We start from the raw sequence: 115343 nt of genomic DNA on the forward strand, positions 1-115343 counted from the left end.
CCGCTCCGAAGCCATGATCCACATCGCGATGATCGACCTCATGACCCGCCGCCTCACCCGAGAATCCACCCCAACGTGGCGAAACACCTGAAATCCGAGCTAGACAGAACTTGCAGGATCAAACACCCACTGAGGAATATGCACGCGCGAGGGCTCGCGGACGTCCCCTAAGCTGGGAGCTCATCACTTCCCTCGCCGACCTCCAGCCGGAAAGAGATTCAACCAATGGCACGCCGGACCGACGTCATGGACACCATCGTCAGCCTCGCCAAGCGTCGCGGGCTCGTTTACCCGTCGAGCGAGATCTACGGAGGCCTGCGGGCGTCGTGGGACTACGGTCCGCTGGGTGTCGAGCTGAAGAACAACGTCAAGCGGCAGTGGTGGCTGTCGATGATCCAGGCCCGTGAGGACGTCGTGGGCCTCGACTCCAGCGTCATCCTGGCCACCGAGGTGTGGAAGGCCAGCGGCCACGTCGAGACCTTCAGCGACCCGCTGACCGAGTGCCAGTCGTGCCACAAGCGCTACCGCGCCGACCACCTCGAAGAGGCCTACGAGGAGAAGCACGGCAGGGCCCCGGAGCACGGGCTGGCCGACATCACCTGCCCCAACTGCGGCAACAAGGGCTCCTTCACCGCGCCCAAGCAGTTCAGCGGCCTGCTGAAGACCTACCTGGGTGCCGTCGAGGACGAGTCCGGCCTGGCCTACCTGCGGCCCGAGACCGCGCAGGGCATCTTCATCAACTACCTCAACGTGCAGCAGTCGGCGCGCAAGAAGGTGCCGTTCGGCATCGGCCAGATCGGCAAGTCCTTCCGCAACGAGATCACGCCGGGCAACTTCATCTTCCGTACCCGCGAGTTCGAGCAGATGGAGATGGAGTTCTTCGTCAAGCCGGGCACCGACGAGGAATGGCACCAGTACTGGATCGACGAGCGCTTCCGCTGGTACTCCGACCTGGGCATCAACCCGGACAACCTCCGGCTGTACGAGCACCCGAAGGACAAGCTGTCGCACTACTCCAAGCGCACCGTCGACGTGGAGTACCGCTTCAACTTCACCGGCAGCGAGTGGGGTGAGCTGGAGGGCATCGCCAACCGCACCGACTTCGACCTCACCGCGCACAGCAAGGCCTCGGGCGTCGACCTGAGCTTCTTCGAGCAGGACACCGGCGAGCGTTATACGCCGTTCGTCATCGAGCCGGCCGCGGGCGTCGACCGCGCCACGCTGACGTTCATGCTCGACGCCTACACCGAGGACGAGGCGCCCAACGCCAAGGGCGTCATGGAGAAGCGCACGGTCATGCGCCTCGACCACCGGCTCGCCCCGGTCAAGGCCGCGGTGCTGCCGCTGTCGCGCAACGCCGACCTGTCGCCCAAGGCCCGCGACCTCGCCGCCCAGCTCCGCAAGCGCTGGAACGTCGAGTTCGACGACGCGGGCGCCATCGGCCGCCGCTACCGCCGCCAGGACGAGATCGGCACGCCGTTCTGCATCACGGTCGACTTCGACACCCTTGAGGACCACGCGGTGACCATCCGCGAGCGCGACTCGATGGCCCAGAAGCGCATCGCCCTGGACCAGGTCGACTCCTACCTGCGCCAGCACCTGAACGACTGACACCTCTTCGGTACGGCTCCCGCCCGCTGGGCGGGAGCCGTACCCGTGTGCGGGGTCAGAGCGTGTCGCGGGCCTGGGCGCCCGCGCCGACGAGCTTGCCGTCGGCTCGCAGCGAGACCATGTAGCAGATCACCTCGTCCTCGCCCGACCAGCTCTCCCGCTCCGCCAGGTCGAGGGCGATGGCCCACAGCCACGGGTCGTCGCCCGGGAGCAGTTCCGCGCAGCGCTTCTCGGCCGTGTTCTGGGCCACGCGGTACTCCTCGGCCCGGATCTCGGCCCGGCCGAGGAACTCCGCGTCGTGCGGCATGTCGCAGGGCACCAGCGACAGGTAGTAGTCCTCGCCGAAGATCCCGTCGACGCAGTCGCCCACCGTCGCCTCGTCGTAGACGACCTGGCCCTCGGGTGTCGCCGCGAACTCCAGCAGCCGCGCGCCGCCGTACACCGTGCCGGTGGCCAGCAAGGGGAGCATGAGGGAGGCGACCAGCCCGGCGACCGCCATCGACTTGCCCCGCGTGCCGGTCCTGCGGATGCGCACCAGCGCGGCGGCGGCGAACGGCACGGCCACGGGAGCGCAGGCCAGCAGGCCGAGCACCAGGGCGGTGACCGCGAACGGCTCCGTGCGCGGCGGGTCCCAAGAGAGAGCGGGCGGTGGCGGTGGGTAGTAAGGTGGCGGGCTCTCCGGGGGCACAAAACTCACATAATTGATCATCGCAGGTCAAGAGCATGGGTAGGGGGTACTCATGCGGAACGTCGCCCCGTCTTCTTAGCTGGATCGGAGACGAGGAGGCGACATTGAACCGTTCACTGAGTGTCGTGGCCGCGCTGGCCGTGGCCGTCGCGGGTCTGGCCGTACCGGCGTCGGCGTCGGCGGTGGCCCCCTGCCGGTTCGGCATCCGCGACGACCAGATCCGGATCCGCTACGACTACCTGGGCGGGCGTCCGGTGCTGGGGTGCCCGGTCGAGGAGTCGCAGGAGACCTTCGAGCCGCCGGGCCGCCGCCAGACGTTCGACTACGGGCAGATCGCCTTCTCCTATGTGGGCGGGAAGATCATGGTGTTGTCGGTCAGCTACCTCAGGCTGAACCGCAAGATCAAATTCCTGTTCGGGCGGGCCTTCCAGGGGGGCAGGTTCGTGATGCGCGTCTGGGCGAACGGGGTGCCCCGCATTCCCAGCGTCCGCCAGATGTCGCCGTCGAAGCCGCTGGGCGTGCTCGAGATCGACGGGGTCTCCGGCAAGCGCTACCGCTTCGACGTCAGGGCCGACGTGTGCGGCGCCCAGGGGCCCGAGGTCTGCAAGCCGGGGACCCTGCGCGAGCCGTACGCGTGGGCGGAGTGGACGTACCGAATCAAGATCGACGACCACTAGGGCCGAGCCACGCCGGCACGCGCCGCCGCCTACTTTGGTAGGTCCTCCGCTCTCCGGAGGGCGGATGCCCGTGCACCGGGCGCGCTGCCAGGGTGAAGGCATGTTCCAGATCGTTGGTGTCATCGTGATCATCCAGGGGCTGATGGGCTTCGCCGGGAAGGTCTTCTTCGACAAGGAGTGGGGCCTGCTGCACCGGTGGTTCGACCTGTCGCCCATCGCCTACCTGGGCATCGCCGTGGTCGGCCTGGTGCTGGTGGTGGTGGGTGAGGCCCGGAAGGACTAGCCGCTCAGCGTCGCGCCCGGCAGACGGCCAGCGTGGCGGCGTAGGCCAGCGGGGGCAGCACGAACACCGCCACGCGCAGGCCGTACAGGATCGCGGTGAAGGTGTCCGGCGCGACGGTGAGCAGCGGTGTGTACGGCGCGTCGGCGGGGCCGGGGTCGGCGGAGAACCAGGTGGCGGCCCAGATCACGGTGAAGAAGGTGATCACCGCGACGCCGAGGGCGGTGCGGCGGGGGGCCTCGGCCGGCCGGTCGAGCAGGTGGTGGGAGCGCCGGTCGCCGGTCAGGCGGCGCTCGGCGAACGGGTAGCCGAGCAGCACCGCGAAGAAGCCGCCCAGCACCAGCGCGGGGACCAGCAGCCCGGCCTGGACGCTCACGTCGCCGACGTTGATCTGCCAGGCGGGCAGCAGGCGCAGCGCGCCGTCGAGCACGCCGGAGAACCAGAACGGCTGCGCCGAGGGGGCGGGGGCGCCCGGGGCGTACGGCCCGGGCAGCCAGACGGGGTTCACGGTGACCAGCGTCGCCAGCGCGGCGAGGGCGGCGAAGGTGAACATCATGGTCGCGCCGTTCTTGACCGCGAAGTACGGGAAGAACGGCCCGCCGCTCACCTTCGACTCCGTGGCGGGACCGCGGCCCCTGAACTCGGTGTGCTTCTGCCGCCAGGTGAGGATCAGCGCGTGCAGCGGCACGACGGCGGCCAGCAGGCCGGGCACCAGCAGCACGTGCGTCACGAAGATCCGCGGGATCGCCTGGCCGGGGAAGCCGCCGCCGAACAGCAGCGCCGACAGGTACGTCCCGGCCAGCGGAATCGCCAGCAGCAGGCTGTCGGCCTGGCGTAACCCGGTGCCGCCGAGCCGGTCGAGCGGCAGCGCGAGCCCGAGGAACGACTCGAACAGGGCCAGCGCGAACAGCAGCACGCCCAGCATCCAGGTCAGCTCCCGCGGCCTGCGGAAGGCGCCGGTGAAGAAGACGCGCAGCATGTGGGCGACGATCGCCAGCACGAACACGGTCGCCGACCAGTGGTGCAGCTGGCGGACGAGCAGCCCGCCGCGTACCTCCAGGCTGATCGCGACCACGGAGGCGTAAGCCTCCTCCAGGGTCGGCTTGTAGAAGAACGTCAGGAACGTGCCGGTGAGCAGCAGCATCACGAACGCGTAGAGGGCCAGCTCGCCCAGCAGGAACGACCAGTGGCTCGGGAAGAGCTTGCGCAGGTTGGGGCCGAGCCAGCGGCCCAGGCCGAGCCGGTCGTCCAGGTACCCGGCGGCGCCCGCCGCGGCCTTCGCCGAGCCTGCCGTGAGGCGCTCTCGACGCGTGGGTCTGGTGGGTGCCGGCGTGGCCATGGCGCCTCCCGCGGGGGTTGCTCCGATTGTGCACGGGTTACCCCAGATACTCAAGAATTGGTTTACACCAATTGGTATAAACCAATTTCTAGACCTATGGAATATTAATTGGATTAGACCGCCGCATGGTTGTTGACCTGGACAAACGGTGAGTTGGGCGGTGGGTGCCGGTTCGTCGTCTTTCGCGTAGGTAGAGTCCGTTTCAGAGGCGTTCATTTGAAGTCGCAGAAGGAGCTGTGGTGGCCAAGTACGTTTACGACTTCACCGAAGGCAACAAGGATCTCAAGGACCTGCTCGGCGGCAAGGGCGCGAACCTGGCTGAGATGACCAACCTGGGCCTTCCGGTGCCCCCCGGATTCACCATCACCTCCGAGGCGTGCCGCCACTACCTGGCGGAGGGCGCGGTGCCGCAGGGACTCGACGAGGAGATCTCCGGCTACCTGGCGGCCCTGGAGACCACCATGGGCAAGAAGCTCGGCCAGGCCGACGACCCGCTGCTGGTCAGCGTCCGCTCCGGCGCCAAGTTCTCCATGCCCGGCATGATGGAGACGGTGCTCAACATCGGGCTCAACGACGAGTCCGTGCACGGCCTGGCCAAGCAGGCCGGCGGCAACGAGCGCTTCGCCTGGGACTCCTACCGCAGGCTCATCCAGATGTTCGGCAAGACCGTGCTCGGCATCGACGGCGAGCACTTCGAGAACGCCCTCGAGACGCTCAAGGGCACCCGCGACGACACCGACCTCGACGCCGCCGAGCTGCGGGGCCTGGTGGAGACGTTCAAGGGCATCGTGCGCGCCGAGACGGGCGCCGACTTCCCCGCCGCGCCGCGCGACCAGATGCGCCTGGCCATCAAGGCCGTCTTCGACTCGTGGAACGCCCCGCGCGCCGTCCTCTACCGCCGCCAGGAGCGCACCCCCGCCGACCTCGGCACCGCCGTGAACATCTGCTCCATGGTGTTCGGCAACTGCGGCGACGACTCCGGCACCGGCGTCGCCTTCACCCGTGACCCCGGCTCCGGCCATCAGGGCGTCTACGGCGACTACCTGCAGAACGCCCAGGGCGAGGACGTCGTGGCGGGCATCCGCAACACGATCCCGCTGCAGGACCTCGAACGGCTCGACAAGAACGCCTACGACGAGCTCATGGCCACCATGGAGAAGCTCGAGAACCACTACCGCGACCTGTGCGACATCGAGTTCACCATCGAGCGCGGCAAGCTGTGGATGCTGCAGACCCGGGTCGGCAAGCGCACCGCCGGGGCCGCCTTCCGGATCGCCGTGCAACTCGTGGACCAGGGCCTCATCACGATGGACGAGGCCGTCACCCGGGTCACCGGCGACCAGCTCGGCCAGCTCATGTTCCCCCGCTTCGACGCGGGCGCCGAGCGCCGCCTGATCACCAAGGGCATGAACGCCTCGCCCGGCGCGGCCGTCGGCAAGGCGGTGTTCTCCTCCGAGCGGGCCGTCGAGCTGGCCGAGGCGGGCGAGCGGGTCATCCTGGTCCGCCGCGAGACCAACCCCGACGACCTGTCCGGCATGATCGCGGCGCAGGGCGTGCTGACCTCGCGCGGCGGCAAGACCTCGCACGCCGCCGTCGTCGCCCGGGGCATGGGCAAGACCTGCGTGTGCGGCGCGGAGGAGCTGGAGGTGTCCGTCGCGGCCCGGCGTTTCAGCGCCCCCGGCGGCGTCGAGGTGGCCGAGGGCGACGTCATCTCCATCGACGGCACCACGGGCGAGGTGTTCCTCGGCGAGGTACCGGTGGTCGACTCGGCCGTGGTGGAGTACTTCGAGGGGCGGGATCTGGACGACGAGCTGGTCACGGCGGTGGACCGGATCATGCGGCACGCCGACTCGGTGCGCCGGCTCAGGGTCCGCGCCAACGCCGACACCCCCGAGGACGCCGCGCGGGCGGTGCGGTTCGGCGGGGAGGGGATCGGGCTGTGCCGTACGGAGCACATGTTCCTCGGTGAGCGCCGGCAGCTCGTCGAGGACCTGGTGCTCGCCTCGGACGAGACGGAACGCCAGGCCGCCCTGGACGCCCTCGAACCCCACCAAAAAGACGACTTCATCGGGATTTTTCAGGCTATGGATGGGCGGCCGGTGACGGTCCGGCTCATCGACCCGCCCCTGCACGAGTTCCTGCCCGACCTCGTGGAGCTGTCGGTCAAGGTGGCCACCGGCGAGGCGAGCGCCAAGGACCGCAGGCTGCTGGAGGCGGTCAAGCGCCTGCACGAGCAGAACCCCATGCTCGGCCTGCGCGGCGTACGGCTCGGCCTGGTCATCCCCGGCCTGTTCGCCATGCAGGTCCGGGCGATCGCCGAGGCGGCCAAGGAGGTGCCGGGGGCCAGGCCGGAGATCATGATTCCGCTGGTCGCCGCCGTACAGGAGCTGGAGGCCGTCCGTGAGGAGGCGGCCAGGATCCTCGCCGAGGCGGGCGTCGAGGCGCTGATCGGCACCATGATCGAGGTGCCGCGCGCCGCCCTGACCGCCGGGCAGATCGCCGAGGCCGCCCAGTTCTTCTCCTTCGGCACCAACGACCTCACCCAGATGACCTGGGGCTTCTCCCGGGACGACGTGGAGGCGTCGTTCTTCTCGCGCTACCTCGACCTCGGCATCTTCGGCGTCTCGCCGTTCGAGACGCTCGACCGGGACGGCGTCGGCCGCCTCGTCCGCATCGCCGCGGAGGAGGGCAGGCGGACCAGGCCCGACCTGAAGCTGGGCATCTGCGGCGAGCACGGCGGCGACCCCGACTCGGTGCACTTCTGCCACGAGGTGGGGCTCGACTACGTCTCCTGCTCGCCGTTCCGCATCCCGGTCGCCCGCCTGGAGGCCGGTCGCGCCGCTCTCCAGTCGAACGACTCCGACACCCGCTGACGCCGTGGCCCGCGCCGCCCGGCGCGGGCCGTCCCGCACGCCTTCGAGACGCTAGGCGGGCACGTAGTCCCGGCTGATCCCCAGGTCGGCCAGCCAGTCGCGCAGCCCCGGCACCCCCGACGGATCGGCGACCACCCGGGCCGCGTACTCCGCCACCATGACCTCCTCGCCGTCGGTGAACAGCAGGCGCGCGGGACCCGACCAGGACAGCGTCCACCGGGCCTCGCCGTGCCGGATCAGCGTCGCCTCCAGCGCCCGCGCCAGCACCACGGCCAGCATCCCCTCACCCGGGTTCCAGCCGAGCCCGTGCAGGTGGGCCTCCAGCGCCTGCCGCTGCCCCCGCTGCAACGCCTCGAAGGCCGCGTCCAGGTACGGCTCGGGCGACGCCATCACCCGCTGCCCCGCCACCGCGAGATCGCGCAGCGCGTCGGCGTTCAGCGAGGAGTACACGCCCTGCTCGACCAGCTCCTCCCAGGACACCGGCCGCAGCGTCGTCATCGCCTCCGGCGTCCAGATCGACTGCTCCACCGCCTGCGCCGCGATCGCCGAGTCCACCAGCAAGGTCGTCGCCGGCCGCGGATCGGGCACGTGCTCGGGCTCCGGCAGCAGCGCGATAGCCGCCAGCCGCTCGCGCAGCCCCGGATGGGAGTCGTACGGCGACGCCTCCTCCGGCCGCTCGGCCAGCGCGGCCAGCTCCGCCTGCCGCGCCGGGTCGCTGATCAGCGCGTGGAAGCCGCCGAACACCGTCGCGGGCCGCCCGCCCGCCGCACCGGACAGCGACATGTAGTCGGCCATGAAGACCTCCCACGCCGCGGCCGTACCGTGGATCTTGCGCAGTGCCTCGCCCATCGCCAGCCGCCCGGCGATCGCCACGGCGAACTCGTCGGCCTCCAGCTCCTGCCGGCGCGAGACCGCCTGGGACAGGCGCAGGTAGAGCTTGGCGTAGCCGGCGAACACCCGCTGCAGGAACCGGTGCCGGGCCAGCCCCTGCACAGTCGCGAGCAGCGCCACCCGGCCCCGGTAGACCGGCGCGCCGAGCCTGGTGTGCGCGCCGCTGTAGTGGCCCAGCTCATGGCCGAGCACGGCGCGCATCTCGTCCACGGTCAGCGTCTGCAGCAGCGGCAGCCCGATGTACATCCGCCGCCGGGTCGCCCGCAGCCCCAGGAGCTGGGTGTCCTCGGAGACGGCCGCGTTCACCTCGGCGACCAGCCTGATCTCGTCGGGCGGCGACGTGCGCACCCGCTGGGCCAGCTCCTCGACCGTGCGCCACAGCACCGGCTCCTGCTCGCGGGTCACCGCCAGCCCCGGCTGCTCGCCGGGCTTGCGCCGGCTCACCATCCAGATCGCCTGCACCAGCGCCGCGGCGGCCAGTGTCAGGACGATCGCCGGTTTCAGCACCCCCACCCGGAACTCGATGATCAGCAGGACGTCGAAGAACAGCGCTGCGGCCACGACGAGGCCGGCCAGGACGTAGAAGCCGGCCAGCAGCGAGAAGGCCAGGGCTGCGCGGAATGCGGTGGTCATGTGCGGAACGCGCTCCGAGGGAGAGGATCATGCCGTCCACGACCATAACGGACGGACGCCTCGGTGTGGCGTGCCCGCCGACGGGATAAAATCTCACCACTTATGGGGCAGTACAGCGTGCACGACCAGGCTCGTTGGGTTCCGGAACCACCCGGCACCCCCGGCAGGGGCGTGTTCGAGCGCGACCGCGCCCGCGTCCTGCACAGCGCGGCGCTGCGCCGGCTGGCCGCCAAGACCCAGGTCGTCGGCCCCGGCGAGGCCGTCGGCGGCGGCCAGCACATCCCGCGCACCCGGCTGACCCACTCCCTGGAGTGCGCCCAGGTCGGCAGGGAGATGGGCGCCACCCTCGGCGTCGACCCCGACCTGGTGGAGACCGCCTGCCTGGCCCACGACCTCGGCCACCCGCCCTTCGGCCACAACGGCGAGGCCGCGCTCGACGAGCTGGCCCGCGGCTGCGGCGGCTTCGAAGGCAACGCGCAGAGCCTGCGCCTGCTCACCAGGCTGGAGGCCAAGGTGCTCACCGCCGACGGCCACAGCGCCGGTCTCAACCTCACCCGCGCCAGCCTGGACGCCGCGATCAAGTACCCGTGGCCGAGGAAGGGCCCCGGCAAGTTCGGCGTCTACGACGACGACCTGCCGGTCTTCACCTGGATCAGGGAGGACGCCCCTGACGGCCGGGTCAGCTTCGAGGCGCAGATCATGGACTGGGCCGACGACGTCGCCTACTCCGTCCACGACCTCGAGGACGCCCTGCACTCGGGCCACGTCACCCCCGGCGCGCTGCACTCCCTCGACGAGCGCGCGGACCTGTGCGAGCTGACCCGCACCTGGTACGCCCCCGACGCCGACCGTGCCGAGCTCGAAGAGGTCTTCGCCCATCTGATCGCCGACCCGCTCTGGCCGCGCCGCTTCGAGGCCACCCTCGCCGACCTGGCCGGGCTCAAGGCGCTCACCAGCGGCCTCATCGGCCGCTTCTGCCGGTCCGCGCAGGCCGCCACCCGCGACGCCTACGCCTACCGCCACCGCGCCGACCTCGTCGTCCCGCGCGCCACCCGGCTCGAATGCGCCCTGCTCAAGGGCGTCACCGCCCGCTACGTGATGACCACCGACGACCACCACGCCAAGCAGGCCAGGCAGCGCGAGCTGATCTCCGAACTGGCCGCCAAGGTCATGCTGGGCGCGCCCGGCACCCTCGAACCGGCCTTCCGGGCCGACTTCACCCAGGCCGCCGGCGACGCGGGCCGGGTGCGCGTGGTGATCGACCAGATCGCCTCCCTCACCGACACGTCCGCCGTCGCCTGGCACCGCCGCCTTTCCCCGTGACCTCCGGGGGCGGATACTGGCCCCCATGGCTACGTATGTGATCGTCGGTGCAGGTCTCGCCGGTGGCAAGGCAGCGCAGACGCTGAGGGACGAGGGTTTCGACGGCGACATCGTGCTCATCGGGGCGGAGCGGGAACGCCCCTACGAGCGCCCGCCGCTGTCGAAGGGATACCTCCACGGCAAGAGCGAGCGCGAGAAGATCTTCGTGCACGAGCCCGGCTGGTACGACGAGCACCGGGTCCTGCTGCGCACCGGCGTGTCCGCCACCCGCCTCGACCTGGACGCCCACCACGTGGAGCTGTCGGACGGGACGCGGCAGCCGTACGACAAGCTGCTCATCGCGACCGGGGCGCGTCCGCGCACGCTGCCGGGGCCCGCGCGCTACCTGCGCACCGTCGGCGACAGCGAGGCGCTCAAGGCCGCCTTCGCCGGCGGCGGCTCCGTACTGGTCGTCGGCGCCGGCTGGATCGGGCTGGAGACGGCCGCCGCCGCCCGCGCGGCCGGCTGCCAGGTCACCGTGATCGAGCCCGCGCCAACCCCGCTGCACCGGCCGCTCGGCCCCGAACTCGGCGAGGTGTTCGCCCGCGTCCACCGCCGCAACGGCGTCGACCTGCGCCTCGGCACCGGCGTGGCCGAGGTCACGGCGGAGGGGGTACGGCTCAGCACCGGCGAGAGGCTCGCCGCCGACGTGGTCGTGGCCGGCGTCGGCGCCGCTCCCAACATCGAGCTGGGCCGCGAGGCGGGCCTGGAGGTGGCCGACGGCATCCTCACCGACGCCTCCCTGCGCACCTCCCACCCCGACGTGTACGCGGCCGGCGACGTCGCCGAGTCCCACCACCCGCTGTACGGCAGGCGGCTACGCGTCGAGCACTGGGCCAACGCGCTGAACGGCGGCCCCGCGGCGGCCAGGGCGATGCTCGGCCAGGAGGTCGTCTACGACCGCGTGCCGTACTTCTTCACCGACCAGTTCGAGCTCGGCATGGAGTTCTCCGGCGACATCGAGGGCTACGACGAGGTCGTCTACCGGGGCTCGGTCGACGACCTGGAGTTCATCGCGTTCTGGTTGCGCCAGGGCAGGGTCGTCGCGGCGATGAACGTCAACGTCTGGGACGTCGTGGGCGAGCTGCAGCAGCAGATCCGCTCGGGCGCGGTCGTGGACGTCAAGGAGCTTCAGGCGGGCGCGCCCGTCGGGTTCAGGTCGAGCGGCGGCGGCTCTTCCTGAGGTTGCGGCTTGCGCTCCTTCTCCTTCTCCTCGGGCGGTGAGACGACCTTCTTGCCCGTGCACATGATCGCGCAGCGGGGCGTCTCGCCCAGCTTGCGGCGCAGGGCGAACGTCTCCTCCCGGGGGGAGAGCGTGCGGTTGCCCTTCAGCCATGCGTCGAGGTAGTCCCACGGCTTGACCATGCCGCGGCGCACCCACCAGTAGGCGGGCCCGGTCTTCCAGGAGATCGCGAAATACAGGTTCGAGGCGGTGTCGCGGGCGTTGCCCGAGTTGCCGATCGTGCCGAGGGCCTGGCCCGCCTTCACCTTCACGCCGGGCCTGACCCCGTCGGCGACGGAGTCCAGGTGCCCGCCCAGGTAGCGGACGCCGTCCGCGCCGATGATCGAGACGAACCTGCCCTCGCGGTGGGCGCCCGCGTCGGTGGACGGCTTCCACCGGTTCTGGATGTTCACCTCGTCGACCACGCCGTCCACGGGGGAGACGAACGAGCAGCCCTTGGCCGCCCAGATCGTCGTCTTCGGCAGCACCAGCAGTTTGCGCTGGTAGGTGGACTCACAGCCCTTTACCGGGAAGGCGTAGGTGTGCTTGGACACCTTGGGCGGCGGCACCTTCACCGGCTCGTCGGCCGCCGGGCGCAGCACGCTCGCCTGGTGGTCGGGCGTCGGCGTGGGAATGGTCCCGGTGACCGAAGGCGTCGCCGCCCCGGCTCCGGCGGCCGGTGGCTGCGTGCTGATCCCGGCCACGCCGGTGCCCTGGGCGCAGGCGCCGGTCAGCAGCAGCGCGGCGGTCACGGCCACCCAACGTCCCACAAGCCCCGATCGCATGATCTCCATCCGCGTCACCGTATCCAAAGTCGGCCTTTACCTTTGTAACCGACTGCCGGATCACTCACGACCCGTTTGGTGTTTTCCGGTGCCCGGGCCCGGGTTGTCGGTGGGCCGCAATAGACTCACCGCGTGGCAGGCCGGATCCGTGACGTCGACATCGCGCTCGTGCGCGAGCGCTCTCCGATCGCCGATGTCATCGGCGAGCACATCCAGTTGCGCAACGCGGGCGGGGGCAACCTCAAGGGCCTGTGCCCCTTCCACGACGAGAAGAGCCCGTCGTTCAACGTCACCCCCGAGCGGGGGATGTACTACTGCTTCGGCTGCTCCGAGGGCGGCGACGTCATCACCTTCGTGGAGAAGCTGGAGCACCTCACCTTCGGCGAGGCCGTGGAGCGGCTGGCCCAGCGGGCCGGCATCCAGTTGCAGTTCGAGCAGGGCGGCTACGTCCCCAAGCGCGACCAGGGCGAGCGGGCCAGGCTGATCGAGGCGCACCGGGTGGCCGCCGAGTTCTACGCCGAGCGGCTGATGTCGCCCGACGCCGGACCGGGCCGCAGGTTCCTGTCCGAGCGCGGGTTCGAGCGGGCCGACGCGGAGACGTTCGGCGTCGGCTACGCCCCCGCCGAGTGGGAGGCGCTCACCCGCCACCTGATGGGCCGCGGCTTCACCGCCACCGAGATCGTCAAGGGCGGGCTGGCCAAGGAGGGGCGCAGGGGGCCGATCGACCGCTTCCGCGGGCGGCTCGTCTGGCCCATCCGCGACGCCACCGGCGACGTGATCGGCTTCGGCGCGCGCAAACTGCTCGACAACGACGACGGCCCCAAATACCTCAACACCCCCGACAGCCCGCTCTACAAGAAGAGCCAGGTGCTCTACGGCATCGACCTGTCCAAGCGGGAGATCTCCAAGCGCTCCCAGGCAGTCATCGTCGAGGGCTACACCGACGTGATGGCCTGCCACCTGGCGGGTGTGCCGACCGCGGTGGCCACCTGCGGCACCTCCTTCGGCGAGGAGCACATCAAGGTCCTGCGCCGGTTCCTGCTCGACCAGTCCGCGGCCACCGGAGAGGTGATCTTCACCTTCGACGGCGACGCGGCGGGCCAGAAGGCGGCGCTGCGCGCCTTCGCCGACGAGCAGAAGTTCGTCACCCAGACCTACGTGGCCGTCCAGCCCGACGGCCTCGACCCGTGCGACCTGCGCGTCAAGCAGGGCGACGCGGCCGTGCGCGACCTGGTCGCCAGCCGCGAGCCGCTCTTCCAGTTCGCCATCCGCAGCACCATCTCCCGCTACGACCTGCGCAGCAACGAGGGCAAGATCGCGGCGCTGGACGCGGCGGCGCCGATCGTGGCCGGGATCAAGGACTCCGGCCTGCGCAAGCGCTACGCCATCGACCTGGACCGGTGGCTCGGCTTCATGGACGAGCGGTTCGTCATGCAGCGCATCGCCGAGGTGGGCGGCGCGCAGGCGGGCCGGCCCCAGCGCGCGCCCAAGGCGGTGCCCGTGGACCCCAACGTGCGGGTCGAGGGCGAGCTGCTCAAGCTGGCCGTCCAGCGTCCCGCCCTGCTGGGGCCGCGCTTCGACGCCCTTGAGTCGCAGGCGTTCACCACGCCCGACCACGTCGCCATCTTCAGCGTGATCACCGCGGTCGGCGGTACGGCCTCCGCCGGGCCGGGCGGGCGCCAGTGGGTCGACCGGCTCATGGAGCAGGCGCCCGACGAGGCGGTGCGCGGGCTGGTCACCAGGTTCGCGGTGGAGGCCATCAAGGCCGACTCCCATGTGGAGGAGCGCTACGGGGCGGCCATGCTGGCGGCGATCGAGGCCGTCGCGGTCGACCGGGCCATCGCCCAGGTCAAGACGCGGATGCAGCGGCTGAATCCGGTCGAGGAGCAGGCGGAGTACAACAAGCTGTTCGGCGAGCTGGTCGCCCTGGAACAGCAGCGCCGGGTGCTCCGCGAGCGCGCCGCCGGGTGACGCTCCCGACCATGGTTTGTACAGGAATGAAGCGCGTCCGGCGTATTGATTCGCCGGGCGCGCCAATCTTGATCGCGTAATTGACTTTTCTTTCCTGATCAATCAACGGTTAAACCCTGGGCAGATATCGATTCGGTAATGATGAAGCCCTTACCTTCTGTGCCAAAAATGGGTCTGCCATTTTATGGAAGCAATACTGCAGACTGTCCCCGTGGGTGCATCGGTTCTGCCAAGTGGGCCGCCATCGGTAGACCAGGTGGCGGACCTCGTCGCGAAGGGAAGAGAACGCGGAAGTGTGACGGTTGACGACGTCGCAGCCGCGCTCGACCGATCCGAGCTGCCGTCCGACGCGCTGGAGCGCGTGGTCCGGCTGCTCGCCGAGAACGGTGTGGAGGTCCTCGAGCCGCAAGGCGACGAGGAGACCACCCGTGCCGATGAGGAGGACGTAGGCAAACGGGCGCCGACCAGCGATCTCGTCCGCATCTACCTGCGCGAGATCGGGCGCGTCCCGCTGCTCACCGCGGAGGAGGAGGTGGAGCTCGCCAAGTCGATCGAAGCGGGCCTGTTCGCCGAGGACAAGCTGGCCAACGGGGTCTCCCGGCTGGCCTTCCCCGAGTTCAGGGAGCTCGTCTGGCAGGGGACCAGGGCCAAGCAGCGCCTGATCGAGGCCAACCTGCGGCTCGTGGTGTCCATCGCCAAGCGCTATGTGGGCAGAGGCATGCTGTTCCTGGATCTCATCCAGGAAGGCAATCTCGGCCTGATCCGCGCGGTCGAGAAATTCGATTACACCAAGGGGTATAAGTTCTCCACCTATGCCACCTGGTGGATTCGCCAGGCGATCACCCGGGCGATAGCCGACCAGGCGCGCACCATCCGTATTCCGGTGCACATGGTGGAGACGATCAACAAGTTGGTGCGCGTGCAGCGCCAGCTTCATCAGGATCTGGGCCGCGAGCCCGCCCCCGAGGAGATCGCCAAGGAGATGGACCTGCCGGTCGACCGGGTGGTGGAGATCCAGCGGATCGCCCAGGAGCCGGTCTCGCTGCAGTCGCCGATCGGCGAAGAGGACTCCGACCTCGGCGACTTCATCGAGGACGCCGACGCGGTCGTGCCCATGGAGGCGGCGGCCTTCATCATGCTGCAGGACCAGCTCGACGACATCCTGGCCACGCTCTCGGATCGGGAGCAGCGCATCATCCAGCTCCGGTTCGGGCTGGCCGACGGCCATCCGCGGACGCTGGAGGAGGTGGGCAGGGAGTTCGGCGTGACCCGGGAGCGCATCCGGCAGATCGAGTCGAAGACCCTGGCCAAGCTCCGCCACCCCACCAGGGCGCAGATGCTGCGCGACTACCTGGACTGACGGCGCCCCGCCCCGGCCCGCCGCCCGCGGGCCGGGGCCGCGTCAGGAACAGCCCTCGAACTGGGGGACCGCCACCGGGTCGAGCCGCAGCCCCGACTTGCCGAACCACTTCACCAGCAGCTTGCGGGCCGTGCCGTCCTGGTACATGTCGGTGATCGCCCGGTTGACCGCCTCGCAGCCGTCCAGGTCGTCCTTCCGGAGGCCGACCCCGGTGCGCTGCTCGTTGAACTGGGCGTTGACCAGCCGCAGCCCGCCCGCCTGCCCGGCCAGGCCGGCCAGGATGACGTCGTTCGTGGTGATCGCGTCGACCCCGTTCCTCTTCAGCAGGGCCGTACAGGCGGCGTAGTCGTCGACCCGCACCACCTCGGCGGCTACCTTGCGCTCCTCGATGACCCGCTGCGCCGCGTTCGCCCCCTTCACCTCACAGATCCGGCGCCCCTTCAGGTCCGCCACGTTGTCGATCCCGCGCTGGTCGGCGCGCACCAGGATGTCCTGGTACGAGATGTGGTACGGCCCGGCGAACGAGATCGTCTTCTTCCGCTCCTGGGTGATCGAGAACGTCGCCAGCACCAGGTCCACCTCACCGGCGACCAGCTTGCGCTCCCGGTCGGCGGCCAGCACGGGCACGAACCTGGCCTCCGCCCCCAGCTTGCCCGCCACATAGGAGGCCACGTCCACGTCGAAACCCTCGAACGAGCCGTCCGGCTTGCGCAGGCCGATCGCCGGCAGGTCCGGCCGTACCCCGATGACCAGCGTGTCGCGGCCGACGACGGACTCGGAACCGCCCGCGCCGCAGCCTGCCGCCAGCAGCGTGCCGGCCAGCAGCGCGGCGGCGAGGATCGGTGTCAGGCGCATCAGCGGTACTCCTTGAGTCGTGGCCGCACACCGGCGACGACGGCGGCGCCGATCGCGACGATCCCGAACGGCAGCACCCGCCACAGCCCGTCGAGGGCGCCGTCCCCGTCGGCGACGGCGCGGGTGTAGACGGCTCGGTGGCCGTCCGACAGGCGTACCAGCGACGTGTCGTACCCCTCGAAGCCGGTGCGCACGCCGCCCATCCGCTCGGCGACGGCCGCGACGGCGGGCAGGGCGCGCATCGCGCGGTCGGCCTGCTGGAAGCCCTGGTAGGCGGTGACCACCTCAGGGGAGGGCCGTTCGGCCAGCTCGGTGCCGAGCAGCCCGAGGTAGCGGGAGGTGCCCGCCACCTTGTCCTGGTAGGCGCCCAGGTTGGGGGCATCCACGTACATCAGCGCCTGCGACTTGTCGAGGTAGGTGTGCTGGTAGGTGTCGGCGCGTTCGGGGTCGAGCAGGAAGCGGCTCTGGTCGGCGTGCATGCTGTTGGCGATCGCCCGCGCCCTGGCCAGTACGAGCACCGAGTCGAAGCCGTCCCGTTTGGCGGTGTCCAGGGTGGTGGCCTGGCCGTTCAGCACGGCCGCGCCGGACAGCGCGGACAGCGCCGTGAGGGCGGTCGCCACCAGCAGCGCGGGCCCGAACACCCGGCGGAAGCGGCGCGCCAGGTACACCTGCAGCCACACCAGGCAGCCGACCGCGCCCGCGCCGATCACCACGACCGCGACCACCGTCACCCGGATCGAGGTCCGCTCCCGCTCGTGGGTGTGCCGGACGGTCGTGGCGTTCTCCAGCGTCAGGTTGTACGCCTGCGGCAGCAGCACCTTCTGCATCACGTCGCTCGCCTCGCGGTACCGGTCCAGGACCGCGCGTGGCGGCGGGCCCGGCTGGTGCCCGGCCTGCTCGTTGAGCAGCAGCGCCTGCGCGGCGAGCCGTTCGTAGCGGCCCAGCCCCGCCAGCACCGACGTGATCGTCCTGATGGCCGGGGCGTCGCCCTCGGCCAGCCCGCGGGCCCGCAGCAGCGTGTCGCCGACCTCGGCCCGGCGCTGCTCGTAGCGCTTCAGGGCGGCGGCGCGCTGCGCGTCGTACCCGTTGCCCATCAGCAGGACGTCGGCGACCTGGGCGTCCATGTCGCTGAGCGACAGGTACAGGCTGGCGCTCGCGACCACCTGCGGCCCCTCGTCGTGCCCGACCACGCGCAGCCCCTCCCGCGCGCTCGCCGTCCCGAACGCCAGCGCCCCGAACAGCAACGCCAGCCCGACCACACTCACCGCGGCCAACACCCGAATCCGCCCAGGCACCCCACCGTTCCGTACGGCCCGCATCCGCCTCTCGGCCGCCGCCCCCCGGCCCCTCGCACCCTGGGGCGCACCCACGACGGCTTGGGACGCGCCTGTCGCGGGTTGGGACGCGCCCGCGACGGTTGGGGGTGTGCCCGCGACCGCCTGGGACGCTCCCGCGACGGTCGGGGACGAGCCCGCGGCTGCCTGGGGCGCGCCTCCTCCAGGCCGTGGCCGGGCGACAGGGGCGTTCACGGCGTGCCGCCGGGCCGCAGGGTGATGACGGTCCACGCGCCCACGTGGATCCGGTCGCCGTCCGCCACCGGGACGGGCACGTTGACCCGGACGGGCGCGCCGTTGACCTTGGTCCCGTTGGCGGAGCCGGGATCGACGAGCGTCCAGGTGCCGTCGGGCTGCGCGAGCAGGACGGCGTGCAGGTGCGAGACCCCTGGATCCTGGGGCGGGCCGGTCAGGTCGATCTCCGGGTCCAGACCGCGCGACCTGCTCCGCCGGCCGATCCGCATCTGCGCGCCGGAGAGGGGAACCGACCATTCGGGGCAGTAGGGCGGGAACACCACGGAGGCGGCGTCAGGCCCCTCCTGCGCGATCATCTCGTCGTAGTGCGCCCGATCCGCCCCGATGACGGCTGAAAGGGCCGCACCCACGGCGTGAAAGGGCGCACCCACGGCGTGAAAGGGCGCGCCCGGGGCCTGGAGGGGGGCGCCTGCGGCTTGGACAGGCTGAGAGGGGGGCGGAGACTCGGAGGCGGGCTGAGAAGGGAGCGGAGAGCCAAGGGTGGGCTGAGGTGAGGCGGCCTGAGGCACGGATTCCTGGGCGGCCGAGGGTGGGGGTGGGGAAGCGGGCGGCGGTGGGAAGGGGGGAGCGGGGAGGGGGCCGGTGTGGGTGAAGTCGTGGCCGCAGACCTCGCAGAACTGGCCCGTGCCGTGCGGCGTCTGGCACGCCGGGCACACCCCACCGGGCTCGGGCCCCGCCACCGGCTCCGGCGCGGGCGTGCCAGGGTTCATCTGGGCGCCGCAGACGTCGCAGTACTCGTCGTCGCCCGACCGGTGTCCGTGCGGACAGGTCGCCATCAGCTCTCCTCCGGGTTCCTGCGCATCTGGCTGGTCCTGACCGACCCGGTGTCGAGCTCGATCTCGTCGGCCTTGTCCACGTTGCGCCGCAGCCGCGCCGTACCGGTGCCGGGGTCGATCTCGACCACCTTGTCCAGCAGGCGCGCGGTGTCCGTGCGGCCCGAGTCCTCGGCGAGCTGCCGGGCCCGGCCGAGCCTGGCCGTCGCGGTGCCGACGTCGCCGGCCGCCCTGGCGCTCAGCCCCTCCTGGATCAGCTCGTGCAGCTCGGCCTGCCCGGTGTAGTGGGCGACCTTGCGGTTGATCCGGGTGGACTGGGCCAGGTCGTCGGTCCACGAGGCCAGCACGTTGCCGCTGGCGAACACCTCGCCGGTGTCGGGCAGTACGAGCTTCACCCAGGCGGCCCGGATCTCCGCGCGCATCGCGCCGGGCGGGACCTCGACGCACAGGTGGTACTCCCGCTCCTCGGTGCCCCACGAGCCGGTCGGGTAGTCGCCGGTCAGCGGGTTGACGGCGGTGCCCTTGCCGGTCAGGTCGAGCAGCGTGGGGGAGACCTGCTTGACGTACTTGAGGGTCGCGTTCTGCGGCACCCACACGCGCAGCGCGAGTTCGGCGACGGTCTTGCCCATCGCCTGCTGGGTGAGGTCGCGGAAGAAGTCCTTCAGCTCGCCCTGGTTCCTGACGAAGGCGAAGGTGCCGAGCAGCGCCTCGGCCACCTTGCGCAGTTCGCCGGGGACCCAGTCGTTGCCGATGCCGAGGCTGTCGCAGACGAACAGGCCCTCGCAGCGGCGCAGCGCGGCGGCGAAGGCGGCGTCGCCCTCGTTGTTCTGGCCGTCGGTCATCAGGATCGCGTGCTTGATCGCGTTGGGGTGGGCGTCCATCAGGTTGGCGGCGGCGCGCAGCCATTCGCCGATGGAGGTGCCGCCGTTGGCCGACAGCCCCCTGACGGCGGACACGGCCTCGGCCCGGGTGGCGGGGGTGGCTTTCACCAGCTGGCGCCCGCGCGGGTAGATCAGCCTGGCCGAGTTGTCCCCGGACATCACGCCGAAGTGCACGCCGTCGCGGATCGACTCGATGGCGGTCCTGGCCGCCTCCCGGGCATCGCGGATCTTGCTGCCGCTCATCGAGCCCGAAGTGTCGATGATGATGATCTCCGCGGCCTCGGCCGGCTTGGCCTGCCTGGCGGGGCCGCTCCCGGTGGCGGCGACGGTGAGGATGGCGTGCACCTCGGTGCCGTCGACGGGCAGGTACTTGTTGTGATCGATATGCAAAGTGAAGTCGCTCAAGGGGATCCTCCGTTGACTGGGATCAGCACGACGGTGATGTTGTCGCGCCCGCCGGCGTCCAGGGCGCGGCTCAGCAGCTCGCGCACGCTGTCGGCCGGCGGGCCCTGCGGGGTGCGCAGGGCCTCAGGGTGTTCCAGGTAGCCCCACAGCCCGTCCGTGCACACCAGCAGCCGGCCGGGGCGGTCGGGGGTGAGACTCAGCACGCGCACGCCGCCCTGGCCCGCGTCCGCGCCGAGCCAGGCGGTGAGCAGGCCGGGGGAGGCGACGTCGTCCTCGGTCAGCAGGCGGCCCGCGCCGGTGTCGGGCAGCCAGTACGCGCGGCTGTCGCCGACCCAGCCGACCGTCACCCGGCCCGGCCCCGCCACCGCGGAGACGTAGGTGCAGGCGGGCGCGTCGCGCGGCGAGGTGGCCAGCGCGACGACGGCTCGCGCCGCCGCCGCGTAGGCGATGCGGGTGGCCTCCTCGTGCTCCTGGCCCGCCTCGATCGCGCCGCGCAGCGCCGCGGCGCCGTTCTCGGCGGCGGCGGCCGAGGCCAGCTCGGGGCGGGGGGAGTTGGAGACGCCGTCGCAGACGACCACGATGGTGAGCCCGTCGAGGGCGGTCAGCGCCATCGCGTCCTCGTTGTGCTGGTGGCGCAGGCCGCGGTCGCTTACCCCGGCCGTGCCGTTGGCGAGCGCGGCCTCTTGGTGGTCGCGGGGGTCGGGCTGGCGCAGGCCGCACTGGACGCAGTACGCCTCCTCGTCCACGGCGCCGCCGCAGGCCGTACAGGAGACGAGGGGGAGCGGGTGGCCGCAGTCCTCGCAGAACGCGTGGCCGGGCAGGACGGGGGCGGCGCACGCGGGGCAGGTCACAGCCACGTCCGCGGGCGCACGGCGTTGGCGCGGTCGACGTAGGCGTACCGTTCGGCGCGGGTGGGCGCGGCCTTGGCCAGCTCCCGGTAGACGCCTTCGAGGGCCGTCCTGACGCCGGGCTCGGTGAGCTCGGCGCCCAGCAGGCGGGTCCCCCGCGGCGGCGGTGACGGGCGCAGGCGCAGCCAGCCGAGTGCCGCCTCCAGGAGTTCGGCGCTGAGCCGGTCGCGCCGTTCCCGGTCCAGGTGGCGCAGGTCGGCCAGCCTGGTCCCGGCCGCCTCCAGCGAGTCGGGGGTGAGGTGGTCGCGGGCGGGGTTCCTGGCGAGGGTCGCGACGGTGGCCGCCTGCGCGGCCGTGTGGTGGACGGAGCTGTGCGGCACCTGCTCCAGCGCCTTGCTGCCCGGCCGGGTTCTGGCTAGGCCGAAGGCGGCGCTGACCAGGGCGTGGTCGGTGCGCCAGACGGTGTCGTACCGGGCGGCGGCCAGGGCGGGCTCACCGGCGCACTCCAGGCTGAAGGCCAGCGCCAGCTTGGGCGCGAGCTCGCCGGGCAGCAGGCCGAAGCAGCGATCGAACAGCTCCCTGGCCCGCCCGGGTTCGCCGGAGGCGAGCCGGTGCACGGCGCGGTACCAGGTCACCCGCCAGTCACCCGGCAGGACGCGCTCGGCCTCGTCCAGGGCGGGGCCCGCCTCGGGGTCGCCGAGCTCGGCCAGCACCCGGACCCCGGCCAGCCGGGTTTCGGGCGTCTGGGGGAGCGCGGCGAGCCTGGCCAGCAGCTCGCGCGGGTCGCGCGCGACCAGGCTGCCGAGCATGGCTGCGGCCGGGTCCTCGGGGTCGACGAGCGGCACCGGCAGCGCCGCGACGGCCTCGGCGGGCGACAGCGGGTCGAAGACCAGCCGCCGGTCCTCGGCCAGCGTGGTGCCCGCGGCGATCCGCTCGGGCCCGAACAGCGCGGACTGCGCCGGGTACGGCATGCCGTCCTCGGCCGCCCGCACCTCCCGCAGCACCCCGGTGAGCTGCTCGGCCATCTCCCCGGCGTCCTGGAACCGGCCGCCCGGATCGGGATGGGTCGCCCGCAGCAGGAACCGGTGGAAGGACTCGTTCCCCCACGCCTCCGCCCCCGGCAGCGGCGCCTCCGCCCCGTCGCGCGCCGGGCTGAACGGCCGGCTGAGCACCGCCAGCGTCCGGCCCACGGTGTACAGGTCGGAGACGACCGACGGCCCGGAGGTGGCGATCTCGGGCGCGTGGTAGCCGACCGTGACGTAGGAGCCCGCCAGCCTGGCGCCGATGCGCTGCACCGCGCCCAGGTCGATGACCTTGAGCCGCTGGCCGACCTGGATGGCGTTGGCCGGTTTCAGGTCGCAGTAGACCAGCCCCTGCTCGTGCAGGTAGCCGAAGGCGCGCAGGATCTCCAGCGCGTACGGGATCGACCGGCGCAGCGGCAGCGCCTCCCGGTTGCCCGTCTCGCCCAGCCGGTCGCGCAGCAGGTCCTGCAGGGACGCGCCGCCGACATACTCCATGATGATGTAGCCGGACATGACGCCCGTGCCGGGATCCGGGTGCCGCTGGAAGTTGATGATCTTGACGATGTTCGGGTGGTCCACGCTGGTGAGGAAGCGCCGCTCGGCCTCGGCGGCGGCCAGCGCCTCGGCGTCGGCGGTGTTGAGCAGCCCCTTGAGCACCACCCAGCGCCCGTCCAGGTTCTCGTCGGCGGCCAGGTAGATCCACCCGAGCCCGCCGTGCGCCAGACACCCCAGCACCCGGTACTGCCCCGCGACCAGGTCCCCCTTACCCAGCTTCGGGGTGAAGGAGTACGGGGTACGGCAGTGCGGGCAGAACCCCTCGGCCCGCCCCGGCCGCCCCGCCGTGCTCCGGCCCACCGGTTTCCCGCACGCCGAACTCGCGCAGAACCGCTTCCCTTCGGGCACCTCCGGCCTGGCCATCACCACCTGGGCCGGATCCCGGTACGGCACGGCCGGCAGGTCCACCAGCCCCTCGCCGAGCACCCCGCCCCGCGAGCGGCTGCCGGAGGGCCGGGTACTGGGGGCGGTGGCCTCGGGAAGAGCCACGACCGGGGCGGCGGCCGGGGCCGCGACGGCCTCGGCGTGGCCGCACAGGTCGCAGTAGCCCTCCTCGATCGTGCCCGTGCAGTCAGGCTGGGCACATCGGGTCATGGGTCCTCCCCGTGGATCGCGTCCTGGTAGGCGGTGACCGCGGCCGCCGCCCTGTTGAGATCACAAGGCGCGCTCCACAGCAACAGCCGGGCACGCTCGTACAGCCCCGCCGCCGCCGGCCGCTCGGCCAGGCCCAGCCGTACGGCCTTGGCCTGGCAGGCGAGCAGCAGTCCGCGTAACTCGTCCCGGCGGCCGAGCAGGCCGAGCAGCGCCTGGGCGGTGAGCCTGGCCCGGCGCTCGGTCTCGGTGACGGTCCGGTCCAGGTCGTCGAGCCGCCGGGCGCGCTGCTGCCAGGTGCCGGCCGTCTCCGCCAGCCGCGCGGCCAGCCCCTCGGCCGTGGCCGCGGGGCGGGCGCTCTCGGGCAGCGCGATCTTGGCGACCACCGTGCCGTGCGCGGCGCGGGTGTCGTGCTCGGCGGCGGCCAGGCGCTCGATCGCCAGGCGCAGACCGTCCACCCGCTCGGCGTAGGCCTGCTTGAGCGCCACGGCCCGCTCCAGGTCCGTCTGTCGTGCGGCGAGCAGCGCGCCGATCCGGTCTAGGTCGGCGCCGGCCTGGCCGGGGTCGAGCGGGTCGGCGACGACGGCCTCGCGCAGGCGGGCCAGCTCGGCGGCGGCCCTGCCCGGCTCGGGCGGCTCCTCCAGCGCCCGCTGGAGCCCGTCGACGGCGCGCAGCGCGCTCTCGGCCTCCTCCAGCCTGGGCAGCAGCGCGTTCCAGGCGGCGTCGATCTCGGTGAGCGTGTCGCCGACCTCCTGGAAGGCGGCGTCCATCCGGGACACGGCCTCGTCCAGGGTGATCGTCTCGTCGGGGTTCGCGCGCAGCGAGCGCTGCTCGACCGGCAGCGCCGGGGCGGCCAGCCGTACGGCGGGGCCGGCCAGCAGTTCGGTCAGCTCGGTCAGCTCGGCGGGGCCGGGACGGGTGCGGCGGGCCCTGACCTCCTCGGCGGCGCGCAGCGTGCCCCGGTAGGCGTCGTACAGCGACCAGACCGCCGCCATCGAGGCCATCGCGGCGCTCCAGCGGCGCTGGGTGACGCCGCGCAGCACGGAGCCCTTCAGGAGCTGGTAGGAGGTGTGCGATTCCAGGTCGAGCAGGTTTCCGGAGATCCGGTCACGTTCCTCCTTCCTGGCATGCAGGGCGTAGTCCGCCCCCTCACGGCTCATCGGCGTCCCGGCCTGGCCGGGCATGCTCGTCACGCTCCCTGAACCTCCCCCCGTAGGAAGAACCGGAAGGGTCCCCGAACCCCCTGTTTTACGGGGTTAACGAGGGTGATGTCTAGCATGGTTCCTGACCCTGAGGGGTATCCCTGACTTCTCCCTGATCCGGGCCGTCAACCCTGCCGTGCGGCGCCGCAGCCGCATACCGTCGAGACATGGCACGCATCCTTCTGATCATCGCCGCCGTCATCATCGGCCTCATGCTCCTGGGTCCCATCGTTAGCTTCGCGTTCACGCTGCTCAAGTGGGCGCTCATCCTCGGCGCCGTGGCCTTCGCGGGGGTGGCGCTGAACAAGTGGTACCAGTCCTCCCGCGCCGAGTGACTGGGCGGGGGGCCCTTGGCGGTTAGGTTAGGTAAAGCTAAGTTGGGAGCACCTGACGCCTCCGAGGAGCTCCCCATGCCCTCCGTGATTCGTTCGCTCGCCCTGTCCGGCGCTCTCTCCCTCACCCTCACCGCCTGCGGAGGCGCCGACGACGGCGCCGACGGACGAGTGACCGGCGGCAGCGGCAGCGCCGTCGTCGCCCAGCCCGCCCCGACTGGGGCGGTGCGGGAGAATGTGGCGGTCACCGCCACCGACACCGCCTGCGAGGCCGACAGAACCGCGCTGGCCGCGGGCGTCGTCAGGTTCACCATCAAGAACAACGGCACCCAGGCCACCGCCGTCTACGTGTACCGGGGCGACCGGACGACGGTGGTCAGCGAGCGTAACAACATCGCGCCCGGCGGCACCGGCGACCTGGTGGTGGAGATCGGCGGCGGGGACTACCAGCTCGCCTGCAAGCCGGGGCACAAGGGCGACGGCATCCGCCAGGACTTCAAGGTCACCGGCGAGCTCGCCGCCGTCGCCGCCCCCCGGGTCACCTAAGGCGCTGTGGCAGGATCCCGGCTCGCTGAAGGCCGAGCGGAAGTACGGCGACCTGCTGCTGAAGGACCTGGCCGACCTCAAGGCCCGGCTGCCCAAGGCCGAGATCACCGCCGCCTCGATGGCCAGCGGCGCCAAGGAACTGCTCGACGAGGTGGCCACCGGCAAGGTCACCGGCGAGGAGGAGGCGTTCTCGCACACCGACCTGTGGGACTTCGACGCCAACGTGGCGGGCGCGAAGAAGGTCTACGACCTGCTCACCCCGATCCTCATGGAGCGGAACCCGGCCCTGGTCACCACCCTCGACACCGAGTTCGCCGACCTGGCGGCCCACCTGAGGACGCACGCCGAGGGCGACGGGTACGTCTCCTACCGCGAGCTGTCCAAGGCGGAGGTCAAGCAACTCGGCGACGCCGTCAACGCGCTGGCCGAACCGATGTACGGCCGCCCGCGAGCACGACCCCGTCGACCTGGCCAGGCAGCCGGAGAACTCGCACGTACGACTGGCCAACCCCGGTTCGCTCGGCGGCGTGACGATTCTGCGGCGCGGCTACTCCTTCACCGACGGCAGCGACGGCCTCGGCCGCCTCGACGCCGGGCTGTTCTTCCTCGCCTACCAGCGCGACCCCGAGACCGGGTTCAGCCCGATCCAGCGGGCGCTGTCCAGGATCGACCCGCTGAACGAATACATCCAGCATGTGGGCTCGGGACTGTGGGCCTGTCCACCCGGCGTCCAGCAGGGCGGCTTCTGGGGACAGACGCTGTTCTCCTAGGACGAACAGGCGCATAGTGGACTAATGGAGGCGCGGCCCGCGGTCGATGACGCCGCGCTCGGGCGCGAGGCGCTGTCGGTGCTCGAGGCTAACTGGACGGGCACCGCCACGGTGCCCGCGCCCGGCCTCTACCCGCACCAGTGGAGCTGGGACTCCGCCTTCGTGGCGATGGGCCTGGCCAGGCACCGGCCCGACCGCGCCCGCGCCGAGCTGCTCAGCCTGCTGTCCGGCCAGTGGGCGACCGGCATGATCCCGCACATCGTCTTCCACACCTCCGAGGCGTACTTCCCCGGCCCGTCCGTCTGGCGCTCCCAGGACCAGTCCGCCGCACCCGCCGGGCTGCTCACCTCCGGCCTGACCGGGCCGCCGCTGCACGCGCTGGCCGTGTGGTGGCTGTGGCGGCACTCCGGGGAGCCCGAATTCGTCCGGCGCGCCTACCCGGCGCTCGTCGCCCAGGACGCCTACCTGGCGAGTACGCGCGACCTCGGCGGCGGCGGCCTGGCCGCGATCGTGCACCCGTGGGAGTCGGGCATGGACGACAGCCCCTCCTGGGACGAGCCGCTGGCCGCCCTGCCCGAGGTCCGGTACGGCTACCGCGACGTCACCCTCGACGAGCGCCACCCCGACAGCCACCACGACCGCTATGTCTGGCTGGCCCTGCGCTACCGCAACGCCGGATACCGCGCCGAGTACCTCCGCGACGAGCACCCCTTCGCCGTGGAGGACCCGATGTTCAACGCCATCTGGCTCGCCTCCAGCCACGCCCTGGCCGAACTGGCCCCCCTCGCGGGCGCCGACCCGCGACCGCACACCGAACAGGCCGAACGCCTCAGGCGGGCGCTGAAGGAACGCCTGTGGGATGGTTGCTTCTACGCCCGCGACCTGCGCGCCGACCGGCTGATCCCGACCTGTACCGTCGGCTCCTTCGGCCCACTGCTCGACCCCGGCCTGCCGAGCGACCAGGTGAACGCGCTGGTCGAGATCCTGGAGTCGGCCCGCTTCATGGGCGCCACCGGCTACCCGGTGCCGAGCTGCGAGATCCGCTCCGCCCACTTCGACCGCTCCCGCTACTGGCGCGGCCCCTCCTGGGTGAACACCAACTGGCTGCTGCGCCGCGCCGCGACCCTCCACGGCCTGCCCCACCTCGCCCAACTCCTCACCACCGCCACCCTCCGGCTGGTACGGCAGGCGGGCTTCCGCGAGTGCTTCGACCCGTTCGACGGCAGCGGCAGGGGCTGCCGGGACTTCTCCTGGAGTGCGGCGCTCACCCTCGATCTGCTCGCCGATAACGTGGTGGAATGAGCATCTTCCACCGCCTGCCCCCCGAGGTCCGCAAGGGCCTGGCGACCGAGCCGGGCGAGCGGGTCCTCACCTTCACCGAGGGGCCCGACGGGCACGTCGTGGCCACCGACCTCGCGCTGTACCTCGGCGACGGCACCCGCCTCCCCTGGCAGCTGATCGACCGGGCCACCTGGGACGAGGACCTGCTGCGGCTCACCACCACCGACGGCGCGCTTCACCTCGCCCGCGTGACCGAGCCGCGCCGGCTGCCCGAGGCGGTGCGCGAGCGGGTGAACTCGACGATCGTGGTGAACAAGTACGTCAGGCTGCCCGGCAGGGGAGGGGTGCGCCTGGTGGCCAGGCGGGCGCCGGGCTCCGACGACTTCGGCTGGACGCTCGTCTTCGACGAGGGCCTCGACCCCGAGGACCCCGGCCTGCTCGCCCAGGCCGAGCAGGCCCTGGAAGGGCTGCGCCGGAGCATGGGCGTGTGACCCCTCAGTGAGGGAAGCCGGTCTTGTCGGCCTTCCTCGCCTCTTCCTCCTCCGGCGCGGGTTCCGGCCAGCCGGTGCCGGTGACCGACCCGTTCTTGTTCAGGAACGGGATCCGGGCGGTGAGCGTGTCACCCACCTTCGTCCTGGCCGCTCCCGCCGCCTTCGACGCCTTGGCGCCGACCAGTCCCGCGGTCTCCTGGACCGTGGGGTTGTCGGCGACACGCCGGGTCAGCCGCTTGATCTGTTCGTAGCGTTCCCGCCCGGCCCGGCTGCCCAGCACATACCCGATGGCCAGCCCGGCAGCGAACATCAACCGATATCGCATTTTCCACCTCCGCTGTCTCCGGGCCTACCCCGATGACGATGCGACACGCACTCCCTGAGTGCGCTAATCTATTCCTGCGCCGCAAGGAGGGGCCAAGGGCCCCCACCCGAGCGGCACAGAAGCCCGATCCCGTGTAGCTCAATCGGCAGAGCAGCCGGCTGTTAACCGGCAGGTTATAGGTTCGAGTCCTATCGCGGGAGCCAACCAGAAGGCCCCTTCCCAGCACTGGGAAGGGGCCTTCGGCGTTTCCGCCACTGCCCGGCCGGTCGCTCTTCGTAACCGTCGGCTGACGGATTTTCCCGATTGAGGGGACGAAGCATGGCCTGCCGGTGAAAGATGTGATCTGCTGCGGACACTCACCTGGGGGCGGTGTGGAGAGGGACACCGCCGAAGGACGTGCCGCCGACCCGGAATCGGCCGCGCGCTCCGCCGAAAGGAATGCGCTGGTTGCCGCATGCGTACCTGGATCAGGTCCCTGCGTCCCCTGGAAGACACGGCCGTGCCCGCTCCGGCGCGCGAGACCGTCGACATGCGCGAGGCGGAGCGGTTCGTCCGCCAGTTCCACGCCGAGAACCCGCGGGCGGGCGACCCGCTCGCCAGGCTGCGCCGGGTGGCCAGAGACGTGGCCAGATCCGGCACCTACACCCACACCGCCGCCGAGCTGGAATTCGGCGCTCGGGTGGCCTGGCGCAACAGCAACCGCTGCATCGGGCGGCTCTACTGGCGCTCGCTGAAGGTCCGCGACCGCAGGGACGTCTCCAGCGCGGAGGGCGTCGCCCTGGAGAGCGTGGCGCACCTGCGCGAGGCGACCGGCGGCGGGCGGATCAGGCCGACCATCACCGTGTTCGCGCCCGACCGGCCGGGACGGCCAGGCCCGCGGATCGTCAACGAGCAGCTCATCCGGTACGCCGGATACCCGCGGGCCGACGGGTCGGTGGTGGGGGACCCGCGCTACGTGGACTTCACCCGCGCGGTGCGCGCGCTGGGCTGGCGCGGCGGGGCGGGCACCCGCTTCGACGTGCTGCCGCTGGTGATCCAGCCGGGCCGGGGCGAGCCGCTGCTGTGCAACGTGCCCGGCGACGCGATCCTGGAGGTGCCACTCGCGCATCCCGCCTATCCGTGGTTCGCGGGGCTGGGGCTGCGCTGGCACGCCGTACCCGCGATCTCGAACATGTGCCTGGAGATCGGGGGTGTCTGCTATCCGTGCGCGCCGTTCAACGGGTGGTACATGGGCGCCGAGATCGGGGCGCGGAACCTGGCCGACCACGACCGCTACGACCAGCTTCCGGTCATCGCCGGGCGGCTCGGGCTGGACGTGCGCAACGAGCGGTCGCTCTGGCGCGACCACGCCCTCGTCGAGCTGAACGTGGCGGTGCTGCACTCCTTCGAGGCGGCCGGGGTGACGATCACCGACCACCACACCGAGTCCCGGCGCTTCCTCACCCACCTGGCCCGGGAGGAGGCGGCGGGGCGGGTCTGCCCGGCCGACTGGTCGTGGATCGTGCCACCGCTGTCGGGCGCGGCCACTCCGGTCTTCCACCGCTACTACGACGACCGCGCGCTCTCACCGGCCTATGTCCACCACCCGAGGATGGTGTAGAACGATATTCTGTAGCGGTCGCGTCGGGAGGGTGTTGCCATGTCGGAGCTGGTGCTTTCATCGGTCGAGCAGGGCGTGCTGACCCTGACGTTCAACCGGCCCGAGCGGCTCAACGCCTGGACGGACGCGCTCGGGCGGCGCTACTTCGACCTGCTGGAGCAGGCGGAGAAGGATCCGGCGGTGCGGGCGATCGTGGTGACCGGCGCGGGCCGGGGCTTCTGCTCGGGCGCCGACTTCGAGACGTTGAGCGCCATCCAGGGCGGCGACTACGCCGCCGAGCCCGACCCGCGTCCCGCCACCTTCCCGACCACGATCAGGAAGCCGATCGTGGCGGCGGTCAACGGCGCCTGCGCCGGGCTCGGCATGGTGCACGCGCTGGTCTGCGACCTGGTGTTCACCTCGGCCGAGGCCAAGTGGACCACGGCCTTCCCGCGCCGGGGCCTGGTCGCCGAGTACGGCCTGTCGTGGGTGCTGCCCCGGCTCATCGGGCAGCAGCGGGCCATGGACGTGCTGCTGTCCGGGCGGGTGTTCACCGGGACCGAGGCCCACGAGCTCGGGCTGGTCAACCGGGTGCTGCCGGGGGAGGAACTGCTGGCCGGGGCCCAGGCGTACGCGCGTGAGCTGGCCGTGCACAGCTCGCCCGCGTCGATGGCGGTGATCAAGCGGCAGGTGTGGGGCGACTGGGACGTGACGCTGGAGGAGTCGGCGCGGGCGGCCGTGCGCGAGATGATGGCCTCGTTCCGCCGCCCCGACTTCGCCGAGGGCGTGGCCAGCTTCCTCGAACACCGGAACCCGGCCTTCCCCTCTCTGTGACCCGCCCGGTGACCAGGCTCGGTGACGCGGCTCAGGCCAGCTTGCGGGCGCCGTCCGCCGGTACGGCCGGCAGGTAGCGGGGCTCGCGCCAGCCGCGCTCGGCGTACGCGGCGCTCACCGCGTCCTGGACCCGCTGGACCCGCTCCTCGGCCACCAGCGCGATCGCCGACCCGCCGAACCCGCCGCCGGTCATCCGCGCCCCCCTGGCCCCGCCCCTGATCGCCGCCTCCACCGCGACGTCCAGCTCCGGCACCGACACCTCGTACTGGTCGCGCAGCGACAGGTGCGAGGCGTTCAGCAGCCCGCCGATCTCGGCCACCGCGCCCGCCCGCAGCAGCCCGATGACCGCCTCGACCCGGTGGTTCTCGGTCACCACGTGCTGCACCCGCTTGCGCTCGTCGCCCTGCAGCACGCTCAGCGCCGCCGGCAGGTCGACGACGTCGCGCAGCGCGGCCACGCCCAGTTTGCCGGCCGCCGACTCGCAGTCGGCCCTGCGCTTGGCGTACTGGCCGTCGGCCAGCTCGTGGTGCACGCGGGTGTCGATGATGAGCAGGCGCAGGCCGTGCGCGGCCAGGTCGAGGGGGACGTTGCGGAAGCCGAGCGAGCGGCAGTCGAGGAAGAGCGCGTGGCCCGCCCGGGACAGGGTGGCGGCGGCCTGGTCCATGATGCCGCAGGGCATGCCGACGAACTCGTTCTCCGCGCGCTGGGCCAGCAGGGCGATCTCCATGGGGGTCTGGCCCAGGCCGTACACCTCGTCGAGGGCGCGGGCGACGGCGACCTCCAGGGCCGCGCTGGAGCTGAGGCCAGCGCCCTGCGGGACGTCGCCGTCGACGGCGAGGTCGGCGCCGCGGACGCGTGCGCCGAGCACGGCGGGGACGCCGGCGGCGTAGCGGGCCCAGCCCTCGGCCGCCTCGGGGGTGGCGAGCGTGATGGGCGCGCCGCCGGCCTGCAGAGACAGCAGCCTGATCGTGGTGTCCTCGCGCGGGGAGAGCGCGACGGTAACGCCCCACGGCACCGCGAAGGGCAGCACGAAGCCGTCGTTGTAGTCGGTGTGCTCGCCGATCAGGTTCACCCGGCCGGGGGCGTGCCAGACGGTGCGCGGCTCGGCGCCGTACGCCTCACGGAAAGCTTCAACAACGCGCATGATCGCACACTCCTCAACATCGGTCCGACCGTAGACTAGCGCCATGGAGGAGCTGGCGGATCCGGCGCTCGGCTCGGTGCGGGTGTTCCTCAAGGCCGACGACAACAAGGCGCGCAAGCTGCGGTACAACCTCGGCGCCGCCCGGGTGCTCACCTTCGGCGGCGCCTACTCCGGTCACATCCGGGCGGTCGCCGCCGCCGGGCTGCGCCACGGCTTCGAGACGATCGGCGTCATCCGCGGCGAGGAGTGCCTGCCGCTCAACCCGTCGCTCGCCTACGCGGCGGCCTGCGGGATGCGCCTGGTGTACCTGGACCGGGCCACCTACCGGCGCAAGCACGAGCCCGAGGTGATCGCGGCGCTGCGCGAGCGGTTCGGCGAGGTGACGATCCTGCCCGAGGGCGGCAGCAACGCCGCGGCCGTACGGGGCTGCGCGGAGCTGCCCGCCGACATCGCGGTGCCGTACGACGTGGTGTGCTGTCCGGTCGGCACCGGGGGCACGCTGGCGGGGATCTCGGCGGGGCTGCCGCCGGGCCGCCGGGCGATCGGCTTCGCGGCGCTGAAGGGCGGCGCCTTCCTGGCGGGCGAGGTGACCAGGCTCCAGCGGGAGGCGTACGGCAGAGCGTGGCACAACTGGTCGCTGGAGCTCGGCTACCACTTCGGCGGCTACGCCCGGACCACCCCCGCCCTCGACGCCTTCGTCGCCAGGCACCCGGTCGAACGGGTGTACGTGGCGAAGATGCTCTACGGCATCGTCGACCTCGCCCGCCGAGGCATCCTTGCCCCCGGCACCCGCGTCGTCGCCGTCGTCACCGGTCAGCCGTCGATCCCCGTCGTCCCAGGCGGCGCACCGACCGGCTTCGACTCGGCCGAGCCGCGCTGACGCAGATCAGACCGAGGGCGGTGATCGCCTGGGCGCAGGTCTCGCCCTCGCGTGGGCGGTACCCACAAACGCGTTGGACACCGCGCTCACCAGGGGACATGCTCTGCCCCATGCGAACAGACACCCCGTCCTCCTGGGACGAGCGCACCACGCTGGACACCTTCCACGACTACGCACGCGCGACCCTGGTGGTCAAATGCGCGGGGCTGACGGACGAGGCGGCGCGGCGGGCGCCGATCCCCACCTCGCCGCTGATGACGGTCGCCGGGCTGGTCAGCCACCTGCGCTGGAACGAGCACTGGTGGTTCGAGTCGATGTTCCTCGGCGAGCCGGACCAGGGCCCGTGGACCGACGAGAACCCGGACGCCGACTTCACGGTCGCGCTGGAGGCGCCGCTGGCCCGGCTCGTCGAGGAGTACGAGGCGCAGTGCGCGCGGGTCCGCGAGAAGATCGCCGGAATCGACCTCGACACGCTCTCCCAGGGCATCGACAGCTCCGGCACCAAGCTGACGCTGCGCTGGGTGATCGGCCACATGACCGAGGAGACCGCCCGCCACAACGGCCATCTCGACATCATTCGCGAACTCCTGGACGGCACGACCGGCTCCTGACGGTGTATCGTCAATTTAGTGACCGGAAAATGGCTTCTGGTCAAACAATTGGCGAAGGGGAGCGTGATGGCGAAGGCGGGCAGGCCGCAGCAGGATGCCGCGCGCCGGCTGGAGCGGGCGCACCGCATCCTTGACGCGGCCGCCGGGCTGATCATGCGGTGGGGCTACGACAAGACCACCATCGAGGATGTCGCCAAGGCGGCGGGCGTCGCCAAAGGCACCATCTACCTGCACTGGAATACCCGCGACGCGCTGTTCGGCGCGCTGCTGCGGCGTGACCGGGTGCTCATGCTGGAAGAGGTGCGCGACGCCCGCCCCGCCACCCTGGGCGAGCTGTTCGGGCTGCTGGCCGGGGCGCTGCAGCGCCGCCCGCTGACCAAGGCCGGCCTGCTCGGCGACTCGGAGGTGCTGGGCAAGCTCACCCGCGAGAAGCGCGACCGCGAGGGCTCCGTCCCGTTCGGCGGCCCCTTCGAGCGCTACCTGGCCGTCCTCCGCGAGCAGGGCGCGCTGCGCGCCGACCGCACCCCGGCCGAGCACCTGACCGTGCTCGGCTCCACCCTGTACGGCTTCCTCATCCTGCAGGGCTACCTGCCGGACGCGCTCAGGTCGTCGGACGAGCGGCTGAGCGAGCTGATCGCCGACGCGGCCGTACGCGCCACGGAGCCGGGCCGGCCGCTGCGGCCCGGCGGGGCCGAGGCGGTCTCCTCGGCGACCGCCGAATATCTCGACGCGGCCGTCGACATCGCGCGGGACAAGCTGCGCGAATCTCTCGGCACTAAGGAGAACGTGACGTGAGAGTCCTTCCCCTCGACTCCGACGCCGCCGACCTCGCGGTCGCGGGCGGAAAAGGCGCCTCGCTCGCCCGGCTGAGCAGGGCGGGGCTGCCCGTCCCCGGCGGCTTCCACCTCACCACCGCGGCCTACCGCGACTTCGTCGCCCGCGACGGCCTGCAGGACGAGATCATGAAGGCGGTCGCCGAGGCCGCGCCCGAGGAGGCGGCACGGCGGATCGCCGGGCTGTTCGCCGCTCGCGAGCTGCCGGACGAGACCGCCGGGGAGATCCGCCGCGCCCACGCCGCGCTCGGCCCGGACGTGCCCGTCGCCGTGCGCTCCTCGGCCACCGCCGAGGACCTGCCCGAGATGTCGTTCGCCGGGCAGCAGGACACCTACCTCAACATCCGCGGCGAGGCGCTGCCCGACGCCGTCAAGCGCTGCTGGGCCTCGCTGTGGACCGCCCGCGCCATCGCCTACCGCGCCCACCACCGGGTGCCGCAGGGCGAGGTGGCGCTCGCCGTGGTCGTCCAGGAACTCGTCGACGCCGACGCGGCCGGCGTCCTGTTCACCGCCGACCCGGTCAGCGGCGCGCGCGACCGGCTGGTGATCAACGCCTCGTGGGGGCTCGGCGAAGCCGTCGTCGGCGGCCAGGTCACCCCCGACACCGTCGTCGTCTCCGGCGGGCGGGTCGTCGATGAACGCGTCGCGGACAAGACCGTGATGACCGTGCGCACCCCCGACGGCACCCGCGAGGAGCCGGTGCCCGCCGACCGGCGCCGGACGCCGGTGCTCGACGCGGCCCAGGCCGTCCGGCTCGCCGCGCTCGGCACGGAGATCCAGCGCCTGTACGGCATGCCGATGGACATCGAGTGGGCGCTCCGCGACGGACGCCTCCTCATCCTGCAGGCCCGCCCGATCACCGGCCTCAGGCAGCCCGTCGAGGAGTGGAACGACAGCCTCGGCGACATGTGCCTCTGGACCGCCGCCAACCTCGGCGAGGCCATCCCCGACGTGATGACCCCCTGTACCTGGTCCCTGGTGCAGATCTTCATCCGCGAGGCCATGTCGGCCAGCTCCATCCCCGGCTTCGCCCTGGTCGGCAACATCGGCGGGCGCTTCTACATGAACCTCAGCGTCGCCTACACCCTGGCCAGGGCCGTCGGCGCGGGCGGCAGGCTCGGCGCGATCGAGCAGGTCTTCGGCAGGCTCCCGGCGGGGCTGGAGGTGCCGCTGCTGCCCGGCTCGCGCTGGCGGATCATCCGCGCCGTGGTCCCGACGGCGGTCAGGCTGCGCAGGCGGGTGCGGGCCAACACCCGGCGGCTGCCCGCCTTCGCGGCCACCGCGCGGGAGCGGTGCGAGCGGCTGAAGGCCCGGGCGGAGGGCGCGGGCAGTGCGGGGGAGCTGGCCGGGCTGTGGGAGGCGGAGCTGCTGCCGTACCTCGTGGAGGCCTGTCAGATGTTGGAGGCGGCGGGGCGGCAGGGTGGGTCCTCGCTGGTGATGACCCGCGAACGGTTGGCGAAGTTGGCCGGAGAGGTGGCCGCCGAGGCCATGCTGACCGGCGCGAACGCCGGGGGAGAGCTGGCCAGTCTCGGGCCGATCGTCGGGCTGGGCAAGCTGGCCGCGGGCGAGATCGACAGGGACGCCTTCGCCAGGATGTACGGCCACCGCGGGCCGCACGAGTTCGAGGTGTCCACGCCCCGGCCCGGTGAGGACCCCGCGTGGATCGACGCGCAGCTCGCCGGGGCGCACGAGCGGACCGACACGCTCCTGAACCGCCAGCGGGAGGCCCGCGAGGCCGCCTGGGCGCGCTTCGCCCAGCGGTATCCGGGCAAGGTGGACAGGATGCGCGAGCAGGTCAGGCGGTGGAACGCCATCGTTCGTGACCGGGAGACGACCCGCTCGGAGGTGGTCCGCGTCTTCTGGGCGCTGCGCGCGTTCGTGCTGCGGGCCGGCGAGCTGACCGGCCACGGCGACGACCTGTTCTTCCTGTCCGTCCAGGAGATCGTCGACGTCCTGCGCGGCCACGCGGACGCGCTGGACCGCGTCCCGGCCCGTCGGGCCACCTACGAGCTGTACGCCGGCCTGCCCGCCTACCCCACGCTGATCGTCGGCGCGTTCGACCCGGTCAGGTGGGCGGCGGACCCGGACCGGCGCGGCGACATCTTCGACGCCCGCGGCGGTTCCGCGCCGATCGGCGACACCGTCTCGGGCTTCCCCGGCGCGCCCGGCGTGGTCGAGGGCGTCGCCCGGATCATCGAACGGCCCGAGGACGGCGACCGCCTCAAACCGGGGGAGATCCTGGTGACCACGCTGACCAACATCGGCTGGACGCCCATGTTCCCGCGCGCCGCCGCCGTGGTCACCGACATGGGCGCGCCGCTCTCCCACGCCTCGATCGTGGCCCGCGAACTCGGCATCCCGGCCGTCGTCGGCACCGGCAACGCCACGGTACGGCTGCGCGACGGCGACCGCGTCAGGGTCGACGGCGAACGAGGCACTGTCGAGGTTCTGGAAAGCTGACGCCGTCCCCTGCGAACCTCCCGGCGATCAAGGGCGTCTCATCTGTGGGATCGGATGGCGTGCGGCCAACCGGCTCTCCTCCATGGCGACGCCGCCCCGGCCGTCAACGCCGGGGCGGCGCGTTATCTCGCCAATGAGATACCGTGTTGGATATGGACAATCTTCCTGAGGTCATCGCGGAGCTGAGCGCGCGGCGCAGGGAGTCAGGCCTGTCCCAGACCGAGGTGGCCGCCAGGATGGGGACCTCCCAGTCGGCCGTGGCCCGGCTCGAGAGCGGCGACGGCGACGTCCGCGCCTCCACCCTGGACCGGTACGCGGCGGCCATCGGTCACCGGATCAACATGGAGGTGCAGGGCATGGCCCCGAACCCGCTTCTCATCGACGTCCCAGGCCGCCCCTGGCAGCCGGCCCCCGCCCCCTTCCGGCCCGAGCCCGTCGCCCCGTACTCGGGGACGGCCGCCTTCCAGGTGCCCGACCCGGTCGCCGAGCGGCTGTTCGAGCGGCGGATCGTGCTCGCCCACGGGGAGCTCACCGAGGAGCGGGGCACCGCCTGGTGCGGGCAGCTCCTCACGCTCGGCGCGGCCGGGCGGGCGCCGATCACCCTGCACGTGAGCATCCCCGACGGCGACCTCGGCGCGGCCCTCACCCTCATGGACACCCTGGACGCGCTCACCGTCGAGGTCCACACCATGGTCACCGGCCGCCTCGGCGGTCCCGCGCTGGGCCTGCTCGGCGCGGTCACCAGCCGCCGGGCCTCTCCCGGGGCCATCATCCGGCTGGGTGAGCCCAAGGTGACGGCGTCGGGTAACGCCCACGAGCTGGCCACGGCGGAGGGGGAGACACGACGCATGCTCGACACGCTCTACCTGCGGCTGTCCAGGCTGACCGGGCGCGAGCCGGACGAAGTCCGCGCCGACGCCCGCCGCGGCCGCCTGCTCTCGGCCGCCGAGGCGGTCGACTACGGCCTCCTCGACTCCCTCACCGAGGGCCGCGCCTAGGAGCCCGGGACTCATACGGCCCTCAGGCGAACACGTCGGTGACGTATCTGGTCTGTTCGCGTTCCATCTCGGTCAGCCAGGTCTCGGCCTGCTCGGGGGTGGCGCCGGTGGCCTCCTGGTAGATCCGCAGGCAGGTCTCGTGTACGGCGGGCGCCATCCGCCGCGCGTCGCCGCAGACGTAGAAGGTGGCGCCCTGCCGTACCAGGTCGATGACCTCGGAGCGGTCGGACCAGAGGCGGTCCTGGACGAAGCGGATCCCGTCCTCGGGCCGCTCGGAGAAGGCGGGGCGGAGCGAGAGTGCGCCCGCCCGCTCCCACTCGGCGAACTCGTCGCGGTAGAGCAGGTCCACGTCGGGGGCGTCGCAGCCGAAGAACAGCAGCGCCGGGGCGGGGGTCACGCCCTCGGCCTGCGCGCGGAACATCCGTTCCTGGACGAAGCCGCGGAAGGGCGCGACCCCGGAGCCCGCGCAGACCATGACCACGGGCATGGCCAGCGAGCGCGGCGGATGGAAGGACACGTCCGAGGGGCGTACCGTGACGGCCACCTTGGTGCCGGGCCTGGCACCGGCCAGGTAGGTGGAGGCGGCCCCCTCGTAGCGGCCGGAGCCGGACAGCGCGGGCGCGCTGAGCACGGCGATGGTGAGCGTGGCGTGGTCCTCGCTCCACAGCGGCGAGGAGGAGATGGAGTACTGCCGCGGGCTCAGCGGCGGCAGCATCTGCAGGTACGCCGCGAACGGGAGCTGGACCGAGGGGAAGCGCTCCAGCAGGTCGAGCAGGCTGACCCGCTTGTCCAGCACCTCGGCGGTGTAGGCGGTGTCGTCGGCGACGAGCGCCTGCAGCGCCTGCCTCTCCGGCGGGCAGGAGGTGGCCGCGGCCAACTGGCCGATGTGCCGGCGCCCGGCGGGCAGGGCCAGCTCGACGTAGCTGGACAGCAGCTCGCCGACGGTCACCGGCCGTCCGGTGGGCAGGAACGTCTGCGCGCCCGCTCCGGCGGTGACGACGATCTGGGCGTCGTAGGAGAGGTCGAACCGGCTGAGCACCCGGTCCACGACGGCGGCCGGGTTGAGCGGCAGCACCGCGAGGTAGTCGCCCGCGCGGTAGGTCGAGCCCTCGGGCAGGGCGATCTCGAGATGCCGCTTGGGGCGGGCGTTCGGGGCGGTCATGTCGACCAGTTCGCGGTTGGCGACGACGGTGCCCAGGGACAGGTCGTTGCGCCGCAGCAGCGGCTCGCGGGCGGGGCCGACGAACTCCACCTCGAACGGTGCCACGGCGGCGGGCTCCGCCCGCTGCTGGCCGAACTCGGCGCCGAGCCGGTCCCAGAGGTCGTCGTACCAGGCGTCGAAGTCGCCGAACAGGTCGCCGCGGGCGTTGGCCTCGCCGCGGTCGAGCAGCCGCCGCGCCCCGGCGGCGGCCAGGTGCGCGTCCACGGCCTTGGGCACGGCCTGGTAGGTGCGCGCCCAGTCCTTGTTGCCGCACCCGAACACGGCGTACCGCACCCCGTCCAGCGCCCCGCCCACCAACCCCTCCACCCAAGTCACGAAATTTCGGGCATTGTCGGGTGGGAGGCCTTCGTAGGAGGCGGTCACGATGACCACGGCGCCCTCGGCGGGCAGGTGCCCGGCGGCGCTGTCGAGGGTCCCGAGCGTGGGGGTGTACCCGCGCAGCCGCGCGTCGTTGGCGATGCGCTGCGCGAAGGACTCGGAGGTGCCGGAGTTCGACCCGTACAGCACGCGGATCGGGATGCCGTTCGCGGTCGACACGGCGTGCTGCAGCGGGGCCTCGGCCGCGGCGGCCTCGGTGACGATCTTCGTGGGCCTGCGGCGGGCGTGCACGGCGAAGCCCTCCGGCTTCATCGTCAGCGTCTCGCGGATCTTCAGCTCGTAGCCGGGGTCGGCGACCGACAGGTCGAAGCGCTGCAGCAGCATCGCCAGGAACAGCACCGACTCCTGCAGCGCGAACCCGCGCCCGATGCACGCGCGGGCCCCGTTCCCGAACGGCTTCCACGCGTTGGGCGGCAGTTGCTCGGCTCGCTCGAAGGAGAACCGGTCAGGGTCGAACCGCTCGGGCTCCGGCCACACCGCGGGGTCGCGGTGCAGCGTCGGGGTCAGCACGAGCAGCGTGTCGCCGCGCCGTACCTGGTAGCGCCCGCCGATCGTGGTCTCCTCCGCCAGCGGATGCACGGCGAAGGCCGGAGCGGTCGGCCACAGCCGCAGCGTCTCCTTGAGGATCTGGTCCAGGTATCCCAGCTGGGCGAGGTCCTCGAAGCGCGGAGCCCGCGCGCCGAGCACCCGCTCGACCTCCTCGCGCGCCCTGGCCAGCACCTCGGGGTGGCGCAGCAGCTCGTACAGGGTGAAGGTGAGCAGCCCGCTGGTGGTCTCGTGCCCGGCGATCAGGAAGGTGACCATCTGGTAGCGGACGTTCTCGTCGCTCAGCCGTTCACCGGTCGCCGGGTCGGTCGCGGTGAGCATCGTGTCGAGGATGTCGTGCTCGCCCTCGGCAGAGGGGTGGCGGCGCCGCTCGGCGATGAGCTGGTCGGCGATGGAGTACATGAGGGCCTTGTCCTCGTCGTACTGCCGCCGGGTGAGTAGCATCAGCCGGTTCTGCACCGGCAGCCGCCGGGTCCGCGCGCCCGACTCCTCCAGCGCGCGGACCATCGAGGTGACGAACGGGTGCATCCGGTCGGTGTACAGGCTGTTGAAGCGGTAGCCGAACGAGCACAGCGCGATGGTGTCCAGGGTCAGCCGGGTGGTGTTGTCGGCGACGTCGATGCGGTGGGCCGGGCCCTGGCGCTCCCACTTGAGCATGACCTGCTCGGCGATGTCGGTCATCCCGTCGAACATCGACCGCAGCGCGGCCGGTCCGAACGCGGGCATGAGGATCCGGTGCGCGCGCTGCCAGCTCTCCTCGCCGGTCTCCGCGGTGAACAGCCCGTCTCCGGCGAAGTCGCGCACCTGGCGCAGGGGAGGGTGCAGCTTCTTCTCGAAGCGGCTCTCGTCGCACAGCTCGTCGGTGAGCTCCTGGCTGCTGACCACGATGATGTCGCCGCCGGGCAGTTGGAGCCTGACGATGGGGCCGTGCTCCCCGGCGATCCTCATGAGGCCCTGGACGGGGTTGTGTGTGTCCATCTGGGGCAGATTGCCCACTACAGGGACGGGGCGCGGTTGCGGAATCGTCTCGTGCATGCGGATGTCTCCTCCTCGTACCGCCAGCCTAAGTGATGACTTCATCAGCTTTGATGGCCAGGTCAGTAAAGTGATGGCTATCACTGGTGATTTAGGGTGGTGGCATGACCTCACGGGTGGAACGGCGCAAGGCGGCGACGCGCCGCAAGCTCATCGACGCCGCGCGCACGCTGCTCGCCAGGGAAGGCGCCCAGCAGTCGAGCATCCAGGAGATCACCGAGGCCGCCGATGTCGGATTCGGCTCCTTCTACAACCACTTCGAGAGCAAGGCGGAGCTCTTCCAGGTCGCGATCGCCGACGTGCTGGAGGAGATCGGCCAGACCCTGGACCGCATCAGGGCGGACATCGACGACCCCGCGGAGGCGTTCACCCTCTCGGTCCGGGTGACCGCCCGCGCGGTCCGCGCCAACCCCCAGATCGCCCGCGTCGTCGACCAGTACGGCCTGTCCTACCTCGACTCCGAGTACGGCCTGGCCCCCCGGGCCCTCGCCGACATCCGCGCGGCGGTCGACGCGGGCCGCTTCCACCTGGTCGACCCCTACCTGGCCCTGGCCAGCACCGGAGGCTCCCTGCTCGCCCTGCTGCACCTCTGGCTGGCCCGCCCCGGCCTGGTCGGCGACACCGCCTGGGACGACCTCGCCGAACAGCTCCTGCGCAGCTTCGGCATGGACCCGGCCGAGGCCCGCGCCATCGCGACCAGGCCGCTCCCCCAAGCCTGATCGTGGCCGCGCCTAGCCGGGCCAGGGTTCGTACCCAGGTGGCCGGTAGTCGCCGTCCACGCCCACGCGGCCCGACCAGCCGTGGCGTTCGCACGTCACCACCACCGACGCCCGGACGACGTTGCGGTGACGCCCCGGCGTATGGCGGGGGACCATGCGCTCCGGCTCCCAGCCGGTGATGCTCAGCCCGTCGGTGTGCGGGTTGACCTGGCACATCGGTCTCTGCGCGGACATACGACCTCCAACCCCATGCACAAGCATGGATCGCTGTGGGGCGGGGGTCAGGGTCAGTAAAACACACCGCCCGGAGGCCGATCGGGGCCCGTCCGGTTTCCGATTCCTTGGCGCGGAACTCGCGGATGCCTTGCGCGGCGATGGGTGGACGGAGATGCGGCGGGGGTATGAAGTGCGCGGGTCCCCCCGGTCGAAGACGCACTGAAGGCGGGGGATCGTGGCAGACGGCAGTAACGAGAAGCAGCAGCAGCTCGATCAGTATCGAGTCGATCCGCAGGACACCCAGCTCACCACCGACCAGGGCGTCCGGATCGACGACACCGACAACTCCCTGTCGGTGGGCGAGCGCGGCCCGACGGTGCTGGAGGACTTCCACTTCCGCGAGAAGGTGATGCGCTTCGACCACGAGCGCATCCCGGAGCGAGTGGTGCACGCGCGCGGGGCGGGCGCCTACGGCGAGTTCCAGGTGTACGAGTCGCTGGCCGAGTACACCTGCGCCGACTTCCTGTCCGACCCCTCGCTGCGCACGCCGGTGTTCGTGCGCTTCTCGACGGTGGCCGGATCGCGCGGATCGGCCGACACGGTGCGGGACGTGCGCGGCTTCGCCACGAAGTTCTACACCCGGCAGGGCAACTACGACCTGGTGGGCAACAACTTTCCGGTCTTCTTCATCCAGGACGCGATCAAGTTCCCCGACTTCGTGCACTCGGTGAAGCCCGAGCCGCACAACGAGATCCCGCAGGCCCAGTCGGCGCACGACACCTTCTGGGACTTCGTGCAGTTGCAGCCCGAGTCGATGCACATGGTCATGTGGCTGATGTCGGACCGGGCGATCCCCCGCAGCTTCCGGATGATGCAGGGCTTCGGCGTGCACACCTTCCGGCTGGTCAACGCCCAGGGGCGCGGCACCTTCGTGAAGTTCCACTGGCGGCCGATGCTCGGCACGCACTCGCTGCTGTGGGAGGAGGTGCTGCGCATCCAGGGCAACGACCCGGACTTCAACCGGCGCGACCTCTGGGAGGCGATCGAGCGGGGCGCCTACCCGGAGTACGAGCTGCACGTGCAGCTGGTGCCCGAGGAGGACGAGCACAAGTTCGACTTCGACCTGCTGGACGCCACCAAGATCCTCCCTGAGGAGATCGTGCCGCTGCGGCCGATCGGCAAGCTGACCCTCAACCGCAACCCGGACAACTTCTTCGCCGAAACCGAGCAGATCGCCTTCTGCACGGCGAACGTCGTCCCCGGCATCGACTTCACCAACGACCCGCTGCTGCAGGGGCGAAACTTCTCCTACCTGGACACGCAGCTGATCCGGCTCGGCGGCCCCAACTTCCCGCAGATCCCGATCAACCGGCCGATCGCACCGGTGTTCAACGACCAGCGCGACGGCTACCACCAGCACATGATCCACCAGGGGCAGACGAGCTACTCGCCCAATTCGATCAGCGGCGGCTGCCCGATGACCGGCGCGATGAGCGGCCGGACGCACGACGTGTTCAGGCACTACCAGGAGCGGGTGGACGGCGAGAAGATCCGCAGGCGCAGCCCCAGCTTCGCCGACCACTACAGCCAGGCGACCCTGTTCTGGAACAGCATGTCGGACTGGGAGAAGCAGCACATCGTGGACGCCTTCCGCTTCGAGCTCGGCCACGTGCACCGCCGCTACCTCAAGGAGCAGGTGGTCGAGCGGCTCGCCAACGTCGACCACGGCCTGGCCGCCCAGGTCGCCGCGGGGCTCGGCATGCCGGCTCCCGCCATGACCGTCACCAATCACGGCCGGTCCTCACCGGCGCTCAGCCAGGCCAACGAACCGCGCGACTCGATCGCCACCCGGAAGATCGCGATCCTGGTGGGCGACGGCACGGACGCGGGACAGGTCGATCCGGTCCGCCAGGAGCTGGAGGCGCAGGGGGCGATCTGCGAGATCGTCGCGCCGCGCGAGGGCCGGTTGGGGTCGCTGACAGTGGACCGGCAGGTCAGCGCGGCCTCCTCGGTGCTGTACGACGCCGTCCTGCTCGCGGCGGGCAAGGAACTGGCCACCGACGGGTATGTCGTCCAGTTCGTCCGCGAGGCGTTCCGGCACGGCAAGGCCATCGGCGCCCTCCCGGGCAGTGAGCCTCTGCTGGACGCCGCCGGGCTTCCCGGCAGGCAGGGCGTGGTCGACCCGGAGACGGGCGACGCGTTCGTCGAGCGGTTCAGCCAGGCGGTGGCCGCCCACCGCCACTTCGACCGGGACACGGCCGCCTTCCCCGCCTGACCCCGTGGGCAGTGAAGGAGCGGCGGCTCGAGCAGGAGTTGCGATATCGACCCCACGAGCTCAAGGATGAAGAAGGTATCGAGGTTCGATACGTACAAGGGGTCGGATGGCTATTACTGGCTCATCAGCAAAGACGGAAAAGCCAAGGTCAAGACCGGATATAAGTGGAATTAGCGGCAGTGTTTCACGTATATCTCCGCCTCGTTAGCGACGACGGGGACCCGGGCGCCGTGACCAGGGCCCTCGGCGTCGAGCCGGACCGGACCACCCGGTCCGGCGAGCGGTCCGCCAAGACGGGCAAGACCTACGGGTTCAGCTCGTGGCGGGCCGCCGTCGGCCGGGATGTGGACGCGGACGGTCTGGACGCGGTCTTCGGCGGCCTGCTGTCGTGGGACGCGCACCGGCTGCGCGACCTCGGCTGGGAGGTCTCGTTGATCGTGGTGCAGGAGTTCCGCGACCGGGACGACCCCGGAGAGAAGGGGATATCGGTGAGCGCGGACCTGGTCCGGTGGCTGGCGGACGCGCGAGCCGGTCTGGAAATCGACCAGTATCTGTACTGAAATCGAACTTTATGCCACCACCCCACATCAAAGCCCTCGGAATCCGCGAGCGATGGGTGGGGTGGCATGGCGACGGCGCTGCTAGACGGGGATCCTCAGCGGCTTGGCGGGTACTGGCTGGCGGGACGCCTGGGCGCGGGCGGCCAGGGAGTGGTCTACGAGGCGTACACCGAGGACGGCCACCGCGTGGCGATCAAGGTGCTGCACGGCGACCAGGCCGCCCAGCTCGGCCGCGAGGCCACGGCCGCCCAGCGGGTCGCCTCCTTCTGTACGGCGAGCGTGATCGACGCCCACCTCGACGGGCCCCGGCCGTACATCGTCAGCGAGTACGTGGAAGGGCCGAGCCTGCGCAAGGCTGCCGCCGACGGCCGCAGGTTCACCGGCGGTGACCTGCACCGGCTCGCCACGGCCATCGCGACGGCGCTGACGGCGATCCACGACGCCGGAGTGATCCACCGGGACCTGAAACCGGACAACGTGCTGCTCGGCCCGGACGGCCCGCGGGTGATCGACTTCGGCATCGCCAGGACCCTGGAGATGCCGCTGACCGCGACCGGGCTGGTGACCGGCACGCCCACCTACATGGCGCCGGAGGTCTTCACGGGGCAGCGGGCCGGCGCACCCGCCGACGTGTTCGCCTGGGGCGGCATCGTGATGTTCGCGGCGATCGGCGCCGACCCGTTCGAGGCGGAGAGCCTGGGCGGGGTCATGCACCGGGTGCTGTCGGCGAGCCCGGACCTCGAGGTGCTGCCCGGCCCGCTGCGCCCCCTGGTGGCCGCCGCGCTCAGCAAGGACCCGCTCGAACGTCCCACCGCGCGGGCGCTGCTGCTCGCCCTGGTCAGCGGCGGCGGAGGGCTCGACACCGCGCGGCTGCTCGCCGAGGGGGACAGGGCGGCCGTCCAGGTCGGCGTGCCCTCCGACGACCCGGGCCTGGGCGCGCTGGCCGAGCAGGCGTACGCGTCGCTCGGCCCGGACGAGCGCGAGCTGGCCGCCGAGGTGTTCCTGCGGCTGGTCACCGTGGACGAGCGGGGCGAGCTCGTGACGCGGCGGGCCGCCCTGGCCGAGCTCGTGGAGGGCAGGGCGCTGCCCGTGGTCGCGGCGATCACCCGGACGCTTGAGGTGTTCGGCTACCTGGTGTCCAGGTCCGGGGATGAGCTCTGGCTGGCCAGGCCCGCGCTGACGCACGCCTGGCCGCGGTTCCGCCGCTGGATCGACGCCAACCGGGACGGTCTCGCCGTACACCGGGAGATCCTGGGGGCGGCGCGGCGCTGGGAGGCGGCGGGACGCAGGGACGGCGACCTGTTCCAGGGCAGCGGTCTGGAGAACGCGCTGCAGTGGGCGGCGACCGCGCGCAGGAACATCACGCTCGCCTCGGCCGAGCGCGACTTCCTCGAAGCCTCTGCGGGGCGCACTCGGCGCCGGGCCAGGCGGAACCGGCTGGTCTCGCTCAGTCTGGCCGGGCTCCTGGTGATCTCGCTGGTGGCGGGCGGGCTGGCCGTACACCAGAGTGTCCTCGCCGACGAGCGGGCGGAGCGGATCGCGGCGCAGCGCGACCAGGCGGAGGCGGCGCGGATCGCCACGGTCGCGGGCACGCTGCGGCGCACGGATCCGCGGCTCGCGATGCTGCTCAGCGCCGCCGCCTGGCGGCTGGACCGCACCCCGCAGACCAGGGCCGCGCTCACCGCCTCACTCGCCCAGCGCGAGAGCGCGATGTTCAAGGACCCGGCGGGGTCCTCCGAGACCGTCAGGGTGCTCAGCGCGGACGGGCGCACCCTGGCCAGCGTCGGCGAGGACGCGGCCCGGCTGTGGGACGTACGCACCGGCAGGCGGACCGGGGGGATCACGAAGCTGGGGATGGCCGGGGAGCAGGTGGCGAGCGTGGCGCTGTCGCCCACGGGCCGTACCCTCGTCGTGCAGACCGACGCGCGGGTGCGAGCCTGGGACCTGCGGAGCGGCAAGACGATCAGAACCTGGACCTTCGACCGCCGCCTCAACCTCCGCGACAGCGGGGGCGGCGCGTCCATCGGCCCCGCCGACCGCTTCGCGCTGATCACCATGAACACCCGCGACCACGCGTGGGACCTCGCCACCGGCACCCGGACCATGCTGCCGGCCCAGGCCGGGGTCATGGCCCCCCGGGGATCCTCCGTCTTCGTGATGACCGAGAAACCGGCAGTGGAACGCTGGAGCCTGCCGGGACTGAGACTCCAGAAGAGCCTCGGCGCGTACGGCCTGGCGAGATGTGTGAACTGCGGCCCTCCCGAGGCGGTGAGCCCGGACGGCAGGTGGCTGGCGCAGTCGCTGGAGAAGGTCCTCCGCCTGACCGACCTCACGGACGGCTCCATCGAGGAGATCGGCGACCTCGACGGGGCGGGAACCCAGGGCAGTTGGAACCACGGGGCCGCGACCTTCAGCCAGGACGGGCGGCTCATCGCCACGGTGACCGGCACCGGCGTGCAGTTCTGGCGGGCCGCCGACACCCAGCTCCTCACCTCGGTGACGGTGCAGGGCAACGGGGACGAGCCCCCGGCGGCCGCGTTCGATCCGGACGGGCGCACGTTCCGCTACCTCGCCGGAGACCGGGTGTTCTCGGTCGACATCGCCGACCTGGCGGCCGTACCCCCGGAGAGCGGGCTGAACACGGTGACGCTGAGCCCGGACGGGCGGCTGATGGCGGCGTCGGACATGACCTCCGGCGCCACCCTGCGGGACTCGCGCGGCGGGAAGGCGATCGGCGCGATCCCCGGCGAGGGGGAACTGGCGAGCGCCGCCTTCGACGCGACGGGGCGGCTGGCCGCGGTCAGCCACCACAGCTCAGGCGAGATCACCGTCATGGACGTCGGCTCGCGGGCCGTACTGCGCGAGGTCGCTCCCGGCGCCGGGGACCTTGAGCCCGCCGTCCTGGCCTTCAGTCCCGACGGCACCCGGCTCGCGGCGATCCTGAGCAGCCCGGACGACGGGCGGGCCGTGATCAAGCACAGGATCGGGCTGTGGGAGTGGAAGACCGGCCGCCGGCTCTGGACCGCCGACCTGGGCGAGCTGACGGACCTGGCCTTCTCGCCCGACGGGAGGCGGCTCGCCGTCGCCGGCGCAAAACCGCGCCTCGTCGACGCCGCCACCGGCAGGCCCGCCGGCGAACCCTTCGGCGGGGGCGGGACCAAGGTGTTCTTCACCCGGTCCGGACGGGCGGTGGTGGTGCTGGACGAGCGCGGGCGGCTGACCCTCTGGGACGCCGCCGCCCCGGGACGTGGCGTGCCGGTCACGCAGGGGAGGTTCGGCGGCGTGCCGGTCGCGGCGTACTCGCCGCGCGAGGACGTCGTCGCGGTGGGGACGAGGGACGGACGGGTTCAGCTCTTCGACCCGGTCGCCGGCACCCTCCTCGGGACGCTCATGGACACGGGTGGGGGACAGGACCCGGACCTGGGCGAGTCGCGGTCGGTGGTGTTCACGGCCGGCGGGGCCGCCGTGGCGGCCGTCGGCGGGAACGGCGTCGTGCGCGAGTGGCCGGTGGAGCCGGAGCGGGTCACCAAGGCGGTGTGCGCTCGGGCGGGGAGCACGCTCAGTCCGCAGGAGTGGGGGGTGCACGTGCCGAACGTGCCGTACACCGAGGTGTGCCCGCGGTGATGGCGGTGTGGCAAGTCCACGCAAAGCCGGAGGCCACCCCCCAAGGCGGCGGTTTCGGGCAAGGGACGGTGGGCATGCGCCGAAGATGAGGACTCCGCGTTCACCCTTCCTTGACAGCACGCTCTCCATGCTGACCGGCGGCTATGCCTGGCTGCCCGGGCTGCGCCGCCGTACCGCGGGGCCGATGGTTCACACGCGCGTGATGGGGCAGCGCGCCGTCGCCCTGCGCGGCCCCGAGGCCGTGCGGTTCTTCTACGACGAGCGCCATGTGGCGCGGGCGACGGCCCTGCCCGAGCCCGTGCAGGCCACGCTCACCGGCAAGCGCGCGGTGCACACCTTGGACGGCCCGGCGCATCGCGAGCGGAAGGCGATGTTCATGTCCGTCCTGGCGGACCAGGACCGCGCCGCCGACCTGGTCGAGCAGGTCTGCGCGAGCTGGGACGAGCGGGCAAGCGGGTGGCCCGGCCTGCCGCGGGTCGTGGTGTTCGACGAAGCCGCCCGGGCCCTCGGCGAGGGCGTCTGCCGCTGGGCCGGTGTTCCGCTCGGCTCCGCCGAGGTCGACGGCCTGGCCCGCGACATGGTGACGCTGGTCGACGGGTTCGCCACGCTGGCCCCTCGGCACTGGTGGGCCCGGCGGGCGCGGGCCCACCGTGAGGAATGGCTGGCCGGCCTGCTCGGCGACCGGACCGCCGTGCCCGCGGGCTCGGTGGCCGACATCGTGCGGCAGCACCGGGAGAACGGCGAGCGGCTGAACCCGCTGACGGCCGCGGTCGAACTGCTCGGCATCATCCGCCCCACCGTCGCGGTCGCCTGGTACGTCGCGTTCGCGGCGCACGCGATGCACCGCTGGCCGCAGAATCGGGAGTGGCTGAAGAGCGGCGATCCCGCCTACGCCGACGCGTTCGCGCAGGAGGTTCGCCGCTTCTACCCGTTCGCCCCCTATGTCGCCGCCCGTGCCGTGAAGGATCTGACCTGGGTCGGCGAGCCGATCCCCGAAGGCACCCTGATCCTGCTCGACCTGTACGGCCAGAACCACGACGCCGGGCTGTGGGACGCTCCCTACTCCTTCGACCCGGAGCGTTTCGTCGGCGCCACGGTCGGCCGCGACGACCTGGTCCCGCAGGGCGGTGGCGATCCGTACACCGGTCACCGCTGCCCCGGCGAGGCGGTCACCGTCGCTCTGCTACGTGCTCTGGCCGTACGGCTGGCGCGGCTGCGTTACACCGTGCCGCCGCAGGACCTGTCGATCTCCTTGCGCCGCATCCCGACCCGCCCGCGCAGCGGTTTCGTCATCACCGGCGTCCACACGACCGGCGCCCAGGACACACCGGTCCGGACGCCCGAACCGGCAGCCCGCCCGTCGGGCACACCGCGAGCTTGACGGGTGGCCGGCGAATCAGCACGCCGGCCCCTCCTGGCACCCGGCTCGACGACGAGGCGATGGACCCTGTGCCAGCCGTCCTGAGCCGTCTCACCACGCATGTCCGGCGGGGTAACCCACCAGGCCGACCGGGATGTCCGGCCCGGCCGCGGCGATCACGCGGGCGGCCGAGACCGGGGTGAAGCCGCCGTACAGCTCGATGAGCTGGGCGGCGCCGTCCGCGACCAGTTCGGCGGCGACGGCCGGCGCGGCGGCGGCGTCGGGGACGGCGACGAAGGTGGCCGTGCCGCCCTCGTGCTCGCGGACAGCCCGGTCGATCGCCGGGTCCGCGCCCTGCTGGAGGTAGAGGAAGGCGCCCGCCAGCCGCTCGCCGGACTCCGCGCGGAGCTTGTAACGGGCCACGCTGGTCAGCGACTCCATGCCGAACATGACCGTGCCCACGGGTACCCGGCCGTCGATCGCCTCGATCACCCTGGCCGCCGCCGCGGGCCCGAACCCGCCGCACAGCTCCACGCTCCGGGCGCCGTCGCCGATGAGTTCGAGCGCGGCCCGCGCCGCCGCGACGTTGTCGGGCACCCCCACGATCGTCATCCGGTGGTCGCCGTTCACCTGGACGACGCGGTCCATCGGGTCGAGGTTGATGATCGCTCTGACGCTTCCCATGCCGCCCCCTTCTCCGGTGCTGTGCTGTTCCCCTCTTCTAACGTGCCCTTCACGGCCAATGGTCATCTGCTCTCAGCGGGTGATGCGGATGCGCACGATGTCGGTGCGGTGCTCGGTGACGCCGTAGGCGAGTGGCACATCGCCGTGCCCGAAGACCGTCTGCAGCGTCCGGGCCAGCGGATAGCCCACCGGCACACGCAACGCGTCGGCCCCGTGATCGGAGGCGAGCACGGCTTCGAGGTCGGTGACCGTCCGGGCGGCCGGGTGCAGGGCCACCCGGTCGAGGAACGTGAACAGGTCCGTGTCGATGTCGAGCATCGGACTCGGGTCGATCTCGTCCGCGCCGATCCGCGACGGCACGTAGTCCCGCATGTACGCCGCCCGCACGTCGTCCACGCTGAAGATGCGCGTCACCTGCCACACCGGCGTCCGGGCCGGCAGGGCCAGCGCCTCGGCCGCCGCGGGCGGGCTCGGCACGGTGTCGCACGCCGAGGCGACCAGCTCGACCGTGTGCCCCGCCAGCTGGATGCGGTCCCGGTAGGCGAGGATCTTCGACATGCTCAGCGGCGCCAGGTCGTGACTGCCGGCCACGAACGTCCCGATGCCCCAGCGCCGGATCACCGCACCCTCGATGGCCAGGACGCCGAGCGCCTCGCGGACGGTGCCGCGGCTCACGTCCAGCATCTCGGAGAGGTCCTGCTCGGTCGGCAGGCGGTCACCCGGCTGGAACTTCTCCCGCAGCAACGCCCGCAGGCCGTGCAGCGTCGCCTGCGCCGCGGTATCACGTCGGCCCATCGTGGGCTCCCTTCGTCACGCTGCCCGGGTGCCCCCCGCGTCCGAGGACACCGGGGGGAGATGTCCTACCAGACATGATCGAGCACCCGGAGCGTGTTGCCGCCCACGACCTTGCCGATCTCGTCGTCGCTGTAGCCGTGCCTGACGAGCCAGCCGATGATGTTGGTGAAGTTCTCCGCCGGGTTCTCCAGCCCGTCCACGTAGGCGACGGTCGGGTGGTCGGGCGCGGCCTCCCGGTTCTGGGCGTAGTTGCCGGCGTAGGTCCTGTGCACGCCCACGTGGTCGCCGAACATCGTGTCGGGGCCGAAGGTGACATGGTCGATGCCCACCAGGTCCACGCAGTAGGTGAAGTGGTCCATCACCGACTCCAGCGAGTGCTCCCGGTGCTTGTCCGACAGCGTGGTGTGCGGGGCCGCCTCCAGGCCGATGAGACCGCCGCGCTCGGCGCACGCCTTGATGACCTCGTCGGGCTTCATCCGGTTCGTCGGCCACACCGCGCGGGCGCCGGCATGGGTGATGAAGACCGGCACCGAGGAGTGCTCGATCACCTCCAGGCAGGTGCGGTCGCCCGAGTGCGAGATGTCGATGGCCAGGCCCAGCTTGTTCATCCGCTCCACGGCGCGGCGGCCGAAGTTGGTCAGCCCGGCGTCGGCGGACTCGGCCAGCCCTGAGCCCAGCTGGTTGGACTGCGAGTAGGCGATGCCGATCTGGCGCAGGCCGAAGCCGTACAGGATGTCCAGGCGATCGAGCTCGTTCTCGATCATCGTCGCCGACTCCAGCCCGGCCACCAGCGCCATCCGGCCGTCGCGCTTGGCCGCCCTGATGTCCTCCACCGTCAGCGCGTGCACCACGTAGTCCTGCTTGGCGATGTCCGCGAGCCGCAGGCCGAGGGCGTAGATCATGTCGTTCCACTTCCAGCCGTTCTCGCTGGTGACGCACGACGCCCCGGCCATGAAGTTGTCGAACACGGCCGTCATGCCCGAGCGCGACAGGCCCTCGTAACCCGTACGCTGCCGGCCGGTGCGGTTGTACCGGCGCAGTTCACCGACGTCCTTGGGCAGCACCACCGCGTGCTCGTGCAAGGAGATCACGATGTGCTCGGCCATGATCCGGCTGACCCGTTCGGACTGCTCGGCCGACACCCCACCGTCGTAGGCGGGCACGCGGCCGATCTGCTCGGCCAGCTCGAAGTCGGCGTAGTCGACGCCCGGCTCGAGATAGCCGTAGGCCTGGTGACCGCGGTAGGAGGCGGACTGTGACTGCATAGTGGTGAATCCTCCAGAGATATCGATGTCAGGCGTCGCCGAGGCGGGCCGGCGGAGTCTGGTCGGGGAAGTGGCAGGCGACCTCGACGGCCGGCGAGGGCCCGATCCGCAGCAGGGGCTCGGTCTCGGCGCACACCTCCTGGGCCTTCGGGCAGCGCGTGCGGAAGCGGCACCCCGGCGGCGGGTCGACCGGGCTGGGCGGGTCGCCGGCCAGCAGGGTCCGCGTGCGCGAGGCCCGGCCCCGCGGATCGGGGACGGGCACCGCGTCGAGCAGCGCCCGGGTGTACGGGTGCCGGGGACGCTCGTACACCTCCCGGCGATCGCCGAGTTCGACGACCTTGCCCAGGTACATCACCGCCACCCGGTCGGAGATGTGCCGTACCACCGACAGGTCGTGCGCGATGAACACGTAGGACAGGCCCAGTTCCCGCTGCAGCCGCCGCAGCAGGTTGACGACCTGCGCCTGCACGGAGACGTCCAGCGCGGAGACCGGCTCGTCGCAGACGACGACCTCCGGCTCCAGGGCGAGCGCGCGGGCGATCCCGATGCGCTGCCGCTGCCCGCCGGAGAACTGGAACGGGTACCGGTCCAGGTGGTCCGGGTTGAGCCCGACCAGGTCGATCAGTTCCTTCACCCGGGCCAGCCGCCGGTCCCGGGGCAGCACGTCCGCGTGGATCTCGAATGGTTGCATGAGCAGGTCGCGGACGGTCTTCCTGGGGTTCAGCGAGGTGTAGGGGTCCTGCAGCACGATCTGCACGCTGCGCCGCATCGCCCGCAACTCGCGGCCGGAGGAGGCGTGCACGTCCACGCCTCGGTAGCGGACGTGCCCCGAGGTCGGCCGGTCCAGGCCGACGACCGTGCGGGCCAGCGTCGACTTGCCGCACCCCGACTCGCCGACGACGCCGAGGGTCTCCCCGCGCCCGAGGGTGAACGACACGCCGTCGACGGCCTGCACGGCGCTGCGCCGCCGGGTCAGCAGGCCGCCCCCGACCGGAAAGTGCCTGACCAGGGAATCAACCTCGAGCACGACCTCACGCTCGCCCATCGAACACCTCCGAACGCCGATGGCAGGCGCTGGTACGGCCTGCCGCGATCACCTCAAGCCCGGGCTGCTCGGACCGGCACAGCTCGACCGCGATGTCACAGCGCGGATGGAACGCGCACCCCTTCGGCGCCAGCACCGGGCTCGGCGGCGCGCCGGGGATGGCCCACAGCTCGTCGTCGTCCCGGTCCGTGCGCGGCATCGAGCGCAGCAGCCCCCGCGTGTACGGGTGGGCCGCGTGCTCGAACAGCTCCTCCACCGATCCGCGTTCGACGATCCGGCCCGCGTACATCACGGTCACGTCGTCGGCGACCTCGGCGACCACCCCGAGGTCGTGGGTGATGAGCACCATCCCCATCCCGTTCTCGCGCTGGAGTTCGGTCAGCAGCTCCATGATCTGCGCCTGCACCGTGACGTCCAGCGCGGTGGTGGGCTCGTCGGCGATGAGCACGCGCGGGTCGAGCGCCACCGCCAGGGCGATCATGATCCGCTGCCGCATGCCGCCCGAGAACTGGTGCGGATAGTCGTCGACCCGGCGGGCCGCGGCGGGGATCCGCACCCGCTCCATCAGCTCGATGGCGCGGGCGCGGGCCGCGGACCTGGACATCTTCCGCCGGACCCGCAGCAGCTCGCTGATCTGGTGGCCCACCGTGTAGACGGGGTTGAGCGCGGACAGCGCGTCCTGGAAGACCATCGCGACGCCCTCGCCGTTGACCTGCCGGCGGACCCGCTCGGGCGCGGTCACCAGGTCGGTGCCCTCGAACACGATGCTGCCGGAGGTGATGCTCGCCGGCGGCGTGTCCAGCAGGCCCATGATCGCCTGGGCGGTCACCGACTTGCCCGACCCCGACTCGCCGAGCAGCGCGAGCGTACGGCCCGCGAAGACCTCGAGCCCGACGTTGCGCACCGCGCGGACGGCCCCTTCGCGGGTGGCGAACTCCACGCTGAGGTCGTCCACCCGCAGCACGGGCGCGTTCACGGCCTGCCTGCCTCTGGGGCGAGCACGCCCGCCCTGGTCAGGAAGTCGCGGACGACCCGCTGGAACAGCTCGGGCTCCTCCAGTTGGGGTGAGTGGCCGGACTTCTCGAACACCGCCAGTTCCCCGCCGGGGACCAGGTCGGCGATCTCCTGGGAGGCGGGCACGGGCGTGCGCCAGTCGTGCCGTCCCACGGTGACCAGCGTCGGGCAGGTGATCTCGTGCAGCCGGGGGGTGAGGTCGTAGGCCGGCATGTTGACGCCGAACGCCTCGTTGTGGGTCTGGTAGTGGTAGACCGTCTGCGCGACCCGCCGCTCGACAGCCTCGGGGTCGTAGTCGTGGTCGTAGAGCGGCAGGATGGCCCGCCAGTACTCCTTGAACTCCTCGTTGGAGGTGAACCGGCCGGTGCCGATGCGTTCGATGACCCAGGCGGGGATGCGCACCCGGTCGGTCGTGCGGGCCCGCTCCACCGCGAGGTGGTCGTAGGCGGTGTTGGCCGCGGTGTCCCGCAGCACGAGCGCGGCGACGTTCTCCGGGTGGGCCAGGGCGTACTCCATCGCGATGAAGCCGCCGTAGGACCCGCCCGCCATGACGATCCGGCCGAGATCGAAGTGCCGCCGGATCGCCTCGACGTCGGCGACCCACTGGGCGTGGCTGAAGGGGCCCGCGTCACCGGACTCGCCGGAGCCGCGCGCGTCGAAGACGACGACGCGGAGCCGGTCGGAGAACGGCCCGAACGACCGGCGCGGCTCGCCGCGTCCGCCCAGCCCGGGAGCGCCGTGGTGGACGATCATCGCCGGCGCGTCCTCGGGCCCCATGACCTCCACGGCCAGGGGGTTGCCGTTGATCTCCACGAACACTGCGTCCTCCTCGGTCATGGCGCGATCACGTTCTCTTCGAGGCCGCGCGGATAGCTGGTCAGCCGTTCCGGTCCCGTGTCGGTGACCAGCACGGTGTCGGAGATGCGGTAGCCGCCGTGGCCCGGCACGTACACGCCCGGCTCGCTGGAGAGCACCATCCCGGCCCGGAGCACGGTGTGGTCGCCGTCCTCCACCCAGGGCGGCTCGTGCTGCTGGACGCCGATGCCGTGCCCCTGGCGGTGCCGGATGTGCGCGCCGAGCCCGTGTCCCCAGATGACGCCGAGACACTCGCGGTTCACCTCCGCGCAGGTACGGCCGGCCCGCAGGCCCGCCGTGCCGACCTCCTGCGCCTCCGCCGCGACGCCGAAGTAGCGCCGCTGGTCGGCGCTGGGTTCGCCGATGACGAACGTCCGCTCGCTCTCCACGAAGCGGCTGCCGACGGCGGCGCCCAGGGAGAGGATGACGGTGTCGCCGTCCCGCAGCCTGCGCCTGCTGGGCAGTCCGTGCGGGTTCGCGGAGTTCGGTCCCGCGTACACCAGGCCGCCGGCCAGCTTCGTCGTGTAGATAACGTGGTCGTAGCGCTGGTACATCGCGTCGGTGCCGTACCCGATGACGTGCCGGGCGAGGTCGCCCTCGCTCGGCAGCGGGCGGCCCGCGCGCAGCGCGTCCTCGATGAGCGCCCGGCCCGCGGCGAGCATCTCGTCGCAGATCCCGGCCGCCTGGCGGTGCCAGGCGAGCTCCTCCGGATGCTTGGTGAGCCGCAGGTCCGACACCACCGAACTGATCCGGAGTTCGGTCCCACCCAGCGCCTCGGTCAGCGCCCGGTGGGCGGCGAGGCCGAGCCCGCCGGAGACGCCGATCCGGCCCGGCCGCCCGATCTGGCGCGCGAGCACGGCCTCGGCCGGATCGACGCCGGGAAACTCGGCGTAGGTGACGACGTCGGCCTCGATGCGCTGCAGCGCCGCGTACTCCTCGTCGAGCTTCGGCACCACGCACAGGGGCCGCCCCTCACGGGGGAACCAGAGGTAGACCGGCCGTTCGGTGACGGCGTAGAAGAACCCGGCGAGGTAGGCGACGTCACTCGGCGCCGTGGCCAGGAACCCGTCCAGAGCGTCCTGGTCCAGGGCGTCCCGGAGCGCGGAGTGGACGTCCGCGTAGTAGTCAGAGGAAAGGCGCATGGGTCACCGGTCCTTCAGCCGAGGGTCGCGTGAGTCGTTGAAGCGCACGCCCGCGACCGTCGCCGAGAGCACGAGCAGCAGGATCGCCAGCGACGGGAAGAGCGTCTGCCACCACGCGGTGGAGATCACGCCGCTGCGCTGGGCGTTGAGGATGATCCGCCCCCACGACCACGAGTCGGGGTCGCCGAGCCCCAGGAAGCTGAGCCCCGCCTCGGAGATCACCGCCCTGGCCGCGGTGAGCAGCACGCTCACCACGATCAGCGGCACCACGGCGGGCAGCACCTCACGGGTGACGATCCGCCAGCCGGTCGCGCCGAGCGCGCGGGCGCCGTCGATGTACGGCATGGACACCACGACCAGCCCGTTCGACCGGATCAGCCGGGTGACCTCGGGCCAGGAGAACAGCCCGATGACGAAGGTCAGCGTCGTGACGCTCGGGCCGGCCAGCGCGGTCACCATGATCATGAGCGGCAGCAGCGGGAGCGACAGCATCAGGTCGGTCACCGTGGTGACCCAGGCGTCGGCCCGCCTGGAGTAGGCGCCGAGCAAGCCGAGGGCCGTACCGATGACGATCGCGATCGCCGACGCCGCGACCGCCACCGTCAGGCTGACCCGGGTTCCCCACACCACCTGGGCGAACACGTCCTGGCCGAGGTCGTCGGTGCCGAACCAGTGCGCGAGCGACGGCGGCCGCAGGATCTCGGCGCCGAGCCCACCCGGCCGGTCCACGAAGAGCGGCCCGAACAGGCCGGTCATTAGGAACAGCAGCAGCATCGAGATCGACAGCGCGCCGCTGGGCTTGGACAGGAATCGCCGGAGGCTTCGCATCGCCGACGGCGGAACGCTCGCCGTCGGCTCGTCCGCCGCGACGGCTCCGGCGGGCCGCGCGTCGGGAGGCGTCGCGCTCATGCGCGAATCCTCGGGTTGAGCAGCATGCTGACCACGTCGGTGATCAGGTTCGCGACGACCACGGTGACCGCGAGCATGATGAACGCTCCCTGCAGCAGCGGATAGTCGAGTTGGCCGACGGCCTCGTAGATCAGCCGTCCGACGCCGGGATAGGCGAACACGGTCTCGGTGAGCACCGCCCCGCCGACCAGCGTGCCGAGCTGGAGTCCCATCAGCGTCAGCGCCGGGAGGAACGCGTTGCGCAGCGCGTGCCGCCACAGCGTGCGCTGCGGCGACAGGCCGCGGCCGCGGGCGCTCTTGATGTAGTCCTCGCCGAGGACTTCGAGCATGTTGGTGCGCAGCGTGAGCGCGTACGGCCCGAGCTGCACGACCACCAGGCTGAGCAGCGGCAGCGCGAGATGGTGGAACAGGCTGATGTACGCGTCCAGGCCCCGGGTGTCGGGGTCGATCGCGCCGCCGATCGGGAACCAGCCGAGCCACGAGCCCGCGACCACCAGCAGCAGGATCCCGATGCTCGGCACGAACAGCGCGTGCCCGGTGATCCCGAACATCTGGACGACCCGGTCGACGCGCTTGCCGCGGTGGGCCGCCGCGTACACGCCGAGCGGGATGCCGAGCAGGATGGTCAGCACGAAGGCCGAGCCGGCCAGCAGCGCCGTCCACGGCAGCCGCGACACGATGATGTCGGTGACCGGCTGCAACTGCCTGAACGACGTGCCGAGGTTCCCGCGCACCAGCTCGCTCAGGTACAGCCAGTACTGCGTCATCATGGGCTTGTCCAGCCCGTACTGCTCCCGCAGCGCCTGCTGCATCTCGGGGGTCATGTCCCCCTCGACGACCAGGAGGGTGGGATCACCCGGCAGCAGCCGCAGCAGGAAAAACGTTACGGTGACCGCGATCCAGATGGTCAGGATCGCGCGCATCGCCCGTCTGGCGATGAATTCAGCCATGGGGTGACCCCGCCTCCTCTCCGTTCCTCGCCTCAGCCGACGGGTCGGACCTGCGACAGCGAGTAGCCGGTCACCATGCCGAGCAGGTCGCTGGGCGAGGGCTGGAAGCCGGTGAACTTGCCGCCGTTGTAGGCGAACTGGATCTTCTCCACGTAGAGCGGCGTCAGCAGCGCCTGCTCGTGCACGTAGGCGTCGAGGTCCTTGATCTTGCCCGCGAACTTGGCCTGGTCGGTGGTGACGGCGGCCTCGTTGATGAGCTTGTCCAGCTTCGGGTCCTTGACCAGGTTGTAGTTGATGCCGCCCGGGTTGCTCGACAGGTATGTGCTGCGCAGTTGGTCCATCGGGTTGTCGAAGACGGCCCACTGCGAGACGTCGAGGTCGTAGTCGCCGCTCTTGGTCCGGCTGAGGAAGGTGTTCCGCTCGACGCACGAGGCGACGAGGTCGACGCCGGCCTTGGCCGCGTCCTCGCGCACCACCTGGGCGACCCGGGTGAGGTTCGGGTTGCTCTGGTCGCAGACCATCTCGAAGGACAGGCCGTCGAGCTTGCCGTCGCCGTTCTTGTCGGCGTATCCGTCCTCTTCGAGCAGCTTGCGCGCGGCGGCCGGGTCGAACGGGTACGGCTGGAGCCCGGTGTTGTCGTACTCCGCGAAGATCGGCGAGATCGGGCCGGTCGTCGCGGTGCCCTCGCCCTGCAGCACCGTCGAGATGATCGACTTGGTGTCGACGACCATCGACAGCGCCTGCCGGACCTTGGGGCGGGCCAGGTGCTCGTTGGTCACGTTGTAGGTGATGTGCGCGAAGCCGAGCGAGCCGACCTCCTGCAGCTTGATCTTCTCGTCGCCCTTGAAGGAGGCGACGGCCGAGGCGGGCACCGGCGTGCCCATCAGGTCGATGTCGCCGTTGCGCAGGGCGAGCTGCATGGTGTTGACGTCCGGGTACAGCCGGTACTCGACGGTCTCGACGGCCGCGCCGCCCTTGGGCGCGTAGGGGTACTTGTCGTTGCGCGTCATCACGTAGCGCTGGCCGGGCGTGGCGCTCTTCAGGATGTACGCGCCCGCGCCGACCCAGTCGGCGTTGTTGGCGAACTTGGTGATGTCGCCGGCCTTCTCGAAGACGTGCTTGGGGACGACCGACATCCAGAAGCCCACGCCTTCGGCGAACGGCGCGTACGGCTGGCTGAGCTTGAAGACCACCGTGGTGGCGTCGGGCGTCTCGATGCCCTCGACCCAGGTGAGCTTCGCGGCCACGTTGCCCAGCTTGTTCTTCATGATCGTCTCGGCCGAGTACTTCACGTCGGCCGACGTCACCGGGGTGCCGTCGCTCCACACGAAGTCGTCGCGCAGCTTGAAGACGACCGACTTGCCGCCGTCCTCGTGGGTGTACTCGCTGGCGAGCTCGGGGACCTTCTTGGCGTTCTCGTCGATCCGCAGCAGGTGCGGGTACATCGCGTTGAGAATCCAGTTGTCGGTCTTGCTCAGCGACTGCAGCGGGTTGAAGTTCGCGACGTCGGTGGTGGTGCCGATGCGCAGCGTGGTGGAGGTGCCGCCGCCGGTCGGCTTCGAGGCGTCCTTGCCCTCGTTGAGGCCGCACGACGTGAGCGCCAGCGCGGTCACGACGGCCGTGACGGCGCCGGACCAGCGTCCGAGGGTACGCATGTTCACCAGACTTCCTTGAGTACGCGCAGGATGTTCCCGCCGATGACCTTGCTGATGTCGTCGTCGCCGTAGCCGTGCTTGACCAGCCAGCCGACGATGTTGGTGAAGTTCTCCGCCGGGTTCTCCATACCGGCCACGTATGGCACGCGCGGGTGCTCGACGTGCCCGTGGGCCTGGCCGATCGAGAGGTGACCGGTGAAGGAGTCGTGCAGCCCCACATGGTCGCCGAAGTTGGTGTCGGGGCCGAAGGCGACGTGGTCGATGCCCACCAGGTTCACGCAGTAGGTGAAGTGGTCCATCACCGACTCGAGCGAGTGCTCCTGGTGCGCGTTCGAGAGCGTGGTGTGCGGAGCGGCTTCCAGGCCGATGACGCCGCCGCGTTCGGCGCATGCCTTGATGACCTCGTCGGGCTTCATCCGGTTGGTCGGCCACACCGCGCGAGCGCCGGCGTGGGTGATGAAGACCGGCACCGAGGAGTGCTCGATGACCTCCAGGCTGGTGCGGTCGCCGGAGTGCGAGATGTCGATGGCCATGCCGAGCTTGTTCATCCGCCGCACGGCGCGGCGGCCGAAGTTGGTCAGCCCGGCGTCGGCGCGCTCGGCGAGTCCTGAGCCGAGCTGGTTGGCCTGGGAGTAGGCGATGCCGATCTGGCGGACGCCGAAGCCGTACAGGATGTCCAGGCGATCGAGCTCGTTCTCGATCATCGTCGCGGCTTCGAGACCGGCCACCAGGGCGAGCTGTCCGTTCGCCTTGGCCTTCTCGATCTCCGCGACCGTGCGGGCCAGCACGACGAAGTCCTGCTTGGCGATGTCGGCGAAGCGCAGGCCGAGGTCGTAGATGACGTCGTCCCACTTCCAGCCGTGCTCGCTGGTGACGCAGTTGGTGCCGTTCATGAAGTTGTCGAAGAGGGCGGTCATGCCCGATCGCGCCAGGCCCTCGTAGCCGAGCGTGTTGCGCCCGGTCCGGTTGTAGTCGCGCAGCAGCGAGACGTCCGCGGTCAGGACCTTGGGGTGTTCGTGCAGCGAGATGGCCATGTGCTCGGTGAGGACGCGGCTGACCCGCGCGCTCTGCTCAGCCGTCAGGCCCAGGTCGTACGCCGGGACGCGGTCGAGCTCGGGGGCGAGGTCGAAGACCTTGAAGTCGGCGTGCGGCTCCAGATAGTCGAACGACCGGTATCCCTGGTAGCGGGGATTGGGGGGCTGCATGGGGAGCACCTCCGAAAGGTTGGACCTTAAACGTCTGAGGTGCAACCTTTCATAGGCCGCGTCTGAGCTACAAGGAGACAAATGTGACATTCGGGTCACGACGGCCAGATGTCCGCTGTGCGTCCTGGGAGTGTCCGGCGGTACGACGGAGGTTTGCGCGCTACCGGGAGGCCACGGGTGTGAGTGGCATCACATCTCTTCGGACAGCCGAAAGGGCCGGCTCCGAAGCACGGAGCCGGCCCTGACGGGTCAGGTCACCCCAGGCCGCTCTTGATGGCGGTGATCAGCTCGCCGTTCGAGGTGTCGCCGCTGAGCTCCCAGAAGAACGAGCCGCCGAGGCCCTGGCTCTTCGCGTAGCCCATCTTGCCGTTGATCGTGCTCGGCGTGTCGTAGCTCCACCACTGGTTGCCGCAGTGGGCGTAGGCCGTGCCCGCGATGGTGCCGTTGGCGGGGCAGCGGGTCTTGAGGACCTTGTAGTCCTCGTTGCCCTGCTCGTACGTGCCGGGGGCCGGGCCGGTGGCCGTGCCGCCCGGGGCGGACTGGGTGACCCCGGTCCAGCCGCGGCCGTAGAAGCCGATGCCGAGGAGCAGCTTGCTCGCCGGAACGCCCTTGCTCTTCAGCTTCTGGATGGCGTTGTCGGAGTAGAAGCCCGCGATCGGGATGTCGTTGTAGGTGGTGAGCGGCGAGTGCGGGGCGGTGGGGCCCTGCGCCGCCCAGGCGCCGAAGAAGTCGTACGTCATGACGTTGTACCAGTCGAGGTACTGCGCGGCGCCGCCGTAGTCGGCCGCGTCGATCTTGCCGCCGCTGGTGCCGTCGGCGGTGATGGCCGCGGTGACCAGGTTGCCGGTCCCGAAGCGGGTGCGCAGGGCCGACATCATGTTCTTGAACGAGGAGAAGCCGCTGGTGTCGCAGGTGAGGCCGCAGGCGTTCGGGTACTCCCAGTCGATGTCGATGCCGTCGAAGACGTCCGCCCAGCGCGGGTCCTCCACCAGGCGGTAGCAGGACTCGGCGAAGGCCGTCGGGTTCTGCGCGGCCTGGCCGAGGCCGCCGGACCAGGTCCAGCCGCCGAAGGAGAACAGGACCTTCAGGTTCGGGTACTTCTTCTTGAGCTTGCGGAGCTGGTTGAAGTTACCGCGCAGCGCGCCGGCGTCCCAGGTGTCGGCGACGCCGTCCACGCTCTCGCCCGCCCCGTAGAAGCGGTCGTAGTCGGCGTAGCTGTCGCCGATGGTGCACTGACCGTTCTGGACGTTGCCGAAGGCGTAGTTGATGTGGGTCAGCTTGGCCGCGGAGCCGCTGGTGTCGATGTTCTTGACGTGGTAGGCGCGCTGGTAGACGCCCCACTGGACGAAGTAGCCGAGAACCTTGTTGCCGCCTCCGCCGCCGCCCGTGGTGGTGGCGGTGGCGGAGGTGCTGTGGGCGGAGCGGTTGCCGGCGGCGTCCTTGGCGCGGACCGTGTAGGTGTAGGCGGTGTTGGCGGTCAGGCCGATGTCGGTGTGGGTGGTGCCGGTCACGGTGGTGACCAGGGTGCCGCCGCGGTAGATCTCGTAGCCGGTGACGGCCACGTTGTCGGTGGAGGCGTTCCAGGCCAGCGAGACGGTGCTGGAGGAGACGCCGGTCGAGCGCAGGTTGCCCGGCACCGACGGCGCCTCGGTGTCGTCGCCGCCGCCCGTGGTGGTGGCGGTGGCGGAGGTGCTGTGGGCGGAGCGGTTGCCGGCGGCGTCCTTGGCGCGGACCGTGTAGGTGTAGGCGGTGTTGGCGGTCAGGCCGATGTCGGTGTGGGTGGTGCCGGTCACGGTGGTGACCAGGGTGCCGCCGCGGTAGATCTCGTAGCCGGTGACGGCCACGTTGTCGGTGGAGGCGTTCCAGGCCAGCGAGACGGTGCTGGAGGAGACGCCGGTCGAGCGCAGGTTGCCCGGCACCGACGGCGCGACGGTGTCCTCGCCGCCGCCGCCCGTGGTCTTCCACAGCGCCGGGACGTTGGGCGGCTCCCAGCCGGTCAGGGAGGTGTGGCTCTGGCGGCACTCGTACTCGACGCCGTTGTAGGTGACCCGGGTGCCGACCGTGTAGGCGGTGTTCGGGGCCCAGGCGGCGAAGGCCGCCGAGCTGGTGGCGGCACCGTAGGCGCCGGGTGAGGCGACGACCGCCGCGGTGAGCGGCAGGACCAACGCCGCCACGACTGCGAGCGCCTTGCTCAGGATGGTGTGTCTCATGATGCTCCGACATCCGGTTGGGGGGTGGGTGGGGGTGGGACCGGAGGCGAATCAAAGGAAACTATTAGTAAGGTTTCCTTTTAATTTTGAGATGACGGTAACCGTTGGCTGCTACAGCGTCAATACGCAATGCGGGCCTCCGCGCCACGCCGCGTCCCGCCGCCGGAAGCCCTCCACCCGCCGTCCCCCCCTGGTCAGAGCAGCGCGAGCAGCATGTCCACGTAGATGAGGTTGACGATGACGTGGATGAGGATGATCGCCCAGATGTTGCGGTAGCGGGACCAGAGGTAGCCCTGCATCAGTCCGAAGACGCCCTGGAACGCCACGATCGAGGCGAGGCCGAGGACGGGGGTCTCCGGGGCGACGTGGCTGAGGTGCATCAGGGCGAACAGCAGGGCGGAGGCCATGATCGCGGGCCATCTGCCGTACAGCGCCTCGATCCTGGTCTGTAGCCAGCCTCGGTAGAAGACCTCCTCCAGCACGCCCGCCGTGAGCAGCGTGATCAGCGAGCCGACGGCGAGCGTGACCGGGTCGGGCAGGTTCGCCGTCAGCGGCGTCGCGAGCGGCCCGACCTCCGAGAGCAGGAACCACGCGAGTACGGCGGGCAGCGGGGCCAGCCAGGTGACCGGCCTGGGCACGGCCTTGGCGGCGGGCCCGCCGCCCCTGAGGAGCCGGAAGGCGATCAAGGGCACGATCAGCAGGAGCACCACTTTGGCCAGGATGTACAGCAGGCCGGCGTCTCTCGCCACGCCGGAGGTCAGCGCGAACATGAGCGCCGCCGCCACGAGCACCCAGGTCTCCTTGACGAGCCGCCGTCGCGGGAGCTCCGTCAGGGGCAGGGGGACGGTCGCCTTCGGCGGCACGAGGCGGGCCAGCAGCATCGCGGCCAGCGTGGGCAGCGCGGCCCCCCAGAGCGAGAGCTTGGCGGCGCCCGGATCGGCCGAGGCGCTGATCTCCGTGTTGCCGGTGAGCAGGAGCCAGGCGTAGGCGAGGATGAACACGCCCGCGCCCGCCACTGTCAGGAGATGGGGCGATGTTCGCCAGGTGTCAGCTTGGATCACGAAATACCATGCTTTCCCGGCGAGCGCCCGGCGACCTCCTGCCAGGGGACCAGGTAGCGCTCATCCTTTCTGCGCACCCGCCGGCGCGTGCGTCACCCCCTTGCCGGTATTCCATCGGGTTGACGCCGTAGGCGGCGCGGAAGGCGCGGGAGAAGCTCGTCACGTCGCCGAAGCCCCACCGGGCGGCGGTGACGTGGATGGGCTGGTCCGCGAGCGAGGGGTCGGCGCCGCTGAGTCCTTCGCCCGAAGCGAGGACGGCGGTCCCGGCCGTCCAGGGCCGGGACCGCCTTCTCGGTCAGGGCTACGGCACCCAGTGGTTGTGGGTGACCGTGATCATGACCTGGAGCTGGATGCTGGCGGAGAAGTAGCTGCCGGTTTCGATCGGGGTGGCGAGCATCTTGTTCCAGAGCGCGTCCAGCCACGCCTGGCTGCCGGAGTCGGTCATCGCCGTCACCGCGAACGGGGCGAAGAAGGCCGGGGCGCTGCCGCTCTGCAACTGGCTGCCGTTCAGGGCGTAGCCGGTGGCGATCTTGTTGGGGTCGCCGCCGGTCTTGCCCTTGATCCAGGTGTTGAGCTTGCGGGCGGCGGTCAGCGACTTGGCGTCGCCGCTGGTCACCGCGTCGGCGCCGATGCGCCAAGGATCACGGCAGGCGTTCCACCAGTACTTGCCGTCGTTGGAGCTCTCCAGCACCTTGCCGGAGGCGGGCTTCGGGGTGGTGTTGGTGTTGACCACGAAGTCGGCCAGCAGCCCGGTGCCGGAGGCGTAGGTGGCCTGCTGGGAGGCGATCAGGTTCTGGTGGTTGGCGCGTACGGTGTCCCAGAACGTGTCGCCGGTCGCCTTCCGGAAGGCGCGGAAGTGGTCGGCCATCCAGTCGGAGGAGCGGCTGATCCAGTAGTACTGGTCGCCCGAACTCGTCCAGTCGCCGAGCTTCATCAGCTTGGTGGTCGGGTTGACCTCGTCGGCCTTGATCGCGTTGATGTGCCGGATCGCGAGCTGCTTGTAGTTGTAGGTGCCGGAGCTGCCCCACTGGCGGTCGGCCAGCAGCAGGCCATAGGCCACGTCGAGGTCGCCGTCGGTGGCGGCGTCGCCGCCGTTGACGCTCTGGCAGGAGGTGTCCTGCTCGGCGGCGAGCAGGTCGGGGTTGATCGAGGAGGGGTGGGCGAGCTTGTACTTGACCAGGCCGTCGAAGATCTTCTTGGCGTCGGGGTCGGCCCCGGCCATGGTCGCGGTGATCACCATGCCGTAGCCTTGCGCCTCGGCGACGTAGGGGTGATCGGCGTCGGGGGAGATCACCTGGTACCAGCCGTTGCCGCAGTTCTGCTTGACGAAGGCGGCCTTCCACTTCTTGTAGTAGTCGACCACCTTCTGGTCGATGGCGGCCTGGCCGCCCGAGGGCTTCAGCATCCCGGCGGCGTAGGGGATCGAGTGGCTGCCGAACGGCACGGCCGGACCGCCCGCCGTCGGGGTGGGGGTCGGGGTGGGGGTGGGGCCCGGGGTGGTGCTGCTGCCGTAGACCTCCACCTCGAACAGGCTGTAGCCGTAGGCGGTGCCTCGGGCGGTGCCGTACACGCGGACGTACCGGCCCTCGCCGGACAGGCCGGTCAGGTCGTCGACGCCGCCGTCGCCGGCGCTGGTGGAGTGGACGTCGGTCCAGGTGGAGCCGTCTCCGGAAGTCTGGATCTTGTACGTCTTGCCGTAGGCGGCCTCCCAGGTCAGCTTGACCCGCGAGATCGTGTGGTTTTCGCCGAGGTCGACCCGGATCCACTCGGGGTCGTGGCCTTCGGCCGAGGCCCAGCGGGTGGCGGCGTCGCCGTCGAAGGCGTTGGCCGGGACGAGGGTGGAGTCCTCGTTCGAGGATGAGGTGGCCGGCTTGCCTTGGGAGACGAGCGTGTCGGCGGCCAGGCTGGGGAGCGCGAACAGGGCGGTGGCGAGCACCGCCAGGACCAGGACGATCGTGGGACGCGATCTCGCGTGCACAGCGGGAACCTCTCTGCGGGAAAGGCCGTGACGATGCCGAACGAAAGTTAGGAAAGATTCCTAACTAGAGATGAGTGTCATCATTACTCACCCGACTCGTCAAGGGTTGCGGGGGGCCCAAATCCCGGCGACCGGCCGTACCACGCGAAGCGGCCCCGCCCCGGCCGCGTCGAACGCCTGGCCGGGGCGAGGCCGCCCCCGCTGCACCGGAGAGTTATGAGGTCAGGATGGGCTCCAGGAAGCGCAGCTTGCCCGCTTCGGTGTCGAGCTGGGCCCGGACGCCGATCGGGTAGGTCTGCATGGAGATGCCGTGCCCGATGTCGGCCCCGGCCAGCACCGGAACGCCGAGGTCGCTCAGCCGCTCCACCAGCATCCGCTCCACGTCGCGCGGCTCGCCGCAGTTGGTGAAGGTGCCCAGCAGGATGCCGGCCACGCCGTCGCTGTAGGTGGCCCGGCGCAACTGCGTGATGTAACGGTCCATCCGGAACAGCTCCTCGTCCACGTCCTCCAGGAAGAGGATCGCCCCGCGGGCGGGCAGCGAGGTGTCGGTGCCGAGCGAGGCGGCCAGCAGCGTGGCCGTACCGCCCAGCGTGTGGCCCTCGGCGACGCCGGGCACCACGGTACGGGCGTCGGGGAAGACCAGCTCGGTGACCGAGGCGGGGTGGAAGAGCAGCTTCATCAGCTCGTCGAAGTCGTACTCGCCCGGCCCCTGGTAGAAGCCGTCGCAGGCGACCATCGGCCCGAACAGGGAGACCCAGCCGAGCTTGACCGCGATGGCCTCCAGCAGCGCAGTCACGTCGGAGTAGCCCACCACGACCTTCGGCCTGGCGGCGTCGATCAGCGACCAGTCGACCAGCTCCAGCGTGCGCTGCATGCCGTACCCGCCGCCCGCGCAGAACACCGCGTCGAAGGCCGGGTCGGCCAGTGCCCTGGTCAGGTCGCTCGCCCGCAGGGCGTCGTCGCCGGCCAGGTAGTCGTACTCGGTTCCGCCGACCCGTGTGGAGGCGAACACCTCGGCCTTGAGGCCGACCTCCTCCATCGCCGCCAGGCCGCGGTCCAGGTTGGCCTGGTTCGGCGGGCTGCTGGCGGCGATGACGGCGACGTGGGCACCGGGTCGCAGGGCGGGCGGACGGAGGAAGGTGGTCACTTGTGTGGGCTCCTTACTGTTCGGCGAGATGACAGGCGGCGAGGCTGGAGACGGACGGGTCGCCGGTCAGGACGGGCAGGTCGCGGCTGTCGCACAGCGCGTCCTGCTCGACCGCCCTGAGCGGGCATCGGGGGTGGAAGCGGCATCCGCCGGGCACCGACGTCGGGTCCGGCGGCTCGCCGGCGAGCAGCACGGGCCGCCCTCCCGAGTCGGGCAGCACCGACAGCAGCGCCTTGGTGTAGGGGTGCTTGGGCCGCAGCAGGACCTCCTCGACGGTGCCGGTCTCGACGATCCTGCCGAGGTACATCACCGCGATCCGGTCGGCGATGTTCCACGCCAGGCCCAGATCGTGGCTGACGACCAGCGCGGACAGGCCGAGCGAGTCGCGCAGCTCGAGGATCAGCTTGAGGATCTCACCCCGCACGGAGGCGTCGAGCGAGGCCACCGGCTCGTCGGCGACGATGACCGACGGTTCGAGGGCGAGCGCGCCCGCGATGACGACGCGCTGCTGCTGCCCGCCGGACATCTCGTGCGGGAAGCGCCCGGCGAACTCCTCGGGCGGACGCAGCCCCGCCCTGGTCAGCGCGGAGTGCACCCGCGCGGCCAGGCCGTCGGTCAGGCCGTGCAGCCTGGGGCCCTCGGCGACCGCGTCGAACACGTTCTGCCTGGGGTTGAGCGCGCCGCCCGGGTCCTGCAGGACGAGCTGGGTGTGGCGGCGGAAGGCCTTGAGCGCGGCGGCGGAGTAGCCGAGCGGTTCGCCGTCCCTGAGGATCTGGCCGCTGGCCGGCTTGACCAGCCCGACCAGCGCCCTGGCCAGCGAGGACTTGCCGCATCCGGACTCGCCGACGAGCGCGACGATCTCGCCCTGCCCCACCTGGAGGTTCACCCCGTCCACGGCCCGCGCGGGCGCGGCGCCCCGGCGCGCCGGGTAGGTGACCATCAGGTCCCTGACCTCAAGCACGGGCGTCATGACGTGGCTCCTTCCAGCACACGCAGGCACGCGGCCTCCCGCTCCGGGCCGCTCGCCCACAACTCCACGGTCTCGGTACGGCAGGCCGCCGCGGCGTCCGGGCAGCGCGGCTCGAAGGCGCAGCCCTTGCCCTCGCTGAGCCTGGCCAGCTCGGGCGGCGTCGGCGGGTCGCCGGGCAGCCCCGACGGGGCCAGCCGCGAGGCCGGGTCCCCGATCGTCGGGAAGGCCCGGCCGAGCGCCCGGGTGTAGGGGTGCCGGGGATCGGTGATGAGCTGCTTGGCCGGGCCGATCTCGGCGATCTGCCCCGCGTACATGACGGCCAGCCGCTCGCACATGTGCGACAGCACCGACAGGTCATGACTGATCATGATGACGCCGATGCCGGACTCGCGCACCAGCTCGCCGAGGAGCTCCAGGACCTGCGCCTGGACCATGACGTCGAGCGCGGTGGTCGGCTCGTCGGCGATGACGAGGTCGGGCCGGCAGGCCAGCGCCATCGCGATCATGATGCGCTGGCGCTGGCCGCCGGAGAACTCGTGTGGGTAGGAGTCCAGCCGCCGCGACAGCACGCCGACGCTGTCGAGCAGTTCGGCGGCCCGCTTGCGCGCCGCCTTCTGACCGACCTTGTCGTGCAGCAGGATCGGCTCGCAGATCTGCTCGCCGATGGTGCGCACCGGGTTGAGCGCGCTCATCGCGCCCTGGAACACCACCGAGGCCGCCGACCAGCGCACCGCGCGCAGCCGCGCCCACCTGCCGGTCAGCAGGTCCTCGCCGTTGAACAGCACCTGCCCCGTCACCTGGGCGCTGGGCGCCAGCAGCCGCAGCAGGCTGAGCGCCATCGTCGACTTGCCCGAGCCCGACTCTCCCGCGATGCCGAGCGTCTGCCCCCGGTCCAGGGTGAAGCTCACGCCGCGTACGGCGGGCACGGCGCGCTCGCCGTTGCGGTAGGTGACCCTGAGGTCGCGTACCTCCAGCATCGGGCCGGGCAGGGTCGCCATCAGTTCACCATCCGAGGGTTGAGCACGTGCTCGACGGCACGGCCGACGAGGGTGAAGCCGAGCACGATGATGAGGATCGCGATGCCCGGCGGCATCAGGTACCACCACGCCCCCGCCGTGACCGCGCCGCCGCCGAAGGCCGCCTGGAGCATCGAGCCCCAGGTGACGCTGGTCGGGTCGCCGAGGCCGAGGAAGGTCAGCGTGGCCTCCGACAGGATCGCCGAGGCGACGGTGAGCGTGCTGGAGACGAGGATCAGCGGCATCACGTTGGGCAGCACGTGCCTGATCATGATCTGCGTGTTGCCGGCGCCCAGCACCTTGGCCCGCTCGATGAAGGGCCTCGCCTCGACGGCGATCGTCTGGGCGCGCACCAGGCGGGCGGTCGCGGTCCACGAGGTGACCGCGATGGCGATCGTGATCGACGCCGCGCCCTGGCCGAGGACCGCGGACAGCGAGATGGCCAGCGGCAGGCTGGGGAGCGCGATGAACCAGTCGGTCACGTGCATCAGCACCTTGCCGACCCAGCCCTGGTAGTGCCCGGCCAGCAGGCCCACGGTGCTGCCGAGGATCACGGTGAGCACGGTGGCGATGATGCCGATGCTGAGCGACTCGCGCGCACCCCAGATGACCATCAGCAGGACCGAGCGGCCCGCCTGGTCGGTGCCGAGCGGGTAGCCGTCGATCGGCGGGGACAGCTGCGGGCCGTCCACCTTGATCACGTTGAGCTGGTCGTCGCCGATGAACAGCGGCGCGGCCAGGGCCAGCACGCCGAACGCGACGAGCAGGCCGAGCCCCACCAGACCGGCGGGGCGCTTGGCGTAGGCGCGGCAGAACCGGCTGACGGCGTGGTGCCGTGGCACCTCGAGGGCGGCCGGGGCGAGGGTGGTGGCGCTCATCGGGCGCCGCCCTGGAGAAGGCGCGTCATTGGGCTCGCACTCTCGGGTCGAGGAACCGGTAGACCACGTCGGCCAGCAGGTTCATGATGATCACACTCGCGCTGAAGACGATGAAGGTGCCCTGCAGCAGGGGCAGGTCGGGGATCTTGAGCGCCTCGTAGGTCAGGTAGCCGAGGCCGGGCCAGGAGTAGACGGCTTCGACGGTGATCGCGCCGCTGACCAGGATGCCGAGATGCATGAAGATCATCGTGACGGAGGGCAGCAGGGCGTTGGGCACCGCGTGGCGGCGCCGTACCGCGTCGTCGGTCAGGCCCTTGGCGCGGGCGGTGAGCAGGTAGGGGCTGCCCATCTCGTCGATGATCGAGGCGCGCATCACCGTGACGTACTGGGCGAAGACCACCAGGACCATGGTCAGGCAGGGCAGCACCAGGTGCCGGGCCACGTCCACGACGTGGGTCCAGCCCTCCTGCGGCAGCGACGGCTCGCTCATCCCGCCCGCCGGGAACAGGCTCGGGATGGGGCCCACGCCGACGCTGAAGACGACGAGCAGGATCATGCCGAGCCAGAACGTCGGCACCGACCAGAGCGTCAGCGAGGTGCTGGAGGCGATCTTGTCGAACAGGCTGCCGTGCCGCCAGCCGCTGCGGATGCCCAGCCACAGGCCGATCGCGATCGACAGCGCCGCCGCGGTGCCCATGAGCAGCAGCGTCGGCCCGAGCCGGTCGGCCACCAGCGAGGAGACCGACTGCTGGAACTGCCAGGAGTAGCCGAGTTCGCCCTTGAACGTGTTGCCGACGAAGGTGAGGAAGCGTTCCCAGAGCGGGTCGTCCAGGCCGAGCTGGATCCGGAGCTGGGCGAGCTGGGCCTCGCTGGTCGGCCGGCCCCTGGTCAGGGTCCGTACCGGGTCGGACGGCATCAGGGTGAAGATCGCGAAGCCGATGACCAGGGTGACGAAGAAGCTGACCGCCGCCGCGACCAGCTTCCCGCCCAGGTAGGGCAGGAAGCCCGAACTCTTGACCTTCTTCGCCGCGGGGGCGGAGGCGGTGAGGCTACTCACGGTCACCGGCCGAGGAGCGGCGGCGCATCACGAGCACCCCGCCGATCACGGCGACCGCGAGCACGCCCGCACCAGCCCACAGCAGTCCGCCGCCACCCTGCTCCGAGCCGGCCGCGGCCTGCTTCGCGGCGGCGGGCGCGGCCTTGAGGTAGGACCAGAACGCGGTCTGCGCCGGGTACATCCCCTGGGCGTCCGGCTTACCGGTGATCAGACCGGAGACGGTGTCGGTACGGGCCACGTCGAGGGTGTTGGCGTAGAAGTGCATCTGGTTGACGTCGGCCTTGTACAGGATGTCCTGCATGTCGGCGACGACCTTGGCCCGCTCGTCCTGGTCGAACGTGGTGAGCTGCTTCTTGAACAGCTCGTCGTAGGCCTTGTCGCAGAAGAAGGAGTCGGTGTTGCCGCCGGTGCCGTCGTCCTTGGGCAGCACGGCGCAGGTCTGGAGACCGAGCAGGTAGGTCGGGTCGGGCCCGGTGGTCCAGCCGTCCATCAGGATGTCCCAGTCGCCCTTGGCCAGGTCGCTGTTGAGCGCGCTCATGCTCAGCGTCTGGATCTTGAGCTTGATCCCGATCGTCTCCAGCCAGCCCTTGAGGTAGGTGGAGATCCCCGCGTCCGCCGTGTCGTCGGCGTGGATGCCGAGGCGCAGGTTGAGCGGCTTGCCGCTCTTGGGGTCCACGCGGACGCCGTCGGCGCCCTTGGTGTAGCCCGCCTCGTCCAGGATCTTGTTGGCCTGGGCCAGGTCGAAGGGCGTCTCCTGGCCCGCGGCCGGCGCCCAGGTCCACTGCGGCCAGGCCGGCGGCAGGTAGCCGGCGCCGACCACGCCCATGCCGTCGAGCACCTTGGCGACCAGCGTCTTCTTGTCGGTGGCCAGGTGGATCGCGCGGCGCAGCACCGGGTCGCCGAGCGCCGGGTGGGCGGTGCCGATCTTCTTGCCGGTACGGGTGCGGGCGTTGTAGTTGACCTCGATGCCGGTCCAGCCGTTGCCGACCTCCTGGGCGGTGAGCAGGCTCTTGTCCGCCTGCAGCGCCTTGAACTGGGTCGGGTTCACGCCGTTGATGTAGTCGATCTGACCGCTGCGCAGCGCGGCGACGGCGGCGTCCGTCGACTTGAAGCTCTGCTGGACCATGTGGTCGAAGCCGGGCTTGCCGAGGACGAAGTCCTTGTTGGCGTCGAACTTGGCGTACTGCTCGGCCTTGTACTCCGTGAGCGTCCAGGGGCCGTAACCGACGATCGGGTAGGTGTCGTTCTTGACGTCCTTGAGGTTCTTGGCCTGCGGCTCCCAGATGTGCTTCGGCACGATCGGGATGCCGCTGATCGGGATGCTCACGTAGATGACGTTGGCCTGCGGCGCCTTCGTCTTGATCACGAGCGTGGTGGGGTCGGGGGCGGTGACCGACTCGAAGTTGCTGACCAGCGAGCCGTTGGCGGTGCCCGCGACGGCGTCGGTCATGATCAGATTGAACGTCCAGGCGGCGTCCTCGGCCGTGATCGGCTTGCCGTCGCTCCACTTCAGCCCGTCCCTGAGCTTGAAGGTCCAGGTGAGCTTGTCCTCCGACGGCGTCCACGACTCGGCCAGGTACGGCCCCGGCTTGCCGTTCTCGTCCAGCGAGTTCAGCGTCGGGTAGATCAGGCCGAAGGTGTCCAGGGCGCCGTTGAAGAAGGCGAGGAACGGATTGAGCGTGTCGATGCCCGCACCGGACATCTTCACCCGCAGCGTGCTCTCCTGCGGCGCGGGCGTGGCCGAGGCGGCGGGGGCGGCGGCGAAGGCGGTGGCGCCGGCCAGCAGCGTTCCGCTCAGCGCGCAGGCGGCGAGTGCCAGCCTGCGCCGCGAGTTGCCTGTCCTCATGATGTCTCCTGGTCGTTCGGCATGCGTGTGTGAACGAATGGTGGCGACCGAAGGGCCCGACCCTAAGACCCGTGAATGCTTACGGCCCTGAGCATCGAAATCCTTGAGGGTCCCGTCAGGCCTCCGACCGCGCCGATACGTTGAGCTGGGACACGCGTGCTCGCAGGGCGCCACTGCGACTCTCGTATGGCCTCTGACCTGGACTTATATGCTCAGGCTGCGGGTGTACGGCAGGGCGGCGTGGGCGCTTAAGTATCTTGAGAGTCGGGCCCGCCGAGCTGAGCGTACGATCGTACATATGGAAGACCTCTTCGCCGGAGACTCGCGTACCAACCGCGAGCGCATGCTGGCCGGTGACCTCTATATCGCCGACGACCCCGAGCTGGAGGTCGCCGCCAAGCGGGCGGTCGCCCTGGCCCACCGTTACGGCGAGGTCTACGCCACCGACCCGGACGCCGCCCGCCCCCTCCTGGAGAGCCTGCTCGGCTCGATCGCCCCCGACGCCCACATCAGGCCGCCGCTGTACGTCGACTACGGCACCCACATCACCGTCGGCTCGGGGACGTTCGCCAACTTCGGCCTGACCGCGCTGGACGTGGCTCCCATCACCATCGGCGACGACGTGCAGATCGGCCCGAACGTGCAGCTGCTCACCCCCACCCACCCTCTCGACCCCGAGCAACGGCGCAAGAAGCTGGAGGCCGCCGAACCGATCGTGATCGGCGACAATGTCTGGCTGGGCGGCGGCGTCATCGTGCTGGCCGGTGTCACCATCGGCGCGAACAGCGTCATCGGCGCCGGGGCCGTCGTCACCGGCGACATCCCGGAGAACGTGGTGGCCGTCGGCGTCCCTGCCCGGGTCATCCGGCACCTGTGAGGACTGAGAAGATGACCACGACACCGCCCGCCCGCCGCTTCGATCCCGGCCGCCGGGACCGGATCATCGACGTCACCCTCGACGTCGTCGCCGCCCACGGGGTCGCGGGCACCTCCCACCGCAAGATCGCCGAAGCCGCGGACGTGCCGCTGGGATCGATGACCTACCACTTCGCAGGCATGGACGAGTTGCTCACCCTGGCCTTCACCCGCCTGGCCGACCGCATCGCCGACCGCTTCGACGCCCGGCTGGCCGCCGCGGGCGACGCCGAGCAGGCCCGGGAGGCAGTCGTCACCCTCATCACCGACGACCTGCTCGGCTCACCCCGGGACATGGTGCTGACGTACGAGCTCTACACCCTGGCGGCCCGCGATCCCGCGCTGCGCGAGGTCACCCGCGCCTGGATGGCGCGCAGCCGGAAGGCCCTGCAACGGCATTTCGACGCGACGACCGCCCGCTACCTCGACGCCCTCATCGAGGGCTTGGCCCTGCACAGCGCCCTTGACTCCGCCCCCATGAGCACGAACGACATCAGGGCCGCGATCTCCCGAATCATCTCCGTGTGACCGCCGCTCTCAGGAAGGACCATCCTCTAGGACTCCGATGGGTGTCGTCGCACGACATTGGCCTCTTGCATAAGAAAGTTTCCTAATAAATACTCGGGATCACATCCCCCAGGAGGCTTGCCACAGTGAAACGACGCGTCCTCGCCCTCGCCGCCACCGCCTTCGCCGCCATCCTCGCCACCAGCACACCCGCCCACGCCGAGACGATCACGCAGACCCACGGGCCGCTGTCCATCGGCGGCTACTGCGCCCAGCAGATCAACTCCTCCGCGTGGATCGGCCTCTACGAACTCCACGGCCTCAAGTGCTACACCTCGGCCCCCACGGGCGGGCTGCAGTTCGTGGGCTGGGGCAGCCCCCAGGCCGCCTGCGAGCACCTCACGCCCGGCTACACGATCACCTCCTACGCCCGCGCCTACTCCGACGCCATCACCTGCACGGGCACCCGCTGACACCTGCCACGGGAGCGGGACGAACCCCCGCTCTGTACGCCTTCACCTCAACCTCGCGTGAAAGCCGCTCTGCGCAGTGAGGCCCTCAACCCGCTGCGCGGAGCGGGACTCCGGCAGCCGGGCTCAAGGCCCCCTGGGCGCCGCTCCTCCATTTGATCACTCTCAGTGTCCGCTGGTGCGGGCGCGGCATCGGCCTGGACATGATCGAGTAGGGGGTCACCCTGCCGAGAGCGTGCCTCATGGGGCCGTTCTCCGTCCGCGAAGGTCATGGTTTGTGCTGCTGAGACGGCCCCGGCGGGGAACGATGTGCTCCCGACACGCACAGGCAGACGTTTGATCACAATAGAGAGTTGGTCATATACAGAGCGCAACGATTACGCCGGGGAGTGCTGAGCCCGACCGGCGAGCAGGAGGAGGATCGCACATGCGAGGCCGTCAACACGAGCGCCAGACAGTCGGGATGTACCGAAGAGGGGCGGCGCTGGTCGCGGTTGGAGTCGTGGCCACGGGTGTGCCCATCGCCCTGGCTCTCACCGTCTCCGCCAACCTCTCCCTCGCTCACCGGGCAGGGATCCCCGGACCGCCGGGGGCCGGCCCGGCCGTCGGCGCCGACGTGGCCAGAGCCGCCTTCGGGGACAAGGCGTCGCCGCATATAAGCGCTGTCAAAGCCATCGGGATCGCCCAGGGGAAGGTGCCGGGCGCGCCGGTCACCGGGGTGGAGAGCGAGCGGCTGCACGGCCAGTACGTCTGGGAGATCGAGCTGGAGAAGGACCAGTGGGAGCATGAGGTCTACATCTCCATGAAGACCGGCGAGATCGTGCACTACGCACGCGAGGGAGCCGACCACCTGGTTTCGGTCGTGTACTCGCCATGACCTCAAGCCGTGCGCCCGGCGCCATCACTCCCGAGAAGAGATCCACCGCAACGGAAGGACCGGGAGAGCCTGGTGGCCGAGTGTGAAGGCGAGTGACGACTCCGCTCGATCTAACCTGAGGCGCGCACTCCGAGGGGCTCGATCGGCAGAAGGTGCTCGGCGGTGAACCCCAGCAGGCTCGTCGCCGCCGAGAGATCCACGGGAACCGTACGGCCGGGCAGCGGCGAGCGGACCTCCGCCTCCGGGTGGTAGCGGCGGAGCAGCTCTTCGGTCGGCTGCGGCACCAGCGACTCGGGAGCGGCCACGTTGACCACGTGGGCGCCGGGCCCCGGCACCTCCAGTGCCAGCAGGCAGGCGCGGGCCGCGTCCCGCGTGTCCAGATAGGCCCACAGCCCGCGCGCGTGCAGCCCGGGGTCGGCCGCGCACTGCGCGGCGAACCGGCCCAGCCGCTCGTCCACCCCGCCCACATACGGAAGGCGCAGGGCGACCACGCTCATGCCGTGCCTGCGCGCCATCATCCGTGCCGTCAACTCGTCGGCCAGCTTGGACAGCGCGTACGGATCCTCGGCCTGGCCGGGCAGCTCCTCGTCGACCGGAACGTAGGCGGGGTGCAGCTCCCGCGCCGCGAAGGGCAGCCCGATGGCGGCCTGCGAACTCGCCAGGCAGGCCCTGCGCACCCCCGCCAGGCCCGCCTGCTCCAGCACGGTGAACGTGGACTGCGTGTTGACCGCGAACACCTGCTCGGCGGGGAGCCGCTCGGGCGTGGGGATCGCCGCCAGGTGGATCACGGCGTCCGCGCCCGCCAGGGCCGCCCGCACCGCCTTCGGGTCCGTCGCGTCGCCCTCCACCACCAGGTCGGCGGCCAGGTCGCCCGGATCCTCCAGCACCAGCGCGCCGACCGAGGTCCCGCGGGCGGCCAGCAGGTCGAGCACCACCCGCCCGATCCGGCCCGCCGCCCCTGTCACCAGTACTCGCCTCATCGCCCTACCCCTCGGGTGCGTAGGCGCGGACCGCGACCAGGTGGGCCGACGGCGCGCCGTTGGTGGACTCCACCCTGATTCTCAACCCGTCCGTGGTCACCGGCTCGGCGAGGGAGTGCGCGTTGCGGCGGCGGCGGTTCGCGCTCACCTCCCCGACCTGCCGCCAGTCCCCGCCGATCAGGGCCTCGACGCGGTAGTCGCGCACCAGCGAGGGGATCACCTCGAACGGCGTGCGGTGGTGGTGCAGGTTGATGAGGTCCTCGTTCACGTCGTCGTCGGCGATCACCTCGACCCGCCCGATCGTCACCGGCTCCGGCCAGCGCAGTTCGAGCGCCGCGGGCACGGTGTCCGAGACCCACATGTGCGGGCCCGCGTAGGGGCGCTGGTAGCCGTCGAGCGCCTTCGCCGCCGCGAACGCGGCCGTCTCCCCGGTCCGCAGGCAGAAGGTACGGCGCAGCAGCCCGGCGTCGGTCCACTCGCACAGCGGCTGCGGCGACTCGTCCTGCGGCCTGAGCGGCACCCTGGTGAAGCAGAGCACGCCGGGCGCCGGCCGGTCGGCCACTCGCAGCGAGATCGCCGGGTTGGCCTTCACCACGAGGAAGGCGTTGCGCGGCGTCTCCGGCTCGAAGGCGAGGCCGAGGCCGATCCACTGCTTCTCACCGGCCGCCACGTCCAGCACGACGGTCGAGACGAGCTCGCGCGGCACGTAGTTCTGGCCGACCACCGGGTCGTGCAGCTCGACGGTCAGCGTGGTGTCCTCGGTGGCGTCGAGGAGCAGCTCCACCTCGGTCAGCGCGGGGTCGGCGGGCAGCACGATCCCCGCGTCGGCGTCGAGCCGCCAGGCGGCGGCGGGAGTGTCGACGACCAGCCGGGTCAGCGTGCCCGAGGCGGTGGCGGCGGCCGTGCCGCACAGGTCGTCGCGGTCGTCGAGGCGCAGGCCGACGATGGAGGCGTCCTGCCGCAGCAGGGTCCGCTGCAGTTCGCCGACGTCGAGCTCGCGCGGGCGGGCGCCGTACTCGACGCTGAGGGCCGCGGCCGTGCCCGCGGCCTGGCCGATGGTCGCGCAGGTCGCCATCACCCGCGTCGAGCCGAACGCCACGTGCGAGGCGGAGATGTTGCGTCCGGCCATGAGCAGGTTCGGCACGTTCACCGAGTAGAGCGACCGGTAGGGGATGTGGTAGATCCCGTCGGCGTAGAAGTGCTTGGAGCCCGCCTCGGTGGCGTACATGCCCTGCGGCGGGTGCAGGTCGATCGACCAGCCGCCGAACGCCACCCGGTCCTCGAACGGCGTCTGGCCGAGCACGTCGTGCTGGGTGAGCACGTAGTCGCCGAGGAGGCGGCGGTACTCCCGCTTGCCGGGCAGCGCGCCCACCCACTCCAGCGTCATCGTGTCGGCGTCGAAGGAGCCGGAGTTCTTGATGTGGTCCCAGATGCCGTAGATCACCGACCACAGCTCGTCGCGGATGCGGTCGTTGTCGTGCACGGTGTCGAGCTCGCCGCCGAACTCGATCCACCAGTACGCGCAGCCGTTGTCCCCGGCCTTGATGATCCTCCGCTCGGGGATCGAGGTCTTGGTGATGTCCTTGGCGAACGACGGCGGGACGTAGCGGACGGGCTCGCCCGCGTCCCTGGTGTAGAACAGCAGCGTGCTGCCGAGGGTGATGTCGTCGGGCTGCTCGGGAGCCCACGGCTCGCCGTACTCGTCGCGGCCCTCGCGCCCGATCCGGTACGAGGCGCCCGCCAGATGGCCGACCAGCCCGTCGCCCGTGCAGTCCAGGAAGACCGGCGACTCGAACCTGATCAGCCGCTCCGAGCCCATCATCCAGCCGGTCACCGCCTCGATCCCGTCGTCCGCCGCGGAGACCAGGCGCACGTCGGTGTTGAGGTAGAGGGAGATGTTCGGCTCGGCCCGCACGAAGTCGAGGACCGTGGTGTCCCAGAAGTAGGGGTTGCCGTGCGGGTTGCGGTACTGGTTCTCGACGAACAGCTCGCCCATGATGCCGCCCTCGCGGGCGTGGTGGTTCTTGCCGTGCCCGGTCGCGCCGCACACCCACACCCTGACCTCGCTGCTGGAGTTGCCGCCCAGCACCGGCCGGTTGTTCACCAGGGCGACGGTACGGCCCAGCCGGGCGGCGGCGATCGCCGCGCAGACCCCGGCCAGACCTCCACCGACCACCGTGACGTCGTGACTGACGGTTTCCTGTCTCATCGGGCCTTCCTTTCAGGATCGGGGACGAGTCCGTGATAGACGCGGGGCGCGCCGTCCAGCTTCACCCGCACCTTGCGCCCGGTCGCGTGGATCGACCGCTCCTGGCCGACGCAGTCCACCTCCCGCACGGTCGGTCCGGTGGTGCGCAGGGTCAGGTACGTCTTGGTCGGCCAGTGGTCGACCCATGCCTCGGGGTGCGGGTGGAAGTCGTCCGCGCCGTGGCCGGCGTTCAGGTGGTAGCCGTCCTTGCGGGTCCAGAGGATCGAGACGGGACCGTCGGGCGTGTCGAACAGCAGGCCCTTGATGTCGGGGTCGGCGAAGACCAGCCAGCGGTTGAAGGTGGCCCGCTCCAGGGTCCTGGTCGCGGTCGCGTAGGCGAGGAGGGCGGGTTTGGCGCTGGTGTCGCGGTTCATCAGCCCGAAGTGGTACTCGGGGTTGGCCGGGTCGGCCTCCTGCGGGTGGTGGATCGTGCTGTCGTGCGGCTGGTACCACTGGACCCCGTCCACCCCCTCCGAGAGCGCCAGGGCCAGCGTGAGCAGCACGTTCTCGGCGGCCTGGCGGTGGGTGTCGTTCCACCACCGGTTCGGCCTGGTGCAGGCGTAGGCCTCGGTCAGCCACAGCTCCTTGTCGCCGCCGTAGGCGTCCAGCGTCTGGCGGGCCTTGCGCAGCGCGCCGAGGAAGTTCCAGTAGGTGCCGTTCGACCCCTGCTCCCACTCCTCGGGCGGCGGCGCGTAGTCGGGGGTGAAGTTGCCCCTGCCCGGGTGGAAGGCGAAGGCGTCGATCAGGTCCCAGCCGCCTGCCGCGTGGAAGTTCGCGGTCCACTTGTAGTCCATGCCGCCGAGACCGCAGTTCATGATCTTGATGCCGGAGCCCCGCAACCGGTCGTGGATGGGCTTGAGCCCGTCGCGGACGTACAGCGCCGCCTTCTCGCCCGACATCCACGGCTGGTTCAGCTCGTTGCCGACCTCGAAGTAGCGGGCGCCCGATGCCTTCGCGGTGGCCGCCCGCCCGTCGGCCCAGGCGGCGATCTGTTCGGCCGTGCCGTTGAAGATCACCCCGCCGAGCTGCACGTTGTGCGTGATGCCGAGGGCGTCGAGTTCGGCGGGCGGGATGCCGGGCGCGCCGTCGTAGGCGATGCGGACCGACTTGACCCCGAGCTTCCGCAGCAGCCCGGCGACCTCCTCCTTGCCGGGGACGAGCATCCAGGTGTAGTTGGCGATGCCGAACCTGCCCTCGGCCTGGTAGGTGTGCGGCCGCAGCGTGGCGAGGTTGGTCCTGGCGAACGCCTCGTCGGCGCCCGCGACGGCCTTGACCTCGGTGAACACGATGCCCTGCGGGGCGCCGGGGACGGTGAACGACTCGTCCCACACCGCGCCGGGGGCGAGCGTCCTGGTCAGGTCGCCGCAGCCCACCTCGCGGCCGTCGAAGTCGCGGGCCCACCAGGTCAGCTTCACCTCGCGAGCCTCCCCGCCGCCGTTCACGACCTGCGCGTTCAACGTCAGGGGGGCGGCGGAGCCGTACAGGCCGAAGGGTTGGTCGGACCAGGCGTCGACGCCCAGCGGGGTGGAGGCGGCGATCGCGTTCGCGGCTCCCGGGCGCATCGCGCCGAGCACGAGTTCGGCCTCGGTCACGTTGCCGGCGTCGCCGGGCGCGTGGATCCAGGTGGGATTCGTGAAGCCCGGCGTCGTCTTCGCCAGCCTGAAGTGCGCCTGCGTGTCGGCCCAGGTCTCCTGGTAGAGCACGCCGTCGTTGACCTCGTACGGCACGCCGCCCCTGACGTCCCGCGTCCACCTGGTCACCGGCACGTACCGCTCGGCGGACGAAGGGGCGAGCACCGTCCGGGCGAACATGAAGCCGCTCGGCGTCAGCGTCGCGCTGCCGCTCACCTCCCAGCGCAGGTGCGCCCGGCGCGCCGAGACGGTGAACACGCCGCGCACCTTGACCGCCTTGGCCGAGGCGGACATCGTGTAGTCGACCTGGATCGCGGGCGTGCCGTCCGGCAGCGTGACCAGGGAGGGCGTGCCGCCGAAGGTGCGCTGCTGGCCCAGCACGGTGTCTTTGATCATGAAGTGGCTGAGCCTGATCCGGTCGGTCCGGTCCCGGACCAGGATGCCGCCGCCGGGCTCCGCCAGCAGCGTGATGCCGTCGGCGGAGACGCTGATCGGTTCGGCGGCGTGCGCAGCGGTGGCGGGCAGGACGGCGCCGGCCAGCGCGGTCGCGCCGGCGAGGTTGATGAGGGTGCGACGGGATACCTCAGGCGTGCTGGTCATGCGGGGGTGCGCCTTTCATGAGATGTCAGCCCTTGACGCCGGTGAATCCGAGACCGGCGACGATGTACTTCTGGAAGACCAGGAACACCAGCACGGGCGGGGCGAGCGCCATCGCCATGGCGGCGATCAGCTCGTCCTGCGGCGCCTGCTCGGCCAGGTTGGCCAGCGCGACGCTGATCGGCTGCTTGTCCGGGTCGGTGATGGCCACCAGCGGCCAGATGAAGTCCTTCCAGCTGTGCATGACGGCCAGCAGGCTGATGACCGCCAGGATCGGGCGGCTCATCGGCAGCACGATCCTGACCAGCAACTGCCACGTCGAGGCCCCGTCGATCCTGGCCGCGGCGAACAGCTCGGCCGGCAGCGCGTCGAAGAACCGCTTGGCCAGCAGGACGTTGAACGCGTTCGCGCCCGCGGGCAGCCAGATCGACCAGTAGGAGTCGACCAGGCCCAGGTCGATGACCGTGAGGAACAGGCTGACCATCGACACCGTGTACGGCACGAACATGGTGGCCAGGATCGCGCCGTACACATACCGGCCGAACCACGGCCGCAGCACCGACAGCGCGAACCCGGCGGTGACCGCGACGACGAGCTGGACCGCCCACGCCCCGCCGACCACCTGCAGGGTGTTGAACAGGTAGTGGCCGATGCTGAGGTCGTCCCAGGCGGTGACGAAGTTCTCCGGGCGCGGGTCGGCCGGCCAGAGCGCGAGCGGCCTGGCGATCAGGTCCGCCGAGGGGGAGACCGCGCCCTTCACCATCATGTAGAGCGGCCCTATGCCGATGAGCAGCAGCAGGCCGAGCGTGAACCACTGGATCGAGCGCAGGGCGGCCCGTACGGCGGGGCGGCGCTCCTCGACCGGTGAGATCATGACGCGCTCCAGCTCCGGGTTGCCCGCAGATAGACCGCGGACAGCACGCCCAGGACGATCGCCAGCAGGAACGACAGCGCCGCGGCCTGGCCGTAGTTTCCGTCCTGGAAGGCGTACCGGAAGATCAGCAGCAGCACGGTCAGCGTCGAGTTCTCCGGGCCGCCGCCGGTGAAGACGTAGGGCTCGGTGAACACCTGCATGGTGTTGATGAGCTGCATCAGCAGCAGCAGGCCGATGACCGGGCGGAGCTGCGGCAGCGTGATGTGCCAGATCCTGGTCATGATCGAGGCGCCGTCCATCTGGGCCGCCTCGTACAGCTCCGAGGGGATGCCGACGATCGCCGCGAGGTAGATGAGGACCGCGCCGCCCATGCCCGCCCAGGTGGACTGGAGCACCAGGCTCAGCATCGCGGTGCCGGGGGAGTCCAGCCAGGGGAAGGGGCCGAGTCCGGCCAGGCCGAGCAGTTCGTTGAACAGGCCGTGGCCCGGGTCGTAGAACCACTTCCAGAGCAGGATCGCGACCACCGGCGGGATGACGACCGGCAGGTAGACCAGGAACCGGTAGGCTCCCGCGCCCCGCCGTACGGTGGACATGACGGTCGCCAGCAGCAGCGGGACGGGGAAGCCGATCAGCAGCGCCAGGCCCACGAAGAGCAGCGTGTTGCGGATCGCGGTGCCCAGCAGCGGGTCGGCGAACAGCGCGGCGAAGTTCGCCAGGCCCACCCACTCGGCCGGGTCGATCAGGTTGGTGCGCTGGAAGCTGATCAGCAGGCCGCGGACGATCGGCCACCAGGAGAACGCGCCGAACACCACCAGGGCGGGGATCAGAAAGATCAGGGCGGTGACCGCGGTCCGGCCGAATCTGGGCTTCACGCGCCGGGCGCCCGGCCGGGGCGTCGCCCGCGTGACCGGTGGTGGAGCGGTGACGGTCTTCACTGCTGGGCGGCGGCGAGCTTGGCGTTGACGTCGGTCTCCGCCTTCGCGAGCAGGGCGTCGACGTCGGCCTCCTCGTTCGTCAGCACCGCCTGCACGACCGTGTCGAGCACCGCGTAGACCTGCTGGGCCCGCACCGGCGGCTCGGGCCGCAGGGCGAGGGCGGGCGTGCCGTCGAGCCAGGGCTTGAAGTGCTCCAGCTTCACGTTGACGTACGGCTTGATCGCCTCATCGATCTTCGCCTGCTGCGCGGCGGTGAACATCGGCAGCGTCGGCACGCCGACCGCGGACTTCGGGTCGGCGGCGAGCTGCTTGGCCCGGTCCGCGGCGGCCGTCGTGTCGTAGGCGGGCTGGGCGTAGGCGAACAGCAGCCACTTCACCGCGGCCGCCGCCTTCTCCGCGCTCACGGACTTGGGCACCAGGTAGACGTCGCCGCCGGTGAGTGTGGCGTTCCCGCCGGCCTGGGGGAGCGCGCCGATGCCGAACGCGTCGATGTCCTCCATGCCGTAGGTCATCTTGGCCAGGCGGTAGGTGCCGGGCGTGCCCATGTACATGCCGATCTCGCCGGCGGCGAACCGCTTGATGACGTCGTTCTGGTCGTTGAGCTGGTTGTCGCCCATCGAGTCGTCGGTCCAGCGCATCTCCTTGAGCAGGTTCAGCGCCTTCTTCGCCGGGTCGGCGTTGAACGCGGCCACGTACCCGCCGCCGCCGGCCTTCTCGATCTCGCCGCCGTGCGCGTAGGTGAGCATGGCGAGCTGCCAGCCGCCCTGGTTGTTCTTCGACTCGTGGACGAACCCGGCCTTGCCGGTCTTGGTGGCGATCTGCTTGGCGGCCGCGCGCACCTCGTCCCAGGTCGCCGGGGGCTTGTCGGGGTCGAGCCCGGCCTTGGTGAACAGGGCGCGGTTGTAGACCAGGCCCTGGGCGAACGGCGCCTGCGGCACGCCGTACACCTGGCCGGAGGGGTCGCTGAGCGGCTGCAGGACCTGCGGGTTGAACTCCTTGTAGTGCGCCCACTTGCCGAGTTCGGCGGTCAACGGCTGCACCTGCTTGCGGGCGATGAGTCCCTGCGGTTCGGTGAGCGGGACCTTGATGACCTCTTCGACCCGGCCGCCCGCGAGCTTGGCGGAGAAGGTGAGCGGGTCGAAGGTCGTGGTCGAGCCCTCGACCCTGATGCCGGGGTTCTGCCGCTGGAAGTCGGCGATCAGCTTCTCGAACTGGGCCAGTCCCGGCTTGTCCGTGGCGGGCGGCATGCCCTGGACGCGGATCACGGTGGTGCCGGACGCCTCCGGCGAGGAGGAGGAGCCGCAGGCGGCGAGCGTCGTGGCGAGGATGGCGCAGCCGAGGAGGGCGGCGGTGTGCTTCATGATGACTCCCGCATTTAGGTCATAGCAGGATAAAGAGGGCATGGGTGATGGGCGTGCGGCACGTTTGCCTGGCGTTCGTCCGGCCGCGCCGTGGCGAAAGGAGGGCTAGCGCGGGGCGGGGCCTGTGGACGCGCGGGGGATCAGGCGGGAGCCGATTTCGACGACGCGCCCCTCACCCCGGCCGCCGATCGTGTCGATGAGCAGGTCGGTGGCCTGGGTGGCGATCTCGTCGGCGGAGATCCTGATGGTGGTGAGCGAAGGGGTGGACGTGGCGGCGAGCAGCGTGTCGTCGATGCCGATCACGCTCACGTCGCCGGGGACCCTGACGTCGAGCTTGGCGAGCTGGTGCAGCACGCCGAGGGCGACCAGGTCGTTGTGCGCGAGCACGGCGGTGGCCTCGCCCGAGGCGACCAGGGTCGCCGCGTGCAGGCCGGTCTCGAAGCGGGGTTCGTAGGGGCCGAGCTCGACGAGCGACAGCTCGTGCGACTCGAACGACTCTCGGATGGACTTGCCGCGGCTCTGCTCGGGCCGTGAGCCGTTGACGAAGACGCAGCGGGTGTGGCCGTAGGCCTTGAGGTGCTCGGCGGCCTGGGCGATCCCGGCCGACAACGAGATGCGCAGCTCGGGGATGCCGGGCACGTGCCGGTTGACCAGGACGACGGGGATCTCCGCCGCGAGCCCGCGCAGCCTCTCCTCGCCCAGCGTCGAGGCCCACAGGATCAGGCCGTCGACCCGCTTGGAGACGGCGGCGATCGTCTCGAGCTCGTCGAACTCCCGCTCGTCGGTGTCGGCGGCGAGGATCGTGTAGCCCTGACGCCGGCCCCTGGCCTGCATCGCCTTGAAGATGGGCGGGAAGAACGGGTTGCTTATGTCGGGGATGATCAGCCCGAGCGACCCTGTGCTGCCGCCGCGGAGCGAGCGGGCGGCCGGGTTCGGGGCGTAGCCGAGCCTGCCGGCCACGTCGAGGATTCGCTGCAGCGTCTGGGGCTGCACCTGGTCGGGCGCGGTGAACGCGCGGGAGACGGTCGAGACCGAAACGCCGGCGGCGCTCGCCACTTCCCTGATCGTTACCGCCACTTCGGCCTCCTGTGTCGCTGGTATGGAGGATGCTCGCAAACGTTCCCGGAAGCGTCAAGAGCGTAATGCCGATGAAAAAAGCATGTCTGTCCAAAACGGCGGCGTGGTGTCATGATGCGTTTCTGAGATTCTCGGGAACGTTTTCATAGGAGTCTTCATGAAGATCACCGGCTGGGAAGTGCTGACCCTGCCCGACCACGGCGACAGCATGATGTTGCTGGTGCTCGACACCGACGAGGGCGTCCACGGCCTCGGCGAGGTGGGCATCAGATCGCGGCAGAAAGCGGTCGCGGGCGGTCTCGAGCACCTCGGCGAGCTGATCGTCGGCGAGGATCCGACCAGGATCGAGCACCTGTGGCAGGTGATGTTCCGGCGCGGCTTCTTCCCCGCCGACCGGTTCCTGTCGGCGGCCATCGCGGCCGTGGACGTGGCGCTGTGGGACATCAGAGGCAAGGCGCTGGGCGTGCCGGTGTACGACCTGCTCGGCGGCCGTGTCAGGGACCACGTTCCGGCCTACACGCACCTGGGCGACGACTACCACGATCGCGAGCGCTTCCTGGACAAGGCGCGGGCGCTGGCCGGGCAGGGGTGGCGGCACCTGCGCTTCGCCGTACCGCACGCGGCCGACGGGGTGCTCGACCAGCGGGCCTCCATGCGGGCGGGCATCGAGCTGTTCCACCAGATGCGCGCGGCCGTCGGCGACGAGGTCGAGCTCATCCTCGATGTGCACACCAGGCTGGACCCGCCCGAGGCGCTCACCCTGTGCCGCGAGATCGAGGCGGCCAGGCCGTACTTCGTGGAGGACCCGCTGCGCGGCGAGGGCCTCGACAGCTACCGCATGCTCAGATCCCGTACGGCGGTGCCGCTGGCGGCGGGGGAGCAGTTCGGCTCGAAGTGGGAGTTCCAGCGGCTCGTCGAAGGCGACCTCATCGACTACGCCAGGGTCGACGTCGGCGTCGCGGCCGGGCTGACCGAGGCGAAGAAGATCGCGGCGATGTGCGAGGCGCACTACATCAAGCTCGCCACCCACAACCCGCTCGGCCCGGTCACCGCCGCGTCCTCGCTACACCTCAATCTCGCCTGCCCGAACGTCGCCGTGCAGGAGCACCAGGCCCAGCCGGAACCCGCCATCGACGCGCTGTTCACCGCCAGGCCGGTGATCCGCGCGGGCCGGGTCGAGCTGCCCGAGCTGCCCGGCCTGGGCGTCGACATCGACCGGGCGGCGGCCAGGCGCTACCAGGCCGTCGCCGCCGAGCGGCCGCATCTGCGCTCCCCGGACGGCGCCTTCACCAACTGGTGACAGGTCAGCGGAGCCAGTGGTCCAGGTGTTCGGCGACGAAGGCGTCGTCGGTGAGCCACGGGTAGGCCGCGCACACGCGGGTGAGCTCGTCCGCCTGGCCCTCCGACAGCCCCTCCGCCGGGTCCAGGCACCACACCCCGGCCAGCAGTCCCTGGCGGCGCAGCACCTCGTGCACCCCGGCGATGCAGCCGCGGAAGCCGTGCGCGGCGTCGAAGACGGCGGCGTTGGCGTCCGTGACGGCGGCGGAGGAACCGACCAGGGACGCGAGGGCCGCGGTGTCGCCGGAGCGGGCCGCCCGTACCTGGTCGAAGAGCCGCACGGCCGCCCGCGTCCACACCGCCCACTGGCCGAGCAGCCCCCCGGCGAAGCGGCGGCCCGCGACCTCGCCGAGCAGGTCGCCGAGAATGTGGTCGTCGTTGCCCGTGTACAGCGCCACCTCCTGACCGCGGCCGGACGAGACGATCCCGTGGACGGCCTCCAGCGTCCGGTAGCGGTCGAAGGGCGCGAGCTTGACCGCCACGGTGGACGGCTGGTCGGCGAGCCTGCGCCAGAAGTCGCGGGAGAGCGAGGGCCCGCCGATGGCCGGCTGCAGGTAGAAGCCGATCGTCGGCAGCACCTCGCCGACGGCCTTCGCCCTGGCCAGCAGGTCCTCCTCGTCGGCGCCGGGCACGACGGGGGACAGCAGGACGGCGTGGTAGCCGAGCGAGGCGGCCAGCTCGGCCTCGGCGACGGCCTGGGCGGTGCCGCCGCACGCGCCCGCGACCTTCACCACGGGCCGCCCCGCCTCGGCGTCGACCACCTCGGCCGCCAGCTCCAGCACCGGCCGCAGCAGACCGGCCCGCCTGATCTCGAACTGGGTGGTGTGCACGCCCACGGCCAGCCCGCCCGCGCCCGCGGCCAGGTAGTAGCGCGTCAGCGCCCGCTGCCGCCGCTCGTCGAGCCTGCGACCCTCGGTGAGCGCCAGCGGGTGGGCCGGGATGACCGCACCCTCGCGGAGCACGTCCAGTGACATTCAGAATCTCCCGTCGCGCACGTCGAACCTGGTGTTCTTGCCGGAGACCGGCAGCCCGGAGGCGATCCAGCCGGCCTGCCAGTCCACGAGCGTCTCCAGCGACACCTCCGGCAGGCCGAACAGGCGGTGGCAGAGCGAGGCGTCGCTGAGCAGCGCGGTCGGGGCCTCCACACCGGCGAAGACGGCCTCCACGCCGAACGACGCGGCGAACCCGGTGGCGATCGCCCGCACGGAGGCGGTCTCGGGCCCGGTCAGGTTCACCACGAAGGGGTGGGGCGCCGCGTGCCGCAGCAGGCGCAGCGCGACCTCGTTGGCGTAGCCCTGCCAGACCACGTTCACGTGCCCGGTGGTCAGGTCGACCGCCCGCCCCGCCCGTACGGCGAGCGCGAGGTCGGCCAGCACGCCGTACCGCAGGTCGAGGGCGTAGTTGAGGCGGATGAGGGCGAGCGGCGTGCCCCGGGTGGCGGCGGCGTGCTGGAACACCCGCTCGCGGCCGAGGCAGCTCATCGCGTACTCGCCGACGGGCCCGACCGGATCCTCCTCCGCGCACCCGCCGGAGGAGACCGGGACGAACGGGTAGACGTTGCCGGTGGAGAAGGCCGCGATGCGCGCCTTCGGGTAGCGCCGCGCCACGGCCGAGGGCAGGGCGGCGTTGACCTCCCAGGCCAGGTACGGCGCGGTGCCCGTGCCGAACTTGGCGCCCACCATGAACACCACGTCGGCGGCATCGGGCAGCGCCCCCAGGTCGGCACCCGACAGCAGGTCGAAGGCGACGGGCCGGACGCCGTGGGCGGCCAGCGACCGCGCGGCGGCCGGGTCGGACCAGCGCGACACCGCGTACACCTGGTCGCCGGTACGCCCCGCGGCGTCCAGGGCGCGGCGGGCGAGGCGGCACAGCGACGGCCCCATCTTGCCGCCGGCCCCCAGCACCGCCAGGTCGCCGGAGCCCGCCGCCAGGTCGGCGGCCAGCCCGGCGGACGGCGTGCTGAGCAGGTCGTCGAGCTCCTCCTCCGAGCCGATCACAGCGACTTCTCCAGGATCGCGAGCTCGGCCGCGTCGAGGTCGCGCAGCGGTGGCCTGCAGTACCCGGCGGGACGGCCCCAGATCCGCAGCAGCCCCCGGTAGATCGCCAGGTCGCCCGCGCCGGGCACCACCGGGTCGGTGACCAGGCGGCGGAAGGGCAGCAGCCGGGCCCACTGCGCCCTGGCCTTCGGCAGGTCGCCCGCCAGCACGCTCTCCCGCAACGCGACCGCGTCGGCGGTCACCACGTTGAGCAGCCCGCTGATCCAGCCGTGCGCCCCGCCGGCCAGCGCTTCGAGCGGCGCGGTGAAGCCGCCGTAGAACACCCGGAAGCTCTCGCCGGTCGCGTCGAGCAGCTCGTGGATCTGGTGCACGGTCGGCAGCGTGCTCTTGACGCCCGCGGCCACCCCCTCCTGGTGCAGCCGGGTGAGGTCCGCGGTGGACAGCGCCTCGACGGCGGCGTTGGCCGGGATGTTGTAGACCCAGAGTGGCAGCGCGGTGGCCGCCGCGACCGTGCGGTAGTGGCCGAGGATCTCGCGCCGGGAAGGGCGCTGGAAGTAGGGCAGTACGACGAGCGCCGCCGCCGCGCCCGCCGCCTCGGCGTGCCGGGTCAGCGCGACGGTCCGGGCCGTGCCGTACGCCCCGGTGCCCGCGAGGATCGGCACCCGGCCGGCCGCGGTCTCGATCGCGACCTCCAGCAGCCGCTGCCGTTCGAGGTCGGTCAGCGCGACGAACTCGCCGCTGGTGCCGCCGACCACCAGCCCGTGCGCGCCGTCGGCGATGAGCCGGTCCAGGTGGGCGGCGGTGGCGTCCTCGTCGAGCCGCTCGTCGGCGCCGAACATCGTCAGCGCCGCCGGCCACACGCCGTTCATCGGGTGCCGCCCTGGTCGTACTCGGGCCTGAACGGGTGCTTGACGATCTCCTCGATGCGCAGTTGCGGTCCCAGCCCCGGCTCGTCGGTGACCACCCACTCGCCGTTGCGAACCTGCGGCGGGTTGTCGGTGTAGCGGTCCCAGTAGACGAGCTGCTCGGGGGTGAGCATCGACTCGCAGATGAGCAGGTTCGGCAGCGTGGCGGCGAGCTGCCAGGTCGCCGCGCTGGCCAGCGGCCCGAACGGGTTGTGGAAGGCCATGGAGATCGCGTTGGCCTCGGCGAGGGTGGCGATGCGCTTGGCCGCGGTCAGCCCGCCGCAGAAGATCACATCCGGCTGCGCGACCGCCAGCGCCCGCTGCTCCAGGAACGGCGCCGCCGCGTAGGGACCCGCCCACCGCTCACCGGCCGCGATCGGCGTGCTCGACCTGCGGTTCACCTCGGCCAGCCACTCCGGCCGCTCCGGCGGCACCGGCTCCTCGATGAAGGTCAGCTTGTACGGCTCCAGCACCTCGCACAGCCGAAGCGCGTTCGCGACGCTCAACCGGCCGTGGCAGTCCAGCATCAGGTGCACGTCGGGCCCGGCCACCTCACGGGCCGCGCCGAAGTACTCGGCCATCAGCGGCCAGATCCAGTTGGGCAGCAGCTCGGTCTCGGTGTGCCGGGCGGGGATCGCCGCGGGCGTCTCGTGGTGGACGCTGGACACCTTGGTGTAGAACCCCGGCAGCGTGGTCTTGATGGCGGTGAAGCCCATCGCGATGCGGTCGGCGATCTCCTGGGCGAACTGCTCGGGCGTCTCGGTGGCCCTGGCGTGCGTGTAGACCGGCACGGAGTCGCGGAACTTGCCGCCGAGCAGCCGGTGCACCGGCACGCCGAGCGCCCGCGCGTTGAGGTCCCAGAGCGCCACGTCGATGGCCGAGATGCCGATCGTCAGCAGCGTGCCGCCGAGGAAGGAGTCGCGGTACATCCGCTCGAAGTGCTGCTCGATGCGGGTGGGGTCCTTGCCGACGAGGTACTCGCCGAGCTCCTCGATGATCGACGACACCGCCCGGGTACGGCGGCGCATGGCGACCTCGGCCACCCCCGCCACCCCGTCGTCGGTCTCGATCCGGACGTAGATCGCGTTGTAGTACCCGAACTCGGCGATCCACTGCCTGACGGCGGTCACGCGCATGCGCTGGCTCCTTCGGAGAGAGGGTTTCCTCATCCTCCGAAGAGAAAGGACCTAAGTCAAGAGTCTGAAGTTAGCCCGTGATCTTCGTGACCGCGCCCAAGCGATCGACCCCGGGATTGCTGTGACGGCCCTCAGGAGGGAGCGCATGGTCTACGCTTGCCTGGAACATAGGTCTTTAGTGGAGAGGTGCTTGTCCGTGACCGAACCGTCCTCCGGCGCGGACGCGATGCCGCGCGACCGCGCACTGCTCGGCACGCGTGTCGCAGCCATGATCGCCGAGCACATCCGGCGCCATGGCCTCACCGAGGGCGCCGAACTGCCCTCGGAGGCCAAACTGGCCGACGAGTACGGCGTGAGCCAGCGCGTCGTGCGCGACGCCTTCCGCTCGCTCAGCCAGCAGGGCGTCATCCGCACCCGCCAGGGCAAACGAGCGGTGGTCAGCGAGCTGCGCCCGGTCGCCGTGCACAGCTACTTCAGGCTGGCCATGCAGGCCGACGGGTCGGCCATAGACGAGCTCGTCGAGATGCGGCTGGCCCTGGAGACCAAGGCCGCGGGACTGGCCGCGACCCGCATCACCGAGCCGGAGCTGGAGGACCTGCGGGCCCTGCTCGACGAGGTGGAGCAGGTCGGCGACGACCTTCGCCGACGGGTCGAGCTCGACCTCGCCTTCCACATCGGCGTCGTCAAGGCGGCCCGCAACCGGTTCTTCAGCGGCGTGATCGAGGCCCTGTCCGACGTGCTGGCGACCGAGCGCGAGCGGGGCAAGGAGCTGACGGAGTACCTGGGGGAGACCCACGCCGAAAGCGACGCCGAGCACCGGGCGCTGCTGCTCGGCCTGGGCACCGGCGACGCGGCGCTGGCCGAGCAGCAGATGCGGGCGCACCTGGAGCGCGTCCAGCGCCGCTTCCGCGGCGACGAGGACTAGCGGCCCGGCTACTCCCAGATCGGCTCCCGCTCCGCCCTCCGGTAGCGGGCCTCGAACTCGGCCGAGCCGTCGTCGTCGAGCACCCCGAGGCTCGCGCCGCGCGGCTGGACCGGCAGGTTCCCGACATACCTGCACTCCTGGAAGAGCTGCTGGATACCCGCGTAGTGCCGCACCCGCCCGTCGCCGAGCCGGAAGCTGAGCAGCCTGCGCGGCGTCACCGGCACGAAGCCGTCGGTCACCCGCCAGCGCTCCAGCGCGTCCTCGTCGAACCGCACGCCCAGCCCCGGCCCCTCCGGCACCCGGGCGTAGCCGCCCCGCACCACGATCGGGTCGAGCACCAGATCGTCGGCGTAGACGTTGAGGCAGGTGACGGCGGGCCAGCGGGCATGGGTGAGCACCGCGCCGAAGTGCAGCGTCCACGCGGTGGTCAGCCCCGGCCCGACGATCTGCAGGAAGAGGTCCTTGTTGAACGCGGTCGCCTGCAAGCCCTGGGCGATCGTGCCGGACACCCCGGCGTTGCACGAGACGAACCCGTCGATCGCGTCCTCGCGCATCCACAGCGGGAAGAGGTTCTTGGCGTAGTGCTCGACGATCGGCCGGTCCACCTTCGCCCTCACCGCCCGCTGCCCGGCGACGTCCGACTGCAGCACCGGCGACTCGTACATCGCCACCCGCGGCTGCCGGTCCAGCTCGCGCAGTACCTCGACGGCCGAGCCCGGCGTGCGGAGCATGCCGTTCCAGTCGATGTCGAGCTCGTAGTGCTCCGGGGTCACCGCGGAGATCGCGGCGACCTGCTCGTGGACGTCGAACCAGGGGCGGGCCTTGAGCTTGTGCGCGGTGTAGCCCTCGGTGAGGGCGTCCTTGGCCTCCTCGGCCAGCACCTCCGGCGGCATCTTGGTGCTCCACCAGGCCAGCGGGCACCACTGCCGCACGAGCGGCTGGCCGAACAACTGGTGCACCGGCACTTCGAGGGCCTTTCCCACCACGTCGTAGAGCGCCATCTGCAGGCCGGCGCCGAGGCCGTCGTCGGCCATCAGCTCCGCCGGATGGCGGCCGACCACCCTGGCGATCGCCTCGTCCGTGGTCTTGGCCCAGGTGTAGTGCGGGAGGCTCTCGCCGTACCCGACCAGGCCGGGGGAGGTGGTGCGGACCCGCACCACCTCGACCACGCCGAACTCGGCGACCAGGATCTCGTTCCACGGGCGGGAGCGTTCGCGGAAGGGGACGTGGAGGGTGATCCGCTCCACGCCGGTGACACGCAGGCTCATAGCTGTCCCTTGGGGATGGTGTAGAGGGCGACGTCGTCGAAGTCCACCGTGACGTCGCCGGCGCTGTCCACCAGGAAGACGAGCTCGACCTTGTCGACGGGGACGTCACGGGCCTTGTCGGGGATCTCGGTGTCCAGCAGGAGCGGAGTCCAGGCGCCGGTGCCCCGCAGGGGGATCACGGGGGAACGGACGGAGCTGCCCGGGATCATGGTGCCGGCCGCGTCGAGCAGGTCGAGGGCGAGCTGCACCGAGGCCGAGGTGCCGGCGGGCGCCCGGTACACGGCGGTGAGCCGGGCGAGCCCCGGGTCCACGTCGATGACCTGGCTCGGCCCGCCCCAGCCGCGCCCGCTCACCCGCAGCACGGCCGTGCCCGTGGCGGCGTCGCCCGTCACCCTGGCGACGGCGCGGGTGCCGTTCGAGCGGGGCAGCAGCCGCCAGGACTCGGCGTCGGCCGCGCCGCTCTCGAACGACGGGTTGGCCACCCTGGAGGGGACGCCCACCCCGCGCAGGATCAGGTCGGCGTAGCCGCGCCCGCCGCCGGTGGGGTGGTTCGCGGCCAGGTCACGGGCGAGGTCGGTGAGCGGTCCTCCCGCCGGCTCGTGCCGCCTGAGGTAGTCCACCAGGCTCCAGTACTCCGCCGGGTTCCAGCCGGTCCAGTTGAGGTTGACGATCGAGGCCGGGTTCCACGGCAGCACCAGGACGGGGTCGGCGGCGAAGTCCTTGATGAGCCGCAGGCGGTGGGCGGCCAGGTCGAGGCGGCGCTGGAAGGTGTCGACGCCGCCGCGCAGCAGCGCCGTCGCGCCCGCCTGGTCGGCGGGGGCGGCCACCTGCTTGGGGTAGCTGAGCGCCGAGGCCTCGTAGAACTCGAACGACCGGCGCAGCAGCTTCGCCCTGGCGCTCTGGGCCGGGGTAGCCGCCTTGGCCACCGCCGCGTCGAGCAGCGCCCGGCTGCGGAGCAGCTCGGCCTCCTGGACCAGCTCCAGGTACTGCGGCAGGTTGAACGACTGGTAGGTGGCCCCGGGCTGGAACCAGCTCGCCCGCGGCACCTCCTCGGTCCAGAACCGCTCCCAGATCCGGTAGTAGGCGGCCAGGTCACCGGCCGCGGCCGGTCCGACAGCCCGCTCGTACCACTCGCGGAGCAGCGTGTCGACCTTGGCGTTCGCGTTCCACAGCAGCTTGGCCGTGACCCACGGCTTCGGGCCTTCGCCCCAGTTCGGGTAGATCTCGGCGTAGTGCGCGACGACACCCTTGCGGTGCGCGTACCGGAGGGTCTCGGCGTACCGGTGCGGATACACCCTCGGCAGCAGGTACGGCGCGCCGTACAGGTAGTCGTAGAAGCCGAGCCGCCGGCTGACCGCCAGCCACCGGTCGGTCAGCGCGTGCCCGGCGGCCTGCTCGGCGGCGTCCACCCAGGCGAACCGGTCCTTGGTCAGGAACGGCACCACCCGGCCGTTCAGCGCGAACGCGGGAGGGGTCTCCAGCTTGCGGTAGGCGAGCAGGCCGAACCACTTGTCCGGGTGGTGGGCGAGGACCCGTTCCACGACCTGGTTGACCCAGGCGTAGTAGGCGGGCACCGGGTCGGGCTCGGCGTAGCCCTCGCCGTCGTTGACGCCGAGGGAGAAGGAGGTGGCGGCGGGGTTGGCCGCGAAGTACTCCAGGATGCCGGTGACCGCGGCGTCGATCGTGCCGGGCACGGAGAAGGCGGGCTGCCAGCCGGTCAGCACCCCGGCGCGCGGCGGCCTGCCGTTCGGGTAGTACTCGGGGTGGCTCTGGCCGTACCGGTCGACGGGGAAGAGGTTGTGCAGGTTGTGGTGGAAGGCGATGGGCTCGGTGCCGACGCCCTGCAGCCGGTTGCGCTCGGCCCACTGCCGCTGGAGCGGGAACCTCTGGTCGCGTAGCGGGCTGAGCGAGCGCTGGGTGAACGACGGCTCCTCGCGGACCGGGCTGGACGGGACACGCACCGTCGTGCGCGCGGGCACGTCGTCGCCGTCCGGGCCGGGCAGCAGCCACCGCACACCGAGATACCGCTCCAGGAAGCCGCGAACGCCGTTGGCGGTGCCGGTCGCGCTCGGCCCGACGACGGCGATCGTCCCCTGGTACGGCCTGATGAGGAAGCCGTCGCGATCCAGCGCCGCCAGCAGCCCCGGCACCGCAGGATCCGGCCCGGGAGAGCCGATCAGGATGAGCGTCTGGCCGCCGCCCGGGGCCGGCGTCCTGGGCAGGAGCACCCCCGTGGCCCGCTCGACATAGGCGACCAGCTCGTCGGCCGCCGCCTCCGCCCCGGGTGCGGCCAGTACGGCGGCGCGGGCCTGACCGGACTCGACGACGGGCAGCGGCGGGCGCCCGCGCCACTCCCACGAAGGCAGCGGCAGGGCGGCGACGGCGCCCGTGAGGCCGAGGACCTGACGCCGGTCGAAGTACCGCATGTGGACTCCTTACTTCCCGTAGCCCGCGGCGATGCCCTCGATGAGCCGGCTGCTCATCCAGAGGTAGAGCAGGAGCAGGGGGATGACGATGATGCAGATCCCGGCGAACAGCACCGACCAGCGCGCGCCGGTGTACTGCATGGTCTGCACGAAGTTGAGCAGGGTGAGCGAGATCGTCTTCTTCTCCTGCAGGAACGACAGCGCGAAGAACGTCTCACCCCAGTCGCCGATGGCCTGCAGGATGAACAGCGCCAGCAGGCCGGAGCGGGTCAGCGGCAACATGATGCGCCAGTAGGTGCGGTACGGCCCCGACCCGTCCAGCGCCGCCGCCTCCTCCAGCTCGCGGGGGAGGGAGGCGAAGAACGCGGTGAGGAAGAAGACGGAGAAGGGCAGGTTGGTGGCGATGTAGACGACCAGCAGGCCGCCCAGCGAGTCGATCAGGCCGAGCCGGTCGAGACCCAGGTAGATCGGGATCATGATGGCCGGGCCGGGAATGCCGAGGCCCATCGCGAAGTACACGGTGACGGGCCCGGACAGCCGCCAGCGGAAGCGCGACAGCACGTAGGCGGCGGGCGCGGCCAGCACGATCGTGCCGAGGCCGCTGCCGGTCACCAGCAGCAGCGAGTTCAGCACGCCGTCGCCGAACGCGGCCGACGTCCACGCCTCGGTGTAGTTGCCCCACTGCGGGCTGGCCGGCAGGCCCCACGGGTCGTGCACGACCTCCCTGGTGGTCTTCAACGACGACAGCGCCATCCAGCCGATGACGAACAGGTCGAACACCGCCAGCGACCAGGCCAGCGGCATGGCGATGAGGAACAGCGGGCCACGGCTGCGCCGTGCCGTGCGGGTGGTCATCGGGCCTCTCCTGGCTCTCAGTAGTCGACCTGTTCGCGGCGGCCCATGACGCGCCGGACCAGGAGGGTCAGCACGACCGTCAGCAGCATGGTGAGGACGGCGGCGGCGGAGGCCATGCCGTACCTCGGGATCCCGTCGGAGGGGAAGGCGCCGGCGTAGGCGTAGACGGAGAACGTCCAGAGGCTGGTCGGCGGCAGGCTGCCGGTGGCGCCGGCGAAGACCAGCACGAACTCGAACGTCTTGAGCGCGCCGATCGCCCAGAGCACCGCGCACACGCCGATGACGTCCCACATCAGCGGGAGCGTGATGTGCCAGAACCGGCGCATCGCGGACGCGCCGTCGAGCTCGGCCGCCTCGTAGAAGGAACGCGGGATGCGGTCGGCGGCGGCCATGAAGATGACCGTGTAGGTGCCCGCCGCCAGCCAGGCCAGCCCGCCCATCACGGTGGCGAACATGTTCTCCGGCGCCAGCCAGAGCGGCGGCTCCTCGACGCCCAGCGACCTGAGCACCGAGTTGGCCAGCCCGTCGGGGTCCAGCATGAACCCCCACAGGATCGCGATCACCAGGCCGGGCACCAGGCTCGGGAAGAAGACGACGGCCCTGACGAACTTCCTGCCGAACATGTCCTGCAGCAGCATGGTGAGCACGAACGAAATCAGGAAGACCGCGCCGCCGACCCCGAAGAGGATCTTCATGGTGTTCGCGAACGACTGCCCGAACACCGGGTCGCGGAGCATCTCCTGGTAGTTGGCCAGGCCGGCCCACTCCATCGGACCGGCCCCCGCCCAGTCGTTGAAGCTGATCCACACCGTGAAGACGCTCGGCACGACCATCACCAGCGTGTAGACCAGGAGCGCCGGAGCGAGGAACGGCCCGACCATCCGCCGCCTGGACGTCTCGAACGGGCTGGACCCGCTCGGGTTCGCGCCGGGCTTGGCCGGTCTCGTCGTCGTGGTCCGGTCCAGCACGGGTGCGGTCATCTCAGCCCTTGGACTTCCAGTAGACGGCCGCCTGCTCGGCCAGCCGCTCGGTGAACTCGGCCGCGGTGAGCTTGCCGAACAGCAACTGGTCGTTCAGCGGCAGCAGCACCTTGCTGTTGAAGTCGCCCATGTCCAGGACGTCGGCCTCGTTGACCTCGCCGCCGTCCAGGGCGGTCTTGAGGTCGGCGACCTCGGGGGCGGCGGGCACGTCCTTGCGCACCGACATCTCCAGCGCCACGCTCGAGATCTTGTCCTGGTACCTCTTGCTCAGGAAGAAGGCGAGGAAGCGCTTGGCGTCGGCGGCGTTGCGCGCCTTCTTCGGGATGCCGAACCCGGTCGCGGTCACGTTCATCGTCGGTGCCTTGCCCTCGACCGAGGGGAAGCGGAAGGCGCGGTACTCGAAGCCGGGCTTGGCGTAGGGCGCCACCTCGCGGGGCAGGTAGGTGCCCTGGTAGAGGAAGTCGGACTCGCCGTTGGCCCACTTCTGCTGCATGGCGGGGAACTTGGCGGCGTTGAACCCCTGGGCGAAGTAGCCGCCCTTGGCCAGGGCCTCGACCATCTGGGCGGCCTTGAGCACCTCGGGCTTGCGCCAGCCCTGGCCGCTCTTGTCGGGGGCCAGCCCGTGCCAGCCCGCGTCGCCGAGCAGCGCGCGGGCGAAGTGCTCCAGGTAGCGGAGGTTGTAGTTGGGGATGCTGCCGTCCTGGCCCAGCGGCGCGCGGCCCTTGGCCTTGCGGGCGTCGAGCAGGGCGACGAACTCGGGCCAGGTCTTCGGCGGGGCGGCGACCAGCTCGGGGAAGTCCTTGCCGTTGAAGAACCAGCCGTAGGTGGAGACCTGGTACGGCACCTGCGCGAGGACGCCGTCGGCGGAGGTGCCCATCTTCCGGTAGGCGTCGCCGACGATCTGGGCGACGGTGGCCTGCTCGCCGGGGATCGTCATGCCGTACACGTCGGTCAGGTCGAGGGCGCCCTTGGTGGCCGCGAACTGCCGGGTGAGCTCCCGGTGGTTGCCCTCGATCAGGTCGGCCGGCACGTTGTCGGTGTTGAGGCTGGGCAGGAAGGTCTTGATCGCCGTACGGCCCTTCCAGTGCGCCTTGACCTTGACGCCGGTCTCGCGTTCGAAGTCCTTGACGGCCTCGGCGAGCACCTTCTGGTTGGGTTCGCCTTCGGACCAGATGCTCCAGATGGTCAGCTCCTTGCCGGTCTCCGTGCTGGAGCCGCCGCAGGCGGCTGTCGCGCAGAGGGCGACCACGACCGCTGTCACGCCGGCGAAACGCCCGTTCCTTAAGATCATGCGCGCTGCCTTTCACAATAAAGACATAGGACAGACCATGTGCGTGTGCCCACGCTACAGCGGTTTTCCCGTGGGTCAAGAGCTGATTCGAGGCACACCCGGGAGACGGGATTCTTGACGCTGGATGTCGGCGGGGCTACATTCCGGTCATCTTCCGTCCTAGGTCCTACTTCGAAAGGTCCTGCGGTGACACTTCCCCTCTCTTCTCCCGAGCCCACCGACCGGCGTCGCGTCCTGGCCAAGCTGGGCCTGATCGGAGCCACCGCGGCGGTGGCCGTCCCCCTCTCCGCCACCTCCGCCCAGGCGGCCGTCCAGGGCAACGACCCCAACATCTTTTCCGCCGCCGACTTCGGCGCGGTCGGCAACGGCGTGGCCGACGACTCGCGCGCGCTGCAGAAGGCCATCGACGCGGCGGCCGCGGCCGGAGGCGGCACCGTGTGCCTCACCGTGGGCAAGAAGTACCTGGTCGGAGCTCCGCTGCACCTCAAGAGCGGGGTGACGATCGCCTCCGACCGGGCCAGGGCGACCATCGTGACGGCCGCGTCGTACAGCGAGAGCTATGTGCTGGACGCCCGCGACGCCAAGGTGATCGCCCTGCGCAACCTCACCTTCCTGTGCGAGGAGCGCCCCAGCCTGACCCGCTGCGTCCACCTGGTCGGCTGCACCGACGTCCAGTTGGACAACCTGCACGTCGAGGGGATCAGCGCGGGCACCTACGTCCCCACGCCGGGGGTGGCCTCCAGCGCGCTGATCAGGTTCGAGCACTGCCACCGCGTCGAGGTGCGCGGCTGCCGCCTGACCAAGGCCTACGTCGGGCTCAACGTGGCGGGCAACTCCACGCACGTCACCGTCGACGACTGCGACGTGCACGACGTGACCCAGTTCGGCATGCACGTGCTGGGCGGAGTCGACTCCCACACCGAGCACCTCACGATCAGCCGCTGCCGCCTCGAACGCATCGGCGGTACGGCCGGCCAGGTCGGCTACCCGATCTACATCACCTGCGGCGGCAACAACCCCGCCGCCCAGAAGCACAGGTTCGTCCGCGGCCTCGACAACCTGATCATCGGCAACAAGAAGGCGTACGGCCAGGGCGGCAACGCCGACCTCTTCGCGATCTACGACATCTTCGACGGCGTCTTCGAGCGCAACGCCCTGTTCTTCGGCGGCGACGCCGGGCTGTCGACCGACCGCTGCAGGAAACTGGTGATCGCGGGGAACATCATCGGGCACTGCCACACGGTCGGCATCAACGTCTGGCAGACCAACGACGTCACCGTGACCGGCAACGTGGTCTACAACAACTACCAGAACTACGGCGGCGCGGCCCACCCGGAGCCGCGCGGCGGGATCCGCACCTACGCCAGGTCGGGCTTCAAGGCGGAGAACGTCGTCATCGTCGGCAACCGCTGCTTCGACGACCAGGAGACCAAGACCCAGGACTACGGCGTGTACATCCACCCGCGCACCCGAGGGGTGGACATCGGGACCAACACCCTGACCGGCAACAAGGAGGGCATGTTCCGGGCCGGGTCGGTGGAGGGGATCACCTTCTCCTTCGTCGTCACCGTGGACGCGCTGCCCACCGAGGGGTACTGGGAGAAGGGCATGGTCGTCCAGCTCCGCAACCCGGCGGCGGGACAACCGCCGCAGTGGGTGTGCACGGCGGCGGGCAAGCCGGGCACCTGGCAGCCGCTCGGCGGCTCGGCGACGGCGACGTCCGTCACCGCGACGCCCGCCTACGTGGGCCAGCTCGCCCTGCAGGGCAACGCGCTGCACGTGGCCACGGGCACCGCCTCGGCGGCGGACTGGCGCAAGGTCGGAGACCTGGCGTGACGGTGCGCCTCCCGTTGGAAGAGGGCCGGTCCTCGCTGGAAGAGGGCCGGTCCTCGGCGGAATCCCCGTCGCGGGTGGGACGCAGGTCCCTGCTGGCGGCGGCGGGCGCGCTGGCCGCCGCCGGGGTGGCGGTGTCGAGCGCCCCCGCCCTCGCCGCAGTGCGGACGGTCGCGGCGACCGGCCTTCCACCCGCCACCGCTCACGGGCTGTACGTCGAGAAGGACGGCCCCGCCAGGCTGCTGATCTGGCAGCGCGCGAACCCGGGCCAGCGCTGGATCCGCTACGACGTGCGGCGCTTCACGGTGCCGGCGAAACGCCTGGACGCCTGGCGCGTCCAGGGCATCGCCGCCCTGCGGCCGGACACCTCCGCGCCGTCCCCCGGCGGCGCCGAGGCGCCGTCGATCGAACTCACCACCCCCGCCAACTACGAATACGCCTTCAAACTGGCGGGGCAGCAGTCCCACCTCGGCGGCATGCACGGTCACGAGCTGCTGCGGAGTTTCCTCATGGTGGCCGACGGCCGCGCAGTGCCGGTCGCCGAGCCGGGGGCGCTCACTGCCTTCGACACCTTCGAGCTGGCCCAGGACACCGAACTGTTCGACCCCCTGTCGGACCCGCCGACACCGATCGGCGACCTGCACGTGCGGCACGTGTTCACCGCCGGAGGGCTCGGGCTGCGGTGGCGGCTCGACTGGCGGGCCGAGCGGTCGGTGTCCGTCGCCTACGGCGCGATGCTGCCGGCGATCAGGGCGGCCGACGTGACCACCCGGATGCGCTACCTCGACCAGGCCCGCGAGTACGACATCGCGGCGGAGGGGCACGACGCGCCCTCCGCCGACAGCTACGGCGTGCAGATGTACAACACCACCAACGGCGCGAGCCTGTCGGTGGAGCTCGGCCCCGAGTTCTTCGGCGGCTACACGCGGTCGGCCGGTCGCGGGCTCTGGGTCTACGACGGCGCGAAGTACAACAAGGTCTACCCGACGCGCGTCTTCGACCCCCACCAGGAGCCGGTGGCCGCGGGCGACGCCTGGCACCTGGAGGCGACGTACCGGTTCCGCTTTCCCGCTTGAGCGGGGAGCGCGCAGGAAGGCGGGGAGGGTGCGGATCCACGCTCCCCGCCTTTCCGCTCAGCCGGGCTTGACAGGGGTTCCGGCGCGGGCCGACTCGTAGACGGCCAGGACCAGCGCCAGCGCCGCCCGGCCGTCGGCGGAGGTGACCTCGGGCGCTCGGCCCTCGGCGACCGCGTCGACGAAGTCGGCGAGCTGGGCCAGGTGCGACTCGGCGCCGAGCCGGGCGGGGGAGCCGCCGGAGATCCGGTCGTCGTCGCCGACCTTGAAGCTGCTGATGACCTCGTTCTCCACGACGGCGTGCCCCTGGTCGCCGAACACCGAGACCCGGACGCTCGCCCCGCCGTGCGCCGCCGTCGTCGCGAACACCCGCCCCAGCGCGCCGCCGGCGAACCGCACCGCGGCGATCGCGGTGTCCTCCACCTCGATGCCCTCGTGCGCCAGCAGGCCGGTGTACGCGGAGACCTCCTCGGCCGGGCCGAGCAGCGCGAGCATCAGGTCGACCACGTGCACGCCCTGGTTCATCAGCGCGCCGCCGCCGTCCAGCGCCCAGGTGCCGCGCCAGCCTCCCGAGTCGTAGTAGGACTGCGGCCGCCACAAGGTCACCTCGGCGGCCCCGGAGGTGAGCCGCCCCAGTTCCCCGGCCTCGATCGCCGCCTTCACCAGGCGGAAGGACGGCTCGAACCGGCGCTGGCTGATCACCGTGACGGTCCTGCCCGACTCGCGCTCCGCCTCGATGATCCGGTCGGCCGCGGCGAGCGTGATGTCGATCGGTTTCTCGATGACGACGTGCTTGCCCGCCCTGAGCGCGGGCACCGCGGCGTCGGCGTGCAGTCCGCTCGGCAGGCAGATGACGACCGCGTCGATGTCGTCCCTGGCGTACAGCGCGTCGAGGTCGCCGACCGCGTCGCAGCCGTGCGTCGCGGCGAGCGCCTCGGCCCGCCCGAGGTCCGTGTCGGCGACGGCGACGAGTCGCGCCTTGCCCTCCAGGGACGCGACCAGCCTCGCGTGCAGCGCTCCGATGACCCCGCACCCAACGATTCCGAATCGCACGGAACCCCCTTCGTGTCGGCAACTATGACCTAGGACTTTAGTTAGCCCCTCTGACCGGGTCAAGATTTCTGCGCGAAAGCCGCATTTCTGGCCATCAAATGTCTTATGTCCTAGGATTGCCGGACATTGGGCTACCAGAGGAGCAGGGAATGCGGCTGGGGATCATCGGGATCGACAACACGCACGCGGACCACGCCGTGCGCCACCTCAACCTGGAGCACGCGCTGGGGTCCGCGCGGGTCGTCGCCATCCACGGCGGTACGGCGGAGCGCTCCGCCGCCCTGGCCGAGACCGGCGGTGTCGAGACGGTCGCCGAGCGGCCCGAAGACCTGATCGGCCAGGTCGACGCGGTGATCGTGATGGACAGGGACGGCGCGCTGCACCGGGCGCATGCCGTACCGCTGCTCAAGGCCGGGGTGCCGGTGCTGGTGGACAAGCCGCTGGCGACCACGGTGGCCGACGCCGAGGCGATCCTGGCCGCGGCCAGGGCGGGAGGCGTGCCGGTCACCTCCTACAGCGCGCTGAGGTGGGCGCCCGCGCTGGCCGCCGTGGGCGAGCGGGCGGCCGAGATCGGCGAGATCCGCACGGTGGTGGCCACCGGGCCGGTCCAGCGCGACAGCGTCTACGGCGGGGTGTCCTTCTACGGCGTGCACGCGGTGGAGATGGCGCTCCACCTGCTCGCGCCGCCGGACGCCGCGCCCGCCGTGTCCGTGCTGCCCGGTGCCGTGCTCGCCGTCGTCCCCGCCGGGCCGGCGCACGGGGTGATCAACCTCGTCGAGCGCGGCCCGGAGGCGGCGGTGCCGTTCCATCTGGAGGTGGTCGGCACGAAGGGGGTCGTGGCCGAGCCGGTCGTCCTGGCGAAGGACTACACGCTGCCGTCGTTGCGGGTGTTCCTGGAGATGGCGCGGACGGGCGTGGCGCCGCTGGACGAGGCGGAGCTGCTGGCTCCGGTACGGGTGATGGAGGCGATCAGCGCGTCGATCGCGGCCTGCGCCGGCTGACCGCCTGGCGCGTCGAGCCGGTAGAAGAAGCCGTGCTCGGCCTCGGGCAGCAGCACCACCCTGGCCGGGACTCCCGCCTCGGCCAGGCGCTCGGCCAGGGCGTACACGGGCGGGTGCGGGAAGTACCGCTCCTTGCCGACCACGACGAACAGGAACGGCGGGGCGCCGGGCGACACATGGGTCTCCGGCGAGGCGGCGGCGAAGTCCGCGGACGGCGCGCCGGCCAGGTGCTCGACGGCGGCCTTGATCCCCGGGTCCATGTCCGGCCACGGCCGCAGCGTGCCGGGGCCGTTGAGGCTGACGCACGCGGCGGGCTCCCGCCAGGGCCGCCCGGCGCCGTGAACGCGGCGCGGGCCGCCGTCCGCCCACGGTCCGGCCAGGGCGAGGAGCGACCCCAGGTGCGCGCCCGCCGAGCTGCCCACCAGCACCACGGGCAGGTCGCCGAGCCCCTGGCTGTCCAGCAGGGACAGGAAGAGCCGGTAGCCGTCCGTGACATCGTCCATGAGCGGGCCGAGCCGCTCCCCGGTCCGGTAGCCGAGCGACGCGCTCACCACCCCACGCCCAGCCGCCTCCCGCATCCGCTCGTGCCACGCCTCCGGCGCTCCCGACGTCCAGCCGCCCCCATGAACGAAGCAGAGCGAATAGGGCGCGACGGCCTCCGCGGGCCAGAGCACATCGAGCCTGCGGCCAGGCACCGGCTCCCGGTCGTACGGCACGGTCTCGATCTTCACGACGCCTCCCTGGATGTGGTCCAATGGCCTGAAAGAAAGATCCTAGGTCCTAAGTGGGGAAGAGATGCGTTCGACGGACATACGGATACGCGAGGCCGCCGCGACCTTCCAGGACGTGTCGCTCGATCACCCGCTGCGGCTCTCGGGGGCGACGGTCGACCGGTTCACCCTGGCCCTCGTCACGGTGACCGCCGAGGACAGGTCGGGCCGCCTCGCCGAGGGCACGGGATCGAGCGTGCTGTCGGTGCCCTGGGCGTGGCCGCGCTCGGCCGCCACCTGGGAGGCCCGCGACGCCGCCCTCCGTGACCTGACCCGGCGGCTCGCCGAGACCGTGACCGACCTGGGGCCCGCCGACCCTTTCGACTTCTACGCCGACCTGGCCTCCGCGCCCGGAGAGGTGCCCGACCTGGCCGTGGCGCTCGCCCGGGGCGCGGTCGACAACGCCGTCCACGACGCCTGGGCGCGGGCGGCGGGCCGGTCGGCGTGGTCCATGTACGCGCCCGAGCACACGGGCTCCGCCCGCCGCGACCGGCTCCCCGTGCAGCACGTGGTCGGGGTGGGCGATCCGCTCGACGATGAGGGCTCGGGGCGCTCGCTGCGGGACTGGGTGCGCTCCGAGGGGATCGCCCACCTCAAGGTGAAGGTGGCGGGCGCCGACCCCGACGACGACGCGAAGCGGGTGGCCGAGGTGTACGACGTGCTGAGACGGACGGCGCCCGGACGGGTCTCGCTGTCCGTCGACCCGAACGAGGGCTACCGGGAGGCCGCCGGGGTCGTGGCGATGCTCGACGCCCTCCGGGTGGACGCGCCCGCCGCCTACGCCGCCGTCGCCTACCTGGAGCAGCCCGTGCCGCGCGACGCCGAGCCCGACCCCCGGGGGATGCGGGCGATCGGCCGCCGGGTCCCCGTCCTGGTCGACGAGGGCCTCGCCGGCGTGCGCGACCTCGCCGACCTGGTGGACCACGGGTGGAGCGGCCTGGTCGTCAAGGCGGCCAAGGGGCAGACGCTGGCGCTCACCGCCTTCGCGCACGCCCGCGCGCACGGGCTGCGGGTCATGGTCCAGGACCTGACCGCCGTCGATGTGGCCCTCGCGCACTCCGCCCGGCTGGCCGCAGCGCTCTCACCGTCCTGGCCCGCCTTCGAGTACAACAGCAGGCAGTACGCGCCGAAGGCCAACGCCCGGCTGGCCGAGGGCAGGCCGGATCTGGTGGCCGTGCGCGATGGGCACGTCGTCGTGGGGCCGCCGCTGGCAGGGATCTACTAATTAGGACCTAGGTCTTTTCTTGAGCGTGCGGGCGTCGTAGAGTGCGGGCCAGGCGAGAGGCGGGAGGGCCAATGCGGGTGGGATGGATCGGCACCGGGCTCATGGGCGAGCCGATGGCGCGGCGGCTGCTGGCGGCCGGGCATCGGCTGGCCGTGTACAACCGGACGCCGAGCCGTACGCGGAAGCTGGTCGCGGCCGGGGCGGGCGCGGCCGGGTCGGTGGCGGAGGCGGTGGCGGGCAACGAGGTCGTCGTGACGATGGTGGCGTTACCCGCCGACGTCGAGCAGGTGTTCCTCGGGCCCGGCGGCGTCCTGGCCCACGCCGCGCCGGGCAGCGTGGTCGTCGACTGCTCGACCTCCTCGCCCGAGCTGGCCCGGCGGCTGGCGGAGCAGGGGGCGGAGCGCGACGTCGCGGTCCTGGACGCGCCGGTCAGCGGTGGGCCCGCCGGAGCGGAGGCGGGGACGCTGTCGATCATGGCCGGGGGCGACGCCGAGGCGTACGCCAGGGTGCGCCCGCTGCTCGCCGCGGTCGCCGCCACCGTCGTCCACCACGGGCCGCCCGGCTCGGGACAGCTCGCCAAGCTCGTCAACCAGACCCTCGTCGCGGGCGCCACGCTCGCCGTCTGCGAGGCCTACGCGCTCGCCCACCGTGTCGGCCTCGACCCGGAGCTGGTACGGGAGTCGACGCGCGTCGGCGTGGCCGGATCACCGCTGTTCGACTTCCTGTGGACCCGGCTGGCGGCCGGCGACCTGGAGCCGGGCTTCAAACTCGACCACTTCATCAAGGATCTCGCCCTCGTCCGCGAGGCCGCGGGGGAGTCCCCGCTGCCGGGCGTCGGCCTGGTGACCGAGCTCGCCGAGCGGGCCAGGGCCGGGCGCGGGGGCGGGCGGGGCACCCAGGCGCTGGTCACCGCGATCATGGAGCGAGCCCGGTGATCGTCGACTCGCATGTGCACGTGGGGCGGTGGAAGTACCCGCCCCTGGAGGAGTACCTGCCCGCGATGAAGGAGGCCGGCGTGGCCGCCGCGGTGCTGGTGCAGTTCGTCGGCAACGCCGACAACGCCTACCTCGGGCAGTGCGTCGCCGCCCATCCCGGCCGCCTCGCCGCCGTCGCGATGGTCGAGCCCGACACCCACGGGGCGCCCGCGCACGTCGCCAGGCTCGCCGCGACCGGCCGCTTCGGCGGGATCCGGCTGTGGGCCACGACCCGCTCACCCGGAGCCGACCCGCTGGCGGTATGGCGGGCCGTCGAGGCCGCGGGGCTGGTGGCGAGCGTGCGCGGGCCCTTGCGCGACATCGCCGACCCCGCGTTCGCCGCCCTCCTCGACGAACTGCCCGCACTGCGCTTCCGGCTCGAACACCTCGGCTTCACCGAGTACCCCGCCGCCGACCGGCGGGACTTCGGCCGCTTCCTCGACCTGGCCGCCAGGCCCGGCGCGCACACCATGTGGGCCGGATTCTACGCCAACAGCGGCACGCCGTACCCGCATCCCGACGCCGACCCGTTCCTGCGGGACGCGGTCGCCGCGTTCGGGGCCAGGCGCGTCACCTGGAGCGGCGACTGGAACCGGCCCGACGCCCGGCCCGGCGACTACGCCGCCGCGGTGCGCCACCCGCTGGAGCGGCCCTACCTCACCGAGGAGGACCGCCGCTGGATCCTCGGCCGCGCGACGGCCCACCTGTTCGGCCTGCCCGAGGCGGGGGCGTGAGCGTCCGGGTCGGGATCATCGGGCCCGGTGGCATCGCCGAACGCCACGCCGCCGCCCTCACCGGCGCGGGCGCCACACTCGCCGCCGTCGCGGGCCCCGACCTCGCCCAGGCCACCGCCTTCGCCGCCGCCCACCCCACCCAGGGGTACGGCAGAGCTACGGTGCACCGCACCGCCGACGACCTCTGCGCGCAACCGGGGCTGGACGCCGTGATCATCGCGGCGCCGCACGCCGTCCACGCCGAGCAGGCCATCGCCGCGCTGGAGGCCGGGCTGCACGTGCTCTGCGAGATCCCGGCCGGGCTGAGCCTGGCCGAGGCGCGGGCCGTCGCCGACGCCGCCGAGCGGGCGGGCAGGCACGCCGCCGTCGCGCACACGCTGCGGTTCTGCTCGCCGTACCTCGCGGCGAAGGAGCTGATCGAGGCGGGGGAGTCGCGGGTGCGGCACGTCGTGGCCCGCACGCTCATGCTGCGCCAGCGCGACACCGGCTTGGACGGGCGGCCCCGCGACTGGAGCGACGACGTGCTCTGGCACCACGGCGCGCACACCGTGGACGCCGCGCTGTGGCTCCTCGGCGCCGCCTCCGCCGAGGTGAGCGGCGGGCTCGGGCCGCCGTGGAAGGCCGGCGGGCGGGCGATGGACGTGGGCGCGGTGCTGCGCGTCCCGGACGGCGGCCTGGCCACGATCGCCCTGTCGTACCACTCCAGGCTGGCCGCCCGCGACCTGACGATCATCGCGGAGGACCGCACCCTGCACCTGTCCGGCGGGCGGCTGCTCGACGGCGACCGGCTGATCGCCGACTGCGGCGACGCCGACCGGATGGAGCGCGAAGGGCTGGCCAGGCAGGACCGCGACTTCCTCGCCGCCGTCACCGAGGGACGCCCGCCCGCCTGCACCGTGGCCGACGTCCTGCCCGCCATGCGCGTGCTCGACCACCTCCACCGGCTGAACGAAGGAAACCTGTGAACGAACTCGCCCGCATGGTCACCGACGAGGCCGCCGAAGCCCTCGGCCGCGCGAAGATCGCGCTCGTGCCGATCGGCGCGACCGAGCAGCACGGCCGCCACCTCACCTTCGACACCGACTTCGCCATCGCCGAGGCGTTCGCCCGCAGGCTCGCCGCCGATCTGGGCGCGGACGCCCTGCTCTGCCCCGGCTTGCCGTACGGGCTGTCGGAGCACCACCTGGGCTTCGCCGGAACGCTCACGCTGCGGCCCGCCACGTTGCTCGCCGTCCTGCACGACGTGGCCGAGTCGCTGGCGGCGGCGGGACTGCGGCGCGTCATCGTCGTCAACGGCCACGGCGGCAACGTCGACGCCGTCCGGCTGGCGGCGCGCGGCCTGCGGCGCGACCACGGCGTGCTGATGGCCCACCTCATGTGGGCGGGGCTCGCCGCCGACACCATCGCCGAGCACGTCGGCAGCGCCCGCTACGGCCACGCCTGCGAGGGCGAGACGTCGGTCGGCATGGTGCTGGCCCCGCAGGTCGTCCGCGCGGACCGCATCGGCCCGCCCGACCCCGGCCTGCCGGTCCTGCCGCACGCCGCGCCCCCCACCCCCAGGGTCGACCTGCCGCTCGCCTACGACACCCTGTCGGCGGGCGGCGCGCTGGGCGACGCCCGGCTGGCGAGCACCGAACTGGGCAAGAAGATCGTCGAGACGGCGTACGGCAGGGCGCTGGAGTTCGCCAGGGCCTTCGCCGCCGGAACGGAGGGCTGAGCCGTGCGGGTGCTCGTCGCGGGAGGGGCGGGGGACGTGGGCCGGATGGTCGTGCCCGTCCTCGCCCGCCACCATCAGGTCCGGGTGCTGGACCTGCGGCCGCCGGAGGGCGAGGTCGAGTTCATCGAGGGCAGCGTCACCGACCAGGCGGCCGTCGAGAAGGCGGCCCGCGACCAGGACGCCGTCGTCTACCTGGCCATGGGCCGGAAGACCGGCTGGCGCGACGGCCCCGCCTGGGTGGCCAGCCACTTCGCGGTGAACGTGACCGGCCCCCACGTCACCCTGGAGACCTGCGCCCGGGCAGGGGTACGGCAGGCCGTCTACGCCAGCAGCATGTCGGTCTTCGCCGACTACACGACCCGCGACTACACGGCCGACCCCGCCCCCGACGCCACCGACGCCTACGGCCTGACCAAGCGCCTCGGCGAGCAGGTGTGCGAGGCGGCCTCGCGGGAGCACGGCCTGGCCGTCACCGCGCTGCGCCTGGTCGGGCCGATGCCGGACGAGGAATGGCACGCCTACCGGGGAGAGCGCCGCGAGCTGGTGACCGCGGGCAGCGACGTGGCGGCGGCCTTTTTGGCCGCTCTCGCCCGCACCGAGCCGGGCTTCGCCGCGTACACGATCACCGGCGACCACGATCGGCTGACCCTGGACTGGACGCCCGCCTTCACCGCCCTCGGGTGGCGGCCGAGGGCCAGGCGGTCATAGGGCTTCTCGGCCGTCCTCCGCGGGCACGGGGTCCGGACTCTCGAAATGCCGGCGGTAGTGGCGATCGAGCCAGAATCCCGCGATCTGCGAGCTGAACACCGACAGCAGGACGAGCGCGACGAAGAACTTCTCGTTGATGATCTGGGCGTCGAACGTCACCGTCGCGAGGACGATCCCCGGACCGCCTCGCGCGTTCATCGCCACCGCGTACGTGAGCGCCCGCTTGTTGTCCTCGCGCGCCAGCCGGGCACCCAGCCATATGCTGACGGACTTGATCACGCAGGCGAAGACGAAGAACCAGAGGAAGAACAGCACGTCGAAGTGGTGGACGAGGTTCAGTTTGAGTCCGACGACGGCAAAGTAGATCGGGACGAAGAAAGCCAGGGAGAAGCGTTTGAGCGTGCCCCACTTGTCGTTCTCCGTCCCCTCCTGAACGCCGGAGGCGGTGTCGCTGCGTGACACGCTCATGCCCGCCACGAGTGCGCCGAAGACCGGATTGACGCCGAGCGAGACGCTGATCAGGACGGTGACGAGCAGAAAGACGAGCCGGAAGGCGGTCGCGTTGCGGCGCTCCAGCGCGTTGAACCGGTTGGCGGCGAGCCATCGGAAGATCCGGCCGCCCACCGCGAGGAACACCGCGAAGAAGACGAGCGCCATCACGATGTAGTACACGGAGGAGTAGACGACCGAGTCGACTCCGATCAGCGCCCACAATCCGAACGCGCTCTCCGACCTGGCCTGCACCAGACCCAGTCCGACGGCCAGGATCACGTAGAGGATGACGTCCTCGATGACCGCGACGCTGAGCACCACGCGGGCGAAGGCCGTGTTCAGAATGCCGATGTCCAGCAGGATTCTGGAGATCACCGGGATGCTCGTCACGGCGATCGCGACACCGAAGACCAGCGTGAAGACCACCGGCGTGCCGCGCGGCCCGGAGAAGTCGGTGTAGTCGAGCATCTGGGCGACGAGCAGAGCGGAGCCGAAGGGAATGAGCAACCCGCTCACGCTCAGGGAGGCGACGAGCGTGCGTTCTCTGCCGCCCGACGGAATCCGCAGTTCGCCGCCGGCCAGGAACATCAGCAGGATGAGTCCGAACTGGTACAGCGCCCCGATCACCACCGAGGTGACCCCGGACGCCGGAAACAGCCTGGTGGCGGTGTCCGGGGCGACCAGGCCCAGCACGGTCGGCCCGAGGAGGAACCCGCCGACGATCTCGCCGATCACGGGGGGCTGCCGGAGCCGGGCGAACAGGTGGCCCACGATGTGGGCACACGCGATCAGCAGGGTCAGCGCCAGGAGAAGGTGCGCGAGATCAGCGGTTCGAAATAACATCGCGTCTCCGGGTTTCGATTCATGAACGAATTGCCGAGCGAGCGGTTCGCCGTCAATACCGACATGAGTGGGGGAACTGTTTTCCGGCAGCGCGGAAAGGGGGGCGGCGGGTTTGTGGCGTCTCACCCTTCCTGCGCGACACCAGGCCATCCCGCCGACCGAACGCGTCGACCATTCATTTAAAGATCGCGATTAAAGGCCGTTACACTATGTTTACACCTGTGCGATGAGACAATCAAGGCACTAAAATTCACACTCGCGAGCTGTGATCAAGGTTTACTTATGACTTTTAGTGTTAACGTCGCTTGGGGTGGCCGGGGGATACAGCCGGAGCCTGCCTGAATTATCGCTTTATAGCGTAAATTGTCCACCCATTTCGGGCGGCAGGCCAATTAGACATTCTTCTCAGATCTGGGCAAATGTCGAGTGTTGCGAGCCTGTGGTGTGCGGGTGAGAGGGAAAGTCGGCGAGCCTCTCGCGAGGTAATTATCGGGGACTCTGTCTCGTTGATCCGGTCGTGCGGGAAGAAGATCTGATTCCTGTCGGCCCGCGCCTCCGCACGCCGACCGTATCCATCGGGTCATCCATCGATATCGCCGCGATCAAATCTGGCCCAGAAATTCGCCTGGCCGACTAGGTGCCGCCCCGGCGCCGGTCCTTGCCACTCGTTACGTATAGTTATAAATTCGATACATAGGGTGACACTGTGCTTGAGGAGGGATCCGCAATGACGCGGAGTCCGGACGGACTGTCGGCGGCTCGCCTCTTCGCCATGAGAACGGCGCCGGCCCGCCGGCTGGCGGTCGACGCCGAACGGGTCGCGGACGCCTGCCAGGCCATGGCGGCCCGGTTTCAACGCGGCGGCAAACTCATCGTGTTCGGCAGCGGCGCCGCCGCCACCGACGCGCAGCACGTCGCGGTCGAGTTCATGCACCCGGTCATCGTCGGCAAGCGCGCCCTGCCGGCGATCTCGCTGACCTCCGACGTGGCCACGGTCACCGGCGTGTCCGCCCTGTCGGGGCCCGCCGCGATCTTCGCCCACCAGCTGCGACATCTCGCCGAACCCGAGGACATCGCCCTGGGCGTCGCCCTCGACGGCCGGTGCGCCGCCGTACACCACGGCCTCGCGGTCGCCGGGGAGATGGGCCTGCTCACGGTGGCGCTGCTCGGCGGGGACGGCGAGATCACCGCGGACCACGCGCTGACCGTGGCGTCCGATGATCCCAGGGTGGTGAAGGAGGTGCACGTCACCACGTACCACCTTCTGTGGGAGTTGACACATGTCTTCTTCGAGCAGCCGGGGGTACTAATCCGATGAGCTGCTCAGCAGAGCACCACTGCGTGACCTGCTCGGACGAGGCCGTGACCGTCCTGGTCGTGGACCTGCTGGAGGGCGACCTGGCCCTCGTGGACACCGAGCGGGGCCGTGAGGAGATCAGCGTCGCGCTGGTCGAGGCCGCCGTGGGCGACCTGGTCCTCGTACATGCCAAAGAGGCGATCGCCGTCGTGGGGAGTGGAGGACCGTGAGCCCGCTGGAGTCGCTCTATCCCTTTCTGTACGCCGAGGAGCGCACGGACCCGGCGATGGTGCTCGACGACGTGCGGCGGTCCAGCATCGCCAAGATCGAGGAGATCGTCGAGCTGCGGCGGACCGTCGCGGACCGGGACGGCGCCAGGCTCGACGCGTGCGCCGCGGAGATGGCCGCGGCCTTCGCCGCCGGGGGCAGGCTGTTCGCCTTCGGCAACGGCGGCAGCTCCAGCGACGCCCAGGATCTGGCCGGCCTCTTCCTCCATCCCGGAGGGCTGCCCGCCTTCGCCCTCACCGGCGACGCCGCGGTCATGACCGCGCTCTCCAACGACATCGGCTTCGACGTGGTGTTCTCCCGCCAGCTGGCCGCGCTCGGCCGGCGGGGCGACATCGCCGTCGGACTCTCCACCAGCGGTAACTCCCCGAACCTGCTGCGCGCCTTCGAGGAGGCGGCCTCGCGGGGCATGCTCACCGTCGGCCTGGTCGGCGACGGCGGCGGCGAGATGGCAGGGCGTGACGACATCGACCACCTGTTCGTGGTGCCCTCGACATCGGTGCACCGCATCCAGGAAGCCCAGACCACGATCTACCAGGTCCTGTGGGAGCTGACCGTCTCAAGGGGGAATCATGACTGACGACCCGGAACTCCACATTCTCTGGATCAACGCCGGACTCAGCTGCGACGGGGACTCCGTCGCGCTGACGGCCGCGACGCAGCCGAGCATCGAGGAGATCGTCCTCGGCGGTCTGCCCGGCCTGCCGAAGGTGGCCGTGCACTGGCCGCTGATCGACTTCGAGAGCGGGCCGATGCAGGGCGCCGACGCCTTCATCGAGTGGTTCTTCAAGGCAGACCGGGGCGAGCTGGAGCCCTTCGTGCTCGTCGTCGAGGGTTCCATCCCGAACGAGTCGCTCAAGCAGGAGGGCTACTGGTGCGGCTTCGGCAACAACCCGGAGACGGGGCAGCCGATGACCACCAGCGAGTGGCTCGACAGGCTCGCGCCCAAGGCGACGGCCGTCCTGGCCGCCGGTACCTGCGCCACCTACGGCGGCATCCACGCGATGGCGGGCAACCCGACCGGCGCGATGGGCGTGGCCGACTACCTCGGCTGGGACTGGAAGTCCAAGGCGGGCCTGCCGATCGTCAACGTCCCCGGCTGCCCGATCCAGCCGGACAACCTGTCCGAGACGATCCTCTACCTGCTCTACCAGGTGTCGGGCCAGGCGCCGATGATCCCGCTGGACGAGGCGCTTCGGCCGACCTGGCTGTTCGGCCAGACCGTCCACGAGGGCTGCGACCGGGCCGGCTACTACGAGCAGGGCCAGTTCGCCGCCGAGTACGGCTCCCCGAAGTGCCTGGTCAAGATCGGGTGCTGGGGGCCGGTGGTGAAGTGCAACGTTCCCAAACGCGGCTGGATGAACGGCATCGGCGGCTGCCCGAACGTGGGCGGGATCTGCATCGCCTGCACCATGCCGGGCTTCCCCGACAAGTTCATGCCGTTCATGGACGAGCCCCCCGGCGCCCGCGTCTCGGCCACGGCGAGCGGCGCGTACGGGGTCGTGATCAGGGCCCTTCGCGGTTTCACGATGAAGACAGTCGACATGGAGCCGAAGTGGCGCAAGAAGGGCCGCGAGCTCCTCACCGGATACAAGGCTCCCTGGTAAAGGCAGAGATATGACGACTTCAGAGCAGGATCCAGACCTCGTCGAGATGGCCTGGGACCCGATCACCAGGATCGTGGGCAGTCTCGGCATCTACGCCAAGGTCAACTTCAGGACCAAGGAGGTCACCGAGTGCCACAGCACCTCGTCGATCTTCCGCGGCTACAGCATCTTCATGAAGGGCAAGGACCCCAGGGACGCGCACTTCATCACCAGCCGCATCTGCGGCATCTGCGGTGACAACCACGCCACCTGCTCGGTCTACGCGCAGAACATGGCCTACGGCGTGGCGCCCCCGGCGCTGGGCGAGTGGATCCTGAACCTGGGCGAGGCCGCCGAATACATGTTCGACCACAACATCTTCCAGGAGAACCTGGTCGGGGTCGACTACTGCGAGAAGATGGTGCGCGAGACCAACCCCGGCGTGCTGGAGATGGCCGAACGCACCGAGTGCCCGCGCGCGGGCGAGCACGGCTACAAGACCATCGCCGACATCATGCGCTCGCTCAACCCCCTGGAGGGCGAGTTCTACCGTGAGGCGCTCCAGGTGAGCCGCCTCACGCGGGAGATGTTCTGCCTGATGGAGGGCAGGCATGTGCACCCGTCGACGCTCTACCCCGGCGGGGTGGGCACGGTCGCGACGGTGCAACTGTTCACCGACTACCTGACCCGGCTCATGCGCTACGTGGAGTTCATGAAGCGGGTCGTCCCGATGCACGACGACCTGTTCGACTTCTTCTACCAGGCGCTGCCCGGCTACGAGCAGGTCGGCCGGCGGCGGGTGATGCTGGGCTGCTGGGGGAGCTTCAACGACCCCGCACACTGCGACTTCGACTACGCGAACATGGCCGACTGGGGCCGCAAGATGTTCGTCACGCCGGGCGTGGTGGTGGACGGGAAGCTGGTCACCAACAACCTGGTCGACATCAACCTGGGCATCCGCATCCTGCTCGGCAGCTCCTACTACGACGACTGGGCGGGCCAGGAGCCGTTCGTCACCCACGACCCGCTCGGCAATCCGGTCGAC

At 71.2% G+C, this 115343-nt stretch carries 99 protein-coding genes, 1 tRNA gene and 2 pseudogenes (1 of these 102 running past the window's edge); 47 read left to right on the forward strand and 55 right to left on the reverse strand.

Annotated features, from left to right (window positions below; all coding sequences use genetic code 11):
• Positions 1-225 precede the first annotated feature (225 nt).
• On the forward strand, positions 226-1611 hold the full coding sequence (locus tag ABZ911_RS16500) for a glycine--tRNA ligase (protein WP_358055916.1): 1386 nt from the start codon (positions 226-228) through the stop codon (positions 1609-1611).
• Between the two features lie 55 nt (positions 1612-1666).
• Here ABZ911_RS16500 and ABZ911_RS16505 read toward each other — a convergent pair whose 3' ends face one another.
• The gene (locus tag ABZ911_RS16505; RefSeq protein ID WP_358055918.1) at positions 1667-2308 is read right to left on the reverse strand and encodes a DUF4190 domain-containing protein; all 642 of its coding nucleotides are present in this window, start codon (positions 2306-2308) and stop codon (positions 1667-1669) included.
• 95 nt (positions 2309-2403) lie between these two features.
• Here ABZ911_RS16505 and ABZ911_RS16510 point away from each other — a divergent pair, with 95 nt between their 5' ends.
• Together ABZ911_RS16510 and ABZ911_RS16515 are read left to right on the forward strand one after the other, a co-directional pair.
• Positions 2404-2976 (forward strand): hypothetical protein, encoded by a 573-nt coding sequence (locus ABZ911_RS16510; protein WP_358055920.1) that lies wholly within the window; start codon positions 2404-2406, stop codon positions 2974-2976.
• A gap of 100 nt (positions 2977-3076) precedes the next feature.
• Complete coding sequence (locus tag ABZ911_RS16515; protein ID WP_358055922.1) at positions 3077-3259, forward strand: hypothetical protein; 183 nt, start codon at positions 3077-3079, stop codon at positions 3257-3259.
• A 4-nt stretch (positions 3260-3263) separates the two neighbouring features.
• Here the strand turns inward: ABZ911_RS16515 and ABZ911_RS16520 are convergent, their stop codons facing one another.
• Entirely contained in the window at positions 3264-4595 is a 1332-nt protein-coding gene (locus ABZ911_RS16520) for a cytochrome b N-terminal domain-containing protein (protein WP_358055924.1), read from the reverse strand.
• 239 nt (positions 4596-4834) lie between these two features.
• On the opposite strand from ABZ911_RS16520, the gene ppdK reads away from it, so the two are divergent.
• Entirely contained in the window at positions 4835-7468 is a 2634-nt protein-coding gene (ppdK, locus tag ABZ911_RS16525) for a pyruvate, phosphate dikinase (protein ID WP_358055926.1), read from the forward strand.
• A 51-nt stretch (positions 7469-7519) separates the two neighbouring features.
• Here ppdK and ABZ911_RS16530 read toward each other — a convergent pair whose 3' ends face one another.
• Positions 7520-8992, reverse strand: a complete 1473-nt coding sequence (locus tag ABZ911_RS16530) for a M48 family metallopeptidase (RefSeq protein WP_358055928.1) — start codon at positions 8990-8992, stop codon at positions 7520-7522.
• A gap of 102 nt (positions 8993-9094) precedes the next feature.
• Here ABZ911_RS16530 and ABZ911_RS16535 point away from each other — a divergent pair, with 102 nt between their 5' ends.
• Positions 9095-10315 carry a deoxyguanosinetriphosphate triphosphohydrolase gene (locus tag ABZ911_RS16535; protein WP_358055930.1) on the forward strand — a complete coding sequence of 407 codons (1221 nt, stop codon included), beginning with the start codon at positions 9095-9097 and terminating at the stop codon, positions 10313-10315.
• A gap of 25 nt (positions 10316-10340) precedes the next feature.
• Positions 10341-11537 carry an FAD-dependent oxidoreductase gene (locus tag ABZ911_RS16540; RefSeq protein ID WP_358055932.1) on the forward strand — a complete coding sequence of 399 codons (1197 nt, stop codon included), beginning with the start codon at positions 10341-10343 and terminating at the stop codon, positions 11535-11537.
• On the opposite strand, the gene ABZ911_RS16545 is transcribed toward ABZ911_RS16540, so the two are convergent.
• Positions 11486-12370, reverse strand: coding sequence for a M23 family metallopeptidase (locus ABZ911_RS16545; protein ID WP_358055934.1), 885 nt, complete (start codon positions 12368-12370; stop codon positions 11486-11488). The genes ABZ911_RS16540 and ABZ911_RS16545 overlap by 52 nt on opposite strands.
• Positions 12371-12493: 123 nt before the next feature.
• Here ABZ911_RS16545 and dnaG point away from each other — a divergent pair, with 123 nt between their 5' ends.
• Positions 12494-14332 carry a DNA primase gene (gene dnaG, locus ABZ911_RS16550; RefSeq protein WP_358055936.1) on the forward strand — a complete coding sequence of 613 codons (1839 nt, stop codon included), beginning with the start codon at positions 12494-12496 and terminating at the stop codon, positions 14330-14332.
• 184 nt (positions 14333-14516) lie between these two features.
• Positions 14517-15692, forward strand: coding sequence for an RNA polymerase sigma factor RpoD (rpoD, locus tag ABZ911_RS16555; RefSeq protein ID WP_358055938.1), 1176 nt, complete (start codon positions 14517-14519; stop codon positions 15690-15692).
• A 42-nt stretch (positions 15693-15734) separates the two neighbouring features.
• Here the strand turns inward: rpoD and ABZ911_RS16560 are convergent, their stop codons facing one another.
• From ABZ911_RS16560 to ABZ911_RS16590, 7 genes are all read right to left on the reverse strand, one after another.
• Positions 15735-16547, reverse strand: coding sequence for a transporter substrate-binding domain-containing protein (locus ABZ911_RS16560; protein WP_358055940.1), 813 nt, complete (start codon positions 16545-16547; stop codon positions 15735-15737).
• Entirely contained in the window at positions 16547-17812 is a 1266-nt protein-coding gene (locus ABZ911_RS16565; protein WP_358055942.1) for a hypothetical protein, read from the reverse strand. Before ABZ911_RS16565 ends, ABZ911_RS16560 begins: the two co-directional genes overlap by 1 nt.
• 260 nt (positions 17813-18072) lie before the next feature.
• On the reverse strand, positions 18073-18486 hold the full coding sequence (locus ABZ911_RS16570; RefSeq protein ID WP_358055944.1) for an FHA domain-containing protein: 414 nt from the start codon (positions 18484-18486) through the stop codon (positions 18073-18075).
• A 425-nt stretch (positions 18487-18911) separates the two neighbouring features.
• Positions 18912-20195, reverse strand: a complete 1284-nt coding sequence (locus ABZ911_RS16575; RefSeq protein WP_358055946.1) for a VWA domain-containing protein — start codon at positions 20193-20195, stop codon at positions 18912-18914.
• On the reverse strand, positions 20192-21046 hold the full coding sequence (locus ABZ911_RS16580) for a protein phosphatase 2C domain-containing protein (RefSeq protein WP_358055948.1): 855 nt from the start codon (positions 21044-21046) through the stop codon (positions 20192-20194). The genes ABZ911_RS16575 and ABZ911_RS16580 overlap by 4 nt, the downstream gene beginning before the upstream one ends.
• Complete coding sequence (locus ABZ911_RS16585; protein ID WP_358055950.1) at positions 21043-23214, reverse strand: tetratricopeptide repeat protein; 2172 nt, start codon at positions 23212-23214, stop codon at positions 21043-21045. The genes ABZ911_RS16580 and ABZ911_RS16585 overlap by 4 nt, the downstream gene beginning before the upstream one ends.
• Positions 23211-24404, reverse strand: coding sequence for a hypothetical protein (locus ABZ911_RS16590; RefSeq protein WP_358055952.1), 1194 nt, complete (start codon positions 24402-24404; stop codon positions 23211-23213). The genes ABZ911_RS16585 and ABZ911_RS16590 overlap by 4 nt, the downstream gene beginning before the upstream one ends.
• A gap of 176 nt (positions 24405-24580) precedes the next feature.
• Here ABZ911_RS16590 and ABZ911_RS16595 point away from each other — a divergent pair, with 176 nt between their 5' ends.
• The 6 genes and pseudogenes from ABZ911_RS16595 (at position 24581) to ABZ911_RS16620 (ending at position 27833) form a co-directional block, all read left to right on the forward strand.
• Positions 24581-24748 (forward strand): hypothetical protein, encoded by a 168-nt coding sequence (locus ABZ911_RS16595; protein ID WP_358055954.1) that lies wholly within the window; start codon positions 24581-24583, stop codon positions 24746-24748.
• A 75-nt stretch (positions 24749-24823) separates the two neighbouring features.
• A complete protein-coding gene (locus ABZ911_RS16600) occupies positions 24824-25291 on the forward strand; it encodes a cupredoxin domain-containing protein (RefSeq protein ID WP_358055956.1) in 468 nt (155 codons plus the stop codon).
• A gap of 88 nt (positions 25292-25379) precedes the next feature.
• Positions 25380-25664, forward strand: a pseudogene (locus ABZ911_RS16605) (EfeM/EfeO family lipoprotein); the annotation flags it as partial.
• Positions 25665-25758: 94 nt separating this feature from the next.
• Positions 25759-26061: a hypothetical protein gene (locus tag ABZ911_RS16610; RefSeq protein ID WP_358056389.1), complete on the forward strand. Its 303-nt coding sequence runs from the start codon at positions 25759-25761 to the stop codon at positions 26059-26061.
• A gap of 24 nt (positions 26062-26085) precedes the next feature.
• Positions 26086-27363 (forward strand): hypothetical protein, encoded by a 1278-nt coding sequence (locus ABZ911_RS16615; RefSeq protein WP_358055958.1) that lies wholly within the window; start codon positions 26086-26088, stop codon positions 27361-27363.
• Complete coding sequence (locus tag ABZ911_RS16620; protein WP_358055959.1) at positions 27360-27833, forward strand: hypothetical protein; 474 nt, start codon at positions 27360-27362, stop codon at positions 27831-27833. The genes ABZ911_RS16615 and ABZ911_RS16620 overlap by 4 nt, the downstream gene beginning before the upstream one ends.
• A gap of 4 nt (positions 27834-27837) precedes the next feature.
• Here ABZ911_RS16620 and ABZ911_RS16625 read toward each other — a convergent pair whose 3' ends face one another.
• Positions 27838-28158, reverse strand: coding sequence for a YtxH domain-containing protein (locus ABZ911_RS16625; RefSeq protein ID WP_358055961.1), 321 nt, complete (start codon positions 28156-28158; stop codon positions 27838-27840).
• Positions 28159-28285: 127 nt separating this feature from the next.
• Between ABZ911_RS16625 and ABZ911_RS16630 the strand changes: the two genes are divergently transcribed.
• The 3 genes from ABZ911_RS16630 (at position 28286) to ABZ911_RS16640 (ending at position 30571) form a co-directional block, all read left to right on the forward strand.
• Positions 28286-28361 (forward strand) — tRNA-Asn (locus ABZ911_RS16630).
• A 251-nt stretch (positions 28362-28612) separates the two neighbouring features.
• The gene (locus tag ABZ911_RS16635; protein ID WP_358055963.1) at positions 28613-29758 is read left to right on the forward strand and encodes a nitric oxide synthase oxygenase; all 1146 of its coding nucleotides are present in this window, start codon (positions 28613-28615) and stop codon (positions 29756-29758) included.
• A 39-nt stretch (positions 29759-29797) separates the two neighbouring features.
• Positions 29798-30571, forward strand: coding sequence for an enoyl-CoA hydratase-related protein (locus tag ABZ911_RS16640; protein WP_358055965.1), 774 nt, complete (start codon positions 29798-29800; stop codon positions 30569-30571).
• Between the two features lie 31 nt (positions 30572-30602).
• Here ABZ911_RS16640 and galK read toward each other — a convergent pair whose 3' ends face one another.
• Complete coding sequence (gene galK, locus ABZ911_RS16645; RefSeq protein ID WP_358055967.1) at positions 30603-31715, reverse strand: galactokinase; 1113 nt, start codon at positions 31713-31715, stop codon at positions 30603-30605.
• A 43-nt stretch (positions 31716-31758) separates the two neighbouring features.
• On the opposite strand from galK, the gene ABZ911_RS16650 reads away from it, so the two are divergent.
• The 5 genes from ABZ911_RS16650 (at position 31759) to ABZ911_RS16670 (ending at position 37497) form a co-directional block, all read left to right on the forward strand.
• Positions 31759-32595, forward strand: a complete 837-nt coding sequence (locus ABZ911_RS16650; protein WP_358055969.1) for a 1-aminocyclopropane-1-carboxylate deaminase/D-cysteine desulfhydrase — start codon at positions 31759-31761, stop codon at positions 32593-32595.
• Positions 32596-32705: 110 nt separating this feature from the next.
• Positions 32706-33206 (forward strand): DinB family protein, encoded by a 501-nt coding sequence (locus tag ABZ911_RS16655; RefSeq protein WP_358055971.1) that lies wholly within the window; start codon positions 32706-32708, stop codon positions 33204-33206.
• A 66-nt stretch (positions 33207-33272) separates the two neighbouring features.
• Positions 33273-34001: a TetR/AcrR family transcriptional regulator gene (locus ABZ911_RS16660; protein ID WP_358055973.1), complete on the forward strand. Its 729-nt coding sequence runs from the start codon at positions 33273-33275 to the stop codon at positions 33999-34001.
• Positions 33998-36499, forward strand: a complete 2502-nt coding sequence (locus ABZ911_RS16665; RefSeq protein ID WP_358055975.1) for a PEP/pyruvate-binding domain-containing protein — start codon at positions 33998-34000, stop codon at positions 36497-36499. Before ABZ911_RS16660 ends, ABZ911_RS16665 begins: the two co-directional genes overlap by 4 nt.
• A gap of 152 nt (positions 36500-36651) precedes the next feature.
• Entirely contained in the window at positions 36652-37497 is an 846-nt protein-coding gene (locus ABZ911_RS16670; RefSeq protein WP_358055977.1) for an XRE family transcriptional regulator, read from the forward strand.
• Positions 37498-37519: 22 nt separating this feature from the next.
• On the opposite strand, the gene ABZ911_RS16675 is transcribed toward ABZ911_RS16670, so the two are convergent.
• Complete coding sequence (locus ABZ911_RS16675; RefSeq protein WP_358055979.1) at positions 37520-40723, reverse strand: cytochrome P450; 3204 nt, start codon at positions 40721-40723, stop codon at positions 37520-37522.
• A 59-nt stretch (positions 40724-40782) separates the two neighbouring features.
• Between ABZ911_RS16675 and ABZ911_RS16680 the strand changes: the two genes are divergently transcribed.
• Entirely contained in the window at positions 40783-41397 is a 615-nt protein-coding gene (locus tag ABZ911_RS16680; RefSeq protein ID WP_358055981.1) for a TetR/AcrR family transcriptional regulator, read from the forward strand.
• Positions 41398-41409: 12 nt separating this feature from the next.
• Here the strand turns inward: ABZ911_RS16680 and ABZ911_RS16685 are convergent, their stop codons facing one another.
• Positions 41410-41631 (reverse strand): hypothetical protein, encoded by a 222-nt coding sequence (locus tag ABZ911_RS16685; RefSeq protein ID WP_358055983.1) that lies wholly within the window; start codon positions 41629-41631, stop codon positions 41410-41412.
• A gap of 217 nt (positions 41632-41848) precedes the next feature.
• Between ABZ911_RS16685 and ABZ911_RS16690 the strand changes: the two genes are divergently transcribed.
• From ABZ911_RS16690 to ABZ911_RS16705, 4 genes are all read left to right on the forward strand, one after another.
• Positions 41849-43888, forward strand: a complete 2040-nt coding sequence (locus ABZ911_RS16690) for a catalase (protein ID WP_358055985.1) — start codon at positions 41849-41851, stop codon at positions 43886-43888.
• Between the two features lie 179 nt (positions 43889-44067).
• On the forward strand, positions 44068-44448 hold the full coding sequence (locus ABZ911_RS16695; RefSeq protein WP_358055986.1) for a DUF4279 domain-containing protein: 381 nt from the start codon (positions 44068-44070) through the stop codon (positions 44446-44448).
• 66 nt (positions 44449-44514) lie between these two features.
• Entirely contained in the window at positions 44515-48072 is a 3558-nt protein-coding gene (locus ABZ911_RS16700; RefSeq protein WP_358055987.1) for a serine/threonine-protein kinase, read from the forward strand.
• Between the two features lie 85 nt (positions 48073-48157).
• Positions 48158-49453, forward strand: coding sequence for a cytochrome P450 (locus ABZ911_RS16705; RefSeq protein ID WP_358055989.1), 1296 nt, complete (start codon positions 48158-48160; stop codon positions 49451-49453).
• Between the two features lie 90 nt (positions 49454-49543).
• Here ABZ911_RS16705 and ABZ911_RS16710 read toward each other — a convergent pair whose 3' ends face one another.
• The 21 genes from ABZ911_RS16710 to ABZ911_RS16810 all read right to left on the reverse strand — a co-directional run bounded on the left by ABZ911_RS16710 (position 49544) and on the right by ABZ911_RS16810 (position 73114).
• Entirely contained in the window at positions 49544-50116 is a 573-nt protein-coding gene (locus ABZ911_RS16710) for a DUF6506 family protein (protein ID WP_358055991.1), read from the reverse strand.
• 72 nt (positions 50117-50188) lie between these two features.
• On the reverse strand, positions 50189-50911 hold the full coding sequence (locus ABZ911_RS16715) for a GntR family transcriptional regulator (protein ID WP_358055993.1): 723 nt from the start codon (positions 50909-50911) through the stop codon (positions 50189-50191).
• Between the two features lie 65 nt (positions 50912-50976).
• A complete protein-coding gene (locus ABZ911_RS16720) occupies positions 50977-52176 on the reverse strand; it encodes a membrane dipeptidase (protein WP_358055995.1) in 1200 nt (399 codons plus the stop codon).
• A 28-nt stretch (positions 52177-52204) separates the two neighbouring features.
• A complete protein-coding gene (locus tag ABZ911_RS16725; RefSeq protein WP_358055997.1) occupies positions 52205-53221 on the reverse strand; it encodes a dipeptide ABC transporter ATP-binding protein in 1017 nt (338 codons plus the stop codon).
• On the reverse strand, positions 53208-54197 hold the full coding sequence (locus tag ABZ911_RS16730) for an ABC transporter ATP-binding protein (protein WP_358055999.1): 990 nt from the start codon (positions 54195-54197) through the stop codon (positions 53208-53210). Before ABZ911_RS16730 ends, ABZ911_RS16725 begins: the two co-directional genes overlap by 14 nt.
• On the reverse strand, positions 54194-55072 hold the full coding sequence (locus ABZ911_RS16735; RefSeq protein ID WP_358056001.1) for an alpha/beta hydrolase: 879 nt from the start codon (positions 55070-55072) through the stop codon (positions 54194-54196). The genes ABZ911_RS16730 and ABZ911_RS16735 overlap by 4 nt, the downstream gene beginning before the upstream one ends.
• On the reverse strand, positions 55069-56232 hold the full coding sequence (locus ABZ911_RS16740; RefSeq protein WP_358056003.1) for a Xaa-Pro peptidase family protein: 1164 nt from the start codon (positions 56230-56232) through the stop codon (positions 55069-55071). Before ABZ911_RS16740 ends, ABZ911_RS16735 begins: the two co-directional genes overlap by 4 nt.
• 3 nt (positions 56233-56235) lie before the next feature.
• On the reverse strand, positions 56236-57141 hold the full coding sequence (locus ABZ911_RS16745) for an ABC transporter permease (RefSeq protein WP_358056005.1): 906 nt from the start codon (positions 57139-57141) through the stop codon (positions 56236-56238).
• Complete coding sequence (locus ABZ911_RS16750; protein WP_358056007.1) at positions 57138-58091, reverse strand: ABC transporter permease; 954 nt, start codon at positions 58089-58091, stop codon at positions 57138-57140. The genes ABZ911_RS16745 and ABZ911_RS16750 overlap by 4 nt, the downstream gene beginning before the upstream one ends.
• 32 nt (positions 58092-58123) lie before the next feature.
• Entirely contained in the window at positions 58124-59746 is a 1623-nt protein-coding gene (locus ABZ911_RS16755; RefSeq protein ID WP_358056391.1) for an ABC transporter substrate-binding protein, read from the reverse strand.
• A gap of 2 nt (positions 59747-59748) precedes the next feature.
• A complete protein-coding gene (locus ABZ911_RS16760) occupies positions 59749-60951 on the reverse strand; it encodes a membrane dipeptidase (RefSeq protein ID WP_358056009.1) in 1203 nt (400 codons plus the stop codon).
• A 254-nt stretch (positions 60952-61205) separates the two neighbouring features.
• Positions 61206-63161: a glycosyl hydrolase family 18 protein gene (locus ABZ911_RS16765; RefSeq protein WP_358056011.1), complete on the reverse strand. Its 1956-nt coding sequence runs from the start codon at positions 63159-63161 to the stop codon at positions 61206-61208.
• 194 nt (positions 63162-63355) lie between these two features.
• Positions 63356-64222 (reverse strand): CPBP family intramembrane glutamic endopeptidase, encoded by an 867-nt coding sequence (locus tag ABZ911_RS16770; RefSeq protein WP_358056013.1) that lies wholly within the window; start codon positions 64220-64222, stop codon positions 63356-63358.
• On the reverse strand, positions 64209-64421 hold the full coding sequence (locus ABZ911_RS16775) for an AraC family transcriptional regulator (protein ID WP_358056393.1): 213 nt from the start codon (positions 64419-64421) through the stop codon (positions 64209-64211). Before ABZ911_RS16775 ends, ABZ911_RS16770 begins: the two co-directional genes overlap by 14 nt.
• A gap of 102 nt (positions 64422-64523) precedes the next feature.
• Positions 64524-66200: a glycosyl hydrolase family 8 gene (locus ABZ911_RS16780; RefSeq protein ID WP_358056015.1), complete on the reverse strand. Its 1677-nt coding sequence runs from the start codon at positions 66198-66200 to the stop codon at positions 64524-64526.
• 214 nt (positions 66201-66414) lie between these two features.
• On the reverse strand, positions 66415-67347 hold the full coding sequence (locus ABZ911_RS16785) for an LD-carboxypeptidase (protein ID WP_358056017.1): 933 nt from the start codon (positions 67345-67347) through the stop codon (positions 66415-66417).
• 13 nt (positions 67348-67360) lie between these two features.
• A complete protein-coding gene (locus tag ABZ911_RS16790) occupies positions 67361-68317 on the reverse strand; it encodes an ABC transporter ATP-binding protein (protein WP_358056019.1) in 957 nt (318 codons plus the stop codon).
• The gene (locus ABZ911_RS16795; RefSeq protein ID WP_358056021.1) at positions 68314-69315 is read right to left on the reverse strand and encodes an ABC transporter ATP-binding protein; all 1002 of its coding nucleotides are present in this window, start codon (positions 69313-69315) and stop codon (positions 68314-68316) included. The genes ABZ911_RS16790 and ABZ911_RS16795 overlap by 4 nt, the downstream gene beginning before the upstream one ends.
• Positions 69315-70211, reverse strand: a complete 897-nt coding sequence (locus ABZ911_RS16800; protein WP_358056023.1) for an ABC transporter permease — start codon at positions 70209-70211, stop codon at positions 69315-69317. The genes ABZ911_RS16795 and ABZ911_RS16800 overlap by 1 nt, the downstream gene beginning before the upstream one ends.
• 25 nt (positions 70212-70236) lie before the next feature.
• Positions 70237-71274, reverse strand: coding sequence for an ABC transporter permease (locus ABZ911_RS16805; RefSeq protein ID WP_358056025.1), 1038 nt, complete (start codon positions 71272-71274; stop codon positions 70237-70239).
• On the reverse strand, positions 71261-73114 hold the full coding sequence (locus ABZ911_RS16810) for a peptide ABC transporter substrate-binding protein (protein WP_358056027.1): 1854 nt from the start codon (positions 73112-73114) through the stop codon (positions 71261-71263). The genes ABZ911_RS16805 and ABZ911_RS16810 overlap by 14 nt, the downstream gene beginning before the upstream one ends.
• Positions 73115-73412: 298 nt before the next feature.
• Between ABZ911_RS16810 and ABZ911_RS16815 the strand changes: the two genes are divergently transcribed.
• The 4 genes from ABZ911_RS16815 to ABZ911_RS16830 all read left to right on the forward strand — a co-directional run bounded on the left by ABZ911_RS16815 (position 73413) and on the right by ABZ911_RS16830 (position 75883).
• A complete protein-coding gene (locus tag ABZ911_RS16815; protein WP_358056029.1) occupies positions 73413-73991 on the forward strand; it encodes a sugar O-acetyltransferase in 579 nt (192 codons plus the stop codon).
• Between the two features lie 11 nt (positions 73992-74002).
• Positions 74003-74557: a TetR family transcriptional regulator gene (locus ABZ911_RS16820; protein ID WP_358056031.1), complete on the forward strand. Its 555-nt coding sequence runs from the start codon at positions 74003-74005 to the stop codon at positions 74555-74557.
• Positions 74558-74682: 125 nt separating this feature from the next.
• Positions 74683-75009, forward strand: a complete 327-nt coding sequence (locus ABZ911_RS16825; RefSeq protein WP_358056033.1) for a hypothetical protein — start codon at positions 74683-74685, stop codon at positions 75007-75009.
• Positions 75010-75433: 424 nt separating this feature from the next.
• Complete coding sequence (locus tag ABZ911_RS16830) at positions 75434-75883, forward strand: PepSY domain-containing protein (protein WP_358056035.1); 450 nt, start codon at positions 75434-75436, stop codon at positions 75881-75883.
• Positions 75884-75993: 110 nt separating this feature from the next.
• Here the strand turns inward: ABZ911_RS16830 and ABZ911_RS16835 are convergent, their stop codons facing one another.
• The 7 genes from ABZ911_RS16835 to ABZ911_RS16865 form a co-directional block, all read right to left on the reverse strand.
• Positions 75994-76863, reverse strand: coding sequence for an NAD(P)-dependent oxidoreductase (locus tag ABZ911_RS16835; RefSeq protein WP_358056037.1), 870 nt, complete (start codon positions 76861-76863; stop codon positions 75994-75996).
• A 4-nt stretch (positions 76864-76867) separates the two neighbouring features.
• Positions 76868-79072 (reverse strand): FAD-dependent oxidoreductase, encoded by a 2205-nt coding sequence (locus ABZ911_RS16840; protein ID WP_358056039.1) that lies wholly within the window; start codon positions 79070-79072, stop codon positions 76868-76870.
• Positions 79069-81342 (reverse strand): hypothetical protein, encoded by a 2274-nt coding sequence (locus tag ABZ911_RS16845; protein WP_358056041.1) that lies wholly within the window; start codon positions 81340-81342, stop codon positions 79069-79071. The genes ABZ911_RS16840 and ABZ911_RS16845 overlap by 4 nt, the downstream gene beginning before the upstream one ends.
• A 25-nt stretch (positions 81343-81367) precedes the next feature.
• Positions 81368-82213 carry a carbohydrate ABC transporter permease gene (locus ABZ911_RS16850; RefSeq protein WP_358056043.1) on the reverse strand — a complete coding sequence of 282 codons (846 nt, stop codon included), beginning with the start codon at positions 82211-82213 and terminating at the stop codon, positions 81368-81370.
• Complete coding sequence (locus ABZ911_RS16855; protein ID WP_358056045.1) at positions 82210-83085, reverse strand: sugar ABC transporter permease; 876 nt, start codon at positions 83083-83085, stop codon at positions 82210-82212. Before ABZ911_RS16855 ends, ABZ911_RS16850 begins: the two co-directional genes overlap by 4 nt.
• Before the next feature lie 59 nt (positions 83086-83144).
• Positions 83145-84509: an extracellular solute-binding protein gene (locus ABZ911_RS16860; RefSeq protein ID WP_358056047.1), complete on the reverse strand. Its 1365-nt coding sequence runs from the start codon at positions 84507-84509 to the stop codon at positions 83145-83147.
• Positions 84510-84614: 105 nt separating this feature from the next.
• Positions 84615-85586 carry a LacI family DNA-binding transcriptional regulator gene (locus tag ABZ911_RS16865; RefSeq protein WP_358056049.1) on the reverse strand — a complete coding sequence of 324 codons (972 nt, stop codon included), beginning with the start codon at positions 85584-85586 and terminating at the stop codon, positions 84615-84617.
• A 157-nt stretch (positions 85587-85743) separates the two neighbouring features.
• On the opposite strand from ABZ911_RS16865, the gene ABZ911_RS16870 reads away from it, so the two are divergent.
• Positions 85744-86886 carry a mandelate racemase/muconate lactonizing enzyme family protein gene (locus ABZ911_RS16870; protein WP_358056051.1) on the forward strand — a complete coding sequence of 381 codons (1143 nt, stop codon included), beginning with the start codon at positions 85744-85746 and terminating at the stop codon, positions 86884-86886.
• A gap of 4 nt (positions 86887-86890) precedes the next feature.
• Here the strand turns inward: ABZ911_RS16870 and ABZ911_RS16875 are convergent, their stop codons facing one another.
• From ABZ911_RS16875 to ABZ911_RS16890, 4 genes are read right to left on the reverse strand one after another with little or no spacing between them, the layout of a single operon-like run.
• Positions 86891-87898, reverse strand: a complete 1008-nt coding sequence (locus ABZ911_RS16875) for a dihydrodipicolinate synthase family protein (protein ID WP_358056052.1) — start codon at positions 87896-87898, stop codon at positions 86891-86893.
• The gene (locus ABZ911_RS16880) at positions 87899-88921 is read right to left on the reverse strand and encodes an epimerase (RefSeq protein WP_358056054.1); all 1023 of its coding nucleotides are present in this window, start codon (positions 88919-88921) and stop codon (positions 87899-87901) included. It abuts the gene before it with no gap.
• Positions 88918-89790: a dihydrodipicolinate synthase family protein gene (locus ABZ911_RS16885; RefSeq protein WP_358056056.1), complete on the reverse strand. Its 873-nt coding sequence runs from the start codon at positions 89788-89790 to the stop codon at positions 88918-88920. Before ABZ911_RS16885 ends, ABZ911_RS16880 begins: the two co-directional genes overlap by 4 nt.
• A complete protein-coding gene (locus ABZ911_RS16890) occupies positions 89787-90962 on the reverse strand; it encodes a mandelate racemase/muconate lactonizing enzyme family protein (RefSeq protein ID WP_358056058.1) in 1176 nt (391 codons plus the stop codon). Before ABZ911_RS16890 ends, ABZ911_RS16885 begins: the two co-directional genes overlap by 4 nt.
• A gap of 196 nt (positions 90963-91158) precedes the next feature.
• Between ABZ911_RS16890 and ABZ911_RS16895 the strand changes: the two genes are divergently transcribed.
• Entirely contained in the window at positions 91159-91887 is a 729-nt protein-coding gene (locus tag ABZ911_RS16895; RefSeq protein WP_358056060.1) for a FadR/GntR family transcriptional regulator, read from the forward strand.
• A gap of 8 nt (positions 91888-91895) precedes the next feature.
• Here ABZ911_RS16895 and ABZ911_RS16900 read toward each other — a convergent pair whose 3' ends face one another.
• From ABZ911_RS16900 to ABZ911_RS16920, 5 genes are read right to left on the reverse strand one after another with little or no spacing between them, the layout of a single operon-like run.
• On the reverse strand, positions 91896-93155 hold the full coding sequence (locus ABZ911_RS16900) for a mandelate racemase/muconate lactonizing enzyme family protein (RefSeq protein WP_358056062.1): 1260 nt from the start codon (positions 93153-93155) through the stop codon (positions 91896-91898).
• On the reverse strand, positions 93152-95581 hold the full coding sequence (locus ABZ911_RS16905; RefSeq protein WP_358056064.1) for a DUF4838 domain-containing protein: 2430 nt from the start codon (positions 95579-95581) through the stop codon (positions 93152-93154). Before ABZ911_RS16905 ends, ABZ911_RS16900 begins: the two co-directional genes overlap by 4 nt.
• A 9-nt stretch (positions 95582-95590) precedes the next feature.
• Positions 95591-96436, reverse strand: a complete 846-nt coding sequence (locus ABZ911_RS16910; RefSeq protein ID WP_358056066.1) for a carbohydrate ABC transporter permease — start codon at positions 96434-96436, stop codon at positions 95591-95593.
• A 17-nt stretch (positions 96437-96453) separates the two neighbouring features.
• Positions 96454-97416, reverse strand: coding sequence for a sugar ABC transporter permease (locus ABZ911_RS16915; protein ID WP_358056068.1), 963 nt, complete (start codon positions 97414-97416; stop codon positions 96454-96456).
• A 1-nt stretch (position 97417) separates the two neighbouring features.
• Positions 97418-98707: an ABC transporter substrate-binding protein gene (locus ABZ911_RS16920; RefSeq protein WP_358056070.1), complete on the reverse strand. Its 1290-nt coding sequence runs from the start codon at positions 98705-98707 to the stop codon at positions 97418-97420.
• A gap of 186 nt (positions 98708-98893) precedes the next feature.
• On the opposite strand from ABZ911_RS16920, the gene ABZ911_RS16925 reads away from it, so the two are divergent.
• Both ABZ911_RS16925 and ABZ911_RS16930 read left to right on the forward strand, forming a co-directional pair.
• Entirely contained in the window at positions 98894-100543 is a 1650-nt protein-coding gene (locus ABZ911_RS16925; protein WP_358056072.1) for a right-handed parallel beta-helix repeat-containing protein, read from the forward strand.
• Positions 100540-101616 carry a hypothetical protein gene (locus tag ABZ911_RS16930; protein ID WP_358056074.1) on the forward strand — a complete coding sequence of 359 codons (1077 nt, stop codon included), beginning with the start codon at positions 100540-100542 and terminating at the stop codon, positions 101614-101616. The genes ABZ911_RS16925 and ABZ911_RS16930 overlap by 4 nt, the downstream gene beginning before the upstream one ends.
• A gap of 57 nt (positions 101617-101673) precedes the next feature.
• Here ABZ911_RS16930 and ABZ911_RS16935 read toward each other — a convergent pair whose 3' ends face one another.
• The gene (locus tag ABZ911_RS16935) at positions 101674-102666 is read right to left on the reverse strand and encodes a Gfo/Idh/MocA family oxidoreductase (RefSeq protein WP_358056076.1); all 993 of its coding nucleotides are present in this window, start codon (positions 102664-102666) and stop codon (positions 101674-101676) included.
• Between the two features lie 149 nt (positions 102667-102815).
• Here ABZ911_RS16935 and ABZ911_RS16940 point away from each other — a divergent pair, with 149 nt between their 5' ends.
• Entirely contained in the window at positions 102816-103667 is an 852-nt protein-coding gene (locus ABZ911_RS16940; protein ID WP_358056078.1) for a Gfo/Idh/MocA family oxidoreductase, read from the forward strand.
• A gap of 35 nt (positions 103668-103702) precedes the next feature.
• On the opposite strand, the pseudogene ABZ911_RS16945 reads toward ABZ911_RS16940, so the two are convergent.
• Positions 103703-104398 (reverse strand): annotated as a pseudogene (locus ABZ911_RS16945) (alpha/beta hydrolase); the annotation flags it as partial.
• 64 nt (positions 104399-104462) lie between these two features.
• Between ABZ911_RS16945 and ABZ911_RS16950 the strand changes: the two are divergent.
• The 6 genes from ABZ911_RS16950 to ABZ911_RS16975 all read left to right on the forward strand — a co-directional run bounded on the left by ABZ911_RS16950 (position 104463) and on the right by ABZ911_RS16975 (position 109795).
• Positions 104463-105662, forward strand: a complete 1200-nt coding sequence (locus ABZ911_RS16950) for a mandelate racemase/muconate lactonizing enzyme family protein (protein WP_358056080.1) — start codon at positions 104463-104465, stop codon at positions 105660-105662.
• Between the two features lie 71 nt (positions 105663-105733).
• Positions 105734-106597, forward strand: coding sequence for an NAD(P)-dependent oxidoreductase (locus ABZ911_RS16955; RefSeq protein ID WP_358056082.1), 864 nt, complete (start codon positions 105734-105736; stop codon positions 106595-106597).
• Complete coding sequence (locus tag ABZ911_RS16960; protein ID WP_358056084.1) at positions 106594-107370, forward strand: amidohydrolase family protein; 777 nt, start codon at positions 106594-106596, stop codon at positions 107368-107370. Before ABZ911_RS16955 ends, ABZ911_RS16960 begins: the two co-directional genes overlap by 4 nt.
• The gene (locus ABZ911_RS16965; RefSeq protein ID WP_358056086.1) at positions 107367-108335 is read left to right on the forward strand and encodes a Gfo/Idh/MocA family oxidoreductase; all 969 of its coding nucleotides are present in this window, start codon (positions 107367-107369) and stop codon (positions 108333-108335) included. The genes ABZ911_RS16960 and ABZ911_RS16965 overlap by 4 nt, the downstream gene beginning before the upstream one ends.
• The gene (locus tag ABZ911_RS16970) at positions 108332-109087 is read left to right on the forward strand and encodes a creatininase family protein (protein WP_358056088.1); all 756 of its coding nucleotides are present in this window, start codon (positions 108332-108334) and stop codon (positions 109085-109087) included. The genes ABZ911_RS16965 and ABZ911_RS16970 overlap by 4 nt, the downstream gene beginning before the upstream one ends.
• Positions 109088-109090: 3 nt before the next feature.
• Positions 109091-109795, forward strand: a complete 705-nt coding sequence (locus ABZ911_RS16975) for an NAD(P)-dependent oxidoreductase (RefSeq protein ID WP_358056090.1) — start codon at positions 109091-109093, stop codon at positions 109793-109795.
• Here ABZ911_RS16975 and ABZ911_RS16980 read toward each other — a convergent pair.
• Positions 109790-111256, reverse strand: coding sequence for a cation:proton antiporter (locus tag ABZ911_RS16980; protein ID WP_358056092.1), 1467 nt, complete (start codon positions 111254-111256; stop codon positions 109790-109792). The genes ABZ911_RS16975 and ABZ911_RS16980 overlap by 6 nt on opposite strands.
• Before the next feature lie 646 nt (positions 111257-111902).
• Here ABZ911_RS16980 and ABZ911_RS16985 point away from each other — a divergent pair.
• The 5 genes in view from ABZ911_RS16985 to ABZ911_RS17005 are tightly spaced (at most 10 nt apart) and all read left to right on the forward strand, a layout consistent with a single transcriptional unit that may run on beyond the window.
• Positions 111903-112448, forward strand: coding sequence for an SIS domain-containing protein (locus ABZ911_RS16985; protein ID WP_358056094.1), 546 nt, complete (start codon positions 111903-111905; stop codon positions 112446-112448).
• A complete protein-coding gene (locus ABZ911_RS16990) occupies positions 112445-112657 on the forward strand; it encodes a HypC/HybG/HupF family hydrogenase formation chaperone (protein ID WP_358056096.1) in 213 nt (70 codons plus the stop codon). The genes ABZ911_RS16985 and ABZ911_RS16990 overlap by 4 nt, the downstream gene beginning before the upstream one ends.
• Complete coding sequence (locus ABZ911_RS16995) at positions 112654-113292, forward strand: SIS domain-containing protein (protein ID WP_358056098.1); 639 nt, start codon at positions 112654-112656, stop codon at positions 113290-113292. Before ABZ911_RS16990 ends, ABZ911_RS16995 begins: the two co-directional genes overlap by 4 nt.
• Positions 113285-114319 (forward strand): hydrogenase expression protein HypE, encoded by a 1035-nt coding sequence (locus ABZ911_RS17000; RefSeq protein ID WP_358056100.1) that lies wholly within the window; start codon positions 113285-113287, stop codon positions 114317-114319. The genes ABZ911_RS16995 and ABZ911_RS17000 overlap by 8 nt, the downstream gene beginning before the upstream one ends.
• A gap of 10 nt (positions 114320-114329) precedes the next feature.
• A protein-coding gene (locus tag ABZ911_RS17005) for a nickel-dependent hydrogenase large subunit (RefSeq protein ID WP_358056102.1) crosses the window boundary here: on the forward strand, positions 114330-115343 show its 5' portion. 753 nt of this gene lie beyond the right edge of the window; the window shows 1014 of its 1767 coding nt (coding positions 1-1014); it begins with the start codon at positions 114330-114332; the stop codon falls past the right edge of the window.

Source organism: Nonomuraea sp. NPDC046570 (genome assembly GCF_040645915.1).
Classification (GTDB): Bacteria; Actinomycetota; Actinomycetes; order Streptosporangiales; family Streptosporangiaceae; genus Nonomuraea.

Excerpts from the sequence above, each read along its gene's own strand:
- ABZ911_RS16500 (WP_358055916.1), top strand. The coding sequence starts at position 226 with ATGGCACGCCGGACCGACGTCATGGACACCATCGTCAGCCTCGCCAAG.
- ABZ911_RS16515 (WP_358055922.1), top strand. The coding sequence starts at position 3,077 with ATGTTCCAGATCGTTGGTGTCATCGTGATCATCCAGGGGCTGATGGGC.
- ABZ911_RS16520 (WP_358055924.1), bottom strand. The coding sequence starts at position 4,595 with ATGGCCACGCCGGCACCCACCAGACCCACGCGTCGAGAGCGCCTCACG.
- ABZ911_RS16530 (WP_358055928.1), bottom strand. The coding sequence starts at position 8,992 with ATGACCACCGCATTCCGCGCAGCCCTGGCCTTCTCGCTGCTGGCCGGC.
- ABZ911_RS16535 (WP_358055930.1), top strand. The coding sequence starts at position 9,095 with ATGGGGCAGTACAGCGTGCACGACCAGGCTCGTTGGGTTCCGGAACCA.
- ABZ911_RS16540 (WP_358055932.1), top strand. The coding sequence starts at position 10,341 with ATGGCTACGTATGTGATCGTCGGTGCAGGTCTCGCCGGTGGCAAGGCA.
- ABZ911_RS16545 (WP_358055934.1), bottom strand. The coding sequence starts at position 12,370 with ATGGAGATCATGCGATCGGGGCTTGTGGGACGTTGGGTGGCCGTGACC.
- rpoD (WP_358055938.1), top strand. The coding sequence starts at position 14,517 with ATGGAAGCAATACTGCAGACTGTCCCCGTGGGTGCATCGGTTCTGCCA.
- ABZ911_RS16560 (WP_358055940.1), bottom strand. The coding sequence starts at position 16,547 with ATGCGCCTGACACCGATCCTCGCCGCCGCGCTGCTGGCCGGCACGCTG.
- ABZ911_RS16585 (WP_358055950.1), bottom strand. The coding sequence starts at position 23,214 with ATGACCCGATGTGCCCAGCCTGACTGCACGGGCACGATCGAGGAGGGC.
- ABZ911_RS16595 (WP_358055954.1), top strand. The coding sequence starts at position 24,581 with ATGGCACGCATCCTTCTGATCATCGCCGCCGTCATCATCGGCCTCATG.
- ABZ911_RS16600 (WP_358055956.1), top strand. The coding sequence starts at position 24,824 with ATGCCCTCCGTGATTCGTTCGCTCGCCCTGTCCGGCGCTCTCTCCCTC.
- ABZ911_RS16615 (WP_358055958.1), top strand. The coding sequence starts at position 26,086 with ATGGAGGCGCGGCCCGCGGTCGATGACGCCGCGCTCGGGCGCGAGGCG.
- ABZ911_RS16620 (WP_358055959.1), top strand. The coding sequence starts at position 27,360 with ATGAGCATCTTCCACCGCCTGCCCCCCGAGGTCCGCAAGGGCCTGGCG.
- ABZ911_RS16625 (WP_358055961.1), bottom strand. The coding sequence starts at position 28,158 with ATGCGATATCGGTTGATGTTCGCTGCCGGGCTGGCCATCGGGTATGTG.
- ABZ911_RS16635 (WP_358055963.1), top strand. The coding sequence starts at position 28,613 with ATGCGTACCTGGATCAGGTCCCTGCGTCCCCTGGAAGACACGGCCGTG.
- ABZ911_RS16640 (WP_358055965.1), top strand. The coding sequence starts at position 29,798 with ATGTCGGAGCTGGTGCTTTCATCGGTCGAGCAGGGCGTGCTGACCCTG.
- galK (WP_358055967.1), bottom strand. The coding sequence starts at position 31,715 with ATGCGCGTTGTTGAAGCTTTCCGTGAGGCGTACGGCGCCGAGCCGCGC.
- ABZ911_RS16650 (WP_358055969.1), top strand. The coding sequence starts at position 31,759 with ATGGAGGAGCTGGCGGATCCGGCGCTCGGCTCGGTGCGGGTGTTCCTC.
- ABZ911_RS16655 (WP_358055971.1), top strand. The coding sequence starts at position 32,706 with ATGCGAACAGACACCCCGTCCTCCTGGGACGAGCGCACCACGCTGGAC.
- ABZ911_RS16660 (WP_358055973.1), top strand. The coding sequence starts at position 33,273 with ATGGCGAAGGCGGGCAGGCCGCAGCAGGATGCCGCGCGCCGGCTGGAG.
- ABZ911_RS16670 (WP_358055977.1), top strand. The coding sequence starts at position 36,652 with ATGGACAATCTTCCTGAGGTCATCGCGGAGCTGAGCGCGCGGCGCAGG.
- ABZ911_RS16675 (WP_358055979.1), bottom strand. The coding sequence starts at position 40,723 with ATGAAGTCATCACTTAGGCTGGCGGTACGAGGAGGAGACATCCGCATG.
- ABZ911_RS16680 (WP_358055981.1), top strand. The coding sequence starts at position 40,783 with ATGACCTCACGGGTGGAACGGCGCAAGGCGGCGACGCGCCGCAAGCTC.
- ABZ911_RS16685 (WP_358055983.1), bottom strand. The coding sequence starts at position 41,631 with ATGTCCGCGCAGAGACCGATGTGCCAGGTCAACCCGCACACCGACGGG.
- ABZ911_RS16700 (WP_358055987.1), top strand. The coding sequence starts at position 44,515 with ATGGCGACGGCGCTGCTAGACGGGGATCCTCAGCGGCTTGGCGGGTAC.
- ABZ911_RS16705 (WP_358055989.1), top strand. The coding sequence starts at position 48,158 with ATGAGGACTCCGCGTTCACCCTTCCTTGACAGCACGCTCTCCATGCTG.
- ABZ911_RS16710 (WP_358055991.1), bottom strand. The coding sequence starts at position 50,116 with ATGGGAAGCGTCAGAGCGATCATCAACCTCGACCCGATGGACCGCGTC.
- ABZ911_RS16715 (WP_358055993.1), bottom strand. The coding sequence starts at position 50,911 with ATGGGCCGACGTGATACCGCGGCGCAGGCGACGCTGCACGGCCTGCGG.
- ABZ911_RS16720 (WP_358055995.1), bottom strand. The coding sequence starts at position 52,176 with ATGCAGTCACAGTCCGCCTCCTACCGCGGTCACCAGGCCTACGGCTAT.
- ABZ911_RS16725 (WP_358055997.1), bottom strand. The coding sequence starts at position 53,221 with ATGGGCGAGCGTGAGGTCGTGCTCGAGGTTGATTCCCTGGTCAGGCAC.
- ABZ911_RS16735 (WP_358056001.1), bottom strand. The coding sequence starts at position 55,072 with ATGACCGAGGAGGACGCAGTGTTCGTGGAGATCAACGGCAACCCCCTG.
- ABZ911_RS16740 (WP_358056003.1), bottom strand. The coding sequence starts at position 56,232 with ATGCGCCTTTCCTCTGACTACTACGCGGACGTCCACTCCGCGCTCCGG.
- ABZ911_RS16745 (WP_358056005.1), bottom strand. The coding sequence starts at position 57,141 with ATGAGCGCGACGCCTCCCGACGCGCGGCCCGCCGGAGCCGTCGCGGCG.
- ABZ911_RS16750 (WP_358056007.1), bottom strand. The coding sequence starts at position 58,091 with ATGGCTGAATTCATCGCCAGACGGGCGATGCGCGCGATCCTGACCATC.
- ABZ911_RS16755 (WP_358056391.1), bottom strand. The coding sequence starts at position 59,746 with ATGCGTACCCTCGGACGCTGGTCCGGCGCCGTCACGGCCGTCGTGACC.
- ABZ911_RS16760 (WP_358056009.1), bottom strand. The coding sequence starts at position 60,951 with ATGCAGCCCCCCAATCCCCGCTACCAGGGATACCGGTCGTTCGACTAT.
- ABZ911_RS16765 (WP_358056011.1), bottom strand. The coding sequence starts at position 63,161 with ATGAGACACACCATCCTGAGCAAGGCGCTCGCAGTCGTGGCGGCGTTG.
- ABZ911_RS16790 (WP_358056019.1), bottom strand. The coding sequence starts at position 68,317 with ATGACGCCCGTGCTTGAGGTCAGGGACCTGATGGTCACCTACCCGGCG.
- ABZ911_RS16795 (WP_358056021.1), bottom strand. The coding sequence starts at position 69,315 with ATGGCGACCCTGCCCGGCCCGATGCTGGAGGTACGCGACCTCAGGGTC.
- ABZ911_RS16800 (WP_358056023.1), bottom strand. The coding sequence starts at position 70,211 with ATGAGCGCCACCACCCTCGCCCCGGCCGCCCTCGAGGTGCCACGGCAC.
- ABZ911_RS16810 (WP_358056027.1), bottom strand. The coding sequence starts at position 73,114 with ATGAGGACAGGCAACTCGCGGCGCAGGCTGGCACTCGCCGCCTGCGCG.
- ABZ911_RS16815 (WP_358056029.1), top strand. The coding sequence starts at position 73,413 with ATGGAAGACCTCTTCGCCGGAGACTCGCGTACCAACCGCGAGCGCATG.
- ABZ911_RS16820 (WP_358056031.1), top strand. The coding sequence starts at position 74,003 with ATGACCACGACACCGCCCGCCCGCCGCTTCGATCCCGGCCGCCGGGAC.
- ABZ911_RS16830 (WP_358056035.1), top strand. The coding sequence starts at position 75,434 with ATGCGAGGCCGTCAACACGAGCGCCAGACAGTCGGGATGTACCGAAGA.
- ABZ911_RS16835 (WP_358056037.1), bottom strand. The coding sequence starts at position 76,863 with ATGAGGCGAGTACTGGTGACAGGGGCGGCGGGCCGGATCGGGCGGGTG.
- ABZ911_RS16840 (WP_358056039.1), bottom strand. The coding sequence starts at position 79,072 with ATGAGACAGGAAACCGTCAGTCACGACGTCACGGTGGTCGGTGGAGGT.
- ABZ911_RS16845 (WP_358056041.1), bottom strand. The coding sequence starts at position 81,342 with ATGACCAGCACGCCTGAGGTATCCCGTCGCACCCTCATCAACCTCGCC.
- ABZ911_RS16850 (WP_358056043.1), bottom strand. The coding sequence starts at position 82,213 with ATGATCTCACCGGTCGAGGAGCGCCGCCCCGCCGTACGGGCCGCCCTG.
- ABZ911_RS16860 (WP_358056047.1), bottom strand. The coding sequence starts at position 84,509 with ATGAAGCACACCGCCGCCCTCCTCGGCTGCGCCATCCTCGCCACGACG.
- ABZ911_RS16870 (WP_358056051.1), top strand. The coding sequence starts at position 85,744 with ATGAAGATCACCGGCTGGGAAGTGCTGACCCTGCCCGACCACGGCGAC.
- ABZ911_RS16875 (WP_358056052.1), bottom strand. The coding sequence starts at position 87,898 with ATGTCACTGGACGTGCTCCGCGAGGGTGCGGTCATCCCGGCCCACCCG.
- ABZ911_RS16885 (WP_358056056.1), bottom strand. The coding sequence starts at position 89,790 with ATGAACGGCGTGTGGCCGGCGGCGCTGACGATGTTCGGCGCCGACGAG.
- ABZ911_RS16890 (WP_358056058.1), bottom strand. The coding sequence starts at position 90,962 with ATGCGCGTGACCGCCGTCAGGCAGTGGATCGCCGAGTTCGGGTACTAC.
- ABZ911_RS16900 (WP_358056062.1), bottom strand. The coding sequence starts at position 93,155 with ATGAGCCTGCGTGTCACCGGCGTGGAGCGGATCACCCTCCACGTCCCC.
- ABZ911_RS16905 (WP_358056064.1), bottom strand. The coding sequence starts at position 95,581 with ATGCGGTACTTCGACCGGCGTCAGGTCCTCGGCCTCACGGGCGCCGTC.
- ABZ911_RS16910 (WP_358056066.1), bottom strand. The coding sequence starts at position 96,436 with ATGACCACCCGCACGGCACGGCGCAGCCGTGGCCCGCTGTTCCTCATC.
- ABZ911_RS16915 (WP_358056068.1), bottom strand. The coding sequence starts at position 97,416 with ATGACCGCACCCGTGCTGGACCGGACCACGACGACGAGACCGGCCAAG.
- ABZ911_RS16920 (WP_358056070.1), bottom strand. The coding sequence starts at position 98,707 with ATGATCTTAAGGAACGGGCGTTTCGCCGGCGTGACAGCGGTCGTGGTC.
- ABZ911_RS16940 (WP_358056078.1), top strand. The coding sequence starts at position 102,816 with ATGCGGCTGGGGATCATCGGGATCGACAACACGCACGCGGACCACGCC.
- ABZ911_RS16950 (WP_358056080.1), top strand. The coding sequence starts at position 104,463 with ATGCGTTCGACGGACATACGGATACGCGAGGCCGCCGCGACCTTCCAG.
- ABZ911_RS16955 (WP_358056082.1), top strand. The coding sequence starts at position 105,734 with ATGCGGGTGGGATGGATCGGCACCGGGCTCATGGGCGAGCCGATGGCG.
- ABZ911_RS16985 (WP_358056094.1), top strand. The coding sequence starts at position 111,903 with ATGAGAACGGCGCCGGCCCGCCGGCTGGCGGTCGACGCCGAACGGGTC.
- ABZ911_RS16990 (WP_358056096.1), top strand. The coding sequence starts at position 112,445 with ATGAGCTGCTCAGCAGAGCACCACTGCGTGACCTGCTCGGACGAGGCC.
- ABZ911_RS17000 (WP_358056100.1), top strand. The coding sequence starts at position 113,285 with ATGACTGACGACCCGGAACTCCACATTCTCTGGATCAACGCCGGACTC.